A 115,343-nucleotide genomic window follows, 5' to 3' on the forward strand; every position below is an offset into this window, starting at 1 on the left:
GCCGACGGCACCTGCCTGGGCGTGCGCGCCGCCGTCGACTACGCGGCCGACCTCTTCGACCACGCCACCGCCGTCTCCCTCGCCGAGCGGCTGGTGCGCGTCCTGCGCGCCGCCGTGGCCGCCCCGGACGCCCCGATCGGCGGCATCGAGATCCTCGCCCCGGCCGAGCGCGAGCAGCTGCTCACCGGCTGGAACGGGCCGGCCGCGCCGGTCGCCGAGCAGAGCCTGCCCCGGCTGTTCGAGGCCCAGGCCGCCGCCACCCCCGGGGCCCTCGCCCTGGTCTCCGGCACCGAGCGGCTCGACTACGCGGAGCTGAACGACCGCGCCAACCGGCTCGCCGCCCTGCTGCTGGAGCGCGGCCTGACCACCGAGCAGCCGGTCGCGGTGCTGATGGAGCGCTCCGCCGGGCTGCTCACCGCCGTCCTCGCGATCGCCAAGGCGGGCGGCACCTACGTCCCGCTGGACGACCGCTACCCGCTGGACCGGCTCCAGCACATCCTCGCCGACACCCGCACCGCCCTGCTGCTCGTCGACCCCGCCCACCAGGGCCACCCGGTGCTCGCCACCGAGGGCTTCGCCACCGTCGAGGTCACCGACGCGCTGCTCGCCGGGGCCCCCGCGGCGGGCGACCCGGCCGTGCCCGTCCTGCCCGGCCAGCTGGTCTACGTGATGTACACCTCGGGCTCGACCGGGGTGCCCAAGGGCGTCGCCGTCACCCACCGCAACGTGGTGGACCTGCTGGGCAACCCGCACTTCCGGGCCGGCCACCACGAGCGGGTGCTGCTGCACTCGCCCACCGCCTTCGACGCCTCCACCACCGAGATCTGGGCGCCGCTGGTCACCGGCGGGGCGATCGTGCTCGCCGAGCCCGGCGAGCTGGACATCCGCCGCCTCGCCGAGACCATCACCACCCACGAGGTGACCCTGGTCCAGGCCCCGTCCGGCCTGCTGCGGCTGATGGCCGACGAGGACCCGGCCGCCTTCCGCAACGTCCGGCAGGTGTGGACCGGCGGCGACGTCGTCCCGCCGGAGTCCGTCCGCCGGCTCCACCGGGCCTGCCCGGACACCTCCGTGGTCGCGGTGTACGCCCCCACCGAGACCACCGCCATCAAGACCACCTTCACCATGGCCCCGGGCGAGCCCGTCCCCGCCGTGGTGCCGATCGGGCGCCCGCTGAACAACACCGGGCTGTACGTGCTGGACACCGCGCTCCAGCCCGTCCCGGCCGGTGTGGCCGGCGAGCTGTACATCGCCGGGGCCGGCCTGGCCCGCGGCTACGTCGGCCGCCCCGGCCTGACCTCCGAGCGCTTCGTCGCCTGCCCGTTCGGCGAGCCCGGCGCCCGGATGTACCGCACCGGCGACCTGGTCCGCTGGACCGCCGACGGGGTGCTGGAGTTCCTCGGCCGGGCCGACGACCAGGTCAAGATCCGCGGCTTCCGGATCGAACTCGGCGAGGTGGAGGGCGCGTTCACCGCCCTCCCGGGCGTCGGCCAGGCCTTCGCCGTGGTCCGCGAGGACCGGCCCGGCGACAAGCGCCTGGTGGTGTACGCCACCGGCGACGGCACTCCCGCCGAGCTGCGCGCCGCCGTCGCCGACAGCCTGCCCGGCTACATGCTCCCGGCCGCCGTGGTCGTCCTCGACGCCCTCCCGGTGACGGCCAACGGCAAGGTGGACCGCCGCGCCCTGCCCGCCCCGGACTGGACCGGCGGCGCCGAGGGCCGCGCCCCGCGCACCGACACCGAGCGCGCCCTGTGCGAACTCTTCGCCGACGTCCTCGGGTTGGAGCGGATCGGGATCGACGACAGCTTCTTCGACCTGGGCGGCCACTCGCTGCTCGCCACCAAGCTGGTCGGCCGCATCCGCACCGCGCTCGGCACCGAGCTGCCCGTCCGCACGCTGTTCGACGCCCCCAGCGTGGCCGCGCTCGCCGAGGCGCTGCCCGCCCCGGGCGCCGCCCGTCCGGCCCTGCGGCCGGTCGAGCGCCCCGACCGCGTCCCGCTCTCCCCCGCGCAGCAACGCCTCTGGTTCATCGACCAGTTCGAGGGCCCGAGCGCCCTCTACAACACCCCGTGCGCGCTCCGGCTGACCGGCCCGGTCGACGCCGCCGCCCTCCAGGCGGCCCTGGCGGACGTGCTGGAGCGCCACGAGGTGCTCCGCACCGTCTACCCGACCACCGACGGACAGCCGCACCAGCTGCTCCTGGAGAACCCCGAACTCCCGCTGCACACCGCCTCGGTGGCCTCCGAGGAGGAGCTCGTGGCGGCCCTCGCCGAGGCCGGGTCGCAGGTCTTCGACCTCGCCCGCGACCTGCCGGTGCGCGCCACCCTGCTGTCGCTGCCGCACCAGGAGCACGTCCTGCTGGTGCTGATGCACCACATCGCCACCGACGGCTGGTCCGTGGTCCCGCTGGTGCGCGACCTCGCCGAGGCGTACCGGGCCCGCCGCACCGGCGCCGCCCCCGGCTGGGAGCCGCTGCCGGTGCAGTACGCCGACTACACCCTCTGGCAGCACGAGCTGCTCGGCACCGACGAGCGGCCCAGCGCCCTGCTGACCGACCAACTCGCCTACTGGCAGCGCGCCCTGGCCGACCTGCCGGAGGAGCTGACGCTCCCCTTCGACCGGCACCGCACCGCCGCCCCGAGCCGCCTCGGCGCCGCCGTCGAGCTGCGGATGGACGCCGGACTCCACGCCTCCCTGGTCGAGTTGGCGCAGCAGAGCCGGGCCAGCGTCTTCATGGTGATGCAGGCCGCGCTCGCCACCACCCTGGGCCGGATCGGCGCGGGCACCGACCTGCCGATCGGCACCGTGGTGGCCGGCCGCACCGACGAGGCGCTGGAGGACCTGGTCGGCTTCTTCGTCAACACCCTGGTGCTGCGCACCGACCTCTCCGGCGACCCGAGCTTCCGGGAGCTGGTGGAGCGCGTGCGGGTCTCCACCCTGAACGCCTTCGAGCACCAGGACGTGCCCTTCGAGCGGCTGGTCGAGCTGCTCAACCCGGTGCGCTCGACCGCCCGCCACCCGCTCTGCCAGGTGATGCTGACCTCCGGCGGCGACGCCGGGGAGATCAGCCTCGACGGCCTGCCCGGCCGGGTCGAGCAACTGGACTCCGACCTCGCCAAGTTCGACCTGACCTTCGCCTTCAGCGAGAGCTTCGACGCGGCCGGCGCGCCCGCCGGACTGGGCCTGACGGTGGAGTACGCCGTCGACCTGTTCGACCGGGCCACCGCCGAGGCGACGGCCGCCCGCTTCGAGCGCGCCCTGCGCGCGGTGCTGGCCGACCCGGACCTCGCGGTGGGCCGGGTCGAGGTGCTGGCGCCCGAGGAGCGCGAGCAGCTGCTCACCGGCTGGAACGACACCCGGGAGGACCTCCCGCTCGGCACCTTCCCGGCGCTCTTCGAGGCCCGGGCCGCCGCCCGCCCGGAGGCCGTCGCGCTCTCCTTCGGCGCCGAGCAGGTCACCTACGGCGAGCTGAACGAGCGCGCCAACCGCTTCGCCCGGCTGCTGATCGAGCACGGCGCGGGCCCCGAGCGGTTCGTCGCGATCGCCCTGGAGCGCTCGATCGAGCTGATCGTCGCCCAGCTCGCCGTGCTCAAGGCCGGCGCGGTCTTCCAGCCGCTGGACCCGCGCTACCCGGCCGACCGGATCGCCTACATGCTGGACGACGCCCGGCCCGCGCTGGTCCTCACCAGCCGGGCGCTGGCCGACGGCCTGCTCGCCGACAGCACCGTCCCGCGGCTGCTGATCGAGGACCTGGACGCCTCCGGCCACCCGGCGCACGACCTCACCGGCACCGCGATCACCCCGCACTCGGCCGCGTACGTCATCTACACCTCGGGCTCCACCGGCCGCCCCAAGGGCGTGGTGGTCACCCACACCGGCCTCGCCGCCATGGTGGAGAGCCAGCGCCGGGGCCTGGCCGTCACCCCGGACAGCCGGGTGCTGCTGTTCGCCTCGCCGTCCTTCGACGCGGCCGTCTGGGAGCTGGGCATGGCCCTGCTCACCGGCGCCCGGGCCGTCCTCGGCGACGCCGACCAGCTGCTGCCCGGCCCCTCGCTGACCGAGCTGATCGCCGAGCAGGGCGTCACCCACCTGACCCTGCCGCCGACCGCGCTGGCCGTCCTCGCCCCGGACGCGCTGCCGGAGGGCGGCACCCTGGTGGTGGCCGGCGAGGCCTGCCCGCCCGACCTGGTCGAGCACTGGTCGGCCCGGCTGCGGATGGTCAACGCCTACGGCCCGACCGAGTCCACCGTCTGCGCCAGCATGAGCGAACCGCTCGCCGGCCGGATCGCCCCGCCGATGGGCCGGCCCGTGCTCGACACCCGGCTCTACGTCCTGGACGCCGCGCTCCAGCCCGTCCCGGCCGGGGTCGAGGGCGAGCTGTACATCGCGGGCGCCGGCCTGGCCCGCGGCTACCTCAACCGGCCCGGCCAGAGCGCCGAGCGCTTCGTCGCCGACCCGTACGGCGCCCCCGGCAGCCGGATGTACCGCTCGGGCGACCTGGTCCGCCGCCAGGCCGACGGCACCCTGGAGTACCTGGGCCGCACCGACCACCAGGTGAAGATCCGCGGTTTCCGGATCGAGCCCGGCGAGATCGAGGCCGTGCTGGCCCGCCACCCCGCCCTGGCCCAGGCGTTCGTGCTGGTCCGGGAGGACCGCCCTGGCGACCGCCGGCTGGTCGGCTACGCCGTCGCCCACCCCGGGCGGACGGTCGACCAGGCCGAACTGCGGGCCCACGTCGGCGCGTCCCTGCCGGACTACATGGTGCCCTCGGCGGTCGTCGCCCTGGACGCCCTGCCGCTGACCGCCAACGGCAAGGTCGACCGCAAGGCCCTGCCGGCCCCCGACACCACCTGGCTCGGCTCCGGGCGGGCGCCCGCGACGCCCCAGGAGGAGCTGCTCTGCGGCCTGTTCGCCGACCTGCTCGGGCTGGAGAAGGTCGGCGTGGACGACAACTTCTTCGAACTCGGCGGGCACTCGCTGCTGGCCAGCCGGCTGGTCGCGGGCCTGCGCGACCTGGTCGGCGAGGGCGACCGGGTCGGCGTCCGCACGCTGTTCGAGGCGCCGACCGTGGCCCGGCTGGCCGAGCGGCTCACCCGGGGCCCGGCCGCCGAGAGCTTCCCCGTCCTGCTGCCGATCCGCACCCGCGGCTCGCGCCCGCCGCTGTTCTGCGTCCACCCGGCCGCCGGCATCAGCTGGGTCTACACCGGCCTGCTGCGCCACCTCGACGCCGAGCAGCCGATCTACGGCCTCCAGGCCCCCGGCCTGGCCGACCCGGCCGCGCACCCGGCCTCGGTCGAGGAGCTGGCCCGGACCTACCTCGCGCAGATCCGCGCCGTCCGCCCCGAGGGCCCGTACGCCCTGCTCGGCTGGTCGTTCGGCGGGGCCGTCGCCCACGCGATCGCCGCGCTGCTGCGCCGCCAGGGCGAGGAGGTCCGGCTGCTCGCGCTGCTGGACGCCTACCCGGGCACCGGCGAGCCGGGGCCCGAGCAGTGGCGGGACGACCCGGCGCAGCTCGCGGTGATCCTCGACTCGCTCGGCCACCCGGCCGGGGAGGTCACCGCCTGGCCCGCCGACGAGGACGGCTACGCCGCGCTCGTCCGCGACGGCGAGGGCCCGCTGGCCGGCCTCAGCGGCGCCGGGGTGGCCCGGGTGGTCTCGGTCTTCCAGGCCAACGCCGAGCTGTCCCACGAACTCCCGCTGCCCGGCTACGACGGCGACGCGGTGTTCTTCACCGCCGCCAAGGACCGGCCGGCCGACGCCCCCGACCCGGAGAGCTGGCGCCCGCACCTGGGCGGCCGGCTCGACGTCCACGAGGTGCCGAGCACCCACGGCGCGATGACGGGCACCGAGGCGCTCGCCGTCATCGGCCCGGTGCTCGCCGCCCGCCTGACCTCCTGACCTCCTGACGCACCGACTTCAGACCCCTACCGACCGCAGGCGACCGACCTGCGCACACCACGCGGACCGCACCCGGTCCGCCCACCGAGAAACGGACACCACCATGACCACTGCGGCCATCCCCGACACCTGGCGTGGCATCACCCCGTCGCCGATCACCTCGACCGACGCGTACAACGGCTTCATCGCCGCCAACGTGATCTTCGCGCTGGACCGGATCGGCCTGCTGGAGTCGATCGGGCGCGGCGAGCCGCTCTCGGCCGCCGAGGCCACCGCCCAGGCCGGCGACACCGCCCGGACCGAGGCCGTGCTGCGCGCCGCCGCCGACTACGGCTACCTCAAGGCCGACGGCGACGCCTACCTGCCCACCGAGGCGGGCCTGGAGATCGCCGCCGCGCGCGGCTACTTCACCTGGGCCGTCGGCGGCTACCACGACGTGTTCGGCCGCGCCGGCCACCTGAGCGCCGGCACCCACCGCTACGACACGGACGTCTTCCGCGACGAGGCGATGGTCGCCCTCGGCTCCGCCCAGTGCGACCAGTCGCTGTTCGCCGCCCAGCTCACCGACGTGCTGAGCGGCATCGACTTCCGGCACATCGCCGACCTGGGCTCGGGCACCTCCGCCCGGGTGCGCCGGGTGGTCTCGCAGCGCGAGGGCTCCCGGGGCCTGGGCATCGACATCAGCCGCCCGGCCACCGACATCGCCCGCCGCGACATCGTCGAGGCCGGCATGCAGGACCGGGTCACCGCCGTCCGCGCGGACGTGCTGGGCCTGCTCGGCACCCAGATCGACAACGACGCCGAGGCCGCCGAGGTGGCCGAGGTCGACACCGTGATGAGCTTCTTCCTGCTGCACGACCTGCTGGCCGACCCGGCCACCCGCTCCTCGATCTTCACCCGGATGCGGGAGTCCTTCCCGAAGGCCCGCACCTTCGTCCTCGGCGACACCATGCTGCGCGACCCGGGCACCTCCGACGGCGCCCAGCCGGTCTTCTCGGTGGGCTTCGAGCTGGCGCACGCGATGATGGGCGTCCCGCTGCACACCAAGGCCACCTACGAGGAGCTGTTCACCGAGGCCGGCCTGCGGATCGACCGCGTCGAGGCGCTGGCCACCCCGCACTCCTGGCTCTACGTCCTCCAGGCCGACTGATGGCCGGCCCGTCGGACGCCAGGTACCTGCTGGCACAGAACGAGCACCCGTACCCGCCGCTGCCGTCGGTGCTGGCGGCGCTGGCCGAGGCCAGTGCCGACCTGCACCGCTACCCGGACTTCCGTCCGGAGCGGATCGCCGGGATCGTCGCCGACTGGCAGGACGTCCCGGCCGGCCAGGTCGTGGTCGGCCACGGCTCGGCGGGCGTGGCGCTGGACCTCTTCCACGCGGTGGTCGAGCCCGGCGACAACGTGGTCCACTCGGCGCCCTGCTTCGACGCGTACCCGCTGTTCTGCGAGATCGCCCGGGCCGAGGCCCGGCCGGTCCCGCTCGGCCCCGACGCCCGGCACGACCTGGCGGCGATGGCCGAGCGGATGGACGGGCGCACCCGGATCGTCGTGCTGTGCAACCCGCACAACCCGACCGGCACGGTCTACTCCTGGGCCGAGCTGACGGAGTTCTTCCGCCGGGTGCCGGCCACCGCGCTGATCCTGCTCGACGAGGCGTACGTCGACTTCGCCCTGGGCTGGCAGGCCCCGGACGTGCCGGCCCGGATCGCCGAGTGGCCGAACCTCGTCGTGCTGCGCACCCTGTCCAAGTCGCACGGCATCGCCGCGCTGCGGATCGGCTACGCGCTGGCGGAGGAGTCCGTGGCCCAGCGGGTACGGGACCACCAGGTGCCGTACGCGGTGAACCGGCTCCAGGAGGCGGGCCTGCTCGCCGCCGTCGGCGCCGAGGACGAGATGGCGCGCCGGATCGCCGAGATCGCCGCGGAGCGGGAGCGCACCGAGGCCGAACTGCTGCGCCTCGGCTGGACGGTGGCGCCCAGCGTCACCAACTTCCTGTGGGTCGACGCCCCCGGCGACCAGCTCCCGCTGCGCGCGGAGCTGGAGCGCCTGGGCGTGGCCGTGCGCTACTACCCCGGCCAGGGCATCCGGGTCGCCATCGGCGAGAAGGACGCCAACGACGCGGTGATCGAGGGCTTCGCCGCCGTCGCCCCGCTCGCCCCGGCCCACCCGGCCACACCCTGAGCGCCCGGCGCCCGACCCGCCGACGCGCCGACCGCCCGGCGCCCTGAGCACCCCGCGTGCGTCAGGGCGCACCCCGGGCGCCCCTGCACCACCGCACAGCACCGCACCACCGCACCACCGAGCACCACGGCACCACCGCACACCCCTGCACACCCCGAAGCGCCGTCGGCGCAGCGAAGGAACCGCCATGCACCCGCTGTTGGTCCGCCCGGAGTTCCGGCGCTACCTGGCCGGGCAGACCCTGTCCGTCCTCGGTGACAGCGCCCTCTCCATCGCCCTCGGCATCTGGGCCAAGGTGCTGACCGGCAGCAACTCCGCCGCCGGTCTGGTGCTGTTCTGCTTCTCCGCGCCCCTGCTGCTGCTCCCGCTCGGCGGCCTGCTCGCCGACCGGGTCCGGCGCAAGCCGCTGCTGGTCGGGGTCAACCTGGCGGTGGCCCTCTCGCTGCTGCCGCTGCTGCTGGTCGACGGCCGGGACACGGTCTGGATCATCTACTGCACCGCCACGGTCTGCGGTCTGGCCGGAGCCGTCCTGGCCCCGGCGCAGAGCGCGCTGCTGCGCAGCATCCTGACGGAGCGTCAGGACTTCGGCGCGGCGGCCGGGTTGACCCAGAGCGCCCGGGCCGGCACCACACTGGTGGCGCCGCTGCTCGGCTCGGGCCTCTACGGCTGGTTCGGCGGGCACGTGGTGGCGGTGGCCGACCTCGTCGTGCTGCTGCTGGCCGCGCTGAGCTTCCTCACCCTGCGGGTGGAGGAGGTCAAGCCGGAGCCCTCGGGCCTGCGGTGGCGCACCGAGGTGCTGGCCGGCTTCGTCCACCTGCGCGGTTCGGTCGGGCTGCGGCCGCTGGTCGCGGCCACCGCCGCCTCCGGCTTCGTGCTGAGCCTGCTGCAGCCGGTGCTGTTCGCGCTGACCCAGCACGGGCTGCACCGCTCGCCGCAGTTCCTCGGCGTGCTGGAGACCACCGAGGCCGTCGGCGCGCTGGCCGGCTCGGTGGTCGGCGGCCTGCTGATCGGCAGGCTCGGGCCGCGCCGGACGGTCATGGCGGGCTCGGCGGTGTTCGGCCTCGGGACCGTCCTGCTGCTCGCCCCGTCGCTGTACGTGGTGTCGGCCGGCCTGGTGATCGCGGGCGCGGGCATCCCGGCCGCCATGGTCGGCCTCGCCACCGCCGCCCAGGCCTCCACCCCGCCGCAGCTGATGGGGCGCGCCCAGGCGGCCGTCAACCTCTCGCTCACCGCGCCGCAGGCGCTGGCCGTCGGCGTCGGCTCCGGCCTGGTGGCCGCCCTGGACTTCCGGGTGGTGCTCGGCGTGATGGTGGTCGGCGCGCTGCTCGCGTCCGCCCACCTGATCGGCAAGCCGGAGGCCCCGACCGAGCCGCCGGAGCCCGAGGGCCCGGACGCGGACGCGGACACCGACGAGAGCGACGGCGAGGGCGAGGGCGACGGCCCGACCGAGCCCGAGAACGCCAAGGACCTCCAGTCCACCTGATCCCGCGCACCCGCACCCGTACGCCCGCTCCACCCGATCGTCCCTCAGCACCTCCCGTCCTCCTCACGAGAGAGCTCCTCTGATGACCGACCGTTCCTCTCCCACCGTCACCCCGATCCCCGTCGAGCTGGACCACGTCGAGTTCTACGTGGCCGACCTGGGCGCCGAGACCACCCGGCTGACCACGGAGTACGGCTTCGAGCTGCTCGTCCCGCCGACCGAGCGCGGCGAGGCCGCCGAGCGCTGCCTGTCCGCGCTGGTCGGCCAGGCCTCCATCCGACTGCTGCTCACCCAGCCGCTGGCCGCCGGCCACCCGGCCACCGGCTACCTGGCCCGGCACGGCGACGGCGTCGGCGCCCTCGGCCTGCGGGTGCCGGACGCCACCGACGCGTACCGCACCCTGACCGCCCGCGGCGCCGCCGCGCTGGGCGAGCCGAAGGCCGCGGACGGCTGCGTCACCGCGGTCGTCGACGCCTTCGGCGAGGTGGTGCACACCCTGATCGAGCGCGGCCCCGAGGTCCCGGCCAGCCGCATCCCCGGCCTGCCCGACCCGGCCCCGCTGACCGGCGAGGGCCAGGTCGGCCTGCGGACCGTCGACCACTTCGCCGTCCTGGTGCCGTTCGGCGAGCTGCGCAAGACCGAGCACCGCTACCGCGAGGTCTTCGGCTTCCGGACGATCTTCGAGGAGCGGGTCGAGGTCGGCGCGCTCGGCATGGACTCGGCGGTCGTGCAGAGCGCCGACCACAGCGTCACCCTCACCCTGATCGAGCCGCTCACCGCGGACGCGGGCGGCCAGATCGCCTCCTTCCTGGCCGGCCACGGCGGCGCCGGGGTGCAGCACGTCGCCTTCGCCGCCGAGGACGCGGTGCACTCCGTCTCCACCATGGCCGAGCGCGGCGTGCCGTTCCTGCGCACCCCACAGACCTACTACGACGCGCTGCCCGGCCGCCTGACGCCGCTGCGGCACTCCTTCGAGCAGCTGCGCGAGCTGAACCTGCTGGTCGACCAGGACCACGACGGCCAGCTGTTCCAGATCTTCACCCGCTCCCAGCACCCGCGGAACACCTTCTTCTTCGAGGTGATCGAGCGCATCCGGGCCCGCAACTTCGGCAGCAACAACATCCGCGCCCTCTACGAGGCCGTGGAGCTCCAGCGCAACGCCAGCGAAGTGGCCGGATGAGCGCGTCCGTCCGCAACGAACCACCGACCGACCCGGCCGGCGGGCGCCCGGCGCTGTCCGTCGCGGAGTACGCCGACCGGGCCCGGGCCGTGCTCGCGCCCGAGGTCTGGGAGTGGCTGGAGGGCGGTGCCGAGCGCGAGTTGACGCTCGCCGCCAACCGGGCCGCCTTCGACCGGGTGGCCCTGGTGCCCCGGGTGCTGACCGACGTCAGCACCCGGGACACCGCCGCCACCCTGGTGCGCAGCCGGGCGGCCCTGCCGGTGGCGGTGGCACCCGTCGCCTACCACCGGCTGTTCCACCCCGAGGGCGAGCTGGCCTCGGCCCGCGCCGCGGCCGCCGCGGGCGTGCCGTTCACCGTCGGCACGCTCAGCAGCGTCGGCTTCGAGGAGCTCGCGAAGACCGGCGCCACGCTCTGGTTCCAGCTGTACTGGCTGCGCGACCGCGGCCGGCTGCTCGACCTGGTCAGGGCGGCCGAGGAGGCCGGCAGCGAGGCCCTGGTGGTCACCGCCGACGTGCCGTACATGGGCCGCCGGCTGCGCGACGCCAGGAACGCCTTCGCCCTGCCGTCGGACGTCCGCGCGGCGCTGCTGGAGGGCGGCGCCGCCGGGCGGGCGCACGAGTCCACCGCCGCCGTCTCGGCGGTGGCCGCGCACACCGCGGAGCTGCTCTCCCCCGGCGTCACCTGGGCCGACCTCGAGTGGCTGCGCGGCGAGACCGACCTGCCGCTGGTGGTCAAGGGCGTGCTCGACCCGGCCGACGCCCGGCGGGCCGCCGGGATCGGCGCCGCGGCCGTGGTGGTCTCCAACCACGGCGGCCGCCAGCTCGACCGGGCCGTGCCCGCCGTGACGATGCTGCCGGAGGTCGCCGAGGCGCTGGCCGGCGAGGACTGCCAGGTGCTGCTGGACAGCGGGGTGCGCGGCGGCTCGGACGTGCTCACCGCGCTGGCCCTCGGCGCCACCGGGGTCCTGCTCGGGCGCCCGCTGATCTGGGGCCTGGCGGCCGGCGGCGAGGCGGGCTGCACCGAGGTCCTCGACCTGCTCGCCACCGAGCTGCGGCACGCGCTCGGCCTCGCGGGCTGCGCCGACCCCCGGGCCGCCGCCGAACTGCGCACCACCACCCTGCCCTGCCCCGTCTGGAGCACCCCGTGACCACCATCGCCGCACCGCACGACCTGCTGCTCGCGGGCCTGCACACCTCCCTCGCCGACCCGGCGATGACCTCGATGAACCTGCTCAACGAGATCTCCATCCGCTACCCGGAGGCGGTCTCCTTCGCGGCCGGCCGGCCGGCCGAGCAGTTCTTCGAGCTGGACGCCGTCCACCGCCACCTGGACCGCTACCTCGACCACCTGCGCACCGAGCGCGGGCTGACGGAGGAGGCGGCCCGTCGGCAGGTGCTCCAGTACGGGCGGACCAAGGGGATCATCCACGAGCTGATCGCCACCCACCTCGCCACCGACGAGGGCATCGAGGTGCCCGCCGAGTCGATCGTGGTCACGGTGGGCTGCCAGGAGGCGATGTTCCTGGTGCTGCGGGCGCTGCGCCGCGGCCCCGAGGACCTGGTGCTGGCCGTCTCCCCCACCTACGTGGGGCTGACCGGCGCGGCGCTGCTGGCCGACCTGCCGGTGCGGGCGGTCGCCGACGGCCCGGACGGCGTGGACCTCGCCGACCTGCGCCGCCAACTGGCCGCCGCCCGGGCCGAGGGGCTGCGCCCGCGGGCGCTCTACCTGGTGCCGGACGTGGCCAACCCGAGCGGGGCCAGCCTGCCGCTGGAGCTGCGCCGGGAGCTGCTGGCGCTGGCCTCCGAGGAGGACTTCCTGCTGCTGGAGGACAACCCGTACTGCGTCTTCGCCGGCGAGGAGCGGCTGCCCTCGCTCAAGGCGCTGGACACCGACCGGCGGGTGGTCCACCTCGGCTCCTTCGCCAAGACGGCCCTGCCGGGCGCCCGGGTCGGGTACGTGGTGGCGGACCAGCTGGTGGCGGACGGGCAGGGCGGCACCGGGCTGTTCGCCGACCTGCTCGGCATGATCAAGAGCATGACCACGGTGAACACCTCGCCGATCGCCCAGGCCGTGATCGGCGGCGCGCTGCTGGAGCACGGCCACAGCCTGCGGGCCGCCAACACCGAGGTGGCCGCGCTCTACCGGCGCAACCTCGCGCTGGTGCTGGAGGGCCTGGCCCGGCGCTTCCCGCCCGGCTGCGGGGTGACCTGGAACGAGCCGCGCGGCGGGTTCTTCCTGGTGCTCACGGTGCCCTGCGTGGTGGACGACGCGCTGCTGGAGCGCTCCGCCTCGGAGTACGGGGTGATCTGGACACCGATGTCGCACTTCTACCCGGGGACGGGCGGGGAGCACCAACTGCGGCTCTCCGTCAGCCAGGTCGACCCGGCCACCGTCGACCGGGGGCTGGACGGGCTGGCCGCGCTGCTCGCCGCGCAGTCCTGACCGGCCCCGGAAGGGGGGCGTCCCGTCCGGGGCGCCCCCCTTCCGATCCGCTCCGACCCCCACGAGGGTAGGTTTCAGGCATGCTTGACTACCTCTCACGCACCATCGCCGCCTACGAGCACAGCGCCGACAAGTACGAGTCCGCCACCAAGGGCATGGTCCCGGACGAGGAGCTCGACCTCTTCACCGGGATGCTCCCCGATCCGGCCGGGCCGGTCCTGGACGCCGGGTGCGCCTTCGGCCGCGACACGGCCCTGCTGGCGGCCAGGGGCGTGGCGGTGACCGGCGTCGACCTGAGCGAGCCCTTCGTCGCCCGGGCCCGGGAGCTCCACCCCGGGCTGGACTTCCGGCGCATGGACGTGTGCGCGCTGGACCTCCCCGACGCCTCCTTCGCGGGCGTCTGGTCCCAGGCGACGCTGCTGCACCTCAGGGACGAGCACGTGGCGGCCGCGCTGGCCGAGTTCCACCGGGTACTGCGGCCCGGCGGGGCGCTGTTCGTCAGCTTCAAGGAGGGCGAGGGCGAGGAGGAGTTCGTCGAGTCCTTCAGCGCCGACGCCGCCCGCTTCTTCCGCTACCAGACCGCCGACCGGGTCCGCGGCCTGCTGGAGGCGGCCGGCTTCACCGGGGCCGACGTCCGCGTCGTCAACGAGCGGCAGCGCTACGGCGCCGGGCACCGCGACCTCAACTGGCTGACCGCGTACGCCCGTACCGCCTCCTGAGCCGGCAGAGCCCGGCCCCCGAGCGAGCGTCACGTTCGGGTCGAAACAGGCCGTTTGCAGCCATCCCAATCGTCGGGCCCTGGAGCACCACCACGGATTTCGGCTGACGACCGGTCAATCTCGGCCGGAAATCCGTGCGTTGACCACATCGTTATTGAACGCCCCCTCGACACGTTGTTATGGTCACGAACTGTCGTGATCAAGTCAGCCACAAGGGGGCGATCATGGACGAGCCGAAGCCGCGTCCGGACGGCGCGCGACCTCCGACGGGAGGCGACCGCACCCCGACCACCGGGGCGGACGGCGGCCCGGGGTGGTCCCTCGCCCCGGTCGCGATGCTGCGCCACGCGGGCTACCCGCTCTCGCTGCTGGACCGCGTCGTCGCCCCCTCGACCGCCCGGGCCGCCGACGCCGTCCTCGACCTGCGGGACGAAGCCGTCGAGCTGGGGCGGCGGTTGAAGGCCGACCTGCGCGCCGAGCGGGCCGGCACCCGGGGCGACCTCGCCTCCGGCGTCGGCATGCTCCGCCCCTTCCCGCCCGCCGACCTCGCCCGGCTCGAAGCCGAACTCGGCCCGGCCGCCCTGGACTCGGCCAAGCGCTACCAGGACGCGGTGCAGGCCCTGGACGGCCACTGGGAGGCCTTCGAGCGGGAGCACGGCGCCGCCCTCGCCGACGCCCGCCGGACCGTCGTGGACCTGTTCCGCGAACCCTCCCTCCAGCAGGTCCTGCTGCTGTCCAACGACGCCCGCTTCGAGGAGTTCACCGCCTGGCTCGCCTCCGGCGGCGCCGGGTCGGACGGCCACGTCAAGCGGATGACCGACCTGCTCGCCATGTACCTCCAGCGGGTCACCACCAAGAACGAGACCCACTCGCACTTCGGCCCCCTCGCCGTCGCCCGGACCGCACCGGAGGGCGCCGCCCCCGGCGTCGGCTGGTCCACCGGCCCGCTGCGCCGGATCGCCCTGCTCAGCCACTGGGCGGGCGAGGCGATGGCCGAGGTCTTCAGCGCCCGGCCGGAGGCCTTCGAGGCGGTGCGCCCCCGGCGGCGGCCCCTCGCCTTCGCCGAGGGCCCCGTCGTCCGGCTGTACGCGTTCGAGAGCACCACCGGCATGCCGGACGGCTGGCGCTTCGTCGCGGTGAAGGCCGACACCTTCGACGCCGACCGGTCCTGGCTCTGGGAGCACTGCGACGGCGAGCGCACGGTCGCCTGGCTGCGCGCCGCCTGGGCCGACCGCCCGGACCGCCCGGCCGACCGCGACTTCGACCGGGTGCTCGCCGAACTCGTCGACCAGGACTGGCTGATCGGCCGCCGGGAGATCCCGATCGGCGCCACCGACGTGCTGCGCGAACTCGCCGGACAGCTCGCCGACGACTCCCCCGACCTCGCCGTGGTGCGCCGCTTCCAGGACGGGCTGCGCCGCTTCGCCGAGGGCCCGACGGAGCAGCGCGCGGCCCTGCTCGGCGAGCTCAAGCAGGCCTTCGAGGAGGTCACCGGCTCCGCCGCCAACCGCTCCGAGGGCCGGCACTACGCCGACCGCAGCATCCTCTACGAGGAGGCGTACAGCCCGGTCAGGGACGTCGTCCTCGGCCCCGACGTCGCCGCCCTGATCGGCCGCGAGCTGTCCGTGGTCTACGACCTGACGCTGCTCGTCCCCCGGCTGCGCGTCCGCCGCGAGCTCGACATCCTGCACCGCTGGACGGCACGGCGCTTCGGCACCGGCACGCCCGTACCGCTGCCGGACTTCTACGCCGCCTTCTTCGCCGACAAGCCGCTGCTCGCCGCCGAGTGCGAGGAGGTGGACCGGGAGATCGCGGCGCTCGACCGGGAGGTCGTCGACCTGCTGCTGGACGGCGCCGAGGACGGCCGCTCCGAGAGCGTCGTCGACCGGGCCCGGCTGGAGGAGCTGCTCGCCCGCCACCCCGACACCCCGCCCGCGCTGTGCAACCCGGACGTCATGCTCGCCGCGCCGGACGCCGCCGCGATCGGCCGCGGCGACTTCCTCGCCGTCGTCGGGGACTGCCACGCCGTCCGCGAGGCGCTCACCCACTCCAGCTTCGCCTCGATGCTCCAGGCCGAGGCGCCCGAACTCCTCGACGCGGTCCACGACCGCTACCGGGGGCTGCTCGACGAGGACGAGGTGCTGGTCGACCTCTCCCGCTCGCACCCCGACAAGACCGGCGCCCAACTCACCTACCCCTGCCCGGACCTGGAGGTGTACGGGCTCTCCCCGAAGGCCCGCGGCGACGTCCTCCAGCCCGGCGCGCTGTACCTGGTGGCCACCGCCGACCGGCTGGAGCTGCGCGCCCACGGCCTGGCCGGCCGGCTCAAGCTGCTCGCCCCGCTGGCGGGCGGCCCCAGCATCCGCCAGGACCCGCTCTCCCCGTTCGCCTTCCCCCGCCACTTCGGCGGCGTCGGCGTCCGCGACCGGGACCGCGACCACGTGCCCCGCATCCGCTGCGGCCGGATCGTGCTGCACCGGGAGCGCTGGCGCGTCCCCGCCGAGGCCCTGCGCGGCTGGAGCCCCGGCGTCCACCGCTCCAAGGGCGACGCCCCGGAGTTCGCCGCCGCCCGCCGGCTGCGCCGCGAACTCGGCCTGCCGCGCCGCGGCTTCCTGAAGATCCCCGGCGAGCCGAAACCGGTCTACGTCGACTGGGAATCCCCCCTCATCGTCCGGCAGGTCTTCCGGCTCGCCCGGAAGACGGCCGCCGCTCTGGAGTTCAGCGAAATGCTCCCCGCCCCGGAGCACCTCTGGCTCGACATCGACGGAGAACGTCACACCAGCGAGCTGCGCTGTGCGGTCTTCTCGCGCCGTCCCCACTGAGTGCTCCACGTCGAGGACCCCACGCCCTCACCGACCGAAGGCACCGCCATGACCAAGAGCTGCATCGTCCAGTTGCCCTTCCCCTCCAGCCACGACCCCGACCCGAACCTCGCCCGCTACTACGACGACTACGACAGGCGCTTCCGGGCCATGCTGCCCGAGTACTTCATCCCGACCGACGGCCTGTGGGAGATGCCGCTCTGGGTCGCCCACCTGACCGCCCTGCTGAACACCGCGGGCCTGGACTCCGTCTTCCGCGACCTGTCCAGGACCCCGGCCGAGCCGGAGCACTGCGCCGAGCCGCTGCTGGAGGCGACCGCCCCCGGCGACCTGGTCCTGATGTCCCCGCTCGCCCAGAACCTCCGGCTCGCGCTGGAGGTGGCCAAGCGGCTGGAGCACGCCGGCCGGCGCGTCGTCCTCGGCGGCAACATGGCCCCGCTCGCCCCCGACGGCGCCGTGCACGCCGTGCACCGCGGCCAGCTCGACGCCACCTTCGTGCGCCGGCTCGTCGAACTCGCCTCCGGGTCCGGCGGCAGCCTGGAGAAGCCGCTGCTGCCCGGGCTGGTGTCCGACCGGATCACCTGGGCGCCGGACTACCGCCACCTCGGCGGCTACCAGGGCCGGGTCCCGCTGCTGCGGCTCAACGCCAGCCACGGCTGCCTGTACCAGTGCTCGTTCTGCGGCGACGCCTGGAGCAAGCAGCTCACCCTGGTCGCCAAGGACGCGCTCGCCCAGGAGGTCGACGAGCTGACCAGCCGGTTCCCCGACACCCGGCTCTTCTACATCGGCGACAAGACCTTCGGCCAGTCCCGCGAGGCCGTCGGCAACCTGCTGGACGTCTTCCGCGACCGCCCCGGCTACCGCTTCATCGTGCAGACCCACGTGATGCAGGTGAAGGAGTGGATCGTCGAGGCCATGCTCGAACTCGGCGTCGTCGCCGTGGAGCTCGGCTTCGAGTCGGCCGACTCGCAGATGCTCAAGCGCCTCAACAAGCTCTCCCGCGGCCTGGACGACTACACTTCGAAGATCCGTCAACTCAGCGACGCCGGGCTGAAGATCGTCCTCAACATGATGGGCGGCCTGGACGAGGAGACGGAGGCCGCGCACGGCCAGACCGTCAGCTGGATGCGGGAGAACGAATCGGCGCTGTGGCTCTTCAACCTCTACAACTTCGTCCCGTACCCGCTCACCCCGGACTTCCCCAGGCTGCGCGAGCGCATCTTCAACTGGGACTTCGCCGACTGGCGGGAGGACGCCCCGGTCGTCTACCGGCCCCGGCACCTGTCCCCCGAGGACAGCTGGGACCTGTTCCAGGAGAAGATCGCCGCGGCGCACGCCATCATCCGCGACCCGCTGCCCGCCGCCCCGGCCTCCGCCGTCCCCGGCCTGTCCGTCACCCCCGCCGCGCAGGAGAACTGACATGACCGAGCTCCCCGACTTCGAGGCCCTCCGCACCAGCGTCAAGCCGGAGGACTTCGAGCAGGACCCGCTGCCCGGCTGGGCCGGCGTCGGCACCCTCTTCGGCGCCCCCACCACCACCGCCGACCAGGTGGACGTGGGCGAGACGGGCTGGGTGGTGTCCGGCGTGCCCTACGACGCCACCGCCAGCTCCCGGCCCGGCGCCGCCGAGGGGCCGCGGGCGGTCCGCCAGGCCAGCCTGGTCTTCTCCAGCTACCTCACCAGCCTCGGCCAGTGGCGGATGCTGGACACCCGCACCGGGCAGACCTTCCGCTACCACGCGCCCCGCGTCGCGGACGCCGGCGACCTCCACATCTACCCGACGGACACCGTCAAGACCTTCCAGGCCGTCGCCGCCGAGAGCCGCCGGCTCAGCCAGAACGCCCCGCGGCTGATCTTCCTCAACGGCGACCACTCCTGCACCTTCCCCACCTTCGCCGGCTTCCGGGCCGGCCGGCTGGACCGCGGCGCCGGCCGGGTGGGGTTCATCAACATCGACCACCACTTCGACTTCGGCAACTGGAGCACCCTGCACGGGCCGCTCTACCACGGCTCCAACTCCCGCCGGATCAGCGAGATCCCGCAGATGCGCCCGGAGGACATCGCCTTCGTCGGAGTCGGGGACGTGACCAAGTACGACCAGTTCCGCGGCCTGCTGGACAGCGGCTTCCACGTCGTCCCCGGCTCCCTGATCACCCGGGACGGCGCCGCCGCGGCCCTGCGCCCCGTCATCGAGGAGCTCGGCTCGCGCTGCGACACCGTCTACGTCTCCCTCGACATCGACGTGCTCGACAGCGCCGCGGCGACCGGCACCGGGCACGTCACCATGGGCGGCATCGGCATCGGCGACCTCCTCGACGTCTACGAGGAGCTGCGGGCGCTGCCCGTCGGCGCCGTCGACATCGCCGAGATCGCGCCCCGCTACGACCCGTCCGGCGGCACCGCGCAGATCGCCGCCCGGCTGCTCTTCGAGTTCCTGTTCCGCACCGAGGTCGCCCCGGCCGAACTCGCGCCCTGGGCCCCCGGCACCCCCTCCGCACCCCTGGAGCACCGGTGAGATTCACGCCCCACGAAGCGCAGTTCGACTGTACCCCGCTGGTCTCCGGGGCCCCCGCCGAGCGCGAGCGGGCGCTGGACGACCTCGCCGCCGGAGCCGTCGAGGTCATCCACCGGACCGGCTACGCCGTCTTCCGGATCGGCCGGCTGCGACTCGGGGTCGAGGAGAGCCGCCGGCTGTCCACCGGCATCGTCGAGCGCGTCCGCACCGCGCTGATCGCCCGCGGCGCCCCCGCCCGGATGCGGCTGGAGGTCGACAAGGCGCAGCAGACCTACGTCCCCGAGGGCTACACCACCCGGACCCTGCTGCCCCACCACGACGGCCAGCACTGCTCGTACCTGACGCCCAGCCTCCAGGACGCCCCCGACTGGGACCCGGCCCAGCGCACCTACGGCGACTCCGGGTACACCACCACCGCCGCGCACAAGATGTACCAGGGCATCTTCCTGCCCGAGGTCGGCGAGGGGCTGAGCGTCACCACGTACTACGACTGGCTCGGCGTGATCGACGAGGTGCTGGAGCGGCGCGGCATCGACCGGGGCGACGACCCCGTGGCCGGCGCGGCCCGCTGGCTCGGCGGCAACCTGCGCCGCGGCCTGGAGCGCCAGCCCCAACACGGCTGCGCCTACCCGTCGGTGGGCGCCATGCTCGGGCTGGAGGAGACGTTCTGGCACGGCCTGTCCTTCCACCACAGCGAGGCGGACCTGACCAAGGAGGAGCGGCGGCGCTACCCCGCCGCCGTGCCGCTGGCCCGCGAGTGCGCCTGCGGCGAGTGCCGGGGCGAGGCGGCCCGGCTCTTCTGCCACCAGCTGCTCATGGCCACCGGCCTGACCTGGGCGCGGTTCCGCCGCCGCTGGGAGGTGCTCGCCCCGGGCGAGCACTGCGACCTGCTGCTCGGCCACAACCTGACCATGCTGCACGGCGGCCTGGCCGGCGGCGCGGGGCGGATCATCGAGCCGCTCTGCCTGGTCGTGGACGAGCCGTCCGGCCCCGAGTACGAGCGCTGGCTGGCCGCCTCCTGGCGGCGCACCCTGCCCGGGGCCCGCTGATGCGGAGGAGCCTGCCGGCGCGGGGGGCCCTGCCAACGCGGGGATCCCTGCCGGCGCGGGGATCCCGGTCGGCGTGGAGGTCCCGCTGATGCGGGGGGCGCCCGCGACCCTGGCCACCCCGGTCGACCTGCACCTGCACACCCGGCACTCGGACGGGGACGAGGCGCCGGCCGACCTGGCGAGGCGGTGCGTCGAGGCCGGGCTGCGGGTGGCCGCCGTGACGGACCACAACACCCTCGCGGGCGTCGCCGCCTTCGAGCGGGCCGCCGCCGGGCACCTCACCGTCGTCCCGGCCTGCGAGATCACCACCACCTGGCGCGGCGAGGAGACCCACTGCCTCGCCTACTTCGTCGACCCCGGCGACGAGGCGTTCCGGCGGCGGATCGGACGCCTCCACGACGCCGAACTCGCCTGGTGGCGCACCTGGACCGACCGGGCGCACGCCCTCGGCGTGCCGATCGCCCGGGCCGACGTCGAACGGCGCCTCGGCGGCGACCGGGTGGCCTACGTCAACGACTACCTGGCCCTGCTGCTGGAGGCCGCCGGGGACGACCCCCGGTTCGCCCCGTACGCCGACGGCGACGACCGGTTCGCCCGCCTCATCGCCGACTGGTGCCGCCCGGGCCGGCCGCTGCACGTCGAACACCCCGTCAACCCCGACCTGGTGGACGTGCTGTCCTGGATCGAGCGGGCGGGCGGCGTCGCCGTCCTCGCCCACCCCGGCCCGCACACCGCCGGCCTGGACGCCCCGCGGTGCGCCGAACTGCTGGCGCCGCTGCGGGCGGCCGGCCTGGCCGGACTGGAGGTGTGGACCAGCTGGCACACCCCGGCCGACAGCGCCCGGCTCGCCGAGGCGGCCGGGCGGCTCGGCCTGGTCGCCACCGCCGGGTCCGACTACCACGGGGTGCGGGTCAAGCCCTGGGCGCCGAGCCCCGGCCTGCTGCCCGCGCTCCCCGCCGACCCGCTCGCCGTCCTGGACGCCCTGCACGACCGCCGTCCGCCCGTCCACTCGATCCCCCAGGTGAGGCCGTGACCACCGTCAACGATCCCCGGACCGCCGCCGAGCCCGGGGTGCGCGTCCCCTGGCAGCTCGCGCCGGTCGTCGTGCTCCGCCAGGCCGGCTTCCCGATGGAGCTGCTCGCGCCGCTGGCCGACCCGGCCGCCGCCGAGGAGGCCCGGGAGCTCGTCGCCCACGGGCAGCGGCTGAAGGAGCTGGCCGACGCGTTCAAGGCCGCCCTGCGCCGCCACCCGGTGCCCGGCGCCGCCCGGCTGTCCTCCCCCGCCGGGTTCCTGCTGCCGGTCCCCGAGCCCGAGCTGGCCGCCGCGGCCGCCGCCGTGCCCGCCGAGGAGGCCGCCGTCCTGCGCGCCTACCAGGACGCCGCCCGGCACTTCGCCGAGGAGCAGACCCGGTTCGCCGCCCGGCACCAGGACCGCCTCGACCGGGCCGGGGCCGCCGTCGTCAAGGCCTTCGGCGACGAGCGGCTGCGGCAGGTCCTGCTGCTCTCCAACGACTCCGCCTACCCCACCTTCGCCGCCTGGCTCGACGCCCACGACGGCGCGACCGGGCGGCGCACCCGCAAGATGACCGACCTGCTCACCATGTACCTCCAGCGGGTCACCACCAAGAACGAGACCCACTCGCACTTCGGCCCCTTCACCCCCGGCCGGGTCGGCACCGCCCCCGGCATCACCTGGTCCGGCGAGCGGGAGCTGGAACGGCGCGCGCTGTTCAGCCACTGGGCCGCGGAGAAGCTCGCCCAGAGCGCCGCCGCCGTCCCCGGCCTGCTCGACCACGCCCGCCCCCGGCGCCGCCCGCTGTCCTTCCTGCGCGACGGCCGGATCGACCTCTACGCCTTCACCACCCGCGACGGCCTGGACACCGACTGGGACTTCCAGCACCTCGGCGGGCGCCCGGTCGAACCGTACGAGGCCTGGCTGTGGCAGCACTGCGACGGCGAACGCACCCTGAGCGAACTGCGGCGGGCCTGGCAGGACGAGCAGCGCTGCCCCGTCCCCTTCGACGAGGTGCTCGCCGGACTCGCCGAGCGCGAATGGGTGGTCGTCGAGTTCGAGATCCCGATCGGCGACCACCGGCCGCTGGCCGCCCTGCGCGAGCAACTGCTCGCCGCCCCCGCCCCGCTGGCCGACCCGCTGCTCACCGCGATCGACGGCTTCGAGGCTGACCTGACCCGCTTCGCCGCCCTGCCGCTGCCCGAGCGCGCGGCCGCGCTCGCCGAGAGCAAGGCCCGGTTCGAGCAGCTGACCGGCGGCCCCGCCAACCGCAACAGCGGCCTGCACTACGCCGACCGCAGCATCCTGTTCGAGGAGGCCCGCGGCCGCCCCACCGACCTGACCGTCGGCCCGGACCTCGCCCGCTTCATCACCGACGAGCTGTCCATCGTGTACGAGACCGTGCTGGCCGGCCCGCGCCTGCGGATGCGGCGCGAACTGGTCATCCTCACCCGGTGGGTGGCCGACCGGTTCGGCCCCGGCGTGGAGATCCCGCTGGACGTCCTCTACGCCGAGTTCTTCCGCGACCGCGACGCCATCGCCCGCGAGTGCCTCGCCGTCGAGGCCGAACTCGCCGAACTGGACCGGGAGATCGGCGCCGCCCTGCTCGGCGAGGCCGCCACCGACCCGGACCGCTCCGAGGTCGTGGTCGACCGGGAGCGGATGGCCGCCGTCCTCGCCGCCCAGCCGAGCAGCCCGCCCGCCGTCTGCGACCCGGACATCCTGTTCGCCGCGCGGAGCCGGGAGGACCTGGCCGAGGGCCGGTTCACCGCCGTCATCGGCGACTGCCACGCGGTGCGGGAGGTCATCACCCACACCAGCTTCGGCCCGCTGATCCAGGAGCACACCCCCGAACTGCTCTCCGAGGTGTACCGCGGCTACCAGTCCCTGCTCGCCGACGACGAGGTGCTCGCCAACCTGTCCCGCGGCCACCCCGACAAGTCCTCCACCCAACTCGTCTACCCCTGCCACGACCTGGAGGTCTACGGCCGCTCCGCGCAGTCCCGCGACCGGGTGCTGCAGCCCTCCCAGCTCTACCTGGTGCTGCGCGACGGCCGGCTGGAGCTGCGCGCCCACGGCGTCGAGGGCCGGCTGCGCCTGATGGCGCCCCCGGCCGGCGGCCCGAGCATCCGGCAGGACCCGCTCTCCCCGTTCGCCTTCCCCCGCCACTTCGGCGGCGCCGGACTGGACGCCCCCGACCTGGCGCACATCCCGCGCATCCGCTGCGGCCGCGTCGTGCTGCAGCGCGAGACCTGGCGCATCCCCGCCGCCCGGCTGCGCGACACCGCCGCCTTCGGCCGCCAGACCGGCCGGGACGACGCCGCGCTGTTCGTCGCCGCCTGCCGGCTGCGCGCCGAGCACCGGCTGCCCCGGCACGTCTTCGTCAAGGTCCCCGGCGAGCCCAAGCCGGTCTACGTCGACTGGGAGTCCCCGCTGCTGGTCCGGCAGCTGGGCCGGCTGGCCGCCCGCGCCGAGGGCACCCTGGAGGTCTCCGAGATGCTGCCCGCCCCCGACCAGCGCTGGCTGGACGTGGACGGCCGGCGGTACACCAGCGAACTGCGCTGCGCCGTCTTCTCGGCCGGGAACCCCGCCGCGGAGCCGCGCGGGTGAGCACCGACACCGCCGTCCGCCCCTCCTCCGGCTACCACCGGGTCCTCGGCGCCGCCGCCTCCTCCGCGGTCGGTGACGGCATGCGCTTCGCCGCGCTGCCGCTGCTGTCCACCGCGGTGCTGGACGACGCCTTCCAGGTGTCCGCCGTCACCGCCGCGACCACGGTGCCCTGGCTGCTGTTCGCCCTGCCCGCCGGCGCGTACGCCGACCGCTTCGAGCGGCGGCTGCTGATGGTCCTCGCCGACCTGCTGCGCGCCGCGGTGCTGGTCCTCACCGTCCTGCTGCTCGCCGCCGACCGGCTGACCTTCTGGCCGCTGCTCACCTCCGCGTTCCTGCTGGGCGTCGGCGAGGTGCTGTTCGACTGCGCGTCCTTCGCGCTGCTGCCGAGCGTCGTGCCCAAGGACCGGCTGGAGTCGGCGAACGGCCGGCTCTTCGCCGTCCAGACCGTCGGCCGCGACCTGCTCGGGCAGGTCGTCGGCGGCGTGCTGTTCACGGTCGGCCGGGCCGTCCCGCTGGTGATCGACGCGGTCTCCTTCCTGGCCTCCGCGCTGCTGCTGCGCGGCGTGCGCGGGCCGGTGCCCGAGTCCGGGCCTGAATCCGGGCCTGCCGCCGAACCCGGGCCGGCCGCCGGGAAACCCCGCCTGCTGGCCGACATCCGCGAGGGCGTCGCCTTCGTCCTCCGCGATCCGCTGCTGCGCGCCCTGACCGTCTCCGCCGGGGTCATCAACGCCGTCTACCTGGGCCAGATCGCCGTCTTCGTGATCCTGGTCCGCGAGGTGCTGGAACTCCCGGACGCCGCGTACGGGGCTCTGCTGGCCGCCGGGGCGGTCGGCGGCGTGGTCGGCGGCGCGGTCGCCGGCCGGCTCAGCAAGGCCGTCGGCCGGGTCCCCGCGCTGGTCGGCAACCTGGCCCTGATGGGCGCCGCCGGCCTGGCCGTGGCCGCCACCGACCGGGTCCCCGTGGTCGCCGTCGCCTACGGCGTCACCGGCTTCGCCCTGATGGTCTGGAACGTCGTCGCCGTCTCCCTGCGCCAGACGATCATCCCGGACCGGATGCTCGGCCGGGCCACCGGCGTCTACCGGCTCTTCGCCTGGGGCACCATGCCCCTCGGCGCGCTGGTCTTCGGCCGGGTGAGCGCCTCGGCCGGGCCGCGCGCCGCCTTCGCCCTCGGCGGCGTGGTCACCCTGCTGACCTGCCTGCCGATCGCCTACGCCCTGCTGAGGGACAGCAGGGCGACCGACCGTCGCAAGACCACCGAGGATGCACCATGAGTGAGCGTTTCGCCGTACTGGACCGACTGGCCGGACAGTGGGGCCTGAGCGGCCTGGAACTCGTCGGCAAGGGCCTGGAGTTCACCGTCTTCCGGGCCCGGGCCCGGGACGGCGAACCGGTCGCCGTACGGCTCGCGCACCACCGCTTCGACTCCAACGCCAACGACCCGCACGTGGACACCCGCGCCCTGCTCGTCCAGGAGCACGCCATCGCCCGGCACCTGGCCGAACACGGCCTGCCCGTCGCCCGCGCCCGGGAACTCGTCCTCGCCGACGACCCCGACTCCCCCGACGTGCTGCTCTCCGACTACGTCCCCGACGACGGCACCCCGCTCGACTCCCACGCCCTCGGCCGGCTCCTCGCCCGGCTCCACCAGGCACCCCCGCCGCCACTGCACCCCGTCGCCGCCGAGGGCGGCACCACCGCCGAGGCCCTCACCACCCGGATAGGCCGCCGCTGGGCCGAACTCGCCCGCCTCGTCGCCGACTGGCCCGAGCCCCCGGCCCCCGACCTCCTCGCCCGGCACCTCTCCCCCCTCACCGGGAGCAGCCTCCTCCACCTCGACGTCCGCAGCTCCAACATCCGCCGCCACCAGGGCCGCACCACCGCCCTCCTGGACTGGTCCAACGCCCTCCTCGGCACCCCCGCCCTCGAGTTCGGCCGCCTCGCCGAATACGCCCGCTACCCCGAGAACGACCTCGACCTGCCCGCCCTCCGCGCCGGCTACGCCACCCTCGCCCCCGTCCCGGCCGAGGACGACCCCACCCTCCTCGCCTGCCGCCTCGACGCCGCCCTGATGCTCGCCCTGGTCTTCCTCTCCGAAGCCCCCGACCCCACCCGCGGCCCCACCGCCGCCACCCACGCCCGCGCCCTGGCCGAGCGCCTCAGCTGCCTGTAACCACCGACAACGCAGAACGCCCGGCCGGGAAACCCCGGCCGGGCGTTCTGCGGTTCGACGGAACTACCGCCTAGACGGATTCACCCGCTTCGAGGAAACCCCGGTAGACGATCGCCAGCAACGTCGCGTAGGCGTGTATCTCCCGCGCGACCGCCAGGTCCTCCCCCGCGTACTCCCCGCACAGGACACCGGCTTGAGTGATGATCTCGTCGAGTTCCGTCAGGACATCCGCACCCGACGGCCTGAACGCACCGGTCCTCATGAAGACGACGGCCCCCGTGGTGTGCTCGTGGGCGATCGCGAGATCGGCGCGGAGCTTCCCCAACTCCGGCGTTGTGGAATGCGGCGGATATGGAACGTGACTCCAGATGGTGTAGGCATCGACGAAGCTCAGTTCCACCGGTCGTCGCATCATTCTGTTACCGCCTCTTCGGGGGGTGGTACGTCACGACCCTACTGCGATCCATCGACGTGAACACCACTTCGTCCGTTGCCTCGTTGGTCCACGCCAGCCCCTCCAGCTTGTCCTCGTGGGCTCCGATGGGCTTTTTATTGACCTTCCAACCAGGGTTGTCCTTCAGGAAACCAGGCTTCGTCACACGCTCCATCGCCTCCTTGGCCGCGGCGATGTACTCCGTCTGCGACATGCCGTTCGGGGCCCCCTGCAACTTGTAGTGATACAGGAACTGATCGCTGGGATTGTCGAAGGTGCCGCGGTGGAAGACGCTCTCGACGTCGCTGCTGGTGAGCTTCTCCAGGCACAGCGGCTTGTTGGCATTGTGTACCAGCACCGGCGTGTCGCCCGCGACCACGTAGTACGTGTGAAGCTCGTCAACGGTGAGGTTGTAGGCGCCCTGGAGGGTGTTCCAGTGCCGGACGCTCTCGATTCGCCGGGGCTGGCCGGCCGGGTCGCGCAGTTCGTCGCCGGTCTCGAGGTCGACGGCGTCGATCCAGGCCTTCCGGTTCCCGGCCCAGAAGGGGTGGTGGTCGGTGCTGGTCAGGGAGCGTCCGGCACCCAGGGAGATGTCGGTGAAGTCCCGGTCGTCCGGGCCGTAGATGGTGGCCGAGACCCGGCGGGGTCCGGTCAGCCCGCTGACGGGATCGGTGGCGAGGACCTCGTCGCCGATCCTGACGGTCTCGATCGCGCGGGTGGAGCCGTCGCCCATGAGGACGGGGGTACCCGCCGCGAAGCTGTTCGGCACCGGGCAGGACGCGGGAACCCGCCTGACGAGCTTCTGGATGAACTCGACGGCCTTCTCGCCCCAGGAGCCGAACTTCTTCGCCCACCGGGCGAGCTTGGCGATGGCGGCGCCGTCGCCGATGAAGGGGATCGCCCCGATGCAGGACTCGACCGCCTCGGTGGTCCTGCCCTCAACGGCGTAGTAGGCGCAGTTGACGAGGTCGGCGATGTCGGCGAGGCCGGGGGCGATGACGCCGCCCGCACCACCGATCACGTCGAGGGTGAGGTGGATGGTCTCGGAGACGAGGCGGTAGATGGAGTTGGAGGTCTCGTTGTCCTCCTTCGCCTTCTTGATCTCCTCCTCGATGCCCGCGATCGAGTCCTGCTTCTCCTTCTCGATCTGGGCCTTGTAATCGGCCTCCTTGCGCGCCTCCTCGAGCCTTTCGGCCTCGGCCTTCTGCTCGGCGTCGAACTTGCCCTGGTAGTTGGCGCGGGCGTCGTCGGCGGCGGCCTGGGCGGCCGTCGCGTCCTTGCCGGCCGCCTCCGCGGAGGCCCGGGCATCGGCAGCGGAGCTGTAGGCGTCGGTCGCGGCCGACCGGGCCTGCCGGGCCGACTGCTCGGCCCTGTTGGCGGAGTGGACGGCGCTCGCGGCGTCGCGGTTGGCGGAGGCCTTGGCCGCGTTGGCCGTCTTCGCGGAGGCCGCCGCCCTGGCGGCGTCGGCCGCGGCAGCGTCGGCGGCGGCCTGGGCCTTGGCGACGTGCTCGGCGGCGGTGTTGGCCGAGGCCTGGGCCTGGGCGGCGTAGCCGTTGGCCTCGTTGGAGGCGTTGCGGGCGATGGCGGCGGCGGCCTGGGCCGTGGCCGCGTTCTTCTGGGCGGTCGCGGCGGCGGCGGTCGCCTGGGCGATCAGGCCCTTGATGTCGGCGACGTGCAGTGCGGCGAGCCGGTCCTTCTGCTGCGCGGTGTACTGGCCCTGGGCCACGAAGGCGCGCAGGTCCTGCACAGGGCCTTCGAGGGCGATCTTCGCCGCGGCCTTGAGCTCGGGCTCGGTGGCCGGGGCGTCCTCCAGCCGGGTGGCGGTCAGACGGTCGTCGGCGGCCTGCGCGTCCGACAGGCCCTTGCCGAGGAAGTCCCGCAGCGCGGTGGGGGTGTTGACCCGCAGCGCGGCGTCGGCGGCGGCCTTGACGGCGGGGCCGGCCTTGTCGCTGAGGCGAGTGATCGTCAGCCGGTTCTCCGGCGCGACGGCCTCGTACTGACCGCTGGTCAGGAAGGTGGCGAGCTGGGCGGCGTTGCCCTGCAGCGCGGTGTAGGCCGCGGTGCGGACCGCCTCGCTGTCGGAGTTCTTGTGGATCGCGGTGACACTGTCGCGGGCGTCGCGCTCCTCGGCCTCCCGTCGCCCGGTCTTCACGTAGGCGAACACGGCGGCGTCGTCACCGGACAGGGCGTCGACGGCCGCCGAGTTCCCCCAGGAAGCGGAGATCTTGCGGGAGACCATGGCGAGCTTGCGGCCGTCGGTGGCGACCTGCGTCGGGGTGGCGCCGGGCTGGTTGGCCAGCTGGGCGAGCCGCTCGGCCTCGGCCCGGGCCTTCTGGACGTCCCGGGCGGCCTGGTCGGTCTGGGCCTGCTTCGCCGTCTCGTCGGCCTTGGCCTGCCGGGCCTTCTCCACGGCCACCGCGGTGCGGTTGGTCAGGTCCTCGGCCTCGATGCGGCGTGCCAGGTCCTGGACCGCGTTGGCCTTGTCGACCGCGGTCTGGGCGTCTGCGGCGAACCCGGAGGCGGCGTTCGCGTGGTCGGTGGACTCCTGCGCGGCGTTCGCGCTCTGGCCGGCGTGCTCGGCGGCGTACCGGGCGGCCTGGGCCGCCGCGGCGGCGTGCTCGCCCGCGGACTTCAGGAGCGCCGCGGCCGTCTGCGACTGCGTCGCGGCCTCCCCGGCCAACTGCTGCGCGGCGGCGGCGGCGCGACCGGCCTCGACGGCCAAACGGCGGGTGGCCGCCGCGGCCTGCTTGGCCTTCGCCGACTGCCCGCCGGCGCTGTCCGCGTAGGCACCGGCTTGCTCGGCCGACCCCGCCGCGGAATCGGCGTTGCCCTTCGCGCTCAGCGCGGCACCCGCCGCGGTCTGGCTGTCGCTGAGGGCCTTGTCCGCGTGGACGAGCGTGTCCTTGGCGGCGTCCACCAGCTTCGCGGCCGCGTCGGCGGCGTCCGCCGCGACCCGCGCGTCGTGCGCCTTCGTCGCGTCACCGGCGGCCGCGGCCGCGGAGTTCCGCGCGGCGGCGGCGGCCCGCTGGGCACCGGACGCCGCGGCCGCCGCGTTCGACGCCGCGTAAGCCGCGGCGCGTGCGCCCGCGTTGGCCGCACGCGCGGCCGCCAGCGCCGTGTTCGCCGCCTTGCCCGCACGCTCGGCGGCCGTCGCCGCCTTGTTCGCCGCCTCCGTGGCCCTGGCCGCGTCGTTGCCGGCCTGCTGGGTCTCGGACGCGGCCAGAGCGGCGGCCTTCATGGCCTCCTGCGCCTCGTGGACCGCCTTGTCCTTGGCCTCGATGGCCGCGGCGGCCTCCTGGGCCGCCTGCGCGCCCGCGTCCTTCGCCTGCTGCACCAGAAGCGCGATGCTCGCGCGCTCCATGTCACGGTTCTGGGCGACGTACTGGCCGGTCGCGAGGAAGTCGCGCACGTCCTCGATCGACCCGTTCAGCGCGGCGCGTGCCGCCGCCTGGGTGTTCGTGCCACCCGCGCTGAGGATCTGCACCAGCTTGAGCCGGTCGTCCGAGTCCTTCGCCGGGAACTGTCCCTCGGTCAGGAACCGCTGCAGGTCGTCGCTGCTGTTGCTGCGCAACGCGGCGTCGCCGGCGGCCTGCAGGTTGCTGCCCGCGCCCATCGCGGGGTCGGTGAGCCGGGTGATCCACAGCCGCCGGTCGGCGTTGAGAGCCTCCTGCCAACCGCTCTGCAGGAAGGCGCGCAGCTCGCCGGCGGTGCCGCCGATGGCCTTGTCCGCGGCTTCGCGGACCTTCGGCCCACCCACACTGGAGATCTGCGTGGCGGCGAGCAGGTCGTCAAGACGCTGGGCGCCGGCGAGATCGTTGTCGACGAACCGCTTCACGTCCTGGTCCGAGCCCGCCAGCACGGCTTCCGCGAGCTCGTGGACGCGGGGGCCACCGTTGAGCCAGGCCTCGACCGTGATGTCGCGGGCGCTCCGCTGGAGCTGAGCGTCGGTCGGCTCGACGGCCGAAGCCGTCGAGATGCCCGATCCCACCAGCCCCGCCGTCAGAGCCAGCGGCAGCAGGCCCAGGGAGAGCCTGCCCAGCAGCGGCGGCCTTCCCCTCCCCCGCCCCCGTGACCGGGATATCGAATGGTGCATCAGAAAACCTCCACTGTCGGCATCGGCCGATTCACGGCCGCAGCGGAGCCTACGTCAGATGACGGTACGACAGAACGTTCACGAAGTCAGAAAGTTGCTCGAATACCGGCCAATGAAACACCTGCCAAAGGGCAAAGCCAAGCAAATGCAACCGCATCACCGATAGGCGCCCAACGGCTTGGAAAGCATGACATTCCGCCTGGCCAGAGCCTAGAAAGTGCTTGTCGAGCCGCCAGCCCATCTGGTTCGATGGCCCGGATTCCGGCCGCGGCACCGAGGGCGTCGATGCGGCAACTTCGGCTACTTCCACCGGCAATGACGTCTCGTCATTGCCGGTTGGTTCGCCCACCATTCAGGCCGGTCGCCCGATTCCGCAGATCCGCCCGTCAGGGCAACACCAGATGAACGAAAAGGATTAGGCATGGCAAAGCGCTTGTCCCGCTTGCTCGTTGGCGGTGCGGTCGCCGTGGCCGCCACGCTCGGCGCCACCGCACTGGCCTCCGCCGACGGCACTCCGGCGGACAACTCGGCCGCGCCGGTGGCGGTCGAGGACTTCAACTACCCCGGCCCGGCGCCGTACCCCAACGTCAAGCTGCTGCGCGGCGACGGCCACATCGTGCTGTCCGACTGCGCCGTCGACAGCCAGATCAGCGTGTTCAGCTTCGACCTGCCCAACGCCGGCGGCAACCAGATCTGCTTCCGCGCCACCAGCACCACCGGCTACCTCGCCCTGGAGGTGCCCAACGTGTTCCGCATCCGCACCGACGCCTACTCGCTCAACGCCAAGCTCACCAGCGTCGACGGCGCGCAGAGCGTCGACATCGCCAAGGGCACCGCCCTGCCCGTCGGGATCGGTAGCGGCTCCGGCAACGGCAAGCCGGCCGCCCTGCTCGAACTGCGCGTCACCGGCTGACCAGCACCGGCCCGTACCGCTCCCCGCTCACCTTCCCGATGGAGCCCCAGGTGACCCACACCCCCCTCCGCACGGCCAGAAGGACCGGCCGCGCCACCGCAGGCCGGTGGCTGGCCGCCGCCGCCGTGACCGCCACGGCCCTCGCCGGCGCCACCACACTCGCCGCAGCCGACACCACCCCCGCCGACAACTCCGCCGCACCGCCCGCGGTCGAGGACTTCGCCTACCCCGGCGCCGCCGCCATCACCAAGGTGAAGCTGCTGCGCGGCGACGGCCACATCCTGCTCGGCGAATGCTCCAAGCCCAACCAGATCCAGGTCTGGACCATGGCCCCGGGCAACCCGGACAACCAGATCTGCTTCACCGTCTCCGGCACCACCGGGTCGCTCACCCTCGAGCTGCCCCAGGTCTTCGCCATCCAGACCTCCGGCGGCCGCGCCGTCCGGGCCGGCCTCACCGACGGCACCACCCAGCAGACCCTCGAGGTCCCCAAGGACGGCTTCCAGCCGGTCGGCAAGGGCAGCAACGGCAACGCGACCAGCCTCCTCGAACTGACCGTCACCGGCTGACAGCCACCCGCGCATCCACCTCCCACCTCTCACCTCCGGGAATCCCCTATGCCTCGCAACTCCTCGACCCGCAACCTGCGGGCCGGCGCCCTGGCCACCGTCCTCGCCGCCGGCGCTCTGACCACCCTCGCCACGCCCCCGGCCGGCGCCGTGGTCGGCGACGCGGCCGCCAACGACACCTACGCCTACACCGCGCACCTGGCGATCGGCGACAACCTGCGGGCCTGCACCGGCACGCTGGTCGACCGCAGCTGGGTGCTCACCGCCGCCTCCTGCTTCTCCGACGACCCGGCGCAGCCGCAGGCCCTGGCGGCCGGCAAGCCGAAGTGGAAGACCACCGCGACCATCGGCCGCACCGATCTGACCACCGGCGCCGGCAAGACCGCCGAGATCGCCGAGCTGGTGCCGCGCGCCGACCGCGACCTGGTGATGGCCCGTCTGGCCACGCCCGTGGACGGCATAGCCCCGCTGCGGGTCGCCACCGCCGCGCCCGCCACCGGGCAGTCGCTGCGCGTGCCCGGGTACGGGCGCACCAAGGACGAGTGGGCGCCGCTGAAGCTCCACACCGGCGGGTTCTCGCTGGACACCGTGAGCGCGACCGGCATCGGCACCACCGGTACCGGCGGTGCGGCGATCTGCAAGGGCGACACCGGCGCCCCCGTGGTCCGTACGACCAACGGCAAGGCCGAGCTGCTCGCGGTCGCCTCCCGCTCCTGGCAGGGCGGTTGCCTGGGCGTGCCCGCCACCGAGACCCGCACCGGCGCCTTCAGCTCCCGGGTCGACGACATCGCCGGCTGGGTGCAGCAGACCCGCGCCAAGGCCATCGGGTGGAAGACCCAGGCCCTGGTGCGCAGCGACACCAACCTCTACGCCGCGACCCGCCTGTACGACGGTTCGTGGACCCCGTACCAGGACGTCCAGGCCGCGGCCGGGAACATCGGCGGCGTCCGCGCCGTCACCTCGGCCGGCATCGACACCAACACCCACGTCCTGGCCCTGGGCGGCGACGGGCACCTGCACCACGCCATCCGCAGCCTCGACGGCAGCTGGGGCCAGAAGTTCATCGACGTCAACGCCAACGTCGCCGACCTCGGCAACATCACCCAGATCGCCGCCACCCCGGTCGGCGCCGATCTGCACATCGTGGTCGTCGCGAACGGCACCCTGTTCCACACCGCCCGCTACGGCAACGGCCAGTGGAGCGGGTTCAAGGTGGTCACCGACAACACCGGGCCGCTCAACGGCATCACCGCCATCTCCGCCGGCGGAACCGCCTCCGGGGACCTGCACATCGCCGCCGTGTCGGGCGGGAAGGTCTACCACACCCGGCGCAACGTCAGCGGCGCCTGGTCCCTCTGGGGATCGGTCTCCGACGTCGCCGGCGCCACCGGGCCGGTGACCTCCGTCGCCGTCACCCGCCAGAACAACGACCTCGACCTCGCCACCGTCGCGAGCGACGGCCAGTACCACACCCTGCGTTACGCCTCCGGCGACTGGTCGCGGATGAACTCCCTCGTCGACGTCATCGGGAAGGTCACGGGCACCGGCATCAGCGCCGCCACCGTCGACACCGACGCCCAGTTCGCCGTCACCACCAACGACAACAAGGTCATCCTGACCGCCCGCCACCTCGATGGCACCTGGGCCGACCCCGAGTACCTCGACCTCGCCGCGATCCCCGGCAACCACACCGGCACCGTGATCACCAGCTCCATCTGATCCACGGCCCGCCGGCGGGCGTCCTGGTGCGGGAGCGGACCGCCGTCCCGCACCGGGGCGCTCCCGTGCCGGTGTCCGACGGACCGTCACACCTCGGTCCGCTGAGGGTGGTCGGGCAGTCCGATTTCCGGACAATCCTCCTCCGCCCGTTCACGTGCGGACTTCTTCGAGTACGGTGGCATCCCGGCAGCTCGGCGGCCGAATGCTCCGGCGGCGCCGGCACGCGGGCGGCGCCGTGACCACTTCCGGGCGCCACCCCGCCGTCGGTGTGCGGCAGTTCGCGTCCGGGACCGGCCGTCTCCGCCGGAGTCCGACAGGGCAGCGCCGCCAGGACGTCGTCCCGGGGCCCGGCGAACCTGCCCAAGGACGGAGCGCGATGACCGACGGACCGGACCTGCCCACGGGTACCCGCCGGGTCCCGTACACCGACCCCGGAACGCCCGACCACCGGAGCCCGCTGCGGTACCTCTGGTGGCTCGTGTCGATGCAGCGCAGGCGGGTGCTGCTCGGCGCGACCTGGGGGAGCCTGTGGATGTGCGCGCTGATGCTGCCGCCGTACCTGATGTCGCGGACGATCGACGACGGGCTGCGCGCGCGGGACACCGGGGCTCTGGTCGGCTGGGTGGCGGTGGTCCTCGCGGTCGGGGCGCTCATCGCGGTCCTCGGCATGCTGCGGCACCGCACGATGACGTTCATCCGGGCCGACGCCGCCTTCCGGACGGTCCAGGCCGTCACCCGCCACGTGAACCGGCTGGGGACGACGCTGCCGCGCCAGGTGTCGGCCGGCGAGCTGACGCACCTGCAGGCCGGTGACACCGGCCGGATCGCCCAGACGCTGACCATCACCGGGCCCGGCGTCGGAGCGGTGCTCGCGTACCTCGCCGCCGCCGTCCTGCTGGTCCGGATCTCCCCCGTCCTGGCCGCGGTGGTCCTGCTCGGCGTCCCGCTGCTGGCCGTGGTCATCGGTCCGCTGATGGGGAGGCTGCACGGCGCCGAGGGCCGCTACCGCGAGGAGCAGGGGGCGCTGACCGCCCTGGCCGGCGACCTGGTGGCCGGGCTCGGGGTGCTGAACGGCATCGGCGGCAAGCCGATGTTCGCCGGGCGCTACCGGCAGCGCTCCCGGGCGCTGGTGCCGCTCGGCTACCGGGTGGCCTCGCTCACCAGCTGGGTGCAGGCGGTGGGCGCCTGCCTGCCCGTCGTCTTCCTGGCCGTGGTGACCTGGCTCGGCGCGCGGATGGCGGCGGCCGGCGACATCACGGTCGGCGAACTGGTCGCCGTCTACGGGTACGTGGCGGCCCTCCTGGCACCGGTCTCGTTCTTCGTCGAGGGCGCCGACGACCTCCCGCGCGGCCTCGTCGCCGCCCGCCGCGTCATCGACATCCTGGCGCTGCGGCCCGAGTCCTCCGGCGAGCGCACCCGCACGGCGCCGCCCGACGGTCCGGCGGAGCTGCACGACCCGGAGTCGGGCCTGGTGCTGCGCCCCGGGCAGGTCACGGCCCTGGTCTCCGCGCGGGCCGACGAGGCCCGCGCCGTGGTGGACCGGCTGGCCGGCTACACCCCGTCCGGCGCCATCTGGGGCGGTGTCGAGGTCTCCGCGTGGGAGACGGCCGCGCTGCGCCGGCACGTCCTGGTGTCCGACAACGAGTCCTACGTGTTCGGCGGCACCCTGGGCTCCGCGGTGGCGGTCCACGGCGGGCGCACGGCGGCGGAGATCGGGCGCGCGCTGCACGCGGCGGCGGCCGAGGACCTCGTCGGCCTCCTGCCCGGCGGCCTGGACGCACCGCTCCAGGACCGCGGCCGCAACGTCTCGGGCGGCCAGCTCCAGCGGCTGCGGCTGGCCCGGGCCCTGCTCGCCGACCCCGAGGTGCTGCTGCTCGTCGAGCCCACCTCGGCCCTGGACGCGCTCACCGAGGCCGCCGTCGCCGCCCGGCTCGGCGCCTTCCGCGCCGGCCGCACCACCCTGGTCGTCGGCACCTCCCCGCTGGTCCTCGGCCGGGCCGACCGGGTCTGCCACCTCGTGGACGGCAGGGTCCGGGCCGCGGGCACCCACGGCGAACTGCTCGCCACCGAGCCCGCCTACGCGGCACTGGTCCTCCGCGGCGACCCCGACGCCCGCCCGGACCCCGGCGCCCGCCCCGACGCCGAAGCCCGCCCCGACGCCGACGCCCGCCCCGAGGCCGACGCCACCGCAGCGCCCCGGGAAGGAGCATCCCGATGAGCCACGACGACCCCCACCGACTCCCCGTCGCCGACCGGGCGACCGTACGGCGGGCCGTCCGGCGCCTGCTCGTCGACGACGGCCGGGCGATGTGCGGGGTCCTCCTCCTCACCTGCCTCGCCGCCCTGGCCGGGGTCGCCGCGCCGTGGTACCTCGGCCGCATCGTCACCCGGGTCGAGAACGGCGAGCTGACGGTCGGCCAGGTCGACGTGCTGGCGGCGGCAGTGCTCGGCTTCGCCCTCGCCCAGCTGCTGCTGACCCGCTTCGCGCGCTACTTCTCGCACCGGTTCGGGGAGCGCGCCCTGGCCCGGCTGCGGGAGGAGGTCGTCGACCGGACGCTGGCGCTGCCCGGCCGGTACGCGGAGCGGGTGGGCACCGGCGACCTGGTGACCCGCTCCTCCCTCGACGTGGGCACGGTGGCCGCCACCCTGCGCAACGCGGCCCCGGACGTCTTCATCGCCGCGGTCCAGGTGCTGTTCGTCCTCGGCGCCGCGTTCCTGCTCGACCCGATGATCGGGCTGTGCGCGCTGGTGAGCCTGCCGGTCGTCTGGGCGGTGGGCCGCTGGTACCTGCGCCGGGCCCGGGACGCCTACCTCGCCGAGGGCGCCGCCTACGGCGGTGTCGCCGAGGCGCTCAACGCGACCGCCCACGGCGCCCGCACCGTCGAGGCGTTCGGGCTCGGCCCCCGCCAGGACCTCGCCGTGGACCGGGCGATCGACACCGCCTACCGGGCCGGCGTGCGCACCCTGTTCCTGCGCACCGTGCTGTTCCCCGTCACCGAGTTCGCCCACGCGCTGCCCACGGCGCTCGTCCTGCTGGTCGGCGGTCTCGGCTACCTCGACGGCGCGGTGGGCCTGGGCACGGTGGTGGCCGGCAGCCTGTACATGTGGCAGCTGGTCGACCCGCTCGACCGCGCCCTCAACTGGATGGAGCAACTGCAGCGCAGCGGCGCCTCGTTCGCCCGCATCAAGGGCGTCGGCCTGGTGTCGGAGGATCCGCCGGTGCTCGACCGGCGGCCGTCCGACGACCGGATCGAGGTCCGCGGCGTCCGGTACGCCTACCCGGGCTCACCGGACGTACTCAAGGGCATCGACCTGGTGGTCCGCCCGGGCGAGCGGCTCGCGGTCGTCGGCCCGTCCGGCGCGGGGAAGTCCACCCTCGGCCGGCTGCTGTCCGGGGTCGACGCCCCGGACGCGGGACACGTCCGGGTCGGCGGCGTGCCGGTCGCCGACCTGGCGGCGGCGGGCGGCCTGGGCGACCGCATCGTCCTCATCACCCAGCAGCACCACGTGTTCATGGGCACCCTCCGGGACAACATGACCATGGCGGCCCCGGACGCCGGTGACGAGGAGATCCTCGCCGCGCTCGCCCTGGTCGAGGCCGGCTGGGTGCACGACCTGCCGGGCCGGCTGGACTGCGCGCTCGGGGCCGGCGGCGTCGAACTCGACGCGGCGCAGGCCCAGCAGCTCACCCTCGCCCGGGTCCACCTGGCCGACCCCCACACCCTGATCCTCGACGAGGCGACCTCCCTGCTGGACCCGACCACGGCGCGGCAGGCCGAGCGGGCGATGGCCGCCGTGCGCTCGGACCGGACGGTCGTCTCCATCGCCCACCGGCTGCAGACCGCCCACGACGCGGACCGCGTCGCCGTCATGGAGTCCGGCCGCATCGTCGAGCTGGGCACCCATGACGAACTGGTCGCCGCCGGCGGGTCCTACGCGGCGCTGTGGCGGTCGTGGAACGGCGAGGGCTGAACTCCCTCCGGCGGTAACAGGAGGACGGTTCACGGGGGTTCCGCCGGACCGGCCCGCGTGGCACCCTGGAGGATCCGGCGCCCGGGCCCGCCGAGCAGCAGCGGGCCCCGCCGCAGGCCCCGCTGAGCAGCCATCAACCGATCGGTTGATGCCGGGCATCCACCGCCGCCCGCCCCAGGTCTGGCCGTCCAGTCGATCCGGCGGACCGGGGCCGACTGCCAGGCTGATGCCATGGCAATCATCGAGGTGGACAGCCTCGTCAAGCGCTACGGCGACAACTCCGTGCTGAACGGGGTCAGCTTCGCCGTCGAGCAGGGCGAGATCTTCGGCATCCTGGGGCCCAACGGGGCCGGCAAGACCACGACCGTCGAGTGCATCGAGGGGCTGCGCACCCCGGACGGCGGCACCATCAGCGTCTGCGGCATCGACCCGCAGCGCGACACCGGCGAGCTGCGGCAGCTGCTCGGCGCGCAGCTGCAGGAGAGCGAGCTGCCCGACAAGCTCAAGGTCGGCGAGGCGCTGGAGCTGTACAGCTCCTTCTACCGCCAGCCGGCCGACTGGCGCGAGCTGGCCGAGATCCTGAACCTCACCGGCAAGCTCGGCACCCAGTTCCGGCGGCTGTCCGGCGGGCAGAAGCAGCGGCTGTCGATCGCGCTCGCGCTGCTCGGCACCCCGAAGGTGGCGGTGCTCGACGAGCTCACCACCGGCCTCGACCCGCAGGCGCGCCGCGACGTGTGGGGCCTGATCGAGCGCATCCGCGACCGGGGCGTGACGATCCTGCTGGTCACGCACTTCATGGAGGAGGCGGAGCGGCTCTGCGACCGGCTCGCCGTGATCGACACCGGGCGGGTCATCGCGATCGACACCCCTGGCGGCCTGGTGTCGCGGGTCGACAAGGGGCAGCGGATCCGGTTCCGGCCGTCCGGGCCGCTGGACGAGACCCGGCTGACCGCCCTGGACGAGGTCACCTCCGTCGAGTGGGCCGGCCCGCAGATCGTCGTGACCGGCAGGGGGGACCTGCTGCTCGCGGTGACCACCCTGCTCGCCGGCCAGCGGATCACCGCACTCGACCTGCGGGTCGAGCAGAACTCGCTGGAGGACGCGTTCGTCGCGCTCACCGGCCGCCCCGTCGAATCCTGAGGAGTCCCACCGTGTCCCCCCTGCTCCGGCTCACCGCCACCGAGACCAAGCTGTTCCTCCGCGAGCCGATCGTCGTGTTCTTCGCGCTCGCGTTCGCCCCGATCCTGCTCGTCGTGCTCGGCCTGATCCCCTCGATGCGGGCGAACAGCCCCGAGCTCGGCAACGTGCGGCCGATCACCCTGTACCTGCCGATCGTCGTGTCGATGGGCATCGCCCTGTTCGCGCTCAGCGGCCTGTCCCAACTGTTCGCCTCGTACCGGGAGAAGGGTGTGCTGCGGCGCATGCGGACCACCCCGGTCAAGCCGGGTGTGATGCTCGGCGCGCAGCTGCTGATGGCCACCGTGCTGTCCGTGGTGACGATGCTGGTCATGCTGACCATCGGCAAGCTGGCGTTCGACGTCGACCTCCCCCGCAAGCTGCCCGCCTACCTGCTCAGCTACCTGCTGGTGGCACTGGCGATGTTCGCGGTCGGCCTGCTCGTCGCCGCGCTCGCGCCGACCGGCCGGAGCGCCAGCGCGATGGGTTCGCTGGTCTTCTTCCCGCTGGTGTTCTTCGCCGGCCTGTGGCTGCCGCGCGCCAAGATGAACGATGTCCTGCTGACCATCAGCGACTTGACTCCGCTCGGCGCCGGCGTGCAATCATTGCAGGACACCACCGCCGGGCACTGGCCGCAGCTGATCCACCTCGCCGCCATGCTGGGGTGGACGATCGTGGCCGGCGGACTGGCCGCGCGATACTTCCGCTGGGAGTAGAGGGTTGAGCATCGAGGCCGAGCTGCGCGCCGAGTTCGATCACTGGGAGCGTACGGAGACCGCGGCCTTCAAGGCGCTCCCGTACGTCCTCCTGGCGATCAGCACCGTGATCACGCTGCTGCAGCTGGTCTGGCGGGTGCCGATGCACTTCACGCTGGTGCTCGGGCTCTCCGCCGCCGCCGCGCTCTGGATGCTCTGCTTCCGCACGCTGCGCCCGGAACGGCGGCAGAACCGCCGGCTGATGGGCGTGTACTACACCGGGCTGATGCTGCTGGCCGCCGCCCTGGTGGGCGTCGCGCCCTGGTACGGGCTCTTCACCTTCGTCGGCTACCCCCAGGCCTTCAAGTACCTGCGGGGTCGCCGGCGGTACGTCGGCGCCGCCGTCACCGCGATGATCTCGGCGGCGGCGTTCATGGGGGGCGTGGCCGGCATCAACGACGCCCACATGTGGTGGGCGTGGCTGGCCGTCGGCCTGATCTCCGCGGTGCTCGCCGGGGCGCTGTTCTACTTCGTCGAGATGGCCGACCACCGCAACGACAAGCAGAAGCAGGCCCTCGTCGAACTGCACGAGGCCAACGCCAAGCTGGAGGCCGCGCTGGCGGAGAACGCCGCCCTCCACGCCCGGCTGATGGTCCAGGCCCGCGAGGCGGGCGTCCTGGACGAACGCCAGCGGATGGCGCGGGAGATCCACGACACCCTGGCCCAGGGGCTGGCCGGCATACTGACCCAGCTCCAGGCCGCCGAGCAGACCCTGGACGAGCCCCCGACGCTGCGCCAGCACCTGGCGAACGCGACGAACCTGGCCCGCGAGAGCCTCGTCGAGGCCCGCCGGACGGTCCACGCGGTGGAGCCGGCGGTGCTCGCCGAGGCCCGGCTCCCGGACGCGATCGGCGACGTGGCCCGGCGCTGGTCGGAGATCAACCACATCGACGCGGTGCTGACCACCACCGGCGACGCCCGGCCGATGCACACCGAGGTCGAGGTGACGCTGCTGCGCACCGCGCAGGAGGCGCTGGCCAACGTGGCCAAGCACGCGCGGGCCGGCCGGGTCGGCCTGACCCTGTCGTACATGGAGGACCTGGTCACCCTCGACGTGCGGGACGACGGCGTGGGCTTCGATCCGAGCGCCAAGCGGGTCAACGGGTCCGCCAGCGGCGGGTTCGGGCTCCTCGGCATGCGCCAGCGGGTGCAGCGGCTCGCCGGGCGGCTGGCCATCGAGTCGGAACCGGGGGGCGGGACGGCGATCTCGGCGGCCGTCCCCGCCATCCCCGCGGGAGGTGCGGAATGATCACCCTGCTGATCGTCGACGATCATCCGGTGGTGCGGGACGGGCTGCGGGGCATGTTCCGGGCCGATCCCCGCTTCGAGGTGCTCGGCGAGGCCGGTGACGGCGCGGAGGCCATCGCCGCCGCGGAGGAGCTGCGGCCCGACGTGGTCCTGATGGACCTGCGGATGCCGAGGACCGACGGGGTCACCGCCATCAAGGAGCTGACCAAGCGCGGTGTGCCCTCGCGGGTGCTGGTGCTCACCACGTACGACACGGACAGCGACGTGGTGCCCGCCATCGAGGCCGGCGCCACCGGCTACCTGCTGAAGGACGCGCCGCGGGAGGAGCTGTTCCGCGCGGTGGAGGCGGCCGCGCAGGGGCAGGCGGTGCTCTCCCCCTCGATCGCGACCCGGCTCATGGGCCAGGTCCGACGGCCGGCGCCCGCGCCGCTGTCGGCGCGCGAGCTGGAGATCCTCGAACTGGTCGCCCAGGGGACGACGAACCGCGAGGCCGCGCGGAAGCTCTTCATCAGCGAGGCGACGGTCAAGACCCACCTCCTGCACATGTACGCCAAGCTCGGGGTCAGCGACCGGGCGGCGGCGGTGGCCGCCGGGTTCTCGCACGGCTACCTGACGCCCTGACGACCTGACCGGCGCTCCCGCCGGAGTGCCCGCGGGTGCCGCCCGGACGGTTCGACCCGTCCGGGCGGCACCCGCGGCCGCGTCACCGTCCGCCGGAGGACGCGCGCGGGGCGTCGACGGCCTCGGCCAGGTGGCCGTCCAGCAGCCCGATGACCCGCGGCATCTCCTCGGTGAGGAAGAAGTGCCCGCCGGGGAAGACCTGGAGGTCGAACCCGCCGGTGGTGTGGGCCCGCCAGTCCTCCGCCTCGGCGACCGAGGTCTTGGGGTCGCGGTCGCCCGTCAGGGAGGTGATCGGGCAGCTGACGACGGCGTCCGCGCCGGCCCGGTAGGTCTCGATGGCGCGGTAGTCGGCGCGCAGCGCCGGCATCGCGGCCGCCATCAGGTCCGGGTCGTCGAGGACGACGGACGAGGACCCGTCCAGGCGGCGGATCTCGTCGGTGATCGCGTCGTCGCCGAGCAGGTGCACCCCCTCGGTCGGGCCCAGCCCGATCGCCGGGCCGCGCCGGCCGGAGACGACCAGGCGGGCGGCGGGCCGGCCGGCGGCCTCGCAGCGGCGGGCCACCTCGAAGGCGACGACGGCGCCCATGCTGTGGCCGAACAGCACCAGGGGCAGCTCGGGCTGCCGGGCCAGCACCTCGTGGATCCGGTCGGCCAGGACGTTCAGGTCGGCGATCGGCTCCTCCCGGCGGCGGTCCTGACGGCCCGGGTACTGGACGGCCAGGACCTCGACGCGGTCGGCGGCGGCCAGCGCGTACGGCACCGGGCGGTAGAACGGGGCGGTGCCCCCCGCGTGCGGGAAGCACACCAGGCGGGCGGCGGGCACCTCCGTCCTCCGGTAGCAGCGCAGCCAGAGGTCGTCGTCGGCGGTGGGGTCGGGTCGGGCGGACATGGTTCTCCGTTCAGTGATCACGGTCGGGGCCGAGCTCGGCCTCGATGAGGGCGAGGAGTTCGTCGTCGGTGGTGTCGGACAGCGCGTCCGCGCCGGTCCCCCGGCCGGGCCCGGCAGCGGACCCGCCGCCGGTCCGGCCGACCAGCGACTCCAGCCGGGCCAGCGCCCGTTCCCGGGCCGCCGGGTCCTCGGCGGCGGCGAGCAGTGCTTCGAGGGCGTCGAGCGCGGCGGGCAGCGGATCGGGGTTCAGGGCGGTGTGCAGGTGGGACGCCAGGACGGCGGGTGACGGGTGGTCGTACACCAGGCCCGGCGGGAGCGCGAGGCCGGTGGCGGACGCGAGGCGGTTGCGCAGCTCGACGGCCAGGACGGAACCGAGGCCCTGGGACTTGAAGGTGCGGGTCGGGTGCACGCCCCCGGCGCCGTCGTGGCCGAGGACGGCCGCGGCGTGGGCGCGGACCAGGTCCAGTACGGCGCGCTCGGTGCCCAGGGCCGCGGGGGTCATGGCGGCCGGGGCCGGAGCGCCGGCGTCCGGGTCGGGACGTGCCGGGGCCTGCTGCCCGGCGGCCAGCCAGTGGCGGGTGCGCTGGAAGGCGTACGTCGGCAGGTCCACGGTGCGGCCGGCCGCCGGCAGCACCGTGCCCCAGTCGACGGGCACCCCCCGGACATGGGCCTCGGCCAGCGAGGCCAGCAGGCGGTCCGGGCCGCCGTCCTCGCGCCGCAGGGTGCCGACGGCCGCCTCGGCGGCGATGCCGCCGACCAGCAGCGGGTGCGGGGACACCTCGACGAAGGCGCCGTGGCCGGCGGCGGTGAGCACCCCGACGGCCCGGTCGAACTCGACGGTCTCGCGCAGGCTCGCGTACCAGTACTCCGGGCCCGCCTCGGGGCCGGCCAGCCACTCCCCGGTCAGCGCGGAGACCATCGGGACCAGGGCCGGGCCCGGCTCGATCCCCTTCAGGACGGCGAGCACCTCCTCGCGCAGCTCGTCCACGTGGGCGCTGTGCGAGGCGTAGTCGACGGGGATCAGCCGGGTGCGCACCGCCTCACCGTACGCGTCCGCCAACTCCCGCAGGGCGTCGGGCTCACCGGAGACCACCGTCGCCGAGGGGCCGTTGACGGCCGCGACCGACAGCCGCTCCCCGAACGGCGCGATCCGCTCCCGGACGGCGTCCACCGCGTCGGCGACGGAGAGCATCCCGCCGCGCCCGGCCAGCGCCGTCAGCGCCCGGCTGCGCAGGGCCACCACCTGGGCGGCGTCGTCGAGGGAGAGGATTCCCGCGACGGCGGCCGCCGCGATCTCGCCCTGGGAGTGGCCCACCACCGCGTCGGGAGCGACACCGGCCGCCTGCCACACGGCGGCCAGCGAGACCATCACCGCCCAGAGCGCCGGCTGCACGACGTCGGCGGCCTCGAAACCGTGAAGGCCCGCCAGGACATCGTCCAACTGCCAGTCCACGTACGGCGCGAGGGCCTCGGCGCACTCCGCCAGCCGCGCCGCGAACACCGGCGAGGCCTCCGCCAGCTCACGGCCCATCCCCACCCACTGGCCGCCCTGGCCGGGGAAGACGAACACCGTCCGCCCGGGGCCCTCGGGGCCGACCGCGCCGGTGACGACGGCGGCGGAGGGACGGCCGGCCGCGAGGTCCGCCAGGGCGTCCAGCGGCCGCGGGCCGAGCAGGACGGCGCGGTGGTCGAGCGCCGCCCGCGTCGTGGCGAGGGACCGGGCGACCTCCCCGGCCGACGCCTCCGGCCGGGCCGCCAGGTGCTCCCGCAGCCGCTCGGCCTGCGCGGCCAGTGCGGCGGGCGTCCGGGCGGAGAGCAGCCAGACGGGGTCGGCGCCGTCCACCACGGACGCGACGGGCGGGGACGCAGTGGTTGCGGCGGGGGCCGGTTCGGCGGGGGCGGCCTCCAGGACGACATGGGCGTTGGTGCCGCCGATGCCGAAGCCCGACACGCCCGCGCGGGGCGGGTGCGCGGTCTCCGGCCACGGGGTCGGCTCCGTCAGCAGCCGTACCGCGCCGTCCCCCCAGTCGACGGCCGGGGTGGGCTCGGTGATGTGCAGCGACTCGGGGAGCGTGCGGTGCCGCAGGGCGAGGACCGTCTTGATGACACCCGCGACGCCCGCCGCCGCGAGGGTGTGGCCGAGGTTGGACTTCACCGAGCCGACCAGCAGCGGGCGCCCGTGCGCCCGGTCCGCGCCGTAGGCGGCGAGCAGGGCCCCCGCCTCGACCCGGTCGCCCAGCCGGGTTCCGGTGCCGTGCGCCTCGACGGCGTCGATCTCCGCGGGGGCCAGCTCCGCGTCGGCGAGCGCGGCGTGGATGACCGCGCGCTGGGCCTCGCCGTTCGGGGCCGTCAGGCTGTGGCCGGCGCCGTCGGAGTTGACGGCCGAGCCGCGGACCACCGCCAGCACCCGGTGGCCCAGGCGCCGCGCCCGCTCCAGCCGTTCCAGCACGAGCACGCCGGCCCCCTCGGACCAGGCCACGCCGTCCGCGTCCGCGGAGAAGGGCTTGCAGCGGGCGTCCGGGGCCAGACCGCCCAGCGCGCTGAACGCGACGTGGTAGCCGGGCGTCGTCATCACCGTCACCCCGCCGGCCAGCGCGAGTTCGCACTCACCGCCGCGCAGCCCCTCGACGGCGAGGTGCAGCGCCACCAGCGAGCTGGAGGCCGAGGTGTCGACGGTGAGGACGGGGCCGTTGAGGCCGAGGGTGTGGGCCAGCCGCCCGCTGATGACGCTCGGGGCGGTGCCGGTGAACAGCACGCCGGCGAGGTCGGCGGGCGCCTCGTGCAGCGCGGGCCCGTACGGCCGGGCCTCGGCGCCGAGGAACACCCCGGTGCGGGAGCCCCGCAGGGTGGTCGGGTCGATGCGGGCGTGCTCCAGGGCCTCCCAGCCCACCTCCAGGGCGAGCCGCTGCTGCGGGTCCATGGCGTCGGCCTCGCGCGGGGAGAGGTCGAAGAACGCGGCGTCGAAGCGGGTCGCGCTGTCGAGGAACCCGCCGCGGTCGGTGGCGCAGCGCCCGTCGCGGCGCAGCGCGTCGAGGTCCCAGCCGCGGTCGGTGGGGAAGGGGCCCGCGACGGTGCGGCGGTCGACGAGGGCCTGCCACAGGCCCTCGGGCGAGTCGATGCCGCCGGGGTAGCGGCAGGCCATGCCGATGACGGCCAGGGGCTCGGCGGTCATGCGCCGGCTCCGCCCGTGGAACCCGCGGAACCCGCGGAACCCGCGGAGGCCACGGGGCCGAGGGCGGGGGCGTCGACGCGCACGGTGGTGGGGGCCGGGCGGCGGTCCGCCACCAGGTGCCGGAACTCGATGCCCGCACGCCCGGAGCCGGCCGCCCCGGCGTCGGCCTCGGCATCGGCGTCGGCGTCGGCAGAGCGCAGTTCGGCGAGGCAGTCGCACGCCGCGTCGGTGAAGCCGGCGAACCGGTAGGCGATCTCCATCATCCGGTTGCGGTCGGTGCGGCGGAAGTCGGCGGCCAGGTGGACCCCGGCCGCCGCCGCCTCGCCGATCAGCCAGTCCAGCAGGACGGCGCCCGCGCCGAAGGACACCACCCGGCAGGAGGTGGCCAGCAGCTTCAGGTGCCAGACCCGCTCGTGGTAGCCGACGAGCAGCACGCCGACGGCGCCGTGCGGGCCGAAGCGGTCGGTGAGGGAGACGGTGAGGACCTCGTGCTCCGGATCGGCGATCAGGGCCCGCAGGTCGGCGTCGGAGTAGTAGACGCCGGTGGCGTTCATCTGGCTGGTGCGGAGGGTGAGTTCCTCGACCCGGGAGAGGTCGGCGTCGTCGGCCCGCTTGATCTCCATGACCAGGTCCAGCGAGCGGAGGAAGGCCTCGTCGGGGCCGGTGAACTCCTCGCGCTCGGCGGTCCGGCGGAAGCCCGCCTGGTACATGCTGCGGCGGCGGGCGGCGTCGACGGTGACGACGGCTGGGCTGAACTCGGGGAGGCCGGTCAGCTCCGCGGCCAGCGCCGCGTCGAAGCAGCGGACCTCGGGGTGGTGGTGGGCGACCTCGGCGCGCTCGGCCGGCTGGTCGTCGATGAAGGCGACCGTCTTCAGGGCGAAGTTCAGCCCGTCCGCGATCTCCTTGACCGACCGGGACTTGGGGTGCCAGCCGATCCGCGGCAGGACGAAGTACTCGGCGACGCCGAGGGCCTCCAGCTGCTGCCAGGCGTGGTCGTGGTCGTTCTTGCTGGCCACGGCCTGGAGGATGCCCCGGGCGTCGAGTTCGACGATGGTGCGGCGGATCTCCTCGGGCAGCACCACCTCGTGGTCCTCCAGGAGGGTGCCCCGCCACAGGGTGTTGTCCAGGTCCCAGACCAGGCACTTGACGAGGGTGGGTGCGTCGGACACGGGGCGCTCCTTCGATTTCCGTTCGTTGCCGTGTTCGTGGTGCGTGTGGTGCGTGTGGTGCGTGTCGTGCTGACGGTGCGTCGTGCCCGTGCGGGGCGGCGGGCGGCTCAGAGCCGGTCGAGGGCGTGCCGGGCGAGGATCAACTGCGAGATCTCGGTGCTGCCTTCGATCAGTTCCATCGCCTTGGCGTCCCGGTAGGCCCGGGCCACCACGTGGCCGTCGGTGAAGCCCCGCGAGGCGAGCACCTGGACGGCCGTCGCGGCGCCGCGGGTCGCGTGGGTGGCGGCGACCTGCTTGGCCAGCACCGCCGTCACCGCCGCGTCCGGGGCGGTGCGGTCCCACTGCTCGGCGGCGTGCCGGCAGACCTGGGTGGCGATCCGCTCCGAGGTGTAGAGCTCGGCGATGTGCCGGGCCACCAGCTGGTGCTCGCCGATCGGGCCGCCGCCCTGCTCGCGGGTGCGGGCGTCCCCGACGGCGGCCGTGAGGCAGGCGCGCAGGATGCCGACGCAGCCCCAGGCCACCGACATCCGGCCGTAGGACAGGCCGACCGTGAACAGCAGCGCGAGCGGCTGGCGCCCGCCGCCGAGCACGGCGTCGGCCGGGATCCGGACGTCGTCGAGCACGATGCGGCAGTGCGTGGCGGCGCGGCAGCCGAGCGGGGCCGCGACGGGCTCGATGCGGACGCCGGGGGCGTCCGTCGGCACCATCGCGGCGGCGCCGTCCGGACCGTCGCCGTAGCGGCCGACGACCATGACGAGGTCGGCGTAGGCGGCCCCGGTGATCCACGTCTTCTCGCCGGAGACGATCAGGTCGCCGCTGCCGTCCTCGGCCGGACGGATGCGGGTGGTCATGCCACTGAGGTCGGAGCCCGCGCCCGGCTCGCTGAAGCCCACGCAGGCGAGCCGGCCGCTCGTCAGCTGCCCGAGGTAGCGCCGGCGCTGCTCGCGGTCGCCGAAGCGGCGGACGACCGCCGCGGCGATCCCCTGGACCGTCATCACGCTGCGCAGCGAGCTGCACAGGGCGCCGACGTGGGCGGTGAGTTCGCCGTTCTCCTGGCCGGTGCGGCCGGGCCCGCCGAAGCGGGCCGGCACCTCGGCGCACAGCACGCCCATCGCGCCGAGCTCGCGCAGCAGCTCGACGGGGATCCGGCCGGCCGCGTCCCAGGCGGCCGGCCCGTCGCCGACCAGGGCGTCGATCGCCGCGGTGTCGAAGCCCGTCACGCCCGTACCCGTGGCGGCCGTACCCGTGGCCCCGCCGCTCATGCGGCCCCGGTCTCGCGCAGGCGCAGCACCATGGCCGCCATGGCGCGGATGCTGCGGAAGTTGTCCCGGTTCAGCTCGGCGCCGACGATCTCGATGTCGTACTCGTCCTCCAGGAACACCACCAGTTCCATGGCGAACATCGAGGAGATCGCGCCGGTGGCGAAGAGGTCCTGCTCGACCTCGGGTTCGGCGCCGGTGTGTCCGACGAGGAAGGCGCTCAGCGCCTGCTCGACGGCGGTCGTCCCGGCAGCGGCGTTCGCGGTGGTCATGTGTCCGTACCTTTCGTAGTTCCGTGCTGGCCGTTCGGGGGAGCCCGGTGCTCAGCCGTACGTGTAGAAGCCCCGGCCGGACTTGCGGCCGTGGTGCCCGTCGCGGACCTTCCGGAGCATCAGCTCGCAGGGGTCGCACTCGGGGTCGCCGGTGCGCTCGTGCAGGACCCGCAGGGAGTCGACGAGGTTGTCGATGCCGATCAGGTCGGCGGTGCGCAGCGGTCCGGTGGTGTGGCCGAGGCAGCCTTCCAGCAGCCCGTCCACCGTCTCGGCGGAGGCGACGCCCTCCTGGACGAGCATCGCCGCCCGGTTGATCAGCGGGTGCAGCAGCCGGTTGACGACGAAGCCCGGTGCGTCGTTGACCACCAGCGCCGTGCGGCCGAGCGCGGTCAGCAGCGAGGTGACGGCGGTCATCGTGGCGTCGCCGGTGGCCCGGCCGCGGATCACCTCGACCATGGTGATCAGGTAGGCGGGGTTCATGAAGTGCACGCCGACGAGTTCGTCGCCGCGCGCCACCCAGCCCGCCATCTCGTCGATGGGGATGCACGAGGTGTTGGAGATCAGCAGGGTGCCGGGGGCGACCAGCCCGGAGACCTCGGTCAGCACCTCGCGCTTGACCTCGGCGACCTCCACGACGGCCTCGACGACGGCGGTCGCGTCGGCGATGTCGGCCGGCGCGGTGGTGGTGGCCAGCGTGCCGTGGGCGCGGCCCGCGGGGAGGGCCTCCAGCAGCTGGGCGTGCTTCAGCTTGCGGCGGATCGCCGTCCGGGCCGTGGCCAGGGTCGGCTCGTCGACGTCGACGAGGGTGACGTCCACGCCGTGGCCGAGGGCGAGGGCGGCGATGTTGGTGCCCATGACGCCGCCGCCGATGACGGCGAGGCGGTGCTGTTCGTGACGGTCAGTCATCGTGTCCCTCCCGGGTGGTGGTGAAGTGCTCGTCGAGCCAGGAGTCGACGGCCCGCGCGGTGGTCCCGGCGTGGGCGCCGATCATGGTGAAGTGGTCGCCCGGAACGGTCACCGGGGTGAGGTCGCCGGAGAGGTCCCACGGGAGGCGGACGGCGCCGTCCCCGCCCTCGGGGCCGCCCGGCTCGCCGCCGTGGCGGAGCAGCAGGGTCGGCAGGTCCGCGGTGTACGGGACGTGGCCGCGCCAGTCCTGGACGTAGTAGTGGGCGAGCGCGGTCAGCCAGTCGTCCCCGCCGATGCCGCCCGCGTCGACGCCCCCGGGGTTGCCCAGGAGCACGGCGGCCGGCAGGGTGCCGATGATCTCGTCGGGGGCACCGGCCGACTGCGGGGCGAAGCTGTCCAGCAGCACCAGCGCGGCGGGGCCCCGGCCCAGTTCGGCGAGGCGGGCGGCGAGGGCCTGCGCGACCAGCCCGCCGGAGGAGTAGCCGACGAGGACGAACGGGCCGGCCTCCGGGGCGGTCTCCGGGGCGGCGAGCACCGTCCGGACGCACAGGTCGAGCAGCGCGTCCGGGTCGGCGGCCAGCGGCTCCCCCGCCGTGTAGCCGGGGATCACCGCGGAGAGGACGTGCCGGGGGCGGCACAGGCCCTGCACCACCCGGACGAACTCCTGGGCGTCGCCCGCGCCGAACGACGGCAGGCAGACGAGCGTCGGCCCGACCGTGTCCGCGGACCGGCGGGTGAGCGGGACCAGGGGCGGGACGCCCGCCAGCTCGTCCGCACCGGCGAAGCGGGGCCGGAACCGGGCCAGCCCGGCGATCATCCGTACGGCGTCGGCCCCCTGGCCGAGGCTGTTCGCCCGCAGGTACAGGGCGGCCAGCGTCTCGGCGGCCGGTGTCCCGGCGGCTCCGGCCCGCTCCGTGCCGTCCGTGGATTCCGGCGCGGCGGCCAGCGCGAAGCGGGGCGCGGCCCGCTGCGGTCCGCCGTCCTGGCGCACCGGTCCGTCGGCGAGCCGCTCCCGCAGGTACGCGGCCGTCAGGGCGGGGGTCGGGTGGTCGAAGACCAGCGGACCGCTCAGCCGCAGACCGGTGGCCCCGGCGAGCCGCTTGCGCAGCTCCAGCGCGCTCAGCGAGGTGAACCCCTGCTCCAGGAACGTGGCGTCCGGGTCGACGGCCGCCGCGTCCGGGTGGCCGAGCGCGGCGGCGGCGTGCTCCCGGACCAGCTCCAGCAGGACCGCCTCCCGCTCCCGCGCCGACCGCGCCCCGCCGAGCCGGGCGGACAGCCGGGCGGCGGCGGACGACCGCAGCGCACCGGCGCCCTCGTCGCCTGTGAACCCGTCCCCTTCCTCGTCCCCCTGCTCCAGGACCCGGAGGGCGTCGGGAAGCGCGGACAGCAGCGGGCTCGGCCGGTGCAGCGTGTACAGCGGCACGAACCGCGCCCAGTCGACGTCGGCGACGACGAGCAGCGTCTCGTCGTCGTCCAGCGCCTGGGCGAGGCCCTCGATGCCGCGCTCGGGAGCCATCGTCCGCAGCCCGTACGCGCTCAGCTGCTCACCCGCCTCCCCCGCGCCCATGCCGCCGCCGCCCCACAGGCCCCAGGCCACCGAGGTGGCCGCCAGCCCGGCCGCGCGCCGCCGCTCGGCCAGGGCGTCCAGCGCCGCGTTGGCGGCGCCGTACCCGGCCAGCAGCCCGCTGCCCCAGGTGGCGGCGCCGGAGGAGAACAGCACGAAGGCGTCCAGCTCCAGTCCGCGCTCGGCCGACAGCTCGTGCAGGTGCAGGGCGCCACCGACCTTCACCTCGGAGACCTCCTGCAGCCCGGCGTCGGTCAGCGCGGCGACCGGCGCCCCGTGGCCGGTGCCCGCCGAGTGCACCACCGCCGACAGCGCGGGGCCGGTGGCGGCGACGCGGTCCAGCAGCGCGCCGACCGCGGGCCGCTCGGCGACGTCACAGGCGACCACCTCGACGGCGCTGCCGAGGGCCGCCAGTCCGGCCGCCAGCTCGGGCACCCCGGGCGCGGCCGGGCCGGAGCGGCCGGCCAGCACCACGCGCGGCGTGCCGCGCTCGGCCAGCAGCCGCGCCGTCCGGCCGCCGATCAGGCCCGTACCGCCGGTGACCAGCGCCGTCCCGGCGGTCCGCCACGGCTCGGCGGAGCCGTCCGTCGGGCGCGGGGCGCGCACCAGGCGGCGCGCGAACGCTCCCGTGCCGCGCAACGCGACCTGGTCCTCGCCCTCCGGCCCCGCGGCGAGCAGCCCGGCCAGGCGGTCCCCGACCGAGGCGTCGAACCCGGCCGACGCGTCCGACCCGGCCGGGAGGTCGACCAGGCCGCCCCACTGCTTGGCCTGCTCCAGACCCGCCGTCTGCCCCCACGCCCACACCTGGGCCTGCGCCAGACCGGGCACCTCGCCCGGCAGCGCCGCCACCGCGCCGCGGGTCAGCACCCACAGCGGCACCACCGACCCCGCGTCGAGCAGTGCCTGCAGCAGCGCGCTGGAGGCCGCCAGACCGGCGGGCACCCGGGGCCGACCGGGCAGCGGCGTCTCGTCCAGCGCCAGCAGGGACACCACACCGGCGAACTCGCCGACGCCGCGCAGGACGTCACCGAGGGTCCCGCGATCGGCGGCGCCGGTCTCCAGCACCCGGACCTCTACGCCGCCGGCCCGCAGCGCGCCGGCCACCTCGGCGGCCGTCCCGGCCCCGGCCGGGCCGGCGACCACGAGCCACGTGCCGGACGGCACCGAGGCCGCCGGTGCCGCACCCGACGGCCCGTCGAGGGGCTGCCACTCGACGCGGTACCGCCAGCCGGCCACCGCGTCCCGGGCCACCGGCTCCGGGAACACCGGCCAGTAGCGGCGGTACTGGAAGGCGTAGGTCGGCAGGTCGACGGCGCCGCTCCCGGTCCCGGCGGGCAGCAGGGCGGTCCAGTCCACGGGCAGGCCGCGGACGTACGCCTGGGCCAGCGAGAGCAGGAGGCGCCCGGCGCCGCCGTCGTCGCGGCGCAGGGTGTCGGCCACGACCGGGCCGTACGACTCCAGGCTGTCCGCGATGGCCGGGGCCAGCACCGGGTGCGGGGACACCTCGACGAAGGCGCCGTGGCCGGTTCCGGCGAGGGTGTGCACGGCCCGGTCGAACTCGACGGTCTCGCGCAGGCTGGCGTACCAGTAGTCCGGCACCAGTTCCGGCCCGGAGACCGTGGCGCCGGTGCTGGAGGAGACCATCGGAATCCGCGCCTCGCGGGGGGCGATGCCCTGGAGAACCGAGAGGATCTCCTCGCGCAGCTCGTCCACGTGGGCGCTGTGCGAGGCGTAGTCCACCGGGATCATCCGGGCACGCGGCGAATCCCCGCAGGCGTCGGCCAGTTCGCGCAGCGCATCGGCGTCACCGGACACCACCGTCGCCGACGGACCGTTCACCGCCGCGATGGACAGGCGGGAACCGTACGGGGCGATCCGCGCCCGGACGCCCGCCACCGGCTCGGCGATCGACAGCATCCCGCCACGACCGGCAAGGGCCTTCAGGGTCCGGCTGCGCAGAGCGACCACCTTCGCCGCGTCCTCCAGCGAGAGGATCCCGGCCACGGCCGCCGCCGCGATCTCACCCTGGGAGTGGCCCACCACGGCGTCGGGAACGACACCGGCCGCCTCCCACACCGCCGCCAGCGAGACCATCACCGCCCACAGCGCCGGCTGCACCACATCGGCCGCCTCGAAACCGTGCCGACCGGCCAGCACATCGGCCAACTGCCAGTCCACGTACGGCGCGAGAGCCTCGGCACACTCCGCCAACTTCGCAGCGAACACCGGGGACGACTCGGCCAGCTCACGCCCCATACCGACCCACTGACTGCCCTGCCCCGGGAAGACGAACACCGTCCGCCCCACCCCGGCCGACGGCACCTCGCCCGTCAGCACCCCGGCCCCGGGCCGGTCCGCGGCCACGGCCTCCAGTTTCGCCGCCAGCTCGGCACGGTCGGTGCCCAGCACCACCGCGCGCCGCTTGAACGCCGTCCGCGTGGTGGCGAGCGACCGGGCCACCTCCGGCAGCGGCAGCTCGGGGCGCGCCAGGAGGTGGTCCCGCAGCCGCCGCGCCTGGTCCGCCAGGGCCTCCTCGGACCGTCCGGAGACGGTGACCGGGAGCACGGCGGGCTCCGCGACCAGCACCGGCGGCGCGGCGGGCGCCGACACCGCGGCCGGCTCCGGCGTCCCGTCCGGCTCCGGCGCGGCCGGCCCTCCGGCGGGCGCCTCCTCCAGGATCACGTGCGCGTTGGTGCCGCTGATCCCGAACGCCGAGACGCCCGCCCGACGCGGCTGTTCGCCCGCCGGCCACGCCACGCGCTCCTGGAGCAGGCTCACGTGCCCCGCCGACCAGTCGACGTGCGGGGTCGGCTCCGCCGCGTGCAGCGTCGCCGGCAGCTCCTCGTGCCGCAGCGCCAGCACCATCTTGATCACACCGGCGATGCCGGCCGCCTGCTGGGCGTGCCCGATGTTCGACTTCACCGACCCCAGCCAGAGCGGCCGTTCGGCCGGATGCCCCTGCCCGTACGTCGCCAGCACCGCCTGCGCCTCGATCGGGTCGCCCAGCGTGGTGCCGGTGCCGTGCGCCTCGACCACGTCCACGTCCCCCGTCGCCAGCCGGGCGTTGGCCAGCGCCGCGCGGATCACGCGTTGCTGAGCGGGGCCGTTGGGCGCGGACAGGCCGTTGGAGGCGCCGTCCTGGTTGACGGCGCTCCCCCGGACCACGGCCAGCACCCGGTGCCCGTTGCGCCGGGCGTCCGACAGCCGCTCCAGCACCACCACACCCGCACCCTCGGCGAGGCCCATGCCGTCCGCGCCCGCCCCGAAGGCCTTGCAACGGCCGTCCCGGGCAAGGGCGTTCTGCTGCGAGAAGCCCACGAACTCGCCCGGGCTGACGATCACGGTCACCCCGCCGGCCAGCGCCAGCGTGCACTCCCCCGCGCGCAGCGACTGCACGGCGAGGTGCAGCGCGACCAGCGAGGAGGAGCAGGCGGTGTCCACCGACACCGCCGGCCCCGTCAGGCCCAGCGTGTACGACACCCGGCCGGACAGCACGCTCATCGCCGTACCGGTGATCAGGTGCGCCTCCGAGCCCGAGAGGTCGCCGCCGGCGGTCGCGTACCCGGAGGGCGCGGCGCCCGCGAACACGCCGGTGGCCGACTCGCGCAGGCTCGCCGGGTCGATCCCGGCCCGCTCGACCGCCTCCCAGGCCGTCTCCAGCAGCAGCCGCTGCTGCGGGTCCATCGCCAGGGCCTCGCGCGGACTGATCCCGAAGAACCCGCCGTCGAAGTCCGCGGCCCCGGAGACGAACCCGGCCTGGACGGTGCTGCTCGTGCCGTCCGCGCCCGGGGCGGCGTCGAAGAGCGCGCCGAGGTCCCAGCCGCGGTCGGTGGGGAACCCGCCGACCGCGTCCCCGCCCGCCACCAGGAGGTCCCACAGGTCCTCGGGGGTGCGCACGCCGCCCGGGTAGCGGCAGGCCATCCCGACGATCGCGATCGGCTCCCGCTCCCGCTCGGTCGCCTCGCGCAGCCGGGCCCGCGTGGTGCGGAGCTTGGCGGTGGTCTGCTTGAGGAAATCGAGCAGTTTCTCTTCGTTCTGCATGGTGCTGTCGCTCACATTCGACCTCGTTCGGGAGGAGTTGGCGCCGACGGTCCCGGCATGGTCAGTCGAAGTCCGGGTCGTCGAGCTCGTCCTCCAGGAGGGCGAACAGCTCGTCGGCGGTGGCCTCCTGCAGAGCGCGCTCGTCGGCCTCGCCCGTCCCGTCCGCCCCGGTCTCGCGGACGGCGCGGAAGCGCTGGGTCAGCGCCTCCAGGCGGGCGACGATCTCCGCGCGGGTCTCGTCGTCCGACGGGGTGAGCCCGGCGGCCAGCCGCTCGAACTCGTCCAGCACGGCCGTGTGGCCGACCAGTTCCCTCCCGGTCAGCTCGGTGATCAGGAAGTCCGCCACCGCCTCCGGGGTCGGGTGGTCGAAGACCAGCGTGGACGGCACTCGCACCCCGCACGCACTGTTCAGGCGGTTGCGGAGCTCGACGGCGGTCAGCGAGTCGAAGCCCAGCTCCCGGAACGCCCGGCTGGCGACGATCTCGTCCGCCGAGTCGTGGCCGAGGACCGCGGCGGCGTGCGTCCGCACCAGCTCCACGACGGTCCGGCGCCGCTCGGCGGCCGACAGGCCCGCCAGGCGGGCGGCGAACTCGTTGCGCTGGTCGTCCTCCGGACGGCCGGGGGCGGTGTCCTCCTGCGCCTCCGGAATGGTGTCCAGCAGCGGGCGCGGGCGGGCGGCCGTGAACACCGGAGCGAACTTCTCCCACTCGACGTCCGCCAGGGCGATGAACGTCTCGTCGTCGGCCAGGATCTCGCCGAGCGCCGTCAACGCCCGGTCGGTGTCCAGGAAGTTCATGCCCTGCCGCAGCAGCCGGTGCGGGGTCACCCGGCCGGGCGCCTGGTCCATCGCCGCGTCGACCGCGTTCCAGTCGCGGGTGTTCCAGACCCCCCAGGCGATCGACGTCCCGGGCAGGCCCCGGCCGCGACGGTCCTCGGCGAGGCCGTCCAGGAAGGAGTTGCCCGCCGCGTAGGCGCCATGGTCGTTGCTGCCCCAGGTCGCCGAGATCGAGGAGAACATCACGAACTCGTCGATGTCCAGGTCGGCCGTCGCCTCGTCCAGGTGGACGGCGCCGGCCGCCTTCGCGCCCAGTGCCGCCGCCAGGCCCTCCCGGCTGGTGTCCTCGAGTCGGGCCAGGTACGGCGTGTTCGCCGAGTGCAGGACGGTGGACAGGCCCGGGCCGGAGTCCTCGATCCACGCGACCATCGCCGTGACCTGCGCACGCTCCGTCAGGTCGCACGACACGACCTCGACGGCGGTGCCCGCACCCGCGACGGTGGCGGCCAGCGCCGCCACCCCGGGCGCCGCCGGGCCCGAACGGGAGGTCAGAACGACCCTCGGCGTGCCGTGCTCGGCAAGCCACGGGCCGACACAGACACCGATCGAGCCCGTACCGCCGGTCAGCAGGACCGTCCCCTTCGGGCTCCAGGCCCCGGCCTTGGGCCGGTGCTCCTCTGCCCGCACCAGGCGGCGCAGGAACACACCCGACGGCCGCACCGCGACCTGGTCCTCCCGGCCGTGCGCGAGCACGCCGGCCAGCCGGGCCGCCGCCTCGACGTCCACCACCGGCGGCAGGTCGACCAGGCCACCCCAGCGGTCCGCGTGCTCCAGGCCCACGGCCCGGCCCAGACCCCAGACCTGGGTCTGGATCGGGCTGGTCGTCACCTCGCCGGCGGCCACCTGCACCGCGCCGCGGGTCAGCACCCAGAGGGGAGCGGCGATCCCGGCCCGGCCCAGCCTCTGCACCAGGTCGAGGGTGTCGGCGCTGCCGCGCGGGACCCACCCGAACTCGGCGTCCGGCAACTCGTCCAGGGCCAGGAGGGACACCACGCCCTGGACATCCGCACCGGCACCGGCAATGGCCGCGTCGAGGCCCGCCAGCGTCGTCCGCACGACCTCGGCGCCACGACCCGCCAGCCCGTCGGCCACCGCACCGGCGTCCGGCGCGTCCCCGACCAGCAGCCAGGGCCCGGACAGGACCGCCGAACCGCTGATCGCGGACGGCTGCCAGGTGATCCGGTAGCGCCAGTCGTCCACCGACAGCTTCGTACGCTCCACCGCCGGGGCCTCGGGCCAGTAGCGGCGCCGCTGGAAGGCGTAGGTCGGCAGCGCGACCGCCGTGCCGGCGCCGAGCACCGCCGCCCAGTCGACGGGGGCGCCCTGGACGTACGCCTCGGCGAGCGAGGTCAGCAGGCGCTGGGCGCCGCCCTCGTCGCGGCGCAGGGTACCGACCACGACCGGGGAGCGGTCCTCCAGGCTGTCGGCGATCGCCGGGGTCAGCACCGGGTGCGGTGAGACTTCCAGGAACACGCCGTGGCCCGCGTCGCCGAGGATGCGCACCGCGCGGTCGAACTCGACGGTCTCCCGGAGGGACGCGTACCAGTAGGCCGGGTCCAGTTCGGGGCCGGACAGCCACGCGCCGGTCAGCGCGGAGACCATGGGGATGCGGGCCTCACTCGGCGTGATGCCCTGGAGAACCGAGAGGATCTCCTCGCGCAGCTCGTCCACGTGGGCGCTGTGCGAGGCGTAGTCCACCGGAATCATCCGGGCGCGCGGGGACTCCCCACAGGAGTCGGCGAGTTCGCGCAGCGCGTCCGCGTCACCGGAGACGACCGTCGCCGACGGGCCGTTCACGGCTGCGACGGAAAGGCGGGTGCCGTACGACGCGATCCTCGCCCGAACACCCGCCACCGGCTCCGCGATCGACAGCATCCCGCCACGACCAGCAAGGGCCTTCAGGGTCTTGCTCCGCAGAGCGACGACCTTCGCGGCATCGTCGAGGGAGAGAATCCCCGCGACGGCGGCCGCCGCGATCTCGCCCTGCGAGTGACCGACCACGGCGTCCGGAGCGACACCAGCCGCCTCCCACACAGCGGCGAGCGAGACCATGACGGCCCACAGCGCCGGCTGCACCACATCGGCAGCCTCGAAGCCGTGCCGGCCCGCCAGAACATCGTCCAACTGCCAGTCCGCGTACGGCGCCAGAGCCTCGGCGCACTCCGCCAACTTGGCCGCGAACACCGGCGACAACTCCGCCAACTCGCGACCCATGCCGACCCACTGGCTCCCCTGGCCGGGGAAGACGAACACCGTCCGCCCCACCCCGCCAGGAGCCACCGACCCGGTCACCACACCGGACGCGGGCTGCTTCGTCGCCACCGCCGCCAGACGCTCCGCGAGCTCGCCCCGCTCGCCGCCGAGCACGACGGCCCGGTGCTCCAGCGCCGCACGCGTCGTCGCGAGCGACCACGCGACGTCGCCGACCGGCAACTCCGGCCGCGCCAGCACGTGTTCACGCAGTCGACCCGCCTGACCCGCGAGCGCCGCAGCGCTCTGGCCGGAGACCGGCCAGGCCGACGTCCCACCGGCGAGCACCGGAAGCACCTCGGCTTCCAGCTCCTCGGCTTCGGCGTCGGGCGCCTCCTCCAGGATGAGGTGGACGTTGGTGCCGCTCACACCGAAGGCCGACACACCCGCACGGCGCGGCCGCTCGCCCGCCGGCCACCGCACCGCGTCCTGCAGCAGCCGGACGTTGCCCGTCTCCCAGTCCACGTGGGTCGACGGCTGGTCCGCGTGCAGGGTCTTCGGCAACATGCCGTTTCGCAGCGCCATCACCATCTTGATCACGCCGGTGACGCCGGCGGCGCACTGGGTGTGGCCGATGTTGGACTTCACCGATCCCAGCCACAACGGCCGGTCCTCGTACCGCTCCTGGCCGTACGTCGCCAGCAGTGCGCCCGCCTCGATCGGGTCGCCGAGCGAGGTGCCGGTGCCGTGGGCCTCGACCGCGTCGACGTCGGAGGGCGACAGCTGGGCGTTGGCCAGTGCCGCGCGGATCACCCGCCGCTGCGAGGGGCCGTTGGGCGCCGCCAGGCCGTTGGACGCACCGTCCTGGTTGGCCGCGCTCCCGCGGATCACCGCCAGCACCTGGTGGCCGTTGCGCCGGGCGTCCGAGAGACGCTCCAGCAGGACCATGCCCGCGCCCTCGCCCCAGCCGATGCCGTCGGCCTCGTCCGAGAACGCCTTCGACCGGCCGCTGGAGGCCATGCCGCCCTGGCTGCCGAACTCCATGAACGCGCCGGGCGAGACCATCACCGCGACACCGCCGGCCAGCGCCATCGAGCACTCGCCCGACCGCAGGGCGAGCATCGCCTGGTGCATCGCCACCAGGGAGGACGAGCAGGCCGTGTCCACCGTGATGGCGGGGCCGGTCAGGCCCAGGCAGTACGAGATCCGGCCCGAGGCCACGGCGGACACCGTACCGATCAGCCGGTAGCCGTCCAGGCTCCGGTCGTCGGCCGGCAGGCTCGCGTCGTAGCCGGCGTGGCTCGCACCGACGAAGACGCCGGTCGCCGAGCCGTGCAGCGACTTCGGGTCGATCCCCGCGCGCTCGATCGCCTCCCAGGACGTCTCCAGCAGCAGCCGCTGCTGCGGGTCCATCGCCAGCGCCTCACGCGGGCTGATCCCGAAGAACCCCGCGTCGAAGTCGGCCACGTCGTAGATGAATCCGCCCTGTCGGCGGTACGCCTGCCGCTGGCCGAACCCCTCCTCGACGGCTTCCCAGCCTCGGTCGGTCGGGAATTCGCTGATCGTGTCGGTCCCCGCGACGAGCAGGTCCCAGAACTGGTCGGGCCCCGTCACACCGCCCGGGTACCGGCAGCCCATGCCGACGATCGCGATCGGCTCGCCGATCGCCGCGGCCACGACCTGGACCGCGCCGGCGGCCTGGGCCGTCTGGCCGCCGGTGCCGACGAGTTCGCCCCGCAGGTAGTCCGCGAGGGCGGTGGCGTTCGGGTGGTCGAAGACCATCGTGGAGGCCAGCTTGACACCGACCTCCTTGGAGAGGCGGTTTCGCAGCTCGACGGCTCCGACGGAGTCGAAGCCCAGCTCCTTGAACGCGCGTTGCGGCAGTACGTCGTCCGCCGACTCGTGGCCGAGGACCGCGGCCGCGTGGCCCCGGACCAGGTCGGTCAGGACCTGGCGCTGCTCAGCGACCGGCATCCCGGCCAACCGGCCCGCCCACGCGCCGACTTCCTCGGTCGTCGTGGTGACGGCGGCCTCGGCGGCCAGGACCGCGCAGACCTCGGGCAGATCCGCCAGCAGACGGCTCGGCCGGTGCAGGGTGTAGGTCGGCACGAACTGCGGCCAGTCGAAGCCGGCCACCACCATCGCACCCTCACCGGCGTCCAGGACCTGGCCCAGCGCCAGCATGCCCCGGCGCCCGTCGATGCCCTCCATGCCGAACTCGCGCAACCGCTCGCCACCCGAGCCGGCCGCCATGCCGACGCCGGCCCACAGGCCCCAGGCGACCGAGGAGGCCACCAGACCACGGGAACGACGGTCCTCCACCAACGCGTCCAGGTGCGCGTTCGCCGCCGCATAGCCAGCCAGAGCGCCGCTGCCCCACACACCCGCGCCCGACGAGAACAGCACGAACGCGTCCAGGTCCCGACCCGCCGTCAACTCGTCCAGCACCGTGGCGCCGCCGACCTTCGCCGACAGCAGCCGCGACAGCTCGGCCACCGACAGCTGCTCCACCGGTGTCCTCCCGCCCGTCCCGGCCGAGTGGACCACCGACGACAGCGCCGGACCGGTCGCATCGATGCGGTCCAGGATCTCCGCCACGGAGGCGCGGTCGGCGATGTCACACGACACCACCTCGACTGCCGCACCGCGAGCCGCGATCGAGGCCGCCAACTCCGCCACACCGGCGGCACCAGGACCCGAACGGGACGTCAGCACGACCCGCGAGGCACCACGATCCGCCACCCACTGGGCGGTGATCGCACCGACGCCGCTCGTACCGCCCGTCACCAGGACCGAGCCACGCGGCGACCACGCCTCGCGGACAGCCGGACGGCCTGCGCGCACCAACCGCCGCGCCACCACCCCGCCCGCACGCACCGCGACCTGGTCCTCATCCCCGACCAGGACGGACGCCAGCCGCGCACCCGTACGCGCGTCCACCGTTGTCGGCAGGTCAATCAACCCGCCCCAGCGGCCCGCCAACTCCAGTGCCGCGACAGCGCCCAGACCCCACAGCTGCGCCTGGACCGGCCGCACCGCATCACCCGCGACGGCCCGCACCGCGCCCTGCGTGACCACCCACAGCGGGGCGGATATACCGAGCCGCCCATGCTCCTGGACCAGCGCGAGCGTGTCAGCGCCACCACGCGACACCCACGGACCCGCCTCCTCCGGCGACTCGTCCAGCGCCAGCAGCGACACCACACCCCGCAGGTCGGAGCACGCGGCCACCGCAGCGGCGACGCCGTCCGGAGCCGAGCGGACCACGGTTGCCCCGTGGTGCTCCAGCGACTCCGCGACGGCAGCGGCATCCGGGGACTCCCCCACCAGCAGCCACGTCCCGGCCAGGACCCCGTTGGCCTCGCTCACCGGCGCCCACGACACCCGGTACCGCCAATCGGCAACCGCCGAGCCGGCCCGCTCACGGCGCCGCCAGTCGGTCAGCGCACCCAGCGCGGCATCCGCCGGGTCCACCCCGAGCAGATCGGCGAGCGCGGTGACATCACCACTCTCCACGGCGGTCCAGAAACCCGCCTCCGCACCGGTGGCCTCGCCCGCTTCGGAACGGCGGCCGTCCAGTGCGGGCCAGTAGTGGCGGTGCTGGAACGCGTAGGTCGGCAGCGCGACGGTCGTACCGCCGGCCGTCACCGCCGCCCAGTCGACGGGGGCGCCCTGGACATAGGCCTCGGCGAGCGAGGTCAACAGGCGCTGCGCGCCGCCCTCGTCGCGTCGCAGCGTGCCGACCACGACCGGGGACAGCGCCTCCAGGGCGTCGCCGATCGCCGGGGTCAGCACCGGGTGCGGCGAGACCTCGAGGAACACTCCGTGGCCCGCGTCGCCGAGGATCCGCACGGCGCGGTCGAACTCCACCGTCTCGCGCAGGGACGCGTACCAGTAGGCGGGGTCCAGTTCGGGGCCCGCGAGCCACGCGCCGGTCAGCGCCGACACCATCGGGATCCGGGCCTCGGTCGGCGCGATGCCCTGGAGCACGGAGAGAATCTCCTCGCGCAGCTCGTCCACGTGGGCGCTGTGCGAGGCGTAGTCCACCGGAATCATCCGGGCACGCGGCGAATCCCCGCAGGAGTCCGCCAGTTCACGCAGCGCGTCCGCATCACCGGACACCACCGTCGCCGACGGGCCGTTCACCGCCGCGACCGACAACCGGGAACCGTACGGGGCGATCCGCGCCCGGACACCGTCCACCGGCTCGGCGATCGACAGCATCCCGCCACGACCAGCCAGCGCCTTCAGAGTCTTGCTCCGCAGAACGACGACCTTCGCCGCGTCCTCCAGCGACAGGATCCCGGCGACCGCAGCGGCAGCGATCTCACCCTGCGAGTGACCCACCACCGCATCGGGAGCGACACCCGCCGCCTCCCACACAGCGGCGAGCGACACCATTACGGCCCACAGCGCCGGCTGCACAACGTCAGCAGCCTCAAAGCCGTGCCGGCCCGCCAGAACATCATCCAACTGCCAGTCCACGTAAGGAGCGAGAGCCGCAGCACACTCGGCCAGCCGCGCCGCGAACACCGGCGAGACCTCCGCCAGCTCACGCCCCATCCCGACCCACTGGCTCCCCTGGCCGGGGAAGACGAACACCGTCCGCCCCACCCCGGCGGCCGCCACCGACCCGGTCACCACACCCGCCGCCGGCTGCCCCGTGGCCACCGCCGCGAGACCCGCCGCAAGCTCGCCCCGCTCGCCGCCCAGCACGACCGCACGCTGCTCGAACACCGATCGCGTCGTGGCCAGCGACCACGCGACGTCGCCCACCGGCAGCTCCGGCCGCGCCAGCACGTACTCGCGCAGCCGACCCGCCTGGCCCGCCAGCGCGGTCGCGCCACGACCGGAGACCGGCCAGGCCACGCCTGCCGCCCCGGTGAGTACCGGGTTCTCCTGGCCCGCCGGCTCAGCCGCCGCCTCGACGGCCGCCGGGGCCTCCTCCACGATCAGGTGGACGTTGGTGCCGCTGATGCCGAAGGCGGACACACCCGCCCGACGCGGCCGCTCGCCCGCCGGCCACTGCACCGCGTCCTGGAGCAGACGGACGTTGCCCGTCTCCCAATCGACGTGCGAGGACGGCTCATCGGCGTGCAGGGTCTTCGGCAGCACCCCGGCCCGCAACGCCAGCACCATCTTGATCACACCCGCCACACCCGCGGCCTGCTGGGCGTGCCCGATGTTCGACTTCACCGACCCCAGCCACAACGGCCGGTCCCCGTAACGCTCCTGGCCATAGGTCGCCAGCAGCGCACCCGCCTCGATCGGGTCACCCAGCTCCGTACCCGTCCCGTGCGCCTCGACCACGTCGACATCCGCGGCCGACAGCTGCGCACTCGCCAACGCCGCCCGGATGACCCGCCGTTGGGCCGGGCCGTTGGGGGCGGACAGGCCGTTGGAGGCGCCGTCCTGGTTGACGGCGCTCCCCCGGAGCACGCCGAGCACCTGGTGCCCGTTGCGGCGGGCGTCCGAGAGGCGCTCCAGCACGAGCATGCCCGCGCCCTCGCCGATGCCCATGCCGTCCGCGCCCTCGCCGAAGGCCTTGCAGCGGCCGTCGGAGGCGAGCGCCCGCAGGCGCGAGAAGCCGACGAACTCGGCCGGGTCGGCGATCACCGTCACACCGCCCGCCAGCGCCATCGAGCACTCGCCCGACCGCAGGGCCTGGCCCGCCTGGTGCAGCGCGACCAGGGACGACGAGCACGCCGTGTCGACGGTCACCGCGGGCCCGTTCAGGCCCAGCGTGTACGACACCCGGCCGGAGAGCACGCTCAGCGCGTTGCCGGTGATCAGGTGCGCCTCGGCTCCCGGGACGGTGGCGCCCGTCGCGATGTAGCCCGACGACGCCGCGCCGATGAACACGCCGGTCGCGGAGCCGTGCAGCGACTTCGGGTCGATGCCGGCCCGCTCGACGGCCTCCCAGGAGGTCTCCAGCAGCAGCCGCTGCTGCGGGTCCATCGCCATCGCCTCGCGCGGGCTGATCCCGAAGAACCCGGCGTCGAACTCCGCGGCCCCGCTGAGGAATCCGCCCTCCACGACGTAGGTCGAGCCCTCGGCGTCGGGGTCGGGGTCGAACAGCGCCTCGATGTCCCAGCCGCGGTCGGCCGGGAACGCGCCGATCGCGTCCCCGCCCGCGACCAGGAGGTCCCACAGCTCCTCGGGTGTCCGGACGCCGCCCGGGTAACGGCAGGCCATACCGACGATCGCGATCGGATCGGTCGACACCGCCACCGCCGCCGTCACGGCCTGGCCCTCGTCCGCGTCCGTGCCGAACAGCGCGGCCAGGATCTCGTCCGCCAGCGCCGAGGCGCTCGGGTGGTCGAAGATCACCGTGGACGGCAGCCGCAGGCCGCACGCGGTGTTCAGGCGGTTGCGGAGCTCGACGGCGGTCAGCGAGTCGAAGCCCAGCTCCCGGAACGCCCGGCTGGCCACGATCTCGTCCACCGACTCGTGGCCCAGCACCGTGGCCGCGTGCGTCCGCACCAGTTCGGTGACCGTCCGGCGCCGCTCGGCCGCCGACAGGCCGGCCAGCTGGAGCTCGAAGTCACCGCGCTCGTCCTCGTCACGACGGACCGTCGTGTCCTCCTGGGCCTCCGGAATGGTGTCCAGCAGCGGGCGCGGCCGCGCGGCCGTGAAGACCGGCGCGAACTTCTCCCACTCGACGTCCGCGAGGGCGATGAAGGTCTCGTCGTCGGCCAGGATCTCGCCGAGCGCGGTCAGCGCCCGCTGGGTGTCGAGGAAGTTCATGCCCTGCCGCAGCAGCCGGTGCGGGGTGACGCGACCGGGAGCCTGGTCCATCGCCGCGTCGACGGCGTCCCAGTCGCGGGTGTTCCACACGCCCCACGCGATCGAGGTCCCGGGCAGGCCGCGGGCGCGACGGTCCTCGGCGAGGCCGTCCAGGAAGGAGTTGCCGGCCGCGTAGGCGGCGTGGTCGTTGCTGCCCCACGTGGCGGAGATCGACGAGAAGAGGACGAACTCGTCGATGCCCAGGTGCGCCGTCGCCTCGTCCAGGTGGACGGCGCCGGCCGCCTTCGCGCCGACCGCGACGGCCAGCTCCTCCCGGCTGGTGTCCTCCACCCGGGCCAGGATCGGCGCGTTGGCGGAGTGCAGGACGGTGGAGAGGCCGGGGCCGGTGTCCTCGATCCACGCGACCATCGCCGTGACCTGCGCACGCTCCGTCAGGTCGCAGCTGACGACCTCGACGGCCGAGCCGCCGTTCGCCACGGCGGCGGCCAGCGCCGCCACGCCGTGCGCCGACGGGCCGGACCGGGAGGTCAGAACCACCCTCGGCGCGCGGTGCTCGGCAAGCCAGGGGCCGATGCAGACGCCGATCGACCCCGTACCGCCGGTCAGCAGGACAGTGCCGCGCGGCGACCAGTCAGCCGACTCGACGCGCCGGGCCTCGGCCCGCACCAGACGGCGCAGGAACACACCCGACGGCCGCACCGCGACCTGGTCCTCACTGCCGTCCGCGAACACACCGACCAGACGAGCGGCCGCATCGGCGTCCACCACCGGCGGCAGGTCGAGCAGGCCGCCCCAGCGGTCCGCGTGCTCCAGGCCGACCGTACGGCCGAGACCCCAGACCTGCGTCTGCACCGGGCTGGTCGTCACCTCGTCGGCGGCGACCTGCACCGCGCCACGGGTCAGCACCCAGAGGGGAGCGGTGGTCCCGGCCCGGCCCAACCTCTGGACCAGGTCGAGGGTGTCCGCGCTGCCCCGGGACAGCCACGCGAACTCGGCGTCCGGCGACTCGTCGAGCGCCAGGAGCGACACCACACCGCGCACGTCCCCGCCCGCTCCTGCGATGGCCTCGTCGAGGCCCGCGAGCGTCGTCCGCACCGCCTCGGCGCCACGCGCCGTCAGCGCCTCGGCGATCGTGGCCGCGTCGGGGGCGTCGCCGACGACCAGCCAGGTGCCGGACAGGTCCGCCGGGCCGCTCGCGGCAGAGGGCTGCCAGGTGATGCGGTAGCGCCAGTCGTCCACCGACAGCTTCGCGCGCTCCACCGCCGGGGCCTCGGGCCAGTAACGGCGCCGCTGGAACGCGTAGGTCGGCAGCGCGACGGTCGTCCCGTCGCCGAGCACCGCCGCCCAGTCGACGGGGGCGCCCTGAACGTAGGCCTCGGCGAGCGAGGTCAGCAGGCGCTGGGCGCCGCCCTCGTCGCGCCGCAGGGTGCCTGCGACCACCGGGGAGCGGTCCTCCAGGCTGTCGGCGATCGCCGGGGTCAGCACCGGGTGCGGGGAGACCTCCAGGAACACGCCGTGTCCCGCGTCGCCGAGGATCCGCACGGCGCGGTCGAACTCCACCGTCTCGCGGAGCGACGCGTACCAGTAGGCGGGGTCCAGTTCGGGGCCCGCGAGCCATGCACCGGTCAGCGCGGAGATCATCGGGACCTGCGCCTCACGAGGCCGGATCCCGTCGAGGACGGTCAGGATCTCCTCGCGCAGCTCGTCCACGTGCGCGCTGTGGGACGCGTAGTCGACCGGGATCATCCGGGCACGCGGCGAATCCCCGCACGCCTCGGCGAGTTCACGCAGCGCGTCGGCGTCGCCGGAAACCACCGTCGCCGACGGGCCGTTCACGGCCGCGACGGAAAGGCGGGTGCCGTACGGGGCGATCCGCGCCCGGACACCGTCCACCGGCTCGGCGATCGACAGCATCCCGCCGCGCCCGGCCAGCACCTTCAGGGTCTTGCTCCGCAGAGCCACCACCTTGGCGGCGTCATCGAGGGACAGGATCCCCGCGACGGCCGCAGCGGCGATCTCACCCTGCGAGTGACCCAGCACCGCGTCCGGAGCGACACCAGCCGCCTGCCATACCGCAGCGAGCGAGACCATCACGGCCCACAGTGCCGGCTGCACGACATCAGCGGCTTCGAAACCGTGGCGCCCCGCCAGGACATCGCCCAACTGCCAGTCCACATAAGGCGCCAGAGCCTCGGCACACTCCGCCAGCCGCGCCGCGAACACCGGCGAGGCCTCCGCCAGCTCACGCCCCATCCCGACCCACTGGCTGCCCTGACCGGGGAAGACGAACACCGTCCGCCCCACCCCGGCGGCCGCCACCGACCCCGTGACCACACCCGCCGCCGGCTGCCCGGTGGCGACAGCCGTCAGCCCCGCCGCCAGCTCGTTACGCTCGCCACCGAGCACGACCGCCCGGTGCTCCAGTGCCGCACGCGTCGTCGCGAGCGACCACGCCACATCGCGGACCGACAACTCCGGCCGCTCCGCGACGTGTTCACGCAGCCGACCCGCCTGACCGGCGAGCGCCGCCACGCTGCGACCGGAGACCGGCCAGGCCACACCCGCCGCCCCGGTGAGCACCGGGCTCTCCTGGCCCGCCGGCTCAGCCGCCGCCTCGACGGCCGCCGGGGCCTCCTCCACGATCAGGTGGACGTTCGTCCCGCTCACACCGAACGCCGACACACCCGCACGCCGCGGCCGCTCGCCCGCCGGCCACGCCACCGGTTCGCTCAGCAGCCGCACATTCCCGGACGTCCAGTCCACGTGCGAGGACGGCTCCTCGGCGAACAGCGTCTTCGGCAGCACCTCGTGCCGCAGCGCCATCACCATCTTGATCACACCGGCCACACCGGCCGCGCACTGCGAGTGCCCGATGTTGGACTTCACCGACCCCAGCCACAACGGCCGGTCCTCGTAACGCTCCTGGCCGTACGTGGCCAGCAGCGCGCCGGCCTCGATCGGGTCACCGAGCGTCGTACCCGTGCCGTGGGCCTCCACCGCGTCCACGTCGGAGGGCGACAGCTGCGCGTTGGCCAGCGCCGCGCGGATCACCCGCCGCTGCGAGGGGCCGTTCGGCGCGGACAGGCCGTTCGACGCGCCGTCCTGGTTCGCCGCGCTCCCGCGGATCACCGCCAGCACCTGGTGGCCATTGCGGCGCGCGTCGGACAGGCGCTCCAGCAGCACCATGCCCGCGCCCTCGCCCCAGCCGATCCCGTCGGCCTCCTCCGAGAACGCCTTCGACCGGCCGCTCGACGCCATACCGCCCTGACGCCCGAACTCCATGAACGCACCCGGCGACACCATCACCGCCACGCCGCCGGCCAGCGCCATCGAGCACTCGCCCGACCGCAGCGCCAGGATCGCCTGGTGCATCGCCACCAGCGACGACGAGCACGCCGTGTCCACCGTCACCGCCGGACCGGTCAGACCCAGGCAGTACGAGATCCGACCCGACGCCACGGACGACACCGTACCGATCAGCCGGTAGCCGTCCAGGCTGGCGTCCTCGACGGGCAGGCTGGCCTCGTAACCGGCGTGGCTCGCACCGACGAAGACGCCGGTCGCCGAGCCGTGCAGCGACCGCGGGTCGATCCCCGCGCGCTCGATCGCCTCCCACGAGGTCTCCAGCAGCAGCCGCTGCTGCGGGTCCATCGCCAACGCCTCACGCGGACTGATCCCGAAGAACCCCGCGTCGAAGTCGGCCACGTCGTAGACGAATCCGCCCTGCCGGCGGTATCCGCCCTGGTTGTCGAACGCCTCCCAGCCGCGGTCGGACGGGAACCCGCCCACCGCGTCGACGCCGTCGGCCACCAGGTTCCAGAACTCCTCGGGACCGACCGCCCCGCCCGGGTACCGGCACCCCATGCCCACGATCGCGATCGGCTCGCGGGCGCCGGACTCCAGCTCCTTGACCCGCTCACGGGTTTCGAAGTGCTCGGCGGCCAGCTTCCTCAAAGCGTCGAGCAGCTGCTTCTCATCGGCCATCGTGGGTCCTCCTCGACGTCGTCTTGATCTGAGCACCGGAGATCATCACGACGCCCCCAGTTCCTTGTTGATGAAGTCCAGAACCTCGTCGGCCGAGGCTTCGTTGAGCTGTCCGGCCACGGTCTGCCGGGTGGCGGCGGCGCCACCGTCCTCCGCGCCGGCGCCGGGGGCGCCGCGCCGCATCCACCGGGACAGCAGGGTCTGCATGCGCTCGGTGATGTCCTGGCGCGCGTCGGCTCCCCCGTCGACGGAGTCCAGTTCGGCGGCCAGCCGCTCCAGGGTCTCCAGCACCGGATCGCCGTCGTCCGCTCCGCCGGTGCCGACCAGCTCACCTCGTACGTAGTCCGCGAGGGCGGTGGCGTTCGGGTGGTCGAAGACCATCGTGGAGGCCAGCTTGACACCGACCTCCTTGGAGAGGCGGTTCCGCAGCTCGACGGCTCCGACGGAGTCGAAGCCCAGCTCCTTGAACGCGCGTTGCGGCAGCACGTCGTCCGCCGAGTCATGGCCGAGGACCGCGGCCGCGTGGCCCCGGACCAGGTCGGTCAGGACCTGGCGCTGCTCAGCGACCGGCATCCCGGCCAACCGGCCCGCCCACGCGCCGACTTCCTCAGTCGTCGTGGTGACGGCGGCCTCGGCGGCCAGGACCGCACGGACCTCGGGAAGGTCCGCCAGCAGCCGGCTCGGCCGGTAGAGGGTGTAGGTCGGCACGAACTGCGGCCAGTCGAAGCCGGCCACCACCACCGCACCCTCACCGGCATCAAGGACCTGCCCCAAGGCCAGCATGCCCCGACGCCCGTCGATGCCCTCCATGCCGAACTCGCGCAACCGCTCACCACCCGAGCCGGCCGCCATGCCGACGCCGGCCCACAGGCCCCACGCGACCGAAGAAGCCACCAGACCACGAGAGCGGCGGTCCTCCACCAACGCGTCCAGGTGCGCGTTCGCCGCCGCATAGCCAGCCAGGCCACCGCTGCCCCACACACCCGCGCCCGACGAGAACAGCACGAACGCGTCGAGATCCCGACCCGCCGTCAACTCGTCCAGCACCACAGCGCCGCCGACCTTCGCCGACAACAGCCGCGACAGCTCGGCCACCGACAGCTGCTCCACCGGTGTCCGCCCGCCCGTCCCGGCCGAGTGGACCACCGACGACAGCGCCGGACCCGTCGCGTCGATACGCTCCAGGATCTCCGCCACGGAGGCGCGGTCGGCGATGTCACACGACACCACGTCGACTGCCGCACCGCGAGCCGCAATCGAGGCCGCCAACTCCGCCACACCGGCAGCACCCGGACCCGAACGGGACGTCAGCACGACCCGCGCCGCGCCACGATCCGCCACCCACTGGGCGGTGATCGCACCCACGCCGCTCGTACCGCCCGTCACCAGCACCGAGCCACGCGGCGACCACGCCTCGCGCACGACCGGACGGCCGGCGCGCACCAACCGCCGCGCCACCACACCGCCCGCACGCACCGCCACCTGGTCCTCATCGCCGACCAGGACGGACGCCAGCCGCGCACCGACGCGGGCGTCCATGGCAGCCGGAAGGTCGATCAGGCCGCCCCAGCGGCCCGCCAACTCCAGCGCCGCCACGGCACCCAGACCCCACACCTGCGCCTGGACCGGCCGCACCGCATCACCCGCGACGGCCCGCACCGCACCCTGCGTGACCACCCACAGCGGGGCGGACACACCGAGCCGCCCAAGCTCCTGGACCAACGCGAGCGTGTCAGCGCCACCACGCGACACCCACGGACCCGCCTCCTCCGGCGACTCGTCCAGCGCCAGCAGCGACACCACACCCCGCAGATCACCGAGCGCGGCCACAGTCTGACCGATCCGGTCAGGACGGTCCGCAGTGACGACATCGGCACCGTGATCCGCCAACGCCTGCGCCACGACGCCCGCGTCGGTGCCGTCCCCGACCAGCAGCCACGTCCCGGCCAGGACCCCGTTGGACTCGCTCACCGGCGCCCACGACACCCGGTACCGCCAGTCCGCGACCGCCGACCCGGCCAGGCCACGGCGCCGGTAATCGGCCAGCGCCGGCAACACCTCGCCCAGCCGGTCACCGTCGATGTTCAACGCCGCCGCCAGGCCGTCGGCGTCCCCGCCCTCGACCGCCGCCCAGAACTCGGCGTCGACAGCGGAGACCTCGGCAACCTCGGCCACCGCCTCGGGCCAGTAGTGACGGTGCTGGAACGCGTACGTCGGCAGGTCCACCGTCGAACCACCGCCCAGGAGCCCGGCCCAGTCGACGGGGAGCCCCCGCACATAGGCCTCGGCGAGCGAGGTCAGCAGGCGCTCGGCGCCGCCCTCGTCGCGTCGCAGCGTGCCGACCACGACCGGGGAGCGGTCCTCCAGGCTGTCGCCGATCGCCGGGGTCAGCACCGGGTGCGGCGAGACCTCCAGGAACACGCCATGGCCCGCGTCGCCGAGGATGCGCACGGCGCGGTCGAACTCGACGGTCTCGCGGAGCGACGCGTACCAGTAGGCCGGGTCCAGCTCGGGGCCCGACAACCAGGCGCCGGTCAGCGCCGACACCATCGGGATACGAGCCTCGGTCGGCGTGATGCCCTGGAGAACCGAGAGGATCTCCTCGCGCAGCTCGTCCACGTGGGCGCTGTGGGACGCGTAGTCCACCGGGATCATCCGGGCACGCGGGGACTCCCCACAGGAGTCGGCGAGTTCGCGCAGAGCATCCGCGTCACCGGAGACGACCGTCGCCGACGGGCCATTCACCGCCGCGACGGAAAGGCGGGTGCCGTACGAAGCGATCCTCGCCCGAACACCCTCCACCGGCTCCGCGATCGACAGCATCCCGCCACGACCGGCCAGCACCTTCAGGGTCTTGCTCCGCAGAGCCACCACCTTGGCGGCGTCCTCCAGGGAGAGAATCCCCGCGACGGCGGCAGCGGCGATCTCACCCTGCGAGTGACCCAGCACAGCGTCCGGAGCGACGCCCGCCGCCTGCCACACGGCCGCGAGCGAGACCATCACGGCCCACAGCGCCGGCTGCACGACGTCAGCGGCCTCAAAGCCGTTCCGACCAGCCAGCACATCGTCCAACTGCCAATCCACGTAAGGCGCGAGAGCCTCGGCACACTCCGCCAACCTCGCGGCGAAGACAGGGGACGACTCGGCCAGCTCGCGACCCATGCCGACCCACTGGCTCCCCTGGCCGGGGAAGACGAACACCGTCCGGTCCACCCCCGTGGCAGCCACCGACCCGGTCACCACACCCGCCGCCGGCTGCTCGGTGGCCACCGCCGCGAGACCCGCCGCGAGCTCACTCCGCTCGCCGCCGAGCACGACGGCCCGGTGCTCCAGCGCCGCACGCGTCGTCGCGAGCGACCACGCGACGTCGCCGACTGCCAACTCCGGCCGCGCCAGCACATGTTCACGCAGTCGACCGGCCTGACCGGCCAGCGCCACCGCGCTGCGACCGGACACCACCCACGCCTGGACCCCACTCTCCACCGCCGGAGCGGGAGCCGGGTCGCTCGCGTCGATCGCGGCCGGGGCCTCTTCGATGATCACGTGCGCGTTGGTGCCGCTGATCCCGAACGCCGACACACCCGCCCGACGCGGCCGCTCGCCCGCCGGCCACTGCACCGCGTCCTGGAGCAGCCGGACGTTGCCCGTCTCCCAATCGACGTGTGAAGAAGGCTCGTCCGCGTGCAGGGTCTTCGGCAGCACACCGGCTTGCAGCGCCAGCACCATCTTGATCACACCCGCCACACCCGCGGCCTGCTGAGCGTGCCCGATGTTCGACTTCACCGACCCCAGCCACAACGGCCGGTCCTCGAACCGCTCCTGGCCGTACGTCGCCAGCAGCGCACCCGCCTCGATCGGGTCACCCAGCTCCGTACCCGTCCCGTGCGCCTCGACCACGTCCACGTCCGCCGCCGACAGCTTCGCACTCGCCAACGCCGCCCGGATGACCCGCCGTTGGGCCGGACCGTTCGGCGCCGTGAGACCGTTCGACGCGCCGTCCTGGTTGATCGCGCAGCCGCGCACCAGGCCCAGGACCCGACGGCCCTTGCGCTGCGCCTCGGAGAGCCGCTCCAGCACGAGCATGCCGGCGCCTTCACCGATGCCCATGCCGTCCGCGCCCTCGCCGAAGGCCTTGCAGCGGCCGTCGGAGGCGAGCGCCCGCAGGCGCGAGAAGCCGACGAACTCGCCGGGGTCGGCCATCACCGTCACACCGCCGGCGAGGGCGACGTCGCACTCGCCCGACCGCAGCGCCTGCACCGCCTGGTGCAGCGCGACCAGGGACGAGGAGCACGCCGTGTCGACCGTCACCGCCGGGCCCACCAGGCCCAGGGAGTACGAGATCCGGCCGGAGAGCACGCTCAGCGCGTTGCCGGTGATCAGGTGGGCCTGGGCTCCCGCCTCGCCGCTCGCGGCGCCGATGTAGCCGGAGGAAGCCGCACCGACGAAGACGCCGGTCGCGGAGCCGTGCAGCGACTTCGGGTCGATGCCGGCCCGCTCGACGGCCTCCCAGGAGGTCTCCAGCAGGAGCCGCTGCTGCGGGTCCATGGCGAGGGCCTCGCGCGGGCTGATGCCGAAGAACCCGGCGTCGAACTCCGCGGCCCCGCTGAGGAATCCGCCCTCGACCACGTACGTCGAGCCCTCGGCGTCCGGGTCCGGGTCGAACAGCGCGTCGACGTCCCAGCCGCGGTCGGCCGGGAAGGCGCCGATCGCGTCCCCGCCCGCCGCCAGGAGGTCCCACAGCTCCTCGGGCGTCCGGACGCCACCGGGGTAGCGGCAGGCCATGCCGACGATCGCGATCGGGTCGGTCGACACCGCCGCCACCACGGTCTGGCCCTCGTCCGCGTCCGTGCCGAACAGCGCGGCCAGGATCTCGTCCGCCAGCGCCGAGGCGCTCGGGTGGTCGAAGATCACCGTGGACGGCAGCCGGACGCCCACGGCCGCGTTGAGACGGTTGCGGAGCTCGACGGCGGTCAGCGAGTCGAAGCCCAGCTCCCGGAACGCCCGGCTGGCCACGATCTCGTCCACCGACTCGTGGCCCAGCACCGCGGCGGCCTGGGCCCGCACCAGTTCCACGACGGTCCGGCGCCGCTCGGCCACCGACAGGCCCGCCAGGCGCGCGGCGAACTCGCTGCGCTGCTCGTCGACCGTACGAGGGGCGGTGTCCTCCTGGGCCTCGGGGATGGTGTCCAGCAGCGGGCGCGGGCGGGCGGCCGTGAACACCGGCGCGAACTTCTCCCACTCGACGTCCGCGACCGCGATGAACGTCTCGTCGTCGGCGAGGACCTCGGCGAGCGCGGTCAGCGCCCGCTGGGTGTCGAGGAAGTTCATGCCCTGCCGCAGCAGCCGGTGCGGGGTCACCCGCCCCGGCGCCTGGTCCATCGCCGCGTCCACGGCGTCCCAGTCACGGGTGTTCCAGACACCCCACGCGATCGAGGTCCCGGGCAGGCCACGGGCCCGACGGTCCTCGGCGAGCCCGTCCAGGAAGGAGTTCCCGGCGGCGTACGCGGCGTGGTCGTTGCTGCCCCAGGTCGCCGAGATCGACGAGAACATCACGAACTCGTCGATGCCCAGGTCCGCCGTCGCCTCGTCCAGGTGGACGGCGCCGGCCGCCTTCGCGCCGACCGCCAGGGCGAGCCCGTCGCGGTCGGTGTCCTCCAGCCGTGCGAGGAACGGGGTGTTCGCCGAGTGCAGGACGGTGGACAGGCCGGGGCCGGAGGCCTCGATCCACGTCACCATGCCGGTCACCTGCTCGCGCACCGACAGGTCGCACGACACGACCTCGACGGCCGAACCAGCCTGCGCCAGCGTGGCCGCGAGCGCCGCCACACCGTGCGCCGACGGGCCGGAGCGGGAGGTCAGAACGACCCTCGGCGCGCCGTGCTCGGCCAGCCACGGACCGAGGACCACACCGATCGCACCCGAGCCGCCGGTCAGCAGGACGGTGCCGCGCGGCGACCAGTCCTCCGACTCGACGCGCCGGGCCTCCGCCCGTACCAGCCGGCGCAGGAACACCCCGGACGGCCGCACCGCGACCTGGTCCTCGCTGCCGTCGGCGAACACGCCGACCAGACGAGCGGTGGCATCGGCGTCCAGCACCGGCGGCAGGTCGACCAGACCGCCCCAGCGGTCCGCGTGCTCCAGGCCGACCGTGCGGCCGAGACCCCAGACCTGGGTCTGCACCGGGCTCGTCGTCACCTCGTCCGGGCCGACGGCCACCGCGCCACGGGTCAGCACCCACAGCGGAGCCGTGACCCCGGCCCGGCCCAACGCCTGCACCAACTCGACGGTCTCCGCCAGCCCGCGCTGAACCAGCGGGTGGTCGGCGAGCGGCGTCTCGTCCAGGGCCAGCAGCGACACCACACCGGCCACGCCCTCGGCCGGCACCGCGCCAAGCTGCTCCGGGCCAACGGCCGTCACGACCTCGGCACCCTGACCGGCCAACGCCTCGGCGACCGTCGCCGCCTCGGGGCCGTCGCCGACGACCAGCCAGGTGCCGGACAGGTCCGCCGGGCCGCGAGCGGTGGAGGGCTGCCAGGTGATGCGGTAGCGCCAGTCGTCCACCGACGGCTTCGCGCGCTCGACCGCCGGGGCCTCGGGCCAGTAGCGGCGCCGCTGGAAGGCGTAGGTCGGCAACGCGACCGCCGTGCCGTCGCCGAGCACCGACGCCCAGTCGACGGGGGCGCCCTGGACATAGGCCTCGGCGAGCGAGGTCAGCAGGCGCTGCGCGCCGCCCTCGTCGCGTCGCAGGGTGCCTGCGACCACCGGGGAGCGGTCCTCCAGGCTGTCGCCGATCGCCGGGGTCAGCACCGGGTGCGGGGAGACCTCCAGGAACACGCCGTGGCCCGCGTCGCCGAGGATCCGCACGGCGCGGTCGAACTCCACCGTCTCCCGGAGCGACGCGTACCAGTACGCCGGGTCCAGCTCGGGGCCCGACAGCCATGCGCCGGTCAGCGCCGACACCATCGGGATCCGGGCCTCGGTCGGCGCGATGCCCTGGAGAACCGAGAGGATCTCCTCCCGCAGCTCGTCCACATGGGCGCTGTGCGAGGCGTAATCGACCGGAATCATCCGGGCACGCGGCGAATCCCCACAGGAGTCCGCCAGTTCACGCAGCGCGTCCGCGTCACCGGACACCACCGTCGCCGACGGACCGTTCACCGCCGCGATGGAAAGGCGGGTGCCGTACGACGCGATCCTCGCCCGAACACCCTCCACCGGCTCGGCGATCGACAGCATCCCACCACGACCCGCCAGCGCCTTCAGGGTCTTGCTCCGCAGAGCCACGACCTTCGCGGCATCGTCGAGGGAGAGAATCCCGGCCACCGCGGCGGCAGCGATCTCGCCCTGCGAGTGACCCACCACAGCGTCCGGAGCGACACCGGCCGCCTCCCAGACGGCGGCGAGCGAGACCATCACCGCCCACAGCGCCGGCTGCACCACATCAGCGGCTTCAAAACCATGAAGGCCCGCCAGCACATCGTCCAACTGCCGGTCCACGTAAGGCGCCAGAGCCTCGGCGCACTCCGCCAACTTCGCGGCGAAGACCGGGGACGACTCGGCCAGCTCACGCCCCATCCCGACCCACTGGCTCCCCTGCCCCGGGAAGACGAACACCGTCCGCCCCACACCAGCGGCAGCCACCGACCCCGTGACCACACCCGCCGCCGGCTGCCCGGTGGCAACGGCCGTCAGCCCCGCCGCCAGCTCATCCCGGTCCGCGCCGAGCACGACCGCCCGGCGCTCCAACGCCGCACGCGTCGTCGCCAGCGACCACGCCACATCACCGACCGACAACTCCGGCCGCTCCGCGACGTGTTCACGCAGCCGACCCGCCTGACCGGCCAGCGCCGCAGCGCTCTGACCGGAGACCGGCCAGGCCGACGCCCCACCGGCGAACACCGGAAGCACCCGGGCCTCCCGCGCCTCGGGTTCGACGGCCGCCGGAGCCTCCTCCACGATCAGGTGGACGTTCGTCCCGCTCACACCGAACGCCGACACACCCGCGCGACGCGGCCGCTCGCCCGCCGGCCACTCCACCGGTTCCTGAAGCAGCCGCACGTTCCCGGACGTCCAGTCCACGTGCGAGGACGGCTCCTCGGCGAACAGCGTCCTCGGCAGCACCTCGTGCCGCAGCGCCATCACCATCTTGATCACCCCGGCCACGCCGGCGGCGCACTGCAAGTGCCCGATGTTGGACTTCACCGAACCCAGCCAGAGCGGCCGGTCGGCGGCGCGGTCCTCGGCCTGCCCGTAGGTGGCCAGCAGCGCCTGCGCCTCGATCGGGTCACCGAGCGTCGTACCCGTGCCGTGCGCCTCGACCACGTCCACGTCCGCCGCCGACAGCTGCGCGTTGGCCAGCGCCGCACGGATCACCCGCCGCTGCGAGGGACCGTTCGGCGCCGCCAGACCGTTCGACGCGCCGTCCTGGTTCGCCGCGCTCCCCCGGATCACCGCCAGCACCTGGTGGCCATTGCGGCGGGCATCGGACAGGCGCTCCAACAGCACCATGCCCGCGCCCTCGCCCCAGCCGATCCCGTCGGCCTCCTCCGAGAACGCCTTCGACCGGCCACTGGACGCCATACCGCCCTGACGCCCGAACTCCATGAACGCACCCGGCGACACCATCACCGCCACACCGCCGGCCAGCGCCATCGAGCACTCACCCGACCGCAGCGCCAGGATCGCCTGGTGCATCGCCACCAGCGACGACGAGCACGCCGTGTCCACCGTCAGAGCAGGACCGGTCAGGCCCAGGCAGTACGAGATCCGGCCCGAGGCGACCGCCGACACCGCACCGATCAGCCGGTAGCCGTCCAGGCTCTCGTCCTCGACGGGCAGAACCGAGCTGTACCCCGACGTGTTGGCTCCGATGAACACACCGGTCATCGACCCGTGCAGCGACTTCGGGTCGATCCCGCCGTGCTCGATGGCCTCCCAGGAGGTCTCCAGCAGCAACCGCTGCTGCGGGTCCATCGCCAGCGCCTCACGCGGACTGATCCCGAAGAACCCCGCGTCGAACTCGGTCGCGTCGTAGACGAATCCGCCCTGTCGCCGGTACGTCTGCCCTCGGCCGAACGCCTCCTCGAAGGCCTCCCAGCCGCGATCGGCGGGGAAGGCGCCCACCGCGTCGACACCGCCGGCCACCAGGTCCCAGAACTCCTCGGGACCCGTCACACCGCCCGGGAAGCGGCAGCCCGCACCCACGATCGCGATCGGCTCGCTCGACGCCGCAAGGAGCGCGCTGTTCTGCTGCCGGAGCCGCTCGGCTTCCTTGAGGGAGGTGCGAAGTGCTTCGACGAGCCTGTCGTTGGTCGTTTCCATGATCATGTGCTCCGAATCAACGAGGGCGTCAGGAGTCTTTGCCATCGAGGGCTATGCGAATGAGGTCTTCGGCGTCCATGCCGTCGATGGACTCCGTGTCCGTTCGACTGTCCGCGCCGTTGTCCTGGGCCGGGTCGGCGAGTTGCAGCAGCAGGTCCAGCAGGCCGGCCTGCCGGATGCGGGCCAGCGGGATCGCCGAGATGGCCTCCCTGAGGGCCAGCTCGTCCGCGTCACCCTCCGGAGCGGCCTGCTCCGGCATGAACTCGCGCAGGATCTGCTCCGCGAGGGCGGTGGCGTTCGGGTGGTCGAAGACCATCGTGGAGGCCAGTCGGATACCGAGCGCCTTGGAGAGGCGGTTCCGCAGCTCGACGGCTCCGACGGAGTCGAAGCCCAGCTCCTTGAACGCGCGTTGCGGCAGCACGTCGTCCGCCGAGTCGTAGCCGAGGACCGCGGCCGCGTGGCCCCGAACCAGGTCGGTCAGGACCTGGCGCTGCTCAGCGACCGGCATTCCGGCCAACCGGCCCGCCCACTCGCTGACTTCCTCGGTCGTGGTGGTACCGGCCTCGGCGGCCAGGGCCTCCCGAACCTCAGGCAGGTCCGCCAGCAGACGGCTGGCCCGGTGAAGGGTATAGGTCGGCACGAACTGCGGCCAGTCGAAGCCGGCCACCACCATCGCGCCCTCACCGGCGTCCAGGACCTGGCCCAGCGCCAGCATGCCCCGACGTCCGTCGATGCCCTCCATGCCGAACTCGCGCAACCGCTCGCCACCGGAGCTCGCGGCCATGCCGACGCCGGCCCACAGGCCCCAGGCGACCGACGAGGCCACCAGGCCCCGGGAACGACGGTCCTCCACCAACGCGTCCAGGTGCGCGTTCGCCGCCGCGTAGCCACCCAGGCCACCGCTGCCCCACACACCCGCACCCGACGAGAACAGCACGAACGCGTCGAGGTCCCGACCCGCCGTCAACTCGTCCAGCACCACAGCGCCGCCGACCTTCGCCGACAGCAGCCAGGACAGGTCCGAAGGCTCGATCTCCTCGACCGGCCTACGGTCACCGACACCCGCCGAGTGGACCACCGACGACAACACCGGGCCCGCCGCATCGATGCGGTCCAGGACCTCCGCCACGGAGACGCGGTCGGCGATGTCACACGCCACCACGTCGACTGCCGCACCGCGAGCCGCGATCGACGCCGCCAACTCCGCCACACCGGCGGCACCAGGTCCCGAACGGGACGTCAGCACGACCCGCGAGGCACCACGATCCGCCACCCACTGGGCGGTGATCGCACCGACGCCGCTCGTGCCACCCGTCACCAGCACCGACCCACGCGGCGACCACGCCTCGCGGACGACCGGACGGCCTGCGCGCACCAACCGCCGCGCCAGCACACCGCCCGCACGCACCGCCACCTGGTCCTCATCGCCGACCAGGACGGACGCCAGCCGCGCACCGACGCGGGCGTCCACGGCGGCCGGCAAGTCGATCAGCCCGCCCCAGCGGCCCGCCAACTCCAGCCCCGCCACGGCACCCAGACCCCAGACCTGCGCCTGCACCGGCCGCACCGCATCACCCGCGACCGCACCCACCGCACCCCGCGTGACCACCCACAGCGGGGCGGACACACCGAGCCGGCCAAGCTCCTGAACCAGCGCGACCGTTGCGGCCAGACCGCCGGGAACCAGCGGGAACGCCTCCTCCGGCGACTCGTCCAGCGCCAGCAGCGAGACCACACCCCGCAGATCGGAGCATGCGGCCACCGCAGCGGCGACACCGTCCGGAGTCGAGCGGACGACCCGCGCACCCGGAAGGTCCAGCGCCTCCGCGACCGCAGCCGCGTCGGTGCCGTCCCCGACCAGCAGCCAGGTCCCGGCCAGGACCCCGTTGGACTCGCTCACCGGCGCCCACGACACCCGGTACCGCCAGTCCGCGACCGCCGAGCCAGCCCGCTCGCGGCGCCGCCAGTCGGTCAGCGCACCCAGCGCGGCATCCGCCGGGTCCACCCCGAGCAGATCGGCGAGCGCGGTGACATCACCGCTCTCCACGGCGGTCCAGAAGCCCGCCTCCGCACCGGTGGCCACCGTGACGTCCGCGCGCTTGCGGTCCGCCTCCGGCCAGTAGTGGCGGTGCCGGAAGGCGTAGGTGGGCAGGTCCACCGTCGAACCGCGGCCGAGTACGGCGGCCCAGTCGACGGGGAGACCCTGCGCGTACACCTCGGCGAACGAGGTCAGCAGACGCTGCGCGCCGCCTTCCTCCCGTCGCAGCGTGCCCGCGACGACCGGGGACAGCGCCTCCAGGGCGTCACCGATCGCCGGCGTCAGCACCGGATGCGGCGACACCTCCAGGAACACCCCGTGCCCGGACTCACCCAGCAGACGAACCGCCCGCTCGAACTCGACGGTCTCCCGCAGCGACGCGTACCAGTAGGCGGGGTCCAGCTCGGGGCCCGCGAGCCACTCGCCCGTCAGCGCGGAAACCATGGGGATCCGGGCTTCGGTCGGCGCGATGCCCTGGAGAACCGAGAGGATCTCCTCGCGCAGCTCGTCCACGTGGGCGCTGTGCGAGGCGTAGTCCACCGGAATCATCCGAGCGCGCAGCGCATCCCCACAGGAGTCCGCCAGTTCACGCAGCGCGTCCGCATCACCGGAAACCACCGTCGCCGACGGACCGTTCACGGCCGCCACCGACAGGCGGGAACCGTACGGGGCGATCCGCGCCCGGACGCCGTCCACCGGCTCCGCGATCGACAGCATCCCGCCACGACCCGCCAGCGCCTTTAGAGTCTTGCTCCGCAGAGCAACGACCTTCGCGGCATCGTCGAGGGAGAGAATCCCGGCCACCGCGGCGGCAGCGATCTCACCCTGCGAGTGACCCACCACCGCGTCCGGAGCAACACCCGCCGCCTCCCACACAGCGGCGAGCGACACCATCACAGCCCACAGCGCCGGCTGCACGACATCGGCAGCCTCGAAACCGTGCCGCCCAGCCAGGACATCGTCCAACTGCCAGTCCACATAAGGCGCCAGGGCCGCAGCACACTCCGCCAGCCGCGCCGCGAACACCGGCGACAACTCCGCCAGCTCACGCCCCATGCCGACCCACTGGCTCCCCTGACCGGGGAAGACGAACACCGTCCGCCCCACCCCGGCAGCAGCCACCGACCCGGTCACCACGCCCGCCGCCGGCTGCCCCGTGGCCACCGCCGCCAGACGCTCCGCGAACTCGCCCCGCTCCCCGCCGAGCACCACGGCCCGGTGCTCCAGCGCCGCACGCGCCGTCGCCAGCGACCACGCCACATCGCCGACCGACAACTCCGGCCGCGCCAGCATGTGTTCACGCAGTCGGCCCGCCTGGCCGGCGAGCGCCTCGGCGTCCCGTCCGGACAGCACCCACGCCGGGACACCGCCCGACAGCACCGGCACCACGTTCCCGCCGTCACTGTCGACGGGCGCCTCCGCCTCGGCCGGCGCCTCTTCGATGATCACGTGCGCGTTGGTGCCGCTGATGCCGAAGGCCGAAACACCCGCCCGACGCGGCCGCTCGCCCGCCGGCCACGCCACCTCGTCCTGGAGCAGACGGACGTTGCCCGTCTCCCAATCCACGTGCGAGGACGGCTCATCGGCGTGCAGCGTCTTCGGCAGCACACCAGCTTGCAGGGCCAGCACCATCTTGATCACACCGGCCACACCCGCGGCCTGCTGGGCATGCCCGATGTTGGACTTCACCGACCCCAGCCACAACGGCCGGTCCTCGAACCGCTCCTGGCCGTACGTCGCCAGCAGCGCACCGGCCTCGATCGGGTCACCCAGCTCCGTGCCCGTCCCGTGCGCCTCGACCACGTCCACGTCCGCCGCCGACAGCTGCGCACTCGCCAACGCCGCCCGGATGACCCGCCGTTGGGCCGGGCCGTTCGGCGCCGTGAGACCGTTCGACGCACCGTCCTGGTTGATCGCGCTGCCGCGCACCACACCGAGCACCCGGTGCCCGTTGCGGCGGGCGTCCGACAGCCGCTCCAGCACCAGCATTCCGACGCCCTCGCCCATACCCATGCCGTCCGCGCCCTCGCCGAAGGCCTTGCAGCGGCCGTCGGCCGACAGCGCGCGCAGCCGCGAGAAGCTCACGAACTCGCCGGGGTCGGCCATCACCGTCACACCGCCGGCCAGCGCCACCGTGCACTCGCCCGACCGCAGCGCCTGCACCGCCTGGTGCATCGCCACCAGCGAGGAGGAGCACGCCGTGTCGACGGTCACCGCGGGCCCGTTCAGGCCCAGCGTGTACGACACCCGGCCGGACAGGACGCTGAGCGCGTTCCCGGTGATCAGATGCGCCTGGGCCTCCGCTTCGTCGCCCAGCACCCCGATGTAGCCGGAGGCGGCCGCACCGATGAACACGCCGGTCGCGGAGCCGTGCAGCGACTTCGGGTCGATGCCGGCCCGCTCGACGGCCTCCCAGGAGGTCTCCAGCAGCAGGCGCTGCTGCGGGTCCATCGCCAGCGCCTCACGCGGGCTGATCCCGAAGAACCCGGCGTCGAACTCCCCGGCGCCGCCGAGGAATCCGCCCTCGATCACATAGGTCGAGCCCTCGGCGTCCGGGTCCGGGTCGAACAGGCCGTCGACGTCCCAGCCGCGGTCGGCCGGGAAACCGCTGATCGCGTCGCCGCCCGCCGCCAGGAGGTCCCACAGCTCCTCGGGAGTCCGGACACCACCGGGGTAGCGGCAGGCCATGCCGACGATCGCGATCGGATCGGTCGAGGCCGGTTGCACCACCACCGGGGCGGTCTCCTCCGAGACGCTCCCGAACAGCGCGGCCAGGATCTCGTCGGCCAGCGCGGACGCGCTCGGGTGGTCGAAGATCACCGTGGACGGCAGCCGGACGCCCACGGCCGCGTTCAGGCGGTTGCGCAGGTCCACGGCGGTCAGCGAGTCGAAGCCCAGCTCGCGGAACGCCCGGCTGGCGACGATCTCGTCCGCCGACTCGTGGCCCAGCACCGCGGCCGCCTGCGTCCGCACCAGCTCCACGACGATCCGGCGCCGCTCGGCGGCCGACAGGCCCGCCAGGCGCGCGGCGAACTCGCTGCGCTGGTCGTCGACCGGACGGCCGGGGGCGGTGTCCTCCTGCGCCTCCGGAATGGTGTCCAGCAGCGGACGGGGACGCGCGGCCGTGAACACCGGCGCGAACTTCTCCCACTCGACGTCCGCGACCGCGATGAAGGTCTCGTCGTCGGCCAGGACCTCACCCAGCGCGGTCAACGCCCGCTGGGTGTCCAGGAAGTTCATGCCCTGCCGCAGCAGGCGGTGCGGGGTCACCCGGCCCGGCGCCTGGTCCATCACCGCGTCCACGGCGTCCCAGTCACGGGTGTTCCACACACCCCAGGCGATCGAGGTCCCCGGCAGGCCCCGGCCGCGCCGGTCCTCCGCGAGCCCGTCCAGGAAGGAGTTCCCGGCGGCGTACGCGGCGTGGTCGTTGCTGCCCCAGGTCGCCGAGATCGACGAGAACATCACGAACTCGTCGATGCCCAGGTCCGCCGTCGCCTCGTCCAGGTAGGTGGCGCCGGCCGCCTTCGCGCCGAGTGCCGCCGCCAGGCCTTCGTGATCCGTGTGCTCGACCCGCGAGAGGTACGGGGTGTTCGCCGAGTGCAGGACGGTCGACAGGCCGGGACCGGTGTTCTCGATCCACGCCACCATCGCCGCAACCTGCGCACGCTCCGTCAGGTCGCAGCTGACGACCTCGACGGCCGAGCCGCCGTTCGCCACGGCGGCGGCGAGCGCCGCCACGCCGTGCGCCGACGGGCCGGACCGGGAGGTCAGAACCACCCTCGGCGCGCGGTGCTCGGCCAGCCAGGGGCCGATGCAGACGCCGATCGAGCCGGTGCCACCGGTCAGCAGGACGGTGCCGCGCGGCGACCAGCCCGCCGACTCGACGCGACGGGCCTCCGCCCGCACCAGACGGCGCAGGAGGACACCCGACGGCCGCACCGCGACCTGGTCCTCGCTGCCATCGGCGAACACGCCGACCAGCCGGGCCGCGGCATCGGCGTCCACCACCGGCGGCAGGTCGACCAGACCGCCCCAGCGGTCCGCGTGCTCCAGGCCGACAGCCCGGCCCAGACCCCAGACCTGCGTCTGGATCGGGTTGGTCGTCACCTCGCCGGCCGCGGCTTGCACCGCGCCGCGGGTCAGCACCCACAGCGGAGCGGTGACCCCGGCCCGGCCCAGCGCCTGCACCAGGTCGAGGGTGTCGGCGCTGCCGCGCGGGACCCACCCGAACTCGGCGTCCAGCGACTCGTCCAGGGCCAGCAGCGACACCACGCCCTGGACATCCGCACCGGCGACGGCCTCGTCGAGGCCCGCCAACGTCGTCCGCACGACCTCGGCGCCACAACTCGCCAGCGCCTCGGCCATCACACCGGCGTCCGCCGCGTCCCCGAACAGCAGCCAGGTACCGGACAGGACCGCCGGGCCGCTCCCGGTCGCCGGCTGCCAGGTGATCCGGTAGCGCCAGTCGTCCACCGACGCCCTGGCCCGCTGCGGGGTGCGCGGCTCCGGCCAGAACCGCTGGCGCTGGAAGGCGTACGTCGGCAGGCCGACGCTCTCGCCACCACCGAGCACCGTCGCCCAGTCCACCGGAGCGCCCTGGACGTAGGCCTCGGCGAAGGACGACAGCAGGCGCTCGGCCCCGCCGTCCTCGCGGCGCAGGGTGCCGACCACCACCGAACCGTCGACGTCCTCGACCACGTCGCCCACCGCGCCGGTCAGCACCGCGTGCGGGGACACCTCCACGAACACCCCGTGCCCGGAGGCGCCCAGGATCCGGACCGCCCGCTCGAACTCGACGGTCTCGCGGAGCGACGCGTACCAGTAGTCGGGGTCCAGCTCCGGGCCCGACAGCCACGCGCCCGTCAGCGCGGACACCATGGGGATGCGGGCGCCGGTCGGCGTGATGCCCTGGAGAACAGCGAGGATCTCCTCGCGCAGCTCGTCCACATGGGCACTGTGCGAGGCGTAGTCCACCGGGATCATCCGAGCGCGCGGGGACTCCCCACAGGAGTCGGCGAGTTCGCGCAGCGCGTCCGCATCACCGGAGACGACCGTCGCCGACGGACCGTTCACGGCCGCGACCGACAACCGGGAACCGTACGAAGCGATCCGCGCGCGGACACCCGCCACCGGCTCCGCGATCGACAGCATCCCGCCACGACCCGCCAGCGCCTTCAGGGTCTTGCTCCGCAGAGCCACGACCTTCGCGGCATCGTCGAGGGAGAGAATCCCGGCCACAGCGGCAGCGGCAATCTCGCCCTGCGAGTGACCCACCACCGCGTCCGGAGCGACACCAGCCGCCTCCCACACAGCGGCGAGCGAGACCATCACCGCCCACAGCGCCGGCTGCACGACGTCAGCGGCCTCAAAGCCGTGCCGGCCCGCCAGCACATCGTCCAACTGCCAGTCCACATACGGCGCGAGAGCCTCGGCGCACTCCGCCAACTTCGCGGCGAAGACCGGCGAGGCCTCCGCCAACTCGCACCCCATGCCGACCCACTGGCTGCCCTGACCGGGGAAGACGAACACCGTCCGCCCCACCCCGCCAGGAGCCACCGAACCGGTCACCACACCGGACGTCGGCTGCCCCGTGGCCACCGCCACGAGACCCGCCGCGAGCTCACTCCGCTCGCCACCGAGCACGACCGCCCGGTGCTCCAGCGCCGCACGCGCCGTCGCCAGCGACCACGCCACATCGCCGACCGACAACTCCGGCCGCGCCAGCACGTGTTCACGCAGCCGACCGGCCTGACCGGCCAGTGCCGCGACGCTCTGGCCCGACACCGTCCACACCGAAGGCGCGGTCCCGAGGACCTCCGGCGCCGGCTGCTCCGCCGGGCGCTCGGCCTCGACCGCCGCGACCGGCGCTTCCTCGACGATCAGGTGGACGTTGGTGCCGCTCACACCGAACGCCGACACACCCGCCCGACGCGGGCGCCCACCCGCCGGCCACTCCACCGCCTCCTGGAGCAGACGGACGTTGCCCGTCTCCCAGTCCACGTGCGAGGACGGCTCGTCCGCGTGCAGCGTCTTCGGCAGCACCTCGTGCCGCAGCGCCATCACCATCTTGATCACACCCGCCACACCGGCCGCGCACTGCGAGTGCCCGATGTTGGACTTCACCGAACCCAGCCAGAGCGGCCGGTCGGCGGCGCGGTCCTCGGCCTGCCCGTAGGTGGCCAGCAGCGCCTGCGCCTCGATCGGGTCACCGAGCGTCGTACCCGTGCCGTGCGCCTCGACCACGTCCACGTCCGCCGCCGACAGCTGCGCGTTGGCCAGCGCCGCACGGATCACCCGCCGCTGCGACGGACCGTTCGGCGCCGCCAGACCGTTCGACGCACCGTCCTGGTTCGCCGCGCTCCCGCGGATCACCGCCAGCACCTGGTGCCCGTTGCGGCGGGCATCGGACAGGCGCTCCAGCAGCACCATGCCGGCGCCCTCGCCCCAGCCGATGCCGTCGGCCTCGTCCGAGAACGCCTTCGACCGGCCGCTGGAGGCCATGCCGCCCTGCTGGGCGAACTCCATGAAGGCGGCCGGGGAGACCATCACCGCCACGCCGCCGGCCAGCGCCATCGAGCACTCGCCGGCCCGCAGCGCCTGCACCGCCTGGTGCGTCGCCACCAGCGAGGACGAGCACGCCGTGTCCACCGTCACCGCCGGACCGGTCAGGCCCAGGCAGTACGAGATCCGGCCGGAGTGGACAGCGGTCACGTTCCCGATCAGCCGGTAGCCGTCCAGGCTCTCGTCCTCGACGGGCAGGACCGAGCTGTACCCCGAGAAGTTGGCGCCGACGAAGACGCCGGTCGCGGAGCCGTGCAGCGACTTCGGGTCGATCCCGCCGTGCTCGATGGCCTCCCAGGAGGTCTCCAGCAGCAGCCGCTGCTGCGGGTCCATCGACAGGGCCTCGCGCGGGCTGATCCCGAAGAACCCGGCGTCGAACTCGGCCGCGTCATGGACGAATCCGCCCTGTCGCCGGTACTCCTGGCCCTTGCCGAACTCCTCCTCGTAGGCGTCCCACCCGCGGTCGGTCGGGAAGCCGCCGATGGTGTCGGTGCCGGAGGCCACCATGCTCCAGAACTGCTCGGGGCCGACCGCCCCGCCCGGGTACCGGCATCCCATGCCGACGATCGCGATCGGCTCGCCGATCGCCGCGGCCACGACCTGGACCGCGCCGTCCCGCTGGACCGTCTGCTCGTCCGCGCCGACGAGTTCGCCGCGTACGTAGTCCGCGACGGCGGCGGCGTTCGGGTGGTCGAAGACCATCGTGGAGACGAGCCGGACGCCGAGCGCCTTCGACAGGCGGTTCCGCAGCTCGACCGCTCCGACGGAGTCGAAGCCCAGCTCCTTGAAGGCCCGCTGCGGCAGCACATCGTCCGCCGACTCGTGGCCGAGGACGGCCGCCGCGTGACCGCGCACGAGGTCGGTCAGGACCTGGCGCTGCTCAGCGGCCGGCATTCCGGCCAACCGGCTTGCCCACTCGCCGACTTCCTCGGTGGTGGACTCGACGGAGGCCTCGGCGGCCAGGACCGCACGGACCTCGGGAAGGTCCGCCAGCAGCCGGCTCGGCCGGTGCAGGGTGTAGGTCGGCACGAACTGCGGCCAGTCGAAGCCGGCCACCACCATCGCGCCCTCGCCCGCGTCCAGGACCTGACCCAGCGCCAGCATGCCCCGGCGCCCGTCGATGCCCTCCATACCGAACTCACGCAACCGCTCGCCACCGGAGCTCGCGGCCATCCCGACGCCCGCCCACAGGCCCCAGGCGACCGAGGAGGCCACCAGGCCTCGGGAGCGGCGGTCTTCGACCAACGCGTCCAGGTGCGCGTTCGCCGCAGCGTAACCGCCCAGGCCACCGCTGCCCCACACGCCCGCGCCCGACGAGAACAGGACGAACGCGTCGAGATCCCGACCAGCCGTCAACTCGTCCAGCACCATGGCACCGCCGACCTTCGCCGACAGCAGCCAGGACAGGTCCGAAGGCTCGATCTCCTCGACCGGCCTACGGTCACCGACACCCGCCGAGTGGACCACCGACGACAACACCGGACCGGTCGCGTCGATCGAGTCGAGCAGGCCCTTGACGGAGGCGCGGTCGGCGACGTCGCACGCCACCACCTCCACTGCCGCACCGCGAGCCGCGATCGACGCCGCCAGCTCCGCCACACCGGCGGCACCCGGACCCGAACGGGACGTCAGCACGACCCGCGAAGCACCACGATCCGCCACCCACTGGGCGGTGATCGCACCCACGCCGCTCGTGCCACCCGTCACCAGGACCGAACCACGCGGCGACCACGCCTCGCGCACGTTCGGACGGCCTGCACGCACCAACCGCCGCGCCAGCACACCGCCCGCACGCACCGCGACCTGGTCCTCGACACCCGCGAGAACCGACACCAGCCGCGCACCCGTACGTGCGTCCACGGAAGCCGGAAGGTCGATCAGCCCGCCCCAGCGGCCCGCCAACTCCAGCCCCGCCACGGCACCCAGACCCCAGACCTGCGCCTGGACCGGCCGCACCGCATCACCCGCGACCGCACCCACCGCACCCCGCGTGACCACCCACAGCGGGGCCACAACCCCGGCACGATCGAGCGTCCGGATCAGCGCGAGCGTGTCAGCACCACCACGCGACACCCACGGGAACGCCTCCTGCGGCGACTCGTCCAGCGCCAGCAGCGACAGCACTCCGCTCAGGTCGGAGCACGCGGCCGCCGCCTCACCCACGGCATCCACCGCAGTACGGACCACGGTTGCCCCGTGGGACTCCAGCGCCTCCGCGACCGCAGCGGCATCCGGGGACTCCCCCACCAGCAGCCACGTCCCGGTCAACACCCCACCGGACTCGCTCACCGGCGCCCACGACACCCGGTACCGCCAGTCCGCGACCGCCGCATCGGCCTGGCCCCGGCGCCGGTAGTCGGCCAGCGCCGGCAACACCTCGCCCAGCCGGTCGCCGTCGATGTTCAATGCCGCCGCCAGGCCGTCGGCGTCGCCACCCTCGACCGCCGCCCAGAATTCGGCGTCGACGAGGGAGCCCTCAGCAACCTCGGCCACCGCCTCGGGCCAGTAGTGACGGTGCTGGAACGCGTACGTCGGCAGATCCACCGTCGAACCACCGGCGAGGACGGACACCCAGTCCACCGTGGCGCCCTGGACGTAGGCCTCGGCGAACGACGTCAGCAGGCGGTCCGCACCGCCCTCGTCGCGCCGCAAGGTGCCCACCACGACCGGGGACAGCGCCTCCAGGGCGTCACCGATCGCCGGCGTCAGCACCGGATGCGGCGACACCTCCAGGAACACACCGTGCCCGGACTCACCCAGCAGACGAACCGCCCGCTCGAACTCGACGGTCTCCCGGAGCGACGCGTACCAGTACGCCGGGTCCAGCTCGGAGCCGGCCAGCCACTCGCCCGTCAGCGCGGAGATCATCGGGACCTGCGCCTCACGAGGCCGGATCCCGTCGAGGACAGAGAGGATCTCCTCGCGCAGCTCATCCACATGCGCGCTGTGCGAGGCGTAGTCCACCGGGATCATCCGGGCGCGCGGCGAATCCCCGCACGCCTCGGCGAGTTCGCGCAGCGCATCGGCGTCACCGGAGACGACCGTCGCCGACGGGCCGTTCACCGCCGCCACCGACAACCGGGCACCATACGGGGCGATCCGCGCGCGGACACCCGCCACCGGCTCCGCGATCGACAGCATCCCGCCACGACCCGCCAGCGTCTTCAGAGTCCGGCTGCGAAGAGCAACAACCTTCGCCGCATCCTCCAGCGAAAGAATCCCCGAGACAGCAGCCGCCGCGATCTCACCCTGCGAGTGACCGACCACGGCGTCCGGAGCGACACCAGCCGCCTCCCACACCGCAGCGAGCGAGACCATCACGGCCCACAGCGCCGGCTGCACCACATCAGCGGCCTCGAAACCATGAAGCCCGGCCAGCACATCGTCCAACTGCCAGTCCACGTAAGGCGCGAGAGCCTCGGCGCATTCCGCCAGCCGCGCCGCGAACACCGGCGAAGACTCCGCCAGCTCACGCCCCATCCCGACCCACTGGCTCCCCTGACCCGGGAAGACGAACACCGTCCGCCCCACCCCACCGGGAGCGAGTCCGCCGGTCACGACACCGGGCGCGGGCTGCCCCGTGGCCACCGCCGCGAGACCCGCCGCGAGCTCACTCCGCTCGCCGCCCAGCACGACCGCACGCTGCTCGAACACCGATCGCGTCGTCGCGAGCGACCACGCCACATCGCCGACCGACAACTCCGGCCGCGCCAGCACGTGTTCACGCAGTCGACCGGCCTGACCGGCCAGCGCCACCGCACTACGACCGGAGACCCGCCACACCGACGTCCCGCCGGTCAGCACCGGAAGCTCCGGGAGCGCCGGCCCGGGCTCGGACGCCGCCTCGACGGCCGCCGGGGCCTCCTCCACGATCACGTGGACGTTGGTGCCGCTGATCCCGAAGGCCGACACGCCCGCCCGGCGCGGCCGCTCGCCCGCCGGCCACTCCACCTGCTCCTGGAGCAGGCGGACGTTGCCCAGGTCCCAGTCCACGTGCGAGGACGGCTGCTCGGCGTGCAGGGTCTTCGGCAGCACGCCGTGCCGCAGCGCCATCACCATCTTGATCACACCGGCCACACCGGCGGCCTGCTGGGCGTGCCCGATGTTGGACTTCACCGACCCCAGCCACAGCGGCCGGTCCCCGGCGCGTCCCTGGCCGTAGGTGGCCAGCAGCGCGCCGGCCTCGATCGGGTCGCCGAGCGTGGTGCCGGTGCCGTGCGCCTCGACCGCGTCGACGTCGGACGCCGACAGCTGGGCGTTGGCCAGCGCGGAGAGGATCACGCGCTGCTGCGAGGGGCCGTTGGGCGCGGACAGGCCGTTGGAGGCGCCGTCCTGGTTGACGGCGCTCCCGCGGAGCACGCCGAGCACCTGGTGCCCGTTGCGGCGGGCGTCCGACAGCCGTTCCAGCACCAGCATGCCGACGCCTTCGCCGATGCCCATGCCGTCCGCGCCGTCGCCGAAGGCCTTGCAGCGGCCGTCGGAGGAGAGCGCACGCAGCCGCGAGAAGCCGACGAACTCGCCGGGGTCGGCCATCACGGTCACGCCGCCGGCCAGTGCCACCGTGCACTCGCCCGACCGCAGCGCCTGGGTCGCCTGGTGCAGCGCGACCAGCGAGGAGGAGCACGCGGTGTCCACGGTCATCGCCGGGCCGACCAGGCCCAGGGAGTAGGCGATCCGGCCGGAGAGCACGCTCAGCGCGTTCCCGGTGATCAGGTGGGCCTGCACGCCGGCCTCGTCCCCGACCGCGCCGAAGTAGCCGGACGGGGCCGCACCGATGAAGACGCCGGTCGCCGAGCCGTGCAGCGTCTGCGGGTCGATGCCCGCGCGCTCGACGGCCTCCCAGGAGGTCTCCAGCAGGAGGCGCTGCTGCGGGTCCATGGCGAGGGCCTCGCGCGGGCTGATGCCGAAGAACCCGGCGTCGAACTCCCCGGCGCCGCTGAGGAATCCGCCCTCCACGACGTAGGTCGAGCCCTCGGCGTCGGCGTCCGCGTCGAACAGCGCCTCGGCGTCCCAGCCGCGGTCGGCCGGGAAGCCGCTGATCGCGTCCCCGCCGGCGGCGATCAGGTCCCACAGCTCCTCGGGCGAGCGCACGCCGCCCGGGTAGCGGCAGGCCATGCCGACGATCGCGATCGGCTCCGAGGGCGCGGCGGCCACCGCGACCACCTGGCCCGGGCCCTCCGCCCCGAACAGCGCGCTCAGGATCTCCTCGGCCAGCACGGAGGCGCTCGGGTGGTCGAAGACGACGGTGGACGGCAGGCGCAGGCCGCAGGCGGTGTTCAGGCGGTTGCGCAGCTCGACGGCGGTCAGCGAGTCGAAGCCCAGCTCGCGGAAGGCCCGCGTCGCGACGATCTCGTCCGCCGACTCGTGGCCGAGGACCGCGGCGGCGTGGGAGCGCACCAGCTCCACGACGCTCCGGCGCCGCTCGGCCGCCGACAGCCCGGCCAGCCGCGAGGCGAACTCGCCGCGCTCGTCGGCGGCCGTCGTGGCGGCCGTCTCGGCCCGGGCCTCGGGGATGGTGTCCAGCAGCGGGCGCGGGCGGGCGGCCGTGAAGACCGGCGCGAACTTCTGCCACTCGACGTCCGCGAGGGCGATGAAGGTCTCGTCGTCGGCGAGGACCTCGCCGAGCGCCGTCAACGCCCGCTGGGTGTCGAGGAAGTTCATGCCCTGCCGCAGCAGGCGCTGGGGCGTCACCCGGCCGGGAGCCTGGTCCATCACCGCGTCGACGGCGTCCCAGTCGCGGGTGTTCCAGACGCCCCACGCGATCGAGGTCCCGGGCAGGCCGCGGGCCCGGCGGTCCTCCGCCAGCGCGTCGAGGAAGGCGTTGCCGGCGGCGTAGGCGCCGTGGTCGTTGCTGCCCCAGGTCGCCGAGATCGACGAGAAGAGGACGAACTCGTCGATGCCCAGGCCGGCCGTGGCCTCGTCCAGGTGGACGGCGCCGGCCGCCTTCGCGCCGAGCGCGGCGACCAGGCCTTCGCGGCTGGTGTCCTCCACCCTGGCCAGGTAGGGCGCGTTGGCGGAGTGCAGGACGGTGGACAGGCCGGGGCCGGAGGCCTCGATCCAGGCCACCAGGCCGGTCGCCTGGCCCCGGTCCGCCAGGTCGCAGCTGACGACCTCGACGGCCGATCCGCCGTTCGCCACGGCGGCGGCCAGCGCCGCCACCCCGGGCGCCGACGGGCCGGAGCGGGAGGTCAGAACCACCCTCGGCGCGCCGTGCTCGGCAAGCCAGGGGCCGATGCAGACACCGATCGACCCCGTACCGCCGGTCAGCAGGACGGTGCCGCGCGGCGACCAGTCCTCCGACTCGACGCGCCGGGCCTCGGCCCGCACCAGACGGCGCAGGAACACACCCGACGGCCGCACCGCGACCTGGTCCTCACCGCCGTCCGCGAACACACCGACCAGACGAGCGGCGGCCTCGGCGTCCAGCACCGGCGGCAGGTCGACCAGACCGCCCCACCAGTCCGCGTGCTCCAGGCCCACGGCCCGGCCCAGACCCCAGACCTGGGCCTGCACCGGACTGGTCGTCACCTCGCCGGCGCCGACCGCCACCGCACCGCGGGTCAGCACCCACAGCGGGGCCGTGACCCCGGTCTCGACCAGCACCCGGACCAGGTCGACCGTCCCGGCCAGACCGCCCGGAACCGACGGGTGCTCCGCCAGCGGCGTCTCGTCCAGGGCCAGCAGCGACACCACACCGGCCACGCCCTCGGCCAGTGCCGCGTCGACGTCCTCCGGTCCCGCGACGGCGACGACGCTCGCGCCGTGGGCCGTCAGCGCGTTCGCGACCGCCTCCCGGTCGGGGCCGTCGCCGACCAGCAGCCAGGTCCCCGACGGCGTGGCGGCCCGGTTCGCGTCGGCCGCCTGCCAGACGATCCGGTAGCGCCAGTCGTCCACCGAGGTGTCCGGGCCGGCGGCCTGGACGGAGGCCACGGCGCCGAGCCAGTAGCGCCGGCGCTGGAAGGCGTAGGTGGGCAGGTCCACGACCGTGCCGCCGCCCAGGAGCGCGGCCCAGTCGACGGGGAGGCCCCGCACGTAGGCCTCGGCGAGCGAGGCCAGAAGACGCCCGGCGCCGCCCTCCTCGCGCCGCAGGGTGCCGACCACGGCCGAGCCCTCGACGTCCTCGACGACGTCGCCCACCGCGCCGGTCAGCACCGCGTGCGGGGAGACCTCCACGAACGCCCCGTGCCCGGACTCGGCGAGGATGCGGACCGCCCGCTCGAACTCGACGGTCTCGCGGAGCGAGGCGTACCAGTAGTCGGGGTCCAGCTCCGGACCGGACAGCCACGCGCCGGTCAGCGCGGAGACCATGGGGATGCGGGCGTCGGTCGGCGTGATGCCCTGGAGGACGGCGAGGATCTCCTCGCGCAGCTCGTCCACGTGGGTGCTGTGCGAGGCGTAGTCCACCGGGATCATCCGAGCGCGCGGCGAATCCCCGCAGGAGTCCGCGAGTTCACGCAGCGCGTCCGCATCACCGGAGACGACCGTCGCCGACGGACCGTTCACGGCCGCGACCGACAGACGGGAACCGTACGAAGCGATCCGGGCGCGGACACCCGCCACCGGCTCCGCGATCGACAGCATCCCACCGCGACCAGCAAGGGCCTTCAGGGTCTTGCTCCGCAGAGCCACGACCTTGGCAGCGTCATCGAGGGAGAGAATCCCGGCCACAGCGGCGGCGGCAATCTCGCCCTGCGAGTGACCGACCACGGCATCGGGAGCGACACCAGCCGCCTCCCAGACCGCAGCCAGCGAGACCATCACGGCCCACAGCGCCGGCTGCACCACATCAGCGGCCTCGAAGCCGTGAAGCCCGGCCAGAACGTCGTCCAACTGCCAGTCCACGTACGGAGCGAGAGCCGCAGCGCACTCCGCCAGCTTCGCCGCGAACACCGGCGACGAAGCGGCCAACTCACGCCCCATCCCGACCCACTGGCTCCCCTGCCCCGGGAAGACGAACACCGTCCGCCCCACACCCGCGGCGTCCACCGAGCCCGTGACCACGCCGGGCGCGGGCTGCCCCGTGGCGACGGCCGTCAGCCCCGCGGCGAGTCCGTCCCGGTCCGGGCCGAGCACGACGGCCCGGTGCTCCAGCGCCGACCGTGTCGTGGCCAGCGACCACGCGACGTCGCCGACCGACAACTCCGGCCGCTCCACCACGTGTTCACGCAGCCGACCCGCCTGACCGGCGAGCGCCGCGGCGCTCTGCCCCGACACCACCCACGCGGGAAGCCCCTCGCCGGACAGGACGCGCGGCGCGGCGCCCGCCACGACCTCCGGACGGCCCGAGCCCGCCGGCGCCTCCTCCAGGATCAGGTGCGCGTTGGTGCCGCTGACGCCGAACGCGGACACGCCCGCGCGGCGCGGCTGCTCGCCCGCCGGCCACGCCACCGCTTCGCTCAGCAGCCGGACGTTGCCCGAGGCCCAGTCCACGTGCGGCGACGGGTTCCCGGCGAAGAGGGTCTTCGGCAGCACGCCGTGCTGCAACGCCAGCACCATCTTGATCACACCGGCGACGCCGCTCGCGCAGCCGGAGTGGCCGATGTTGGACTTCACCGAGCCCAGCCAGAGCGGCCGGTCGGCGGCGCGGTCCTCGGCCTGCCCGTAGGTGGCGAGCAGCGCCTGCGCCTCGATCGGGTCGCCCAGCGTGGTGCCCGTCCCGTGCGCCTCGACCACGTCCACGTCCGCCGCGGTCAGGCCGGCGTCGGCCAGCGCCGAGTGGATGACGCGGTACTGCGAGGGCCCGTTGGGGGCGGTGATGCCGTTGGAGGCGCCGTCCTGGTTGACGGCGCTGCCGCGGATCACGCCGAGCACCTGGTGGCCGTTGCGGCGGGCGTCGGAGAGGCGCTCCAGCGCGATGATGCCGGCGCCCTCGCCCCAGCCGATGCCGTCGGCCTCGGCGGCGAAGGACTTGCACCGGCCGTCGGCGGCCATGCCGCCCTGCTGGGAGAACTCGATGTACGCGTCGGGCATGACCAGCACCTCGACGCCGCCCGCCAGGGCGAGGGAGCACTCGCCCGAGCGCAGCGAGCGCACCGCGAGGTGGAGTGCCACGAGCGAGGAGGAGCAGGCGGTGTCGATCGTCACGGCGGGGCCGGTCAGGCCCAGCGTGTAGGAGATGCGTCCGGAGACGACGGCGGTCAGGCCGCCGGTCATCTTGTAGCCCTCGGCGCCGCTGCCGTTGCCGCCCACGCCCGAGCCGTACGCGGTGCCGCTGGCGCCGACGAACACGCCGGTGTCGGAGCCCTTCAGGGACATCGGGTCGATGCCGGCCCGCTCGACCGCCTCCCAGGCGGTCTCCAGCAGGATCCGCTGCTGCGGGTCCATCGCCAGGGCCTCGCGCGGGCTGATCCCGAAGAACCCGGGGTCGAAGTCGGCCACGTCGTAGAGGAATCCGCCGACCCGGGCGTACTCCTCGCCGGCGCGCGCGTCCGGGTTGCCGTAGGCGCGCTCCCACTCCGCCCAGCCGCGGTCGGTGGGGAAGCCGCCCATGGCGTCCGTCCCGGCGGAGAGCAGGTCCCAGAACCGGTCGGGGCCGGTGATGCCCCCGGCGTAGCGGCAGCCGAGGCCGACGACGGCGATCGGCTCGCGCTCGCCGGCTTCCAGTTCCTTGACGCGCTCGCGGGTCCGATACAGGTCGGCGGCGAGCTTCTTCAGAGTGTCGAGCAGCTGCTTGTCGCCGCCCGCCGCCTGCGCACCACCGGTCATCACGAAAGCCCCAATTCCTTGTTGATGAAGTCCAGGACCTCGCCGGCGTCGGCGTCGTCCAGTCGCCCGGCCAGCGTCTGCTGCTCCTGCTCGTCCTGCCGTGGTTGCTCGGTGTCGCCCAGCCAGCGGGAGAGCACGTTCCTCAGCCGCAGGGTCACGTCGCGCCGGGCGCCGCTGCCGCCGGGCACCGCCGCGAGCGCGGCCTCCAGGCGGTCGAGCCCGTCGAGCACCGGGTCGGTGCCGGGGGCGGCCCGGGTGTCGTCGGCGGGCGCGGCTCGCAGGCCGAGTTCGCCGTGCAGGTACTCGGCGAGTTCGGCGGGGGTCGGGTGGTCGAAGACGAGGGTGGCGGGCAGCCGCCGCCCGGTGGTGTCGGTGATCCGGTTGCGCAGGTCGACGGCCATCACGGAGTCGAAGCCGAGGTGGCGGAACGGTCGGCCCTTGGGCAGTGCTCCGGCGGTGTGGCCGAGGACGGCGGCGGCCTGGTCGCAGACGATCTCCACGAGTCGGCGCAGCTGCTCCGCGTGGGGCAGGCCGGCGAGTCGGTCGGCCAGGCCGGTGCCGGCCGGTCCGTCGCTCCCGGTGCCGGGGCCGGAGTCCGCGGGCTCCGGTCGGGTCCCGGCGTCGGGCAGGTCGGCGAGGAGGCGGCTGGGACGGCGCAGGGTGAACGTCGGGCCGAACACCGACCAGTCGATGTCCGCGACGGTGACGGCGTCCTCTCCCCCGTCCAGGGCCTGGCCGAGGGCGCGGACGGCGAGTTCGGGCGCCATGGCCCGGACGCCGTAGCGGGTCAGCCGGGTGGTCACGCTGCCGCCGCCCATGCCGCCGCCGTCCCACAGGCCCCAGGAGAGCGTGGTGGCGGGGCGGCCGGCGGCGCGGCGTTCGGCGGCGAGGCCGTCGAGGTAGCCGTTGGCGGCGGCGTAGCCGGCCTGGTCGCTGCCGCCCCAGACGGCGGCGCCGGAGGAGAACAGCACGAAGTCGTCGAGGCCGCGGTCGGCGGTCAGCTCGTCGAGCCAGCGGGCGCCGCCCGCCTTGGGGGCGCACACCTCGGCCAGCCCGGCCGCGGTGGTCTCGCCGACGGTGCCGCCCTGGCCGACGCCCGCGGTGTGCAGCACCGTGGACAGGGCCGGGCCGCCGGTGGCGTCGATCCGGGCCAGCAGGGCGGCGACCTCGGCGCGCTCGGCGACGTCGCAGGCGACGACGTCGACGCCGGTGCCGCGGGCGGCGAGTTCGGCGGCGCGGGCGGCGACGCCCTCGGTGGCCGGGCCGCGCCGGCCGGTCAGCACGACGCGCCGCGTGCCGCGGTCGGCGAGCCAGCGCGCGACGTGCTCGCCGATGGCGCCGGTCCCGCCGGTGACCAGGACGGTGCCGCGCGGGGTCCACGCGGTGCCGTTCGCCGGGGCCTGCGGCTGCGCGGCGCGCACCAGCCGTCGTCCGTACGCGCCGGACGGGCGCAGCGCCACCTGGTCCTCGCCGTCGCCGCCCGTGAGGACGGCGGCCAGGCGCCGCAGGGCGGGGCCGGTGTCCTCGGGACGCTGCGGCAGGTCGATCAGGCCGCCCCACAGGTCGGGGTGGGCGAGGGCGGCCGTCCGGCCGAGGGCCCAGATCTGGGCGTGGACGGGCGGGCCGGCCGGCTCGCCGTCGGTGGCGGCGGCCGCGCCCCGGGTCAGCACCCACAGCGGGGCGGCGGGCGTGTCGTCCCCGTCCCCGCGCCGGTCGGCGACGGCCTGGGCCAGGGCCAGGGTGGCGGCCAGGCCGCGCGGGACGCCGGGGTGGGCGTCGAGCGGCGCGGCCGCCTCGTCGTCGAGGGCGAGGGCGGAGACGATGCCGGAGAGGTCGGCGACACCGGTGGGCAGCGCGGCGGCGAGCGCCTCGCGGTCGGTGGTGTCGATACCGTCCCCGGGCACCGTGAGGACGCGGGCGCCGGCGGCCGTCAGGGTGTCGGCGACGTCCGGCGCGGAGCCGACGAGCAGCCAGGTGCCGGTCAGCGCGGTGCCGTGCTCGGGCAGGGCCGACCAGGCGATGCGGTAGCGCCAGCCGGCGACGGCCGATTCGGCGCGTTCGCGGTGGCGCCAGCCGGTGAGCGCGCCGAGGGCCGGGTCGGCCGGGTCGACGCCGAGCAGGTCGGCGAGAGCATCGGCGTCACCGCGCTCGACGGCGTTCCAGAAGCCCGCCTCGGCGGGCGTGCCCGCGGTGACCGGCACGGTCGGGGCCTCGGTGGGCTCCGGCCAGAACCGGTCCCGCCGGAAGGCGTAGGTGGGGAGGTCCACAACCGTGCCGCCGCCCAGGAGCGCGGCCCAGTCGACGGGCACGCCCCGGACGTAGGCCTCGGCGAGCGAGGCCAGGAGACGCCCGGCGCCGCCGTCCTCGCGTCGCAGCGTGCCGACCACGGCCGGGGTCCGGTCCGCGAAGGCGTCGCTGATCGCCGGGGTGAGCACCGGGTGCGGGGACACCTCGACGTACGCCCCGTGGCCCGCGTCGGCGAGGATCCGCACGGCGCGGTCGAACTCGACGGTCTCGCGCAGGGACGCGTACCAGTAGGCCGGGTCCAGCTCCGGGCCGGACAGCCACGCGCCGGTCATGGCGGAGACCATGGGGATCCGGGCCTCGGTCGGCGTGATGCCCTGGAGGACGGCGAGGATCTCCTCGCGCAGCTCGTCCACGTGCGCGCTGTGCGAGGCGTAGTCCACCGGGATCATCCGGGCACGCGGGAACTCCCCGCAGGAGTCGGCGAGTTCGCGCAGCGCGTCGGCGTCGCCGGAGACGACCGTCGCCGACGGACCGTTCACGGCCGCGACCGACAGCCGGGAACCGTACGGGGCGATCCGGGCGCGGACACCGTCCACCGGCTCCGCGATCGACAGCATCCCGCCACGACCCGCCAGCGCCTTCAGGGTCTTGCTCCGCAGAGCCACGACCTTCGCGGCATCGTCGAGGGAGAGAATCCCGGCCACAGCGGCAGCGGCAATCTCGCCCTGCGAGTGACCCACCACCGCGTCCGGAGCGACACCGGCCGCCTCCCACACAGCGGCGAGCGAGACCATCACGGCCCACAGCGCCGGCTGCACCACATCGGCGGCCTCGAAGCCGTGAAGGCCCGCCAGGACGTCGTCCAACTGCCAGTCCACGTACGGCGCCAGAGCCGCAGCACACTCCGCCAGTCGCGCCGCGAACACCGGCGACGACTCCGCCAGCTCGCGGCCCATGCCGACCCACTGGCTGCCCTGGCCGGGGAAGACGAACACCGTCCGCCCCACCCCGTCCGGGGCGACCTCGCCGGTGACCACGCCGGGCGCGGGCTGTCCGGTGGCGACGGCCGAAAGCCCCGCCTCCAGTTCCTCCCGGTCCGTACCCAGCACCACCGCGCGCTGTTCGAAGGCCGACCGCGTCGTGGCCAGCGACCACGCGACGTCACCGATCGGCAGTTCCGGCCGCTCCGCGACGTGCTCGCGCAGCCGGCCCGCCTGACCGGCGAGCGTCTGCCCGTCACGGCCGGACAGCACCCACGCCGGGAGGGGGCGCGACAGGACCGGCGCGAGGTCCTCGGCGGCGTCCTCGGGGACGGTCTCCGCCTCGACCGGCGCCTCTTCGATGATCACGTGCGCGTTGGTGCCGCTGATGCCGAACGCCGACACACCCGCCCGGCGCGGCCGCTCGCCCGCCGGCCACGCCACCTCGTCCCGCAGCAGCCGGACGTTGCCCGTCTCCCAATCGACGTGCGAGGACGGCTCGTCCGCGTGCAGCGTCTTCGGCAGCACACCGGCTTGCAGGGCCAGCACCATCTTGATCACACCGGCCACACCGGCGGCCTGCTGGGCATGCCCGATGTTGGACTTCACCGACCCCAGCCACAACGGCCGGTCCTCGAACCGCTCCTGGCCGTACGTCGCCAGCAGCGCACCCGCCTCGATCGGGTCGCCCAGCTCCGTACCCGTCCCGTGCGCCTCGACCGCGTCCACGTCCGCCGCCGAGATCCGGGCGTTGGCCAGCGCCGCGCGGATGACGCGCTGCTGCGAGGGGCCGTTAGGGGCGGTGAGTCCGTTGGAGGCGCCGTCCTGGTTGATGGCGCTGCCGCGCACCACGCCGAGCACCCGGTGCCCGTTGCGGCGGGCGTCGGAGAGGCGTTCGAGCACCACGATGCCGACGCCCTCGCCCATGCCCATGCCGTCGGCGCCCTCGCCGAAGGCCTGGCAGCGGCCGTTCGGCGACAGGGCCCGCAGGCGCGAGAAGCCGACGAACTCGCCCGGGTCGGCCATCACCGTCACGCCGCCCGCCAGGGCGACCGAGCACTCGCCCGACCGCAGCGACTGCACGGCCTGGTGCAGCGCGACCAGCGAGGAGGAGCAGGCGGTGTCCACCGTCATCGCCGGGCCCACCAGGCCCAGCGCGTAGGCGATCCGGCCGGACAGCACGCTCATCGCCGTGCCGGTCATGCGGTGTCCTTCGGACCCGGCGGTCTCCTCCACCACGCCGAGGTAGGTCGACCGGGCCGCGCCGACGAACACGCCGGTCGCGGAGCCGTGCAGCGACTTCGGGTCGATGCCCGCGCGCTCGACGGCCTCCCAGGAGGTCTCCAGCAGCAGCCGCTGCTGGGGGTCCATCGACAGGGCCTCGCGCGGGCTGATCCCGAAGAAGGCGGCGTCGAACTCGGCGGCCCCGGTCAGGAAGCCGCCCTCGGCGACGTAGGTCTTGCCCTCGGCGTCCGGGTCCGGGTCGAAGAGGCCCTCGGTGTTCCAGCCGCGGTCGGTCGGGAAGCCGCCGATCGCGTCCCCGTGCTCGGCCAGGAGGGCCCAGAGCTCCTCGGGGGTCCGGATCCCGCCGGGGTAGCGGCAGGCCATGCCGACGATCGCGACCGGTTCGGCGGGGGCCGCGACCACGGCGGGCACCGGCCCGGCGCCGGCCGCCGCCTCGGCCCCGAAGAGCCGGGAGAGGATCTCCTCGGCCAGTACGGCCGGGTTGGGGTGGTCGAACACGACCGTGGCGGGCAGCCGGACGCCCGCGGCGCCGCCCAGCCGGTTGCGCAGTTCGACGGCGGTCAGCGAGTCGAAGCCGAGCTCCCGGAAGGCGCGCGTGGTCGGGACCTCGGCCGCGGAGCCGTGGCCGAGGACGGCGGCGGCGTGCGCGCGGACCAGCTCGACCACGGCGCGGCGGCGCTCGGCGGCGGTCAGGCCGACGAGGGCGTGGAACAGTTCGCCGGTGGCCTCGGCCGGCCGGTCCGACCCGGCGGCGTCCGGGCCCCGGTCCTCCTGCTCCCGGGCCTCGGGGATGGCGTCCAGCAGCGGGCGCGGGCGCGCCGCGCGGAACACCGGCGCGAACTTCTCCCACGTCACGTCGGCGAGCGCGATGAAGGTCTCGTCGTCCGCGAGGGTCTGGTCCAGCGCCGTCAGCGCCCGTTCGGTCTCGAGGAAGTTCATCCCCTGCCGGCGGAGCCGTCGGGGCGTCACCCGGCCGGGGCTGTGGTCCATCAGGTCGTCGACCGCGTCCCAGTCCCGGGAGTCCCAGACGCCCCAGGCGATCGAGGTGCCCGGCAGGCCCCGGGCCCGGCGGTCCTCGGCCAGGCCGTCGAGGAAGGCGTTCCCCGCCGCGTACGGGCCGTGGTCGTTGCTCCCCCAGGTCGCCGAGATCGACGAGAACAGCACGAACTCGTCCACGTCCAGCGCGGCCGTCGCCTCGTCCAGGTAGGTGGCCCCGGCGGCCTTGGCGCTGAGCGCCGCCGCCAGGCCCTCCCTGGTGGTGTCCTCGACCCGGGCCAGGTAGCCGGTGTTGGCCGAGTGCAGGACCGTGGACAGGCCCGGTCCGGTGGCCTCGATCCGGGCGACGAGGTCGGTGACGTCCCGGCGGACGCCGGTGTCGCAGCTGACGATGTCGACGGCCGTCCCGGCGGTCGCCATCGCGGCCGCGAGTTCCACCGCCCCCTCCGCGGACGGGCCGGAACGGCTCGTCAGCACGACGCGCGGGGTGTCCCGCTCGGCGAGCCAGCGCGCGACGCAGGCCCCGATCGAGCCGGTGCCGCCGGTCAGCAGCACGGTGCCGCGCGCCCGCCAGGGGGCGCGGCCGGCCGGCCGCGGCTCGGCCCGCACCAGGCGGCGGGCGAGCGTGCCGGAGGGGCGCAGGGCGACCTGGTCCTCCGTACGGTCCGCGAGGACCGCGACCAGCCGGGCGCCGGTCCGCGCGTCGAACTCCGGCGGGAGGTCGACCAACCCGCCCCAGCTGTCCGGGAGTTCCATGCCGATGACGCGGCCCATGCCCCACAGCTGGGTCTGCACGGGAGCGGTCGTCACCTCGTCCGGTCCGGTCTGCACCGCGCCCCGGGTCAGCAGCCACAGCGGGGCGTCGACGCCGGTCCGGCGCAGCGCCTGGACGAGGTCGACCGTCGCGGCGGTGCCGCGCGGGATCCACGGGTACGCCGGGTCGTGGCCCTCCTCCAGCGCCAGCAGGGACACCACGCCGGACACGGGGCCGGTGACGGCCTGGTCGAGCGTCTCGACGCCGGTCCGGACGACCTGCGCGCCGTGGTCGGCCAGGGTGCGGGCGCACGCGTCGGCCACATCCCCCTCGCCGACGAGCAGCCAGGTGCCGGACAGGGCCGGTACGGCGGCCGGGTCCGCGTCCGCGGGCTGCCAGCGGATCCGGTAGCGCCAGTCGTCGACGCCCGCCGCGCCCGCCGGCCGGGCCGGGGCCGCCGGCCAGTACCGCTGGCGCTGGAAGGCGTAGGTCGGCAGCTCGACCGCCGTCCCGCCGCCGAGCACCGCCGCCCAGTCGACAGGGGCGCCGCCCGTGTACGCCTCGGCGAGCGAGGTCAGCAGGCGCTCGGCGCCGCCCTCGTCGCGTCGCAGGGTGCCCACCACGGTCGGGGAGCGGTCCTCCAGGCTGTCGGCGATCGCCGGGGTCAGCACCGGGTGCGGCGAGACCTCCAGGAACACGCCGTGCCCGGCCTCGCCGAGGATCCGCACGGCACGGTCGAACTCGACCGTCTCGCGCAGGGAGGCGTACCAGTACGCCGGGTCCAGCTCCGGGCCCGACAGCCACTCGCCGGTCAGCGCGGAGATCATCGGGACCTGCACCTCGCGGGGGGCGATGCCCTGGAGCACGGCGAGGATCTCCTCGCGCAGCTCGTCCACGTGCGCGCTGTGCGAGGCGTAGTCGACCGGGATCATCCGGGCGCGCGGGGACTCCCCGCAGGAGTCGGCGAGTTCGCGCAGCGCGTCGGCGTCACCGGAAACCACCGTCGCCGACGGGCCGTTTACGGCCGCGACGGAAAGGCGGGTGCCGTACAGGGCGATCCGCGCCCGGACGCCCTCCACAGGCTCGGCGATCGACAGCATCCCGCCACGACCGGCCAGCGCCGTCAGGGTCTTGCTCCGCAGAGCCACCACCTTGGCAGCGTCGTCCAGGGAGAGAATCCCCGCGACGGCAGCCGCCGCGATCTCACCCTGCGAGTGACCGACCACGGCGTCCGGAGCGACACCGGCCGCCTCCCACACCGCCGCCAGCGAGACCATCACGGCCCACAGCGCCGGCTGCACCACATCGGCGGCCTCGAAACCGTGCCGGCCCGCCAGGACGTCGTCCAACTGCCAGTCCACGTACGGAGCGAGAGCCTCGGCACACTCGGCCAGCCGCGCCGCGAACACCGGCGAGACCTCCGCCAGCTCACGCCCCATCCCGACCCACTGGCTGCCCTGACCGGGGAAGACGAACACCGTCCGCCCGGCGCCGCCGGAGGCCACCGACCCGGTCACCACACCCGCCGCGGGCTGTCCCGTGGCCACCGCCGCGAGACCCGCCGCGAGTTCACCGCGCTCGCCGCCCAGGACCACCGCGCGCCGCTCGAAAGCCGACCGCGTCGTGGCCAGCGACCACGCGACGTCGCCCACCGGCAGCTCCGGCCGCGCCAGCACGTGCTCGCGCAGCCGGCCCGCCTGACCGGCCAGCGCGGTCGCGTTGCGGCCCGACACCACCCAGGCCGACGCCGCCGTCGGCAGGACGGGCGCCGGGCGCTCCTCGTCCGGTGTCGGTTCCTCGTTCACCGCCGGCTCCCCGGCCGTCGGCGCGGGCGCCTCCTCCAGGATCACGTGGACGTTCGTCCCGCTCGCGCCGAACGCCGACACACCTGCTCGGCGCACCCGCTCGCCCGCCGGCCACTCCACCGGTTCCTGGAGCAGCCGGACGTTCCCCGAGGCCCAGTCGACGTGCGAGGTCGGCTCCCCGGCGTGCAGGGTCCTGGGCAGGGTGCCGTGCCGCAGGGCGAGCACCATCTTCATCACGCCGCCGACGCCGGCGGCCTGCTGGGCGTGGCCGATGTTGGACTTGAGCGAGCCGAGCCACAGCGGCCGGTCCTCGTCGCGGCCCTGTCCGTAGGTGGCCAGCAGGGCGCCGGCCTCGATCGGGTCGCCCAGCTCCGTGCCCGTCCCGTGCGCCTCGACCGCGTCGACCTCGGAGGCCGTCAGGCGGGCGTCGGCGAGGGCGGCCCGGATGACCCGGCGCTGCGCGGGCGCGCTGGGCGCCGTCAGGCCGTTCGACGCGCCGTCCTGGTTCATCGCGCTGCCGCGGATGACCGCCAGGACGCGGTGGCCGTTGCGGCGGGCGTCCGACAGCCGCTCCAGCAGGACGAGTCCGGCGCCCTCGCCCCAGCCGGTGCCGTCGGCGTCCTCCGAGAACGGCTTGCAGCGCCCGTCGGAGGCGAGGCCCTGCTGGCGGGCGAAGTCGGCGAACATCACCGGGGTGGACATCACCATCACGCCGCCGGCGAGGGCGAGCGAGCACTCGCCCGTGCGCAGCGAGCGGGCCGCCAGGTGGACGGCGGCCAGCGAGGAGGAGCAGGCCGTGTCGACGGTCACGGCGGGCCCGTTCAGGCCCAGGGTGTAGGAGACCCGGCCGGAGAGCACGCTGATCGCGCTGCCGGTGACCAGGTGGCCCTCGTCGTGGCCGTGTTCGCGCGCGTACCAGTCGTAGCCGGACGCGCTGGCGCCGACGAACACGCCGGTGTGCGAGCCGCGCAGGGCGCGCGGGTCGAGTCCGGCGTGCTCCAGGGTCTCCCAGGCGACCTCCATCACGAAGCGCTGCTGGGGGTCCATCGCGAGGGCCTCGCGCGGGCTGATGCCGAAGAAGCCGGGGTCGAACTCGGCCGCGTCGGGGAGGAAGCCGCCGCGGGTCTCGTAGCCGTGGGCGGCCGCCTCGCCCGGGTCCCAGCCGCGGTCGGCGGGGAAGTCGCCGACCGCGTCGGTGCCGGTGGCGACCAGGTTCCAGAGCTCGTCCGGCGTGCGCACGCCGCCCGGGTAGCGGCAGCCCATGCCGACGACGGCGATGGGCTCGCCGGTCACGGTCTCCAACTCGCGGACGCGCTCGCGGCTCTCGTGCAGCTCGGCCGTGACGCGCTTCAGGAAGTACCGGAGCTTGTCCTCGCTCACGCGTTCCACCTCGGGGTGCTCGGGCTGTGGGTACTCGGTCTGGGCAGCGCTCGGGCGGCCCGCGGGAGGGTCGGCGGTACGGTCATTCGATGCCGAACTCCTTGCCCAGGAGGTCGAAGACCTCGTCGTCGTCCGCGGCGGCGAGGCGCTCGGAGACGTCCTGGCCGGCGGCGGTGCCGGCGCCGTTGCCGCCGCCGGTGGCGGGGCCGCCGGCGCGGCGCTGGAGTCGTTGCCACTTGGCGCTCAGTGCGGCGAGCTGCGCCGCGACGGCCTCCTCGTCCCCGTCCGTCCCGTCGCCGTCCTCGCCGAGCCGGTCCAGCAGGCCCGACAACGAGGCGTCCAGCCGGTCGAGTTGGGTGCGTACGGACTCCGGGCCGGCGCCGAGCTCGCGCAGCAGGTGCGCGGCGAGGGCGGCGGACGTCGGGTACTCGAAGACGACGGTGGAGGGCAGGGTGACGCCGGTGGCGGCGGCGAGCCGGTCGCGCAGTTCGATGGCGGTCAGGGAGTCGAAGCCGAGGTCCCGGAAGGCGCGTTCGGCGTCGATGTCGGCGGTGCTCCCGTGCGACAGCACCAGGGCCGCCTGGGCGCGCACCAGGTCCGTCACCGCGGCCGGCCGGCGGGCGGCGGGCAGGGCGAGGACGGTCCGGGCGAACTCGGGCGCCGTGCCGCCGTCGGCCGGGCCGACCGGTTCGGCCGCCGGGGCGGCCGCTTCCGGCAGGTCGGCGAGCAGCGGGCTCGGACGGTGCAGGGTGAAGGCGGGCGCGAAGGTCCGCCAGTCCACGTCGGCGATGGTGACGAGCGCGTCGCGCCCGTCCATGGCCTGGCCGAGCGCCCGGACGGCGGTGCCCGGGTCCAGGACGCCCAGGCCGTGCCGGACGGAGGACCGGGCGCCGGCCCCGCCGTCGGCCCAGGGGCCCCAGGCGACCGAGGTGGCGACCTGTCCGCGGGCGCGGCGCTGCTCGGCGAGGGCGTCGACGAAGGCGCTGCCCGTGGCGTAGCCGGGCACCAGGGCGCTGCCCCAGGTCGCGGCGACGGAGGAGAACAGGACGAAGTCGTCCAGGTCGAGGTCGGTGGTCAGTTCGTCGAGCCAGCGGGCGCCGGCCGACCGGGCGCCGGCGACGTCGGCGAGCTCCCGTGCCGTGGTGTCGGCGACGGCGGTGGCCTGTCCGGCGCCGACGGCGTGCACGACGCCGCGCAGGGCGGGGCCGCCGTCGGCGGTGATCTGCCGTAGCAGGCCGCCGAGTTCGGCGCGCCGGGTGGTGTCGCAGGCGGCGATGGACAGGGCGGCGCCGGAGGCGGCGACGTCGGCGGCGAGCCGGGCGACGTCGGCGGTCAGCGGTTCGCCGGCGGCGAGGACGACGCGTTCGGCGCCGCGCCCGGCGAGCCAGCGGCCGACCTCGGCGCCGATGGCGCCGGTGCCGCCGGTGACCAGGACGGTGCCGCGCCCGGGCCGGGGGGTGGCGGCGGCCGCGGCGGCGCGGACCAGGCGGCGGGCCAGGATGCCCTGCGGGCGCAGGGCCGTCTGGTCCTCGGCGACGGCGCCGGACAGCAGGGCGGCGAGCCGGCTGCCGGTGCGGTCGTCCCAGGCGCCGGCGGGCGGCAGGTCGACCAGTCCGCCCCAGTGCCCGGGGTGTTCGAGGCCGGCGACCCGGCCCAGTCCCCAGACCTGGGCCTGGGCGGGGCTGCCGCTCTCGCCGGGGCCGGTGGCCACGGCGCCGGAGGTGAGCACCCACAGCGGGGTGCCGGGGGCGCCGGCGCCGAGCTGCTGGATGAGGTCGAGGGTGGCGGCCACGCCCCGGGTCATGGTCGGGTGCCCCTGGTCCGGGGACTCGTCCAGGGCGAGCAGGGAGACCACGCCGGCGGGCGCCGGGTGGGCGGCGAGAGCGGTGCGGTCGGCGTCCGGCAGGGTGCGGACGTCGGTGGCGCCGTGCTCGGCCAGGGCCCGGGCGACCTTCCGGGCGGTCTCCGGGTCGGCGGCCGCGCCGACCAGCAGCCAGCTGCCGGTCAGTTGCGGGGGTGCGGGGTGCTCGGCGGTCCGGGTCCAGGTGATCCGGTAGCGCAGGCCGGTCAGCGCGTCGTCGGGCGCGGGGGCGGCGGGCCGGGCCGGTTCGGGCCAGTAGCGGCTGCGCTGGAAGGCGTAGGTGGGCAGGTCCACGAGGGTGCCGGGGCCGTGCACGGCCGCCCAGTCGACGGGTGCGCCGGCCACGTAGGCGGTGGCGAGCGAGGTGAGCAGGCGGCGGGCGCCGCCGTCCTGGCGCCGCAGCGTGCCGGTGACGACCGCCGCCTCGCCGAGGGTGTCCCGGACGGCGCCGGTCAGCGCGGGGTGCCCGGACACCTCGACGAACACCCGGTGCCCGCTGTCGCCGAGGGTCCGTACGGCCCGTTCGAACTCGACGGTGCCGCGCAGGCTCGCGTACCAGTAGTGGGCGTCCAGCTCCCGGCCGTCCTGCCACTGCCCGGTGTACGCGGAGACCAGCGGGACGTCGGCCGCGCGGGGCTCGATGCCGGCGAGGGCGGCGAGGATCTCCTCGCGCAGCTCCTCCACCTGGGGGCTGTGCGAGGCGTAGGCGATCGGGACGCGGGTGGTGCGGCAGGTGGGCGGGCAGGCGGCGGCGAACTCGTCGAGCGCGTCGGGGTCGCCGGAGACCACGCAGGAGCGGGGGCCGTTGACGGTGGCGAGCGCGAGCCGTCCCTCGAAGCCGGCGAGCCGTTCGCGCACCGTGTCGGCGGGCTCGGCGACGGAGAGCAGGCCGCCGCGTCCGTCCAGGGTGCGCAGGGCCCGGCTGCGCAGGGCGGCGACCTTCGCGCCGTCCTCCAGGGTGAGGGCGCCGGCGACGGTCGCCGCGGCGATCTCGCCCAGGGAGTGGCCGACGACCGCGTCCGGGGAGACCCCGGCGGCCTGCCAGACGGCCGCCAGCGCCACCGAGACCGCCCAGACGGCGGGTTGGAGCACGTCGGCGGCGAGGAAGTCGTGCTCGCCGGCCAGGACATCCGCGAGGTCCCAGTCGACGTACGGGGCCAGGGCCCGGGCGCACTGGTCCAGCCGGTCGCGGAAGACCGGTGAGACCTCGGCGAGTTCGCGGCCCATGCCGATCCACTGGCTGCCGTGGCCGGGGAAGACGAACACGGTGCGGCCGGTGCCGCCGGGCGCGACGGAGCCGGTGACGGCGTCGGGCGAGTCCTGTCCGGTGGCCACCGCCGCGGCGGCGGGCAGCAGTTCGGCGTGGTCGGCGCCCAGCAGCACGGCGCGGTGGTCGTGCGGCGGGCGGGTGGTGGCGAGCGACCAGGCCACGTCGCCGACCGGCAGGTCGGGGCGGGCCAGCGCGGACTCGCGCAGCCGGCCCGCCTGGGCGGCGAGGGCGCGCGGGTCGCGGGCGCCGACCGGCCAGGCGACCGGTCCGCCGGTCAGCACCGGGGCGGGGCCGGCGTCCGGCGTCGCGTCCGTCGTCGCGGGCGCGGGCGCGGGCCGGGCGGGGGCCTCCTCGATGATGACGTGGGCGTTGGTGCCGCTGACGCCGAAGCTGGAGACGCCGGCCCGGCGGGGCCGCTCGCCGTCCGGCGCCCAGGCGACGGGCCGGTGCAGCAGGGCAACGTGCCCGGCGGTCCAGTCGACGTGCGGGGTCGGGGTGTCGGCGTGCAGGGTGCGCGGCAGCTGTCCGTGCCGCAGGGCCAGGACGATCTTCATGATCCCGGCGACGCCGGCGGCGGCCTGGGTGTGGCCGATGTTGGACTTCACCGAGCCCAGCCACAGCGGCCGGTCGGCGGGCCGGTCCTGGCCGTAGGTGGCGAGCAGGGCCTGGGCCTCGATCGGGTCGCCGAGTTCGGTGCCGGTGCCGTGCGCCTCGACGGCGTCCACGTCGGCGGCGGTGAGGCCGGCGCCGGCCAGCGCGGCGCGGATCACCCGCTGCTGGGAGGGGCCGCTGGGGGCGGTGAGCCCGTTGGAGGCGCCGTCCTGGTTGACGGCGCTGCCGCGGACCACGCCGAGCACCTGGTGGCCGTTGCGGTGGGCGTCGGAGAGCCGTTCGACCGCGAGGACGCCGACGCCCTCGGCCATGCCCATGCCGTCGGCGCCCTCGCCGAAGGCCTTGCACCGGCCGTCGGCGGCCAGGCCGCGCTGCTGGGAGAAGCCGACCAGGTCGCGCGGGGTGGGCATCACGGTGACACCGCCGACCAGGGCGAGGTCGCACTCGCCGGCCCGCAGCGCCTGGGCGGCGGAGTGCAGGGCGACCAGCGAGGAGGAGCAGGCCGTGTCGACGGTGAACGCCGGGCCCTCCAGGCCGAGGAGGTAGGAGACCCGGCCGGACAGCACGCTGGTGGCGGTGCCGATCATGGCCTGGCCCTCCAGGCGGTGGTCGGCGTGGCCGGCGGCGCGGGCGGTGAGGTGGTCGTAGCCGGAGCCGAAGCCGCCGACGAACACGCCGGTACGGCTGCCGCGCAGGCCGGTGGGGTCGATGCCGCCGCGTTCCAGGGTCTCCCAGACGACCTCCAGCAGCAGCCGCTGCTGCGGGTCCATGGTGACCGCCTCGCGCGGGCTGACGCCGAAGAACCCGGCGTCGAACTCGGCGGCCTCGTGCAGGAACCCGCCCTCGCGGGCGTAGAAGGTGCCGGGCCTTTCGGCGGTGGGGTCGTAGAGGGCGGCGAGGTCCCAGCCCCGGTCGGTGGGCAGGCCGGTGACGGCGTCCTGTCCGGCGTCGAGCAGCTGCCACAGCTGCTCGGGGGTGTGGATGCCGCCGGGCAGGCGGCAGCCCATGGCGACGATCGCGACCGGGTCGGCGAGCGGGTCCGGGCCGGTGGCGCGCGGTGCGGCCGGGGCGGCGGTGTCCGGTCCGCCGCCGACCAGCCGGGTGCGCAGGTGCGCGGCGAGCACCTGCGGGTCCGGGTAGTCGTACAGCAGGGTGGCGGGCAGCGGCAGGCCGGCGGCGGTGCTGAGCCGGTTGCGCAGTTCGACGGAGGTGAGGGAGTCCAGGCCGAGTTCGCTGAAGGCGCGGCCGGGCTCGACGTCGGCGGCCGAGGCGTACCCCATCACGGTGGCGGCCTCGTCCCGGACCAGGTCGCAGAGCAGCCGGTCCTGCGCCTCGGCGGAGGTCAGCGCCGACAGCCGGACGGCCAGCGGGTGCTCCGCCTCGGCGGCGCGCGGCGCCGGGTCCGCGGCGTCGGCCGCGTCGGCGGCCCGGATCTCGGGCAGGTCGCGCATCAGCGGGGCGCGGCGCAGCTGTTCGGGGCCGCGGGCGGTGGCCATCGCGGCGAAGTCGACGGCCATCAGCGACAGTACGGCCAGCCGGGGGTCGGGGTCCTCGACGGCGGCGGCGAGGGCGCGGACCGCGTCCTCGGGCTCCATCAGGACCTCCCACTTGTTGCGGGCGAGCCGCCGGCGGGCGCCTTCGCTGGCCTGGCCGACGCCGCCGCCCGCCCACGGGCCCCAGGCCAGCGAGGTGGCGGGCAGGCCGCGGGCGCGGCGCTGCTCGGCGAGGGCGTCCAGGTAGGCGTTGGCGGCGGCGTAGTTGCCCTGGCCGCCGTTGCCGAAGGTGGCGGAGATGGAGGAGCAGAGGACGAAGGCGTCGAGGTCCAGGTGGGCGGTCAGCTCGTCGAGGTGGGCGGCGCCGCCGGCCTTGCCGTCGAAGGTGCGGGCCAGGCGGGCGGCGTCCAGGCGGTCCAGGACGCCGTCGTCCAGGGCGCCGGCGGCGTGCAGCACGGTGGACAGGGCCGGTCCGGTGGCGGCGACGCGGTCGAGCACGGCGGCGAGCGCGGGGCGTTCGGCGGTGTCGCAGGCGAGGACGTCCACGGCGGCGCCGGCGGCGGCGAGTTCGGCGGCGAGCGCGGCGGTGCCGGCGGCGGCGGGGCCGGAGCGGCTGGTGAGGACGAGGCGGCGGGCGCCGCGCTCGCGGGCGAGCCAGCGGGCGGCGTGGCCGCCGATGTGGCCGGTGCCGCCGGTGACGAGGACGGTGCCGCGGGGGGCGAGCGGCCGTCGGTCGGCGGGGCGGGGCGGCCTGGGGGCGTGGGCGAGGCGGCGGGGCCGCAGGCCGTCGGCGCGCAGCGCGACCTCGTTCTCGTCGCGGGCGGCGAGGACGGCGGCCAGGCGGGCGGCGGCCCGCTCGTCCCACTGCCCGGGCAGGTCGACCAACCCGCCCCAGCGGTCGGGGTGTTCGGCGGCGACGGTGCGGCCCAGGGCCCAGACGGGGGCCTGCTGCGGGTCGGCGGCGCCGGTGCCGGGGTCGGTGGTGACGGCGCCGGCGGTCAGCAGCCACAGCGGGGCGGGGACGGCGGCGTCGCCGAGGGCCTGGACCAGGGCCAGGGTGGCGGCGAGGCCGCGGGCCACGGCGGGGTGGGCGGTGAGCGGGGCGGTGTCGAGGGCGAGCAGGGAGAGCACGCCGGCGGGCCGGGCGCCGTCCAGTGCGGCGGTGAGCCGGCGCGCGTAGTCGGCGCGGTCGGCCTCGGCGGTGTCCAGCTCGACGGTGACGGTCCGGGCGCCGCGCTCGGTGAGGGCCGCGGCGCAGGGGTGGACGGGGTGTCCGGCGGGGGTGGGCACCAGCCAGGTGCCGGTGAGCAGCGCGGGGGCGGGCTCGGGGGCGTGGGCCCACTCGGCGAGGAAGCGCCAGTCGTCGGTGGGGTCGGCGGCCGGGCCGTGGGCGGCGGGGGCGGCCGCGGCCGGGCGGGCCGGCGGCCAGAAGCGGCGGTGCTGGAAGGCGTAGGTCGGCAGTTCGACGCGCCGCGCGGCGTCCCGGACGTCGGCGGGGGCGGGCAGCACGGCGGTCCAGTCGACGGGCAGGCCGTGGACGTAGGCGGTGCCGATCGAGCGCAGCAGCCGGTCGGCGCCGTCGTCGTCGCGGCGCAGCGTGTCGATCACCAGCGGGCCGGGCAGGTCGGTGCGGGCGGCCAGCGTCTCCTGGACGGCGGGCAGCAGCACCGGGTGGGCGGAGACCTCGACGAAGGTGCGGTGGCCGGTGGCGGCGAGGGCTTCGACGGCCTCGGCGAAGCGGACGGTCTGCCGGACGTTGGCGTACCAGTACCGCGGCCCCAGCTCCTCGCCGTCCACCAGCCGTCCGTGGACGGTGGAGAACAGCGGGACGGCGGCGGGGCGCGGCCGGATGTCGGCCAGCAGCCGCGGCAGGGTCTCCGCCAGCGGCTCGCACAGCCGGGAGTGCGCCACGAAGTCGGTGACGGGCACGCGCCAGCGCATCGCCTTGCGCTTGCGCAGCACGCGTTCGAACTCGACGAGCGCGTCGGGTTCGCCGGAGACGACGGTCGTGGCGGGGGCGTTGACGGCCGCGACGGCGAGCCGGTCGCCGAAGGGTTCCAGGAGTTCGCGCACCAGCTCGACGGGCAGCACCACGGAGAGCATGCCACCCTCGACGCCGAGGCCGGTCAGCGCGGCGGCGCGGACGGCGACGATCCGGGCGGCGTCCTCCAGGGTGAGCGCGCCGGCGACGGTGGCGGCGGCGATCTCGCCCTGGGAGTGGCCGACGACCGCGTCGGGGACGACGCCGGCGGCCTCCCAGACGGCGGCGAGCGAGACCATCACGGCCCACAGCAGCGGCTGCATGACGGCGGCGCCGTCGGGCGCGGGGGCGTCGGGCTCGCCCGCGAGCACGGCGTGCGGGTCCCAGTCGACGTACGGGCGCAGGGCCCGCGCGCACTCGGCGAACCGGGCGGCGAACACCGGCGACTGCGCGGACAGCCGTCGGCCCATGCCCTCCCACTGGCTGCCCTGGCCGGGGAAGACGAACACCGTCCGGTCCTCGCGGGCGGCGCTCTCGCCGGTGAGGGCGTGCTCGGTGTCCTGGCCGGTCATCAGGGCGGCCAGGCCCCGGCCGAGTCCGGCGGGGTCGGCGCCGACGACGACGGCGCGGTGCTCGAAGGGGCTGCGCGTGGTGGCGAGCGCCCGGGCCACGGCGGCGGGCGGCGGGGTGTCGGCGGCGAGGGCGTACGCGCGCAGGCGGCCGGCCTGCGCGGCCAGGGCGTCCCGGCCGCGGGCGCTGACCGGCCAGGCGGTGACGTCCGTACCGGCGGCGAGCAGCGGCGGTCCGGCCGGGGCGGCCGGGTCGTCCTGCGGCGGGTCGGCGGGGGCGGGGAGGTGTTCGGGGGCCTGTTCGATGAGGACGTGCACGTTGGTGCCGCTCATCCCGAACGCGGAGACGCCGGCGCGGCGCGGCGCGTCCTGCGGGGTCGTCCAGGGCCGCTGCTCGGTCAGCAGCCGTACGGCGCCGGACTCCCAGTCGATCTCCCGGGACGGCTCGTCCGCGTGCAGGGTGCGCGGCAGCGTGCCGTGCCGCATGCCGAGGACCATCTTGACGAGGCCCGCGAGGCCGGCGGCGGTCTGGGTGTGGCCGATGTTGGACTTGGCGGAGCCGAGCCACAGCGGCCGGTCGGCGGGGCGGTCCCGGCCGTAGGTGGCCAGCAGGGCGTGGGCCTCGACGGGGTCGCCGAGGGGGGTGCCGGTGCCGTGCGCCTCGACCGCGTCGATCTGGTCGGGGGTGAGGCCCGAGGCGTCCAGGGCGGCGCGGATCACGCGCTGCTGGGAGAGTCCGCTGGGGGCGGTGAGGCCGTTGGAGGCGCCGTCCTGGTTGATGGCGGTGCCCCGTACGACGGCCAGCACGGGGTGGCCGAGGCGCCGCGCGTCGGAGAGCCGTTCGACGGCGATGGTCGCGGCGCCCTCGGACAGGCCCATGCCGTCGGCTCCGGCGGCGAAGGGCTTGCAGCGGCCGTCGGGGGCGAGGCCGCGCTGCCGGGAGAAGCCGACCAGCTGGCTGGGGGTGGACATCACCATCACGCCGCCGACCAGGGCGAGTTCGCACTCGCCCGCGCGCAGCGCCCGGCCGGCCAGGTGCAGGGCGACCAGGCCGGAGGAGCAGGCGGTGTCGATGGTGAGGGCGGGGCCCTCCAGGCCGAGGGCGTAGGCGACGCGGCCGGAGATGATGCTGCTGGAGTGGCCGGTGACGAGGTACCCCTCGGCGGCCGGGTCGCCGTCGGCCAGGCCGTCGCCGTAGCCGGTCAGGGTGGCGCCGGCGAAGACGCCGACGGGGGTGCCGCGCAGCGATTCGGGGGCGATGCCGGCGCGTTCGAGGGCTTCCCAGGAGGTCTCCAGCAGCAGGCGCTGCTGGGGGTCCATGGCGAGGGCCTCGCGCGGGTTGATGCCGAAGAAGGCGGCGTCGAAGTCGGGGGCGTCGTGCAGGAAGCCGCCGCGGTGGGTGACGGACTTGCCCTGGCGGGCGGGGTCGGGGTCGTAGAGGTCCGGGTCCCAGCCGCGGTCGGTGGGCAGGCCGCCGATCACGTCGGCGCCGGAGGCCAGCAGGTCCCAGTACTGGTCGGGGGTGGTGACGCCGCCGGGGAACCGGCAGCCGATGCCGACGATGGCGAGCGGTTCGTCGGGGTCGGCGGCGGCGCCGTCCCGGGCGGGCGCGGCGGCGTCGGTGCCGGTGCCGGTGCCGGTGCCGAGGGCCGCCGCGGCGAGGTGGGCGCCGAGCGCGGCCGGGGTGGGGTGGTCGAAGACGATCGTGGACGGCAGCCGCAGGCCGGTGGCCGTGGCCAGCCGCTTGCGCAGTTCGACGGCGGTCAGCGAGTCGAAGCCCAGGTCGCGGAAGGCGCGCTGGCCGGCGATGTCGCCCGCGTCGCGGTGGCCGAGGACGGCCGCCGCGTGGGAGCGGACCAGGTCGGTGGCCAGGCGCTCCTGCTCGGGGGTGCCGGCGGCGCCGGCCAGGGCGCGGGC

General features: G+C 74.8%; 39 protein-coding genes and 2 pseudogenes (2 of these 41 cut by a window edge). 26 read left to right on the plus strand and 15 right to left on the minus strand.

What is annotated here, in order from left to right; all coding sequences use genetic code 11:
* The 17 genes and pseudogenes from ACFY4B_RS08845 to ACFY4B_RS08925 all read left to right on the plus strand — a co-directional run.
* Positions 1–5,148: pseudogene (locus tag ACFY4B_RS08845) on the plus strand (amino acid adenylation domain-containing protein) (its annotated part extends 3,040 nt beyond the left edge of the window); the annotation flags it as partial.
* An 18-nt stretch (positions 5,149–5,166) separates the two neighbouring features.
* Positions 5,167–5,898: pseudogene (locus ACFY4B_RS08850) on the plus strand (thioesterase domain-containing protein); the annotation flags it as partial.
* Positions 5,899–6,001: 103 nt separating this feature from the next.
* The gene (locus ACFY4B_RS08855) at positions 6,002–7,048 is read left to right on the plus strand and encodes a class I SAM-dependent methyltransferase (RefSeq protein ID WP_049649758.1); all 1,047 of its coding nucleotides are present in this window, start codon (positions 6,002–6,004) and stop codon (positions 7,046–7,048) included.
* Positions 7,048–8,079, plus strand: a complete 1,032-nt coding sequence (locus ACFY4B_RS08860) for a histidinol-phosphate transaminase (RefSeq protein ID WP_049649757.1) — start codon at positions 7,048–7,050, stop codon at positions 8,077–8,079. Before ACFY4B_RS08855 ends, ACFY4B_RS08860 begins: the two co-directional genes overlap by 1 nt.
* Positions 8,080–8,266: 187 nt before the next feature.
* Positions 8,267–9,562, plus strand: a complete 1,296-nt coding sequence (locus tag ACFY4B_RS08865; RefSeq protein WP_387966971.1) for an MFS transporter — start codon at positions 8,267–8,269, stop codon at positions 9,560–9,562.
* Between the two features lie 82 nt (positions 9,563–9,644).
* Positions 9,645–10,742 (plus strand): 4-hydroxyphenylpyruvate dioxygenase, encoded by a 1,098-nt coding sequence (hppD, locus tag ACFY4B_RS08870; protein ID WP_387966972.1) that lies wholly within the window; start codon positions 9,645–9,647, stop codon positions 10,740–10,742.
* Positions 10,739–11,890 carry an alpha-hydroxy acid oxidase gene (locus ACFY4B_RS08875; protein ID WP_117490519.1) on the plus strand — a complete coding sequence of 384 codons (1,152 nt, stop codon included), beginning with the start codon at positions 10,739–10,741 and terminating at the stop codon, positions 11,888–11,890. The genes hppD and ACFY4B_RS08875 overlap by 4 nt, the downstream gene beginning before the upstream one ends.
* A gap of 65 nt (positions 11,891–11,955) precedes the next feature.
* The gene (locus tag ACFY4B_RS08880; protein WP_117492098.1) at positions 11,956–13,185 is read left to right on the plus strand and encodes a PLP-dependent aminotransferase family protein; all 1,230 of its coding nucleotides are present in this window, start codon (positions 11,956–11,958) and stop codon (positions 13,183–13,185) included.
* Positions 13,186–13,265: 80 nt separating this feature from the next.
* Entirely contained in the window at positions 13,266–13,904 is a 639-nt protein-coding gene (locus ACFY4B_RS08885; RefSeq protein WP_074004067.1) for a bifunctional 2-polyprenyl-6-hydroxyphenol methylase/3-demethylubiquinol 3-O-methyltransferase UbiG, read from the plus strand.
* Between the two features lie 224 nt (positions 13,905–14,128).
* Positions 14,129–16,726, plus strand: a complete 2,598-nt coding sequence (locus tag ACFY4B_RS08890; RefSeq protein WP_387966973.1) for a lantibiotic dehydratase — start codon at positions 14,129–14,131, stop codon at positions 16,724–16,726.
* Positions 16,727–16,774: 48 nt separating this feature from the next.
* Entirely contained in the window at positions 16,775–18,145 is a 1,371-nt protein-coding gene (locus ACFY4B_RS08895) for a radical SAM protein (protein ID WP_074004065.1), read from the plus strand.
* A gap of 1 nt (position 18,146) precedes the next feature.
* On the plus strand, positions 18,147–19,241 hold the full coding sequence (locus ACFY4B_RS08900) for an arginase family protein (protein ID WP_074004064.1): 1,095 nt from the start codon (positions 18,147–18,149) through the stop codon (positions 19,239–19,241).
* Positions 19,238–20,290: a hypothetical protein gene (locus tag ACFY4B_RS08905; RefSeq protein ID WP_387966974.1), complete on the plus strand. Its 1,053-nt coding sequence runs from the start codon at positions 19,238–19,240 to the stop codon at positions 20,288–20,290. Before ACFY4B_RS08900 ends, ACFY4B_RS08905 begins: the two co-directional genes overlap by 4 nt.
* An 88-nt stretch (positions 20,291–20,378) precedes the next feature.
* Complete coding sequence (locus ACFY4B_RS08910; protein ID WP_387966976.1) at positions 20,379–21,323, plus strand: PHP domain-containing protein; 945 nt, start codon at positions 20,379–20,381, stop codon at positions 21,321–21,323.
* The gene (locus ACFY4B_RS08915) at positions 21,320–23,911 is read left to right on the plus strand and encodes a lantibiotic dehydratase (protein ID WP_387966977.1); all 2,592 of its coding nucleotides are present in this window, start codon (positions 21,320–21,322) and stop codon (positions 23,909–23,911) included. Before ACFY4B_RS08910 ends, ACFY4B_RS08915 begins: the two co-directional genes overlap by 4 nt.
* Positions 23,908–25,182 (plus strand): MFS transporter, encoded by a 1,275-nt coding sequence (locus ACFY4B_RS08920; RefSeq protein WP_387966978.1) that lies wholly within the window; start codon positions 23,908–23,910, stop codon positions 25,180–25,182. The genes ACFY4B_RS08915 and ACFY4B_RS08920 overlap by 4 nt, the downstream gene beginning before the upstream one ends.
* Entirely contained in the window at positions 25,179–26,081 is a 903-nt protein-coding gene (locus tag ACFY4B_RS08925) for a phosphotransferase family protein (protein WP_387966979.1), read from the plus strand. Before ACFY4B_RS08920 ends, ACFY4B_RS08925 begins: the two co-directional genes overlap by 4 nt.
* 70 nt (positions 26,082–26,151) lie before the next feature.
* Here the strand turns inward: ACFY4B_RS08925 and ACFY4B_RS08930 are convergent, their stop codons facing one another.
* From ACFY4B_RS08930 to ACFY4B_RS08940, 3 genes are read right to left on the minus strand one after another with little or no spacing between them, the layout of a single operon-like run.
* Positions 26,152–26,481 (minus strand): hypothetical protein, encoded by a 330-nt coding sequence (locus tag ACFY4B_RS08930; protein ID WP_387966980.1) that lies wholly within the window; start codon positions 26,479–26,481, stop codon positions 26,152–26,154.
* 19 nt (positions 26,482–26,500) lie between these two features.
* Positions 26,501–30,607, minus strand: coding sequence for a polymorphic toxin-type HINT domain-containing protein (locus ACFY4B_RS08935; protein WP_387966981.1), 4,107 nt, complete (start codon positions 30,605–30,607; stop codon positions 26,501–26,503).
* A gap of 49 nt (positions 30,608–30,656) precedes the next feature.
* Positions 30,657–30,959, minus strand: coding sequence for a hypothetical protein (locus ACFY4B_RS08940; RefSeq protein ID WP_387966982.1), 303 nt, complete (start codon positions 30,957–30,959; stop codon positions 30,657–30,659).
* A 69-nt stretch (positions 30,960–31,028) separates the two neighbouring features.
* On the opposite strand from ACFY4B_RS08940, the gene ACFY4B_RS08945 reads away from it, so the two are divergent.
* The 9 genes from ACFY4B_RS08945 (at position 31,029) to ACFY4B_RS08985 (ending at position 41,580) form a co-directional block, all read left to right on the plus strand.
* Positions 31,029–31,520, plus strand: a complete 492-nt coding sequence (locus ACFY4B_RS08945; protein ID WP_387966983.1) for a hypothetical protein — start codon at positions 31,029–31,031, stop codon at positions 31,518–31,520.
* A gap of 50 nt (positions 31,521–31,570) precedes the next feature.
* Positions 31,571–32,089: a hypothetical protein gene (locus tag ACFY4B_RS08950; RefSeq protein ID WP_387966984.1), complete on the plus strand. Its 519-nt coding sequence runs from the start codon at positions 31,571–31,573 to the stop codon at positions 32,087–32,089.
* A gap of 48 nt (positions 32,090–32,137) precedes the next feature.
* Positions 32,138–33,808 (plus strand): trypsin-like serine protease, encoded by a 1,671-nt coding sequence (locus tag ACFY4B_RS08955; protein ID WP_387966985.1) that lies wholly within the window; start codon positions 32,138–32,140, stop codon positions 33,806–33,808.
* A gap of 376 nt (positions 33,809–34,184) precedes the next feature.
* Positions 34,185–36,026: an ABC transporter transmembrane domain-containing protein gene (locus ACFY4B_RS08960; protein WP_387966986.1), complete on the plus strand. Its 1,842-nt coding sequence runs from the start codon at positions 34,185–34,187 to the stop codon at positions 36,024–36,026.
* Positions 36,023–37,780 carry an ABC transporter ATP-binding protein gene (locus ACFY4B_RS08965; protein WP_387966987.1) on the plus strand — a complete coding sequence of 586 codons (1,758 nt, stop codon included), beginning with the start codon at positions 36,023–36,025 and terminating at the stop codon, positions 37,778–37,780. The genes ACFY4B_RS08960 and ACFY4B_RS08965 overlap by 4 nt, the downstream gene beginning before the upstream one ends.
* Before the next feature lie 231 nt (positions 37,781–38,011).
* A complete protein-coding gene (locus tag ACFY4B_RS08970) occupies positions 38,012–38,920 on the plus strand; it encodes an ABC transporter ATP-binding protein (protein ID WP_049652929.1) in 909 nt (302 codons plus the stop codon).
* A gap of 11 nt (positions 38,921–38,931) precedes the next feature.
* On the plus strand, positions 38,932–39,672 hold the full coding sequence (locus ACFY4B_RS08975; protein WP_049652927.1) for an ABC transporter permease: 741 nt from the start codon (positions 38,932–38,934) through the stop codon (positions 39,670–39,672).
* Between the two features lie 4 nt (positions 39,673–39,676).
* Positions 39,677–40,960 carry a sensor histidine kinase gene (locus ACFY4B_RS08980; RefSeq protein ID WP_117490458.1) on the plus strand — a complete coding sequence of 428 codons (1,284 nt, stop codon included), beginning with the start codon at positions 39,677–39,679 and terminating at the stop codon, positions 40,958–40,960.
* Positions 40,957–41,580 carry a response regulator transcription factor gene (locus tag ACFY4B_RS08985; protein WP_049652923.1) on the plus strand — a complete coding sequence of 208 codons (624 nt, stop codon included), beginning with the start codon at positions 40,957–40,959 and terminating at the stop codon, positions 41,578–41,580. The genes ACFY4B_RS08980 and ACFY4B_RS08985 overlap by 4 nt, the downstream gene beginning before the upstream one ends.
* A gap of 82 nt (positions 41,581–41,662) precedes the next feature.
* On the opposite strand, the gene ACFY4B_RS08990 is transcribed toward ACFY4B_RS08985, so the two are convergent.
* From ACFY4B_RS08990 to ACFY4B_RS09045, 12 genes are all read right to left on the minus strand, one after another.
* On the minus strand, positions 41,663–42,469 hold the full coding sequence (locus ACFY4B_RS08990) for a thioesterase II family protein (RefSeq protein ID WP_387966988.1): 807 nt from the start codon (positions 42,467–42,469) through the stop codon (positions 41,663–41,665).
* 10 nt (positions 42,470–42,479) lie between these two features.
* Positions 42,480–45,641, minus strand: coding sequence for a type I polyketide synthase (locus ACFY4B_RS08995; RefSeq protein ID WP_387966990.1), 3,162 nt, complete (start codon positions 45,639–45,641; stop codon positions 42,480–42,482).
* Positions 45,638–46,810: an HAD-IIIC family phosphatase gene (locus ACFY4B_RS09000; protein WP_387966991.1), complete on the minus strand. Its 1,173-nt coding sequence runs from the start codon at positions 46,808–46,810 to the stop codon at positions 45,638–45,640. The genes ACFY4B_RS08995 and ACFY4B_RS09000 overlap by 4 nt, the downstream gene beginning before the upstream one ends.
* Before the next feature lie 107 nt (positions 46,811–46,917).
* The gene (locus ACFY4B_RS09005; protein WP_387966992.1) at positions 46,918–48,072 is read right to left on the minus strand and encodes an acyl-CoA dehydrogenase family protein; all 1,155 of its coding nucleotides are present in this window, start codon (positions 48,070–48,072) and stop codon (positions 46,918–46,920) included.
* Positions 48,069–48,341 (minus strand): acyl carrier protein, encoded by a 273-nt coding sequence (locus ACFY4B_RS09010; protein WP_387966993.1) that lies wholly within the window; start codon positions 48,339–48,341, stop codon positions 48,069–48,071. Before ACFY4B_RS09010 ends, ACFY4B_RS09005 begins: the two co-directional genes overlap by 4 nt.
* 51 nt (positions 48,342–48,392) lie before the next feature.
* On the minus strand, positions 48,393–49,247 hold the full coding sequence (locus ACFY4B_RS09015) for a 3-hydroxyacyl-CoA dehydrogenase family protein (protein WP_049658117.1): 855 nt from the start codon (positions 49,245–49,247) through the stop codon (positions 48,393–48,395).
* On the minus strand, positions 49,240–54,852 hold the full coding sequence (locus ACFY4B_RS09020) for an SDR family NAD(P)-dependent oxidoreductase (RefSeq protein ID WP_387967069.1): 5,613 nt from the start codon (positions 54,850–54,852) through the stop codon (positions 49,240–49,242). Before ACFY4B_RS09020 ends, ACFY4B_RS09015 begins: the two co-directional genes overlap by 8 nt.
* A 61-nt stretch (positions 54,853–54,913) precedes the next feature.
* Positions 54,914–68,608 carry a type I polyketide synthase gene (locus tag ACFY4B_RS09025; RefSeq protein ID WP_387966995.1) on the minus strand — a complete coding sequence of 4,565 codons (13,695 nt, stop codon included), beginning with the start codon at positions 68,606–68,608 and terminating at the stop codon, positions 54,914–54,916.
* A 45-nt stretch (positions 68,609–68,653) separates the two neighbouring features.
* On the minus strand, positions 68,654–77,974 hold the full coding sequence (locus ACFY4B_RS09030) for a type I polyketide synthase (protein WP_387966996.1): 9,321 nt from the start codon (positions 77,972–77,974) through the stop codon (positions 68,654–68,656).
* Positions 77,958–96,233, minus strand: a complete 18,276-nt coding sequence (locus ACFY4B_RS09035) for a type I polyketide synthase (RefSeq protein WP_387967071.1) — start codon at positions 96,231–96,233, stop codon at positions 77,958–77,960. The genes ACFY4B_RS09030 and ACFY4B_RS09035 overlap by 17 nt, the downstream gene beginning before the upstream one ends.
* The gene (locus ACFY4B_RS09040; protein WP_387966997.1) at positions 96,233–105,640 is read right to left on the minus strand and encodes a type I polyketide synthase; all 9,408 of its coding nucleotides are present in this window, start codon (positions 105,638–105,640) and stop codon (positions 96,233–96,235) included. The genes ACFY4B_RS09035 and ACFY4B_RS09040 overlap by 1 nt, the downstream gene beginning before the upstream one ends.
* Before the next feature lie 82 nt (positions 105,641–105,722).
* On the minus strand, positions 105,723–115,343 hold the 3' portion of the coding sequence (locus ACFY4B_RS09045; RefSeq protein ID WP_387966998.1) for an SDR family NAD(P)-dependent oxidoreductase. 4,320 nt of this gene lie beyond the right edge of the window; only the last 9,621 of its 13,941 coding nucleotides appear in the window; its start codon lies beyond the right edge, outside the window; the stop codon is at positions 105,723–105,725.

The sequence above is a fragment of the Kitasatospora sp. NPDC001261 genome (assembly GCF_042896795.1).
GTDB lineage: Bacteria > Actinomycetota > Actinomycetes > Streptomycetales > Streptomycetaceae > Kitasatospora.

Coding starts and splice junctions, on each gene's coding strand:
- ACFY4B_RS08855 (WP_049649758.1), top strand. CDS start 6,002: ATGACCACTGCGGCCATCCCCGACACCTGGCGTGGCATCACCCCGTCG.
- ACFY4B_RS08860 (WP_049649757.1), top strand. CDS start 7,048: ATGGCCGGCCCGTCGGACGCCAGGTACCTGCTGGCACAGAACGAGCAC.
- ACFY4B_RS08865 (WP_387966971.1), top strand. CDS start 8,267: ATGCACCCGCTGTTGGTCCGCCCGGAGTTCCGGCGCTACCTGGCCGGG.
- hppD (WP_387966972.1), top strand. CDS start 9,645: ATGACCGACCGTTCCTCTCCCACCGTCACCCCGATCCCCGTCGAGCTG.
- ACFY4B_RS08875 (WP_117490519.1), top strand. CDS start 10,739: ATGAGCGCGTCCGTCCGCAACGAACCACCGACCGACCCGGCCGGCGGG.
- ACFY4B_RS08880 (WP_117492098.1), top strand. CDS start 11,956: ATGACCTCGATGAACCTGCTCAACGAGATCTCCATCCGCTACCCGGAG.
- ACFY4B_RS08885 (WP_074004067.1), top strand. CDS start 13,266: ATGCTTGACTACCTCTCACGCACCATCGCCGCCTACGAGCACAGCGCC.
- ACFY4B_RS08890 (WP_387966973.1), top strand. CDS start 14,129: ATGGACGAGCCGAAGCCGCGTCCGGACGGCGCGCGACCTCCGACGGGA.
- ACFY4B_RS08895 (WP_074004065.1), top strand. CDS start 16,775: ATGACCAAGAGCTGCATCGTCCAGTTGCCCTTCCCCTCCAGCCACGAC.
- ACFY4B_RS08900 (WP_074004064.1), top strand. CDS start 18,147: ATGACCGAGCTCCCCGACTTCGAGGCCCTCCGCACCAGCGTCAAGCCG.
- ACFY4B_RS08910 (WP_387966976.1), top strand. CDS start 20,379: ATGCGGGGGGCGCCCGCGACCCTGGCCACCCCGGTCGACCTGCACCTG.
- ACFY4B_RS08925 (WP_387966979.1), top strand. CDS start 25,179: ATGAGTGAGCGTTTCGCCGTACTGGACCGACTGGCCGGACAGTGGGGC.
- ACFY4B_RS08935 (WP_387966981.1), bottom strand. CDS start 30,607: ATGCACCATTCGATATCCCGGTCACGGGGGCGGGGGAGGGGAAGGCCG.
- ACFY4B_RS08940 (WP_387966982.1), bottom strand. CDS start 30,959: ATGGTGGGCGAACCAACCGGCAATGACGAGACGTCATTGCCGGTGGAA.
- ACFY4B_RS08945 (WP_387966983.1), top strand. CDS start 31,029: ATGGCAAAGCGCTTGTCCCGCTTGCTCGTTGGCGGTGCGGTCGCCGTG.
- ACFY4B_RS08955 (WP_387966985.1), top strand. CDS start 32,138: ATGCCTCGCAACTCCTCGACCCGCAACCTGCGGGCCGGCGCCCTGGCC.
- ACFY4B_RS08960 (WP_387966986.1), top strand. CDS start 34,185: ATGACCGACGGACCGGACCTGCCCACGGGTACCCGCCGGGTCCCGTAC.
- ACFY4B_RS08965 (WP_387966987.1), top strand. CDS start 36,023: ATGAGCCACGACGACCCCCACCGACTCCCCGTCGCCGACCGGGCGACC.
- ACFY4B_RS08970 (WP_049652929.1), top strand. CDS start 38,012: ATGGCAATCATCGAGGTGGACAGCCTCGTCAAGCGCTACGGCGACAAC.
- ACFY4B_RS08985 (WP_049652923.1), top strand. CDS start 40,957: ATGATCACCCTGCTGATCGTCGACGATCATCCGGTGGTGCGGGACGGG.
- ACFY4B_RS08990 (WP_387966988.1), bottom strand. CDS start 42,469: ATGTCCGCCCGACCCGACCCCACCGCCGACGACGACCTCTGGCTGCGC.
- ACFY4B_RS08995 (WP_387966990.1), bottom strand. CDS start 45,641: ATGACCGCCGAGCCCCTGGCCGTCATCGGCATGGCCTGCCGCTACCCC.
- ACFY4B_RS09005 (WP_387966992.1), bottom strand. CDS start 48,072: ATGAGCGGCGGGGCCACGGGTACGGCCGCCACGGGTACGGGCGTGACG.
- ACFY4B_RS09010 (WP_387966993.1), bottom strand. CDS start 48,341: ATGACCACCGCGAACGCCGCTGCCGGGACGACCGCCGTCGAGCAGGCG.
- ACFY4B_RS09015 (WP_049658117.1), bottom strand. CDS start 49,247: ATGACTGACCGTCACGAACAGCACCGCCTCGCCGTCATCGGCGGCGGC.
- ACFY4B_RS09020 (WP_387967069.1), bottom strand. CDS start 54,852: ATGCAGAACGAAGAGAAACTGCTCGATTTCCTCAAGCAGACCACCGCC.
- ACFY4B_RS09025 (WP_387966995.1), bottom strand. CDS start 68,608: ATGGCCGATGAGAAGCAGCTGCTCGACGCTTTGAGGAAGCTGGCCGCC.
- ACFY4B_RS09030 (WP_387966996.1), bottom strand. CDS start 77,974: ATGGCAAAGACTCCTGACGCCCTCGTTGATTCGGAGCACATGATCATG.
- ACFY4B_RS09035 (WP_387967071.1), bottom strand. CDS start 96,233: ATGACCGGTGGTGCGCAGGCGGCGGGCGGCGACAAGCAGCTGCTCGAC.